We start from the raw sequence: 100592 nt of genomic DNA on the forward strand, positions 1-100592 counted from the left end.
AATCGTATTGCCAAGCCTTCTATCAAGGCTTCGGGATGGAAACCGTGGTGCTGCGATACTTCAACGTGTTCGGGCCGCGACAAGATCCGCAAAGTGAATACAGCGCGGTGATCCCACGGTTTGTTTCCATGATCCTGGCGGGGGAATCGCCGATCATCTATGGCGACGGATTGCAGTCGCGCGATTTTGTGTATGTCGGCGACGTGGCCAAAGCCAACTTGTTGGCGGCAACCGTCGACGGAGTGGCCGGCGGCGTGTTCAACGTCGCCCGCGGACAACGGACGACGTTGTTGGAACTGTTGGACACGCTGCAAGAACTGTTGGGCGAAACGATCACGCCGATTCATCAACCGCCGCGTGCCGGTGACGTCCGCGATTCGCTGGCGGACGTGTCGGAGACTCGAAACCGTTTGACCTTTGAACCATCGGTCTCGATGGCCGAAGGTTTGAAACGCAGCATCGATTACTACCGCAGCGTGGTTGAAGCCTAGCGACAACCGTCAGCCCGCGCATCGATCACGCGTTGGTGCGTGACGCGATGATTAGTATCCGCCGCTGGATGCCTTGGCTTCGATGGTCGGTATGCCAAGTTCTTGGCGACACTGGTTCAAGATTTCCGCCGTGCGGCTGGCACCGACGCGAGTCACGCCGATTTCGCGGACCTTCAACAGCGTCGGAAAATCTCGCACGCCACCGGCCGCTTTGACTTGAACTTCTGCCGGGGAACTCTGACGCATCAGTGTCAGGTCTTCCATCGTCGCGCCGCCGGTGCCATATCCGGTCGATGTCTTGACCCAGTCGGCTTTGACTTCACCACAGATTTCACACAGCTTGGTGATGTGCTCGTTTTCCAGATAACAGTTTTCAAAGATGACTTTGACTTTCTGGCCGGCCGCATGGGCCACGTCGATGACGGCGGCGATATCCTTCTGAACGTAGTCCCAATCGCCGCTGAGGACTTTGGAAATGTTGACGACCATGTCCAGTTCTTCGCAGCCATCGTCGATGGCTCGTTGTGCTTCGGCCGCTTTGATCGCCGTGGTGTGCCCGCCGTGTGGAAACCCGATCGTGGTCGACGCTTTCACGGTGGTGCCGTCAAGCATTTCCGCACACCGTTTCAGGTAGTACGGCATGATGCAAACGCTGGCCACATCGAATGTTTTGGCCAATTGGATGCCGGCTTCCAATTCGTCGCTGGTCAAGAACGGTTGCAGCAACGAGTGGTCGATCATCTTGGCGATGTCTTGGTACGTATAGCTCATGCGAATCCGGGTGGGGTTAGCGGGGGTGGCGGAAGGATGAAAAAACGGTGGGCGTCAACGTTGGTAACGAAACGATGGCGTCATCATGAAGGCGCGGGATCGCCTTTCTGGTACGCCCCCAAGATCTTTAGCTCGCTGGCCTGGCTTTCCAATTGTTCCAGCGCGTCTTTGACGTTTGCGTCATCGCGATGACCGTCAAACTCGATGAAGAAAAAGTACTCGTTGGGCCGGCCGGGGATCGGGAATGATTCGATCCAGGTCATGTTCAGTTCGTGCGTCTTGAACGTCGTCATCAAATCGGCCAGCTTGCCGGGTTGATGAAGGACTTGGCAAACCAACGATGTCTTGTCGTTGCCGGTTGGCTTTGGCGCGTCGTGTCCCAAGATGACGAAACGTGTCACGTTGTTGGGATTGTCTTCGATGTTTTTGGCAACGATGTTCAGGTCGTATTGTCGGCCGGCTTCGAAGCTGGCGACCGCCGCGACACCGGGACGCTGGGCGGCCAGCTGGGCGGCGCCGGCGGTGCTGTTGGTTTCCACCAAACGGGCGTCGGGCATTTGATCGGCCAGCCAGCGTCGGCACTGTGACAACGCTTGCGGTTTGCTGTGGATTTCGGTGATCTCGCCGCGTGGCGTCTTGGACATCAAGTTGTGATGAATGGGCAACGCGACTTCGCCGATGATCGAAACGTCGCAATGGATCATCCGGCCCAGGGTGTCCACGACGCGACCATCGGTGCTGTTTTCGATCGGAACGATGCCCCGCGATTTCGGGTCACGGCGGGCGGCATCAAAGACGGCGGCGATGGACGCCACGGGGGTGAACTGGGCCGCGTCGCCAAAGTACTTGATGGCGGCCAAGTGGCTGTAGCTGAACTGCGGTCCCAGAAAACAGACGTTGGTCGGACGCAGCAGCGCATCACAGACGCTGCGGATGTGTCGGTGGATCGCGTCCACCGACGCCGCGTCGATCTCGGCATCCCCGCCGGTGACCAATTGCCCGCGGCGGCGAATCAGCTGTGCGATCTGGGTGTCGATGGCGGCGATGTTGTCCGATGGCATGCCGAAACCGTGGGATGGGGGCGTTTTACGTGGGCTGGCGGTTGGGCGTGGGCGACCCGGAGCGGATCGCCGCGCATCGTAACCCCGTGGTCGGATTCGCGTAAGACATCGGCCGATGGGACAACGGTAAACCCGCGACGCGTTGCTAGACCGCCGGGAGTGTCAAATTGGCAAGGCGCGATTTGGGCCGAAAAGCCCGGATGTGACGAGACTGTCAAAAATGCGGGGGTTTGGGGGGATTAGCGTGCCGAAAATCCCCATTTTTAGGCTCTGGCACGGCAGTTGCCTTAGAGACCATCGTCCCGCCAAAACCGCGTCGCGATGGCCAGATTCGCGACCCCGGCGGCGGCGAGCGTTCACGCAAGCATGTCAACGCGGACAAGCCCGTCAACGCAGATACGTCCACGCAATCCACGTCAACGCGACGGCGAACGCAAACACCAGACGCGAAGGAATCCCAGAGATATGTCACAAGGCGAAAAAATCATCGGCATCGACCTCGGCACGACCAACAGCGTCGTGGCCGTGATGGAAGGCAGCGAGCCGAAGGTCATCCCCAACCCCGAAGGCAACCGGCTGACGCCCAGCGTCGTCGCGTTCACCGACAAAGAAGACACGATCGTCGGCGAACCGGCACGTCGCCAAGCGGTCACCAACCCGAAACGCACCGTGTACTCGGTCAAGCGTTTCATGGGACGTCGACACAACGAAGTCGAATCGGAAGAAAAGATGGTGCCGTATTCGATCTCCGGCGGCGCCGGCGAATACGTCAAGATCGGCGTCGGCGACAAGGAATACACGCCGCAAGAAATCAGTGCGAAAGTGCTTCGCAAGCTGAAGGAATCGGCCGAGTCCTACTTGGGCCATAAGGTCAACAAGGCCGTCATCACGGTGCCGGCGTATTTCAATGACGCCCAACGTCAAGCAACCAAGGACGCCGGTCAAATCGCCGGTCTGGAAGTCGCGCGGATTATCAACGAACCGACCGCGGCCGCCTTGGCTTACGGCATGGACAAGAAGAAGGACGAAAAGATCATCGTCTTTGACCTTGGTGGTGGTACCTTCGACGTTTCCGTTCTGGAAGTCGCCGACAGCGGTGACGAAGAACAGGAAAGCCGCGTCTTCCAAGTCATCAGCACCAGCGGTAACACGCACTTGGGCGGCGATGACTTTGACGAAGAACTGATCAACTACGTCGCGTCGGAATTCCAAAAGGAAAACGGCATCGACCTGCGTAACGATCCGATGGCGCTGCAACGGCTTCAAGAAGCCTGCGAAAAGGCCAAGAAGGAACTCAGCACGCTGCCGGAAACCGACATCAACCTGCCGTTCATCACGATGGACCAGTCGGGACCGAAGCACCTGACGATGAAGATCACGCGCAGCAAGTTCGAAGAATTGATCGACGAATTGGTCGAAAAGTGTCGCCCCTCGGTGATGCAAGCGTTGGAAGACGCCGGCATGAAGCCCAGCGACATCGACGAAATCGTTCTGGTCGGTGGTAGCACCCGCGTGCCGAAGGTCCGCGAAATGGTGCAAAAGATCTTCGGGAAAGAGCCGCACCAAGGTGTCAACCCTGACGAAGTCGTGGCCGTCGGAGCCGCCATCCAAGGCAGCGTTTTGGCCGGCGACCGGACCGACGTTCTGCTGCTGGACGTGACCCCGCTGACCTTGGGGATCGAAACCGAAGGCGGTGTGATGACCGCTTTGGTCGAACGTAACACGACCGTTCCGGTGGAAAAGAAGAACGTCTTCAGCACCGCCGCAGACAATCAAACCGCGGTCACCGTGCGGGTGTTCCAGGGCGAACGAAAGATGGCCAGCGCGAACCGGTTGTTGGCCGAATTCAACCTGGAAGGCATTCCGCCGCAACCACGCGGCGTCCCGCAAATCGAAGTCAAATTCGACATCGACCAGAACGGTATCTTGAATGTATCGGCCAAGGAACTGAAGACCGGCAAGGAAGCGAACATCGAGATCAAGGACAGCGGCGGACTAAGCGACGACGACATCGAACAGATGCGCAAAGACGCCGAAGCCAATGCCGATGAAGACCGCCGTCAGTTCGAATTGGTCGAAGCGAAAAACAAGGCGAACCAGCAGGTCTATCAGCTTGAAAAACTGATGAAGGAACATGAGGACAAGCTGAGCGATGATGACAAGGCGCCGATGAATCAAGCCATCGAAAAGGTCAAGAAGGTCGCCGAAGGTGATGATGCCGCCGCGATCAAAGCCGCCACCGACGAACTGGATGCCGCCAGCCAAGCGTTCAGCAAAGTGCTGTACGAAAAGGCCGGTGCGGATGCCGGTGCCGCCGATGCGGATCCCGCAGCCGGTGCGTCAGCCGCCGCCGACAACGATGGCGACGACGACGCGATCGACGCGGATTTCGAGGTCAAGGACTGATCGCCGGGAGGAAGACAACGGGTTGCAGGTAACGGGTGTGCAACGCCCGTTGCCGCTCCCCGGCCCCTCACTGCGATGCCAAGTCCACCCCAACCCGTGACTCTTCCAACAACCCCCACAGGCGATCATGACATTCCGTTTTGACAAACTGACTCATAAGGCCCAAGCCGCCGTCGCCGAAGCTCAAGGCATGGCGGCGTCGGCGGGCAACCCCGAAATCGATTCGCTGCACTTGTTGTCCGCGTTGTTGTCGGAAACCGACGGCATCACGCGACCGATGTTGCAGAAGATTCACGTCGATGTGAATCAGCTGGCCGAAATGGTCCGCAGCGAACTGGAAAAACTTCCCAAAGCGTCCGGCGGGCGACAGCCCGGGATCAGCGCGACGCTGCAAAGTGCCTTCAATACCGCCGCCGAAGAAGCGGCCAACCTGAAGGACGAATACATCAGCACCGAGCATTTGCTGATGGGCTTGGCCAAAGCGGAGTGCAAGGCCAAGAACCTTCTGAAGCTGTCGGGCGTTTCATCCGACGAGATTCTCAAAGCGATGAGCGAGGTCCGCGGCAGTGCTCGCGTTACCGACCAAAACGCCGAAGACACGTACCAGGCCCTGCAAAAGTACGGCATCGATCTGACCGAACTGGCCAGCCAAGGCAAACTGGATCCGGTCATCGGACGCGACAACGAAATTCGCCGCGTCATTCAAGTGCTTTCACGTCGGACGAAGAACAACCCGGTGCTGATCGGCCAACCCGGCGTCGGAAAAACCGCCATCGCCGAGGGCTTGGCATTGCGGATCTTCGAAGGCGATGTGCCGCAAAGTCTGAAAGGCAAAAAGGTCATCAGTCTGGACATGGGCGCTCTGGTCGCCGGCGCGAAATTCCGCGGTGACTTCGAAGAACGTCTCAAATCCGTCTTGCGCGAAGTCAAGGACAGCGGCGGACAGGTGATCCTGTTCATCGATGAACTGCACTTGGTCGTCGGCGCCGGCAATGCCGAGGGCAGCGCCGATGCAGCAAACTTGCTGAAGCCGGAACTGGCACGCGGAGCGCTTCGTTGCATCGGAGCGACAACGCTGGATGAGTATCGACAACACATCGAAAAAGATGCCGCACTGGAACGTCGATTCCAACCGGTCTATGTCGGCGAACCCACGGTCGAAGACACGATTGCGATTCTGCGCGGCTTGAAGCCTCGTTACGAATCGCACCATGGGGTTCGGATCACCGACAACGCATTGGTCGCCGCGGCAAATCTTTCGCATCGATACATCGCCGACCGGTTCCTGCCGGACAAGGCGATCGATTTGGTTGACGAAGCGTCCAGCCGCTTGGCGATGGAGAAGGAAAGCGTTCCCGAACCGATCGATCGACTGCAACGACGACTGCGACAGCTGGAATTGGCGCATCGTCAATTGGTCGACGAGAACGATGAATCCGCGGTCAAGAATCGCGAAGAAGTCGAGCAGGAAATGGAATCGGTCAAGCACGAGTTGGCCGGTCTGCGCGAACAATGGGAAGCGGAAAAGCTTGGTCTGGATGACGTGCAATCGGTGCGTCAGGAAGCCGAGCGGCTTCAGCATCGATTTGCGACTTTGGACGCCGAAGCGAAAGAGAAACAACTGCGGGGCGAAAACCCCGAAGACCTGTATCGCGAGATGCTGGAGGTCCAGTCGGCGCTGCGCGACGTGGAAAAACGAATCGAAGAACAGGAATCCCGCGAATCCGACGAAAAGAACGATGGCGAGGATGCCGGTGATGAAAAGCGGCGTCTGATCCGCAAGGAAGTCACCGACGAAGAAATCGCCGAAGTTGTCAGTCACTGGACCGGGGTTCCCGTCAGCCGAATGATGGAAACCGAACGGGCGAAGCTATTGGTGATGGAAGAACGATTGCACACGCGGGTGATCGGCCAGGACGAAGCGGTCGGCGCGGTCAGCGATGCGGTGCGTCGTAGCCGAAGCGGTCTGCAGGATCCGAATCGGCCCATCGGTAGTTTCTTGTTCCTGGGACCCACCGGGGTCGGTAAGACTGAACTTTGCAAGGCTCTGGCGACCGTGTTGTTTGATGACGAACAGGCCATGATTCGCATCGATATGTCGGAATTCATGGAACGTCACAGCGTGGCCCGTCTGATCGGCGCGCCTCCCGGATACGTGGGCTATGAAGAAGGCGGCAAGCTGACCGAAGCGGTCCGGCGTCGTCCCTATTCGGTGATTCTGTTGGATGAAACCGAAAAGGCGCATCCGGATGTTTTCAACATCTTGTTGCAAGTCTTGGACGACGGTCGCCTAACCGACGGTCATGGCCGAACGGTGGACTTTACCAACACGATCGTGGTGATGACCAGCAACGTCGGCAGCCAAGTGATTCAGAAGGTCACCGAGGAAGGTGGCGACGAGGAAGAAATGCAAGCCGCGGTGCAAGAAGCTTTGAAGGCAAGGTTCTTGCCGGAATTCTTGAACCGGATCGATGACATCGTGATCTTCCATCCGCTGAAGCGAGATGAGATTCGTCAAATCGTTCGCTTGCAATTGACCGGATTGAATCGCCGTTTGGAAGACAACGAATTGCACCTGAGCGTCACCGATGCCGCCGTCGACCGAATCGCCGAAGTCGGGTTTGATCCGCTGTACGGGGCTCGGCCGCTGAAGCGTGTGATTCAGCGTGAGGTGCAAAACCCGTTGGCCACTGCGCTGTTGAAGTCGTCCTATCCGGAAGGAGCCACGGTCCAAGTCGACTATGACGGTGACGAATTCACGTTCGGTGTGGCCGGATGAACTGCTAGGCCGGACGAAGAACCCTCCCAGGAATCTCGTTCCTCGATCCCGACCCTCCCGCGGTGCGGGAGGGTGAAGCCGGGGGCGGCAAAATGGCCAACCCGCGGCTAGCGCCTTGCGGCTCAGGTACATCGTCGCCTTTCGCTCCGCGAAAGTTGCGTCTGGCGGCCCCTCCCCGGGATCTCGTTCCTCGATCCCGACCCTCCCGCGATGCGGGAGGGTGAAGCTGGGGGCGGCAAAATGGCCAACCCGCGGCTAGCGCCTTGCGGCTCAGGTACATCGTCGCCTTTCGCTCCGCGAAAGTAGCGTCTGGCGGACCCTCCCCGGAATCTCGTTCCTCGATCCCGACCCTCCCGCGATGCGGGAGGGTGAAGCCGGGGGCGGCGAAATGGCCAACCCGCGGCTAGCGTCTTGCGGCTCAGGTACATCGTCGCCTTTCGCTCCGCGAAAGTAGCGTCTGGCGGCCCCTCCCCGGAATCTCGTTCCTCGATCCCGGCCCTCCCGCGATGCGGGAGGGTGAAGCCGGGGGCGGCGAAATGGCCAACCCGCGGCTAGCGACTATGGGGATGAACAAAAACCAGACTGAACAAGAGCCTCATTCGCCCATCAGATCTCCGGCTTTGGTGGCCAGCTTGATCATTTCGGATCGGAACCCGCTGACGTCTTCGCCTTTGGCATTTTTGGCTGTTGCGATCACATCGGGCATCGTCCAGGATCCTTTGTATTCGCTGCGGCGAAGCTGCATGCCGAATCCGGCCACCGCGGCGGCGAATCGTGCATCGTCATCGGCCTGGGCAAAGGACGTCTTGATGTCCGATTTGACCGGCGTTTCGACCAGCGTGCTGGTGTCGCCGTCGGGTTGCTTGTAACGAAGCTTCAGCGTCATCAATTCACCGGTGGACTCGGCGTCTTCCTTCGGCTGCACGTTGGCTTGGTACTTCAGCGGATCGACCTTTGGCGGCAACGCGTCGGCTTCGACACCGGCGGGCACCAGTTCATACAAGGCTGTCACCGCGTGACCCGCGCCGATTTCCCCGGCGTCTTTTTTGTCATCGTTAAAGTCTTCTTTGGCCAAGACGCGATTCTCGTAACCGATCAAGCGATACGACGAGACCGCGGCCGGGTTGAATTCGATCTGAATTTTGACGTCCTTGGCGATCGTCACCAACGTGCTGCTGGATTGATTGACCAAGACCTTGCGAGCTTCCTTTTCGGTATCGATGAAGGCGTAGTTTCCGTTACCGCGGCCGCTGATCTGTTCCATCATCGAATCGTTATGGTTGCCCATGCCGAATCCCATCACGGTCAGAAAGATGCCGCCTTTGGATTCCTGTTCGACCATTGATACCAGGGCATCGGTGCCGGTGGTGCCAACGTTAAAGTCGCCATCGGTACACAGAATGACGCGATTGACGCCGTCTTTGATGAAGTGTTCACGAGCCGTTTGATAGGCCAACGCGATGCCTTGGCCGCCATTGGTGCTGCCGCCGGCCGACAATTGAGTCAGCGAGCGACGAATCTTTCGCTTCTTGGATGCCGGTGTGCTGTCCAACACCAGACCGGCGGATCCGGCGTAGGTCACGATTGCAACGCGGTCGTCGTCGTTCAGTTCTTTGATCAGCATCTTCATGCCTTCCTGGACCAGCGGCAGTTTGTTGGGCCGGTTCATCGATCCGCTGGTGTCCAGCAGGAACACCAAGTTGCATCGGGGACGCTGCTCGGGCTTCATTTCTTTGCCTTTGATGGCGATCCGGGCCAGCATGTGTTCTTCATTCCATGGACAGTCCATCACGGCCACGCGGTGGGCGAACGGGTGCGCCGCGTCGTCGCGGGGTGCCGCGTAGGCGTAATCGAAGTAGTTCAGCATTTCTTCGATGCGAACGGCGTCGGGCCGTGGCAGTCGTCCGGAATCCAGATAGCTGCGGATCTTGCTGTAACTGGCCGTGTCGACGTCGATGCTGAACGTCGACAGCGGATGTTCGTCGACACGTTTGAAGGGGTTGTCGGTGATCGGTTCAAAGCGATCGCCGCTGAACCCGGGCCCGGTGCCTTCGGGGGTGCCGAAACCGAATCCCAGCTGCGCGGGCTCTTCTTCGGCCTCGATCATGATCCGCGGTGTTACACCCAGGCTAAGGTTCGTACCGTCCTCGGATCGAAACCGAACCTTATCCCCGGCGATCCTTGCGCCTCCGTAAGCGCCGCCCGCCACTGGGGTGCCGGCGGCTGGTTGGCTGGCAACGGGTTTTCCTGCCGAGGGTTCACGTCCTAGAACGCGAGTTTTCGATTCGGATGTCGGTGCGGGACCGCTGGCTTCTTGTCCACGCTGCATCGGCGTGATACCGCGTGCAACGCGATCGGGGACGGCAAAGTCGGCATTGTCGCCGTAAGAATCGGCATCCAGTTTCAGTTTCTGGGTGACTTTGGATTCTACGTCACCGAAGGGATGGTCGACCGCGTTTCCGGATTGTGGCGATTCGTTTTGTGCGAACTCGGTGAGTTGTTTGGACGGCCGATTGGAACGCCGAAGGGAATCCGATTTCCTGTCGGCCGGCGCGACGGTGGACAACCGCGATGATTCATCCTGTTGCACGATCATGTCCAGCTCAGGAACCGCAGCGATCGTGACATCGCCGCTTTCTTGAATTTCGTACAACCCTTCTTCTTCGACTGCCATGTCGTCGAATCGCATCTCCGCTTCGGCGTACTCATCGGCAGCAAATTCACTGGCGGTTTCGGCATCGGTCATGGCGACCTGGCGACGAGCGGATTGGACGCTGGGGTACGCTACCAAGCCGCCGACGACCAACAGCAACGACGCGGCGACGGCCAGAGTGACGCCGTGCTGGCGCCAGAAACCTGGGCCGCCGGTGTCGTTTGTGGTCGAGTCCGTTGTGGGGGTAACGGCGGCTTCCCTGCGAATTGCGTCGCGGCGTTCGGCGTCCAGGCCGTCGGTGGCATCGGACAATTCGGCGTAGAAGTGTTCCAGGCCACCGGTGACGGCTTTGGCTTCTTCGACGGCGGCCGACAACGATTCGTTGCCCGACATTTCGGCTTCGAAAGCTTGTTTGTCTTCGTTGGACATTTCGCCCAAGACATAGGCGGTCACGCGGGGATCATCCCAGGCTTGTGGGCCGGACGATTCAAAATCAGGTTGGTTTGGTGTGTGTTCAGACATCGGATCGACTGGGTGTGGTGTTGTTTTGTGGCAAGGCCCGCATTGGTGATTGCCGCGGGCGATTGGACAGGCGGCGTCGTGGCGACCGACGCGTTGTCAACGCTGGTTCACTGCGTCGCGAAGGCTTGACGCAGGTTGCGGACGGCGGTGTGCAGTTGGACGCCGACGTTGTTGACCGTCAGCCCGGTGACTTCGGCGATTTCGCGATAGGACAGGCCGCCTTGCATGCGGAGTCGCAAGATTTCTTGTTGACGATCGCTCAGCCGGTCGATCATCGCGGCCAAGCGGTCACATTGTTCCGATTCATCGGCCAGTTGCTCGGCGGGTGGGCCAGGATCAGGAAGCGTCGTTTCGAACGCTTCGATGGGCTGGGGGGACTTGGTTCGTTGCATATCGATCACTCGGGTACGGCAGACGAAGAACAGCCAAGCCGCCAATCGGGATCGGATTTTGCGTCGATCGGCGCGACACAGTCGCAGGAATGTTTCCTGGACCGCGTCTTGGGCCGATTGCCGGTCGCCGTGCATCATGCGGGTGGCGTACGCAAGCAGCGGCCGTTCAAAACGGTCGACGATGGATTCCATGGAATCTTCCGAAAAATCGCTCGCGTTCATTCTTTTTCGGTTCAAGATTCGGTGGACAAGAAAAGACGGTGGCTGGCCGGAAACACGGGGCGAAATCCCCTCCGGCGATCAGAACAACGATCAGGGTGGCGGTTTCTTAGCAAAAATTTTTGTAGATTGCTGTCCGCGAGCGTTTCGCTGCGGGTCGGACCCCAAACGTGATCCGCTGGCGGTCCCGATGCCGGCCGGTTCGCCCGACGGCCATTCACATTTCCATCATCTACGAAATTCGATTGACCCATGCTGCACGCTGTGATCATGGCCGGAGGAAGCGGCACTCGTTTTTGGCCCGCAAGCCGAAAGCATAAGCCCAAACAGTTGCTGAATTTGGCCGGATCGCGAACGATGATCCAGTCCACGCTGGACCGTCTGGGCGACTTGGTGCCGCCGCAACGCCAACGCGTCATCACCAACCAAGTCTTGGTGGATGAGATTCGCAAACAGTTGCCCGATTTGCCGCCGGAAAACGTGGTCGGCGAACCTTGCAAACGCGACACGGCCCCGTGTGTCGGGCTGGCGGCGGCGCTGGTTTCCCACGATGACGAAGACGCCACCATGTTGGTGATGCCGTCGGATCACGTGATTGCCGACCCCGCGGCCTTTCGTGACGCCGTCCAGGCCGGACAGCGGTTGATCGATGAAGATCCCGATCGCATCGTGACGTTCGGGATCCGGCCGACCTATCCGGCCGAATCGTTCGGCTATATCCATCGCGGCGAGCCGATTGCGGCGGTGGGCGGCAAAGCGTTTTTCGTCAAACGTTTCCGTGAAAAGCCCAGTCGTGCGACGGCCGAAGATTACTTGTCGACAGGCGAATTCTATTGGAATAGCGGGATTTTCATGTGGCGAGCTTCGCTGATCCGCGACGCGTTGGCCCACCACCAGCCCGAGATGCACGGTCACCTGCAGACGATCGCCGACGCCATCGGCCGACCCGATTATGCCGATGTTTTGGAACGTGAGTTCACGGCCATCGACGGCACGTCGATCGACTATGCGGTGATGGAACGTCACCCGAACGTCGTCGTGATCGAAGCCCCGTTTCCTTGGGACGATTTGGGCAGCTGGCAATCGCTTTCTCGCTTGCACGAACCCGATGATCACGGCAACACCGTCGTCGCCAACCATATCGGTATCGACACCGGTGGGACGATCGTTCACGGTGACCCCGATCACACGATCGTGACCATCGACGTGGAAGACTTGGTGATCGTTCAAACCAAGGACGCAACGTTGGTGGCGCACAAGAATGCGGAAGAGCGTGTCCGCGAAGCGGTTGCCGAACTGCAAAAGCGTGGATCGGATTCACTGTTGTGAATACACTTTGCGGTGAAGTCTTTGCCGGCGCGACGGACATGCGTTTCGCGCGACCGGCACTTGCCGCCTGATCGAACGTTACCGCCTCGGATTGCTGATGCCCAAGCGTAAGTTGAATCTCGCCAGGATGAGCGACGACGACTTGCTGGATCTCCGAGTGTGCGAGTTGCCTCTGAAGCTGAAAGACACGCCGCTTCAGGAACGCGTTGATCAGCTTTATGACGAATTGGCCCAGCGTGGCATCACGTTCCGCCCGCACTGTTGGCTAAGCGACGATTGGTACAGCCCCGATGGCATTCCGGGGATCGCGATTCCGTTTTATCTGGCTCACCCGCGGTTGATGCGGCTGGAACGCCAGCAGTTGCTGGAGGTCGAAGGCGGCACGAAACAGTGGTGCATGAAGATCCTGCGTCACGAAGCCGGGCACGCGATCGATACGGCATACCGACTGCGACGCAAAGCCGCGTTTCGTCGTGTCTTTGGCCGGGTTTCCCAGCCGTATCGTGAATATTACCAGCCGATGCCGTCCAGCCGCGACTATGTGCTGCACCTGGAAATGTGGTACGCCCAAGCGCATCCGCTGGAGGATTTCGCGGAAACCTTTGCCGTCTGGCTGCGTCCCGGGTCGCGTTGGCGCACGACGTACAAGGACTGGCCGGCACTGAAGAAGCTGGAACAGGTCGACCGATTCATGAAGGCCGTGGCGGGCACCAAGCCGGTCGTGACATCGCGTCGCGCCGACGAACCGCTATCCAGGATTCGCAAAACCCTGCGTGAACACTATGCTTCCAAGCGTCGACATTACGGTTTGGACATCCCCAGCGTCTACGATGCCGATCTGCGTCGCCTGTTCGACGGATCCATCAGTTCGCGCCGTGCCCCCACGGCGGCGGCGTTCCTGAGCAAGGTGCGCGGTGAAATTCGTCGCGTGGTGGCTCGTTGGACCGGCGAATACACCTACACGATTGACCAAGTGATCCAGGAAATGATCGAACGCTGCCGAGAAATGGAGTTGCGTGTCGGCGGTCCTGCGGAGGACGTCAAACGGGATGCGATGATCCTGGTCGCCGTGCGGACGACTCATTTCATGCACGAAGGGCGACATCGCGTCGTGGTTTGATCGGTTGCAAGATGCGTAAACTTCGAATCCTGCTGTTGGTTCGCGAGGGCCACGTTCCGCCGGACACATTAGATGGCGTCACGGAAAAAGAACTGGACGCCTGGAAAGCGGAATTCGACGTTTGCGAAACCCTGCGGTGTCTGGGACATGAGGTCATTCCGCTGGGCGTGTATGACGATCTGGGCCCGATCCGAAAGGCGTTGCTGGAACAGAGTCCTGACATCACGTTCATGCTGTTGGAAGAATTCCACGGCGTCGCGATCTATGACTTTGCGATCATCAGTTATCTGGAACTGATGCAGCAAGCCTACACCGGGTGCAATCCCCGAGGGCTGTTGCTAAGCAAAGACAAGGCGCTGTCGAAGAAGATCTTGTCGTATCACCGCATCCCGACGCCCCGTTTTGCCGTCTTTCCCAAAGGCCGCATCGTCCATCGGCCCAAACGTTTGACGTTTCCCCTGTTCGTCAAATCGGTCATCGAAGATGCCAGTTTCGGGATCAGCCAAGCATCGATCGTCCAGACCGATCAACAACTGGCCGAACGCGTCAATTTCATCCATGAAAAGACGGGCGATGACGCGATCGCCGAACAGTACATCGAAGGTCGCGAGCTATACGTCGGCGTGATCGGTAACCAACGGCTGCAGACCTTTCCGGCCTGGGAAATGGATTTTGGAAACATGCCGGAGGAGATGGCGAAGATCGCGACCCAACACGTCAAGTTCAATCACAAGTACCAGGAAAGGCACGGCATCACCACGCACGCAGCCACCGACCTGGACGATGCCATGCAGGCTCGAATCGCCAAGGTTTGCAAACGTGTTTATCGGGCGCTGCACATGAGCGGTTACGCTCGGATGGATCTGCGACTCAGTCCGTCAGGCGAGATCTATGTGATCGAATCCAATGCGAATCCGAACATCGAATACGGCGAAGATTTTGCGGAATCTGCTGAAACCGGCGGCGTGAATTACGAACAGTTGCTGCAGCGTATTCTGAGTCTGGGTCTGAGTTATAAGCCGGCATGGATGGCCGGATGATACGTTAGGTGCGGCGGCTTGAATCGGCATTTGCCGTTTAGATTCACCCTCCCTCCGGGAGGGTCGGGATCGAGGAACGAGATTCCGGGGAGGGTTCTTCTGCCGGTGCACCCTCCCCTCGCTAAGGCTCGACCCTCCCGGAGGGAGGGTGATAAGCATTCGGCTCAGAGTCGATCCAATGTCGCGGCTGTTTCGTTCTCCTGGCTTCACCCTCTCGCCCCGCGTGAGGGTCGGGATCGAGGAACGAGATTCCGGGGAGGGTTCTTCTGCCGGTGCACCCTCCCCTCGCTAAGGCTCGACCCTCCCGGAGGGAGGGTGATAAGCAGAAGAGCAGAAGGGAACGTGAATTGCGTTTCGCGGCCTCAACCCGACGCTATCACGTTCGGCATCACCATGCGTTACATGTCGCGAATGCCTTGGATGGAAACCATGCTGTTGCCAAAGCCCTTCTGGTATTCCAGTTTCAGGATCTGTTCGGGCAGTTCCAGATTTTCGAAAACACCCGTGTTGGGTTTCTCGTTTTCACGCGCGATCTGCTTCAGTGTTTTGTCGCCGCGAACGAAAAATGGCATGCTGCTGCGACTGCTGCGAGTCCACAGGGTATCGCTGCCCTGAACCACATCCACCTTGCTGATGTACGGTGTGAATTTGACTTCGGTGGTCCCAAAGTTTCCGAACTCTCGATAGGAACGTTCTTCGGTTTTGCCACGGGTCACCGATGCGTTCAGCTTCGTCGGTGCGTTGGAGGCGACGGTGTAGCCGGCTTTTTCAATCGCCGCTTCGATCCAACTGCGGATTTGATTCGTCGTCGCACCGGGGCCGGATCCGGTCACGTTCACCGCGATCGAATCACCCTGTGACACCGCAGCCAGATCACCGACCTCGCGATCCGCCGCTTCGATCGCCTTTTCATGTGGCAAACGAACGATGCCGACGTTGCCATCGTTGACCACCGGGTACAAACCTTCGAAAATTCGGTCGGCATATTCGATCGGCTCGCCCTGCATTTGATAGTTCCAAACGATCAGGTTGCGTTTCAGACTTAACACCGGACCGGTCGGCAACAGCAGGAACGATTGACCGTACCAGGGCAATTGACCGCCGTGTTTGGACAATGGCACGTTGGCTTCGTGCTCCAGCAAGACTTCGCCCGTGGCGACTTCGAACACCCGAACCTTGTTGCCTTCGGACAGGGCGATTCGTTTCGCGTCGGGGGAAAAGCCCATCGACACCGAGCCGATTTTTCCACACGGGACGGAACCGATTTGTTGACCGGTCGCGGTTTCGACGATTGCGATTTGTTCGCCGGTGGTATCGGCAACGGCGGTGTATCGTCCACCGGCCGAAACGGCGGGTTCGTTGAACATCGTCTGGGCACACGTCCAGACCGTCGATCGATTGCGATAGTTGATCAGTCGAATGGTTTGGCCATAGACGACCATGGCGTAGCCGCCGGGAAGAACGCGTCGATAACGCACGTAGTCCTTCTTGTTGGAATCGCCGGGGAACATGTCCCAAGTCATCGCGATGCGGGGCGATCCGTCGGCCAAGCCGGTCATGATGCCAAGACCGCTGGATTGGGTTCCCTGGGCCGCGTCAAAGATGATCAAGGCGTCACCGGTTCCGGGATCCGCCGACGCGATCCCGAATGAACGGCCGGTGCATTCGGCGACTTGTTGCGCCGAGCCACGACGCCCGTCGATGCGAAAGACTTTGGTGAACTTGTCTTTGTTCGACCAGCTGGATTTCAGACAACAGGCCAGCGTGGAACCGTCGCTGCCGACGATGAACGGCCGCGTCATGTCTTCGCGGAACTCTTTTTTCGTCACGTTTAACGCGGCGTTGCCCAAAGCGGAGAAATCGTATGGTGTGGTGTCCGCTTGCATCGACGCCGGGGGACTCATGTTGGTCAGCAACAGTTTTTTGCCATCGGGCAGTTTCACCGCCTGTGGGACGGACAACTGAGCCACACCGCCGAACGAACGCGACGGCGACGCACCGCTGCTGCTGGGTGCAAAGGACGATCCGGTCGCGGGCATGGTCGTTCCACCGGCGAACGGATTCGGATCGGCGGTGTCCATCAGGGCCAAGAATTCCTGGTCGCCGATGGACAGTTTTTCGATCGGAACGTTAATCACCCGGCCGTCTTCCTTGCGAAGCGTTGCCATCGTCGCCGACTGTTCGACCAAGGTCGCTTTCACGCTGAACGAACCCGAGGCATCGGTCCACATCCGCATCGAATCATCGGCGGCGGGTGCCGATGCCGACGCTTTGGCCTGGGACGCCAACACGACGACTTTCGATTTGCGGCCGCCGTTGTCGACTTCGATGACCAAAAATTTGCCTCCGCCGCGAACGTCCGACACCACGCCTTCGCCGGATGATCCGGCGCGCGTGAAGGTCACTCGGTCGCCGACTTCGAACGCCAACACGGGCGCCAGGGTCATCAAAGCCGTCAATAGAAACGCCGTCAGTCGACAGCCGCAGATCGATGGAGACATAGTGCAAGTCCGTGGCAGCGGAACGGAAAAGAAATGCCAGAAAGGAGAACCTCTGGCAGTTTAACCCAGCGGTAACGTTCGCGCATGGTGCGTCGGCGTTTCCAGGGGGGCGAATTATTCGCTGGCCAAGTAAACGACCGGGTAAGGCATCGACGTTGGAGCGGGCCGCACGACCGGCGGATGGTCGTCGCTGACGGGGTGCCTCTCGTCAATGGACGCCGCATCGGTGTCGCGGGATCGCGTCACGGGATCCATCGCGACGATCCACCGACGGTCTTTTCGCAGGATTTGGTTCCGCAGCACTCGGGCGAAATTCGGGTCGATGCCCTGTTCCGGGGTACCGAACAACATGTCACCGATCTGACGCACCACCGGTTCGACGCGATCGCCGACCCGGTCAAGTGCCGCGACGGCGTCGGGCGATGTCCAGATTTCCTTCCACAGTGCACGCAGTTCTTCATTTTCGACGATCGATTCGCGCAAGACGGTTTTCAGCAACTGTTGCGCCTCGGGATCATCGGCAATGGTTCCGGCGACCGAGGCAAGTTCCTGGCGGATGACCGGGTTGGCGGCAACATCGGACATGGTGTTTTGAACCGCGACCACGATTTCATCCAAGTGGTCTTCGAAGACCGGCACGGCTTCCTCGTCGACAAAACGCTGCCACTCTTCCTTCACCAGCGAACGTTCGCCCAGCGGCGTTTGGTCGTACAACGCACGCCAGCCGAACCGCCACAGCGATGCGCGGTCCCACAGTTCACGACCGATCGATTCGGTGATCGGTTGGCCGTGACGACGGACGATCGGCATCATCTCTTGCTTCGCAAGCGGCATGATCCGTTGGTCCAAGATCTCCGTCTGCAAACGTCCCGCCAGCCCCTGCCATTGATCGGAATGTTCGGCCATCGAACGCCGGACGCCCCGTTCGATCACCGGCAACGACCGGACCAGGCTTTCGCGGACCAGTGGCTGCAGCAGTTCGGTCATTTTCTGGCCGTTCTGCTTCAGCAGTTCTTGAATCTGTGATTGGATCCGCTGGCGTTTTTCCGGCGGCAGCATGGTTTGAACGACTTCCTGCAAGCTGCCTGTTGTGCGATGCGATTCCCAGACCAGTTGATTCGGGGCCACGCCGTCGACGTACCAACGTAGACGCAGGACTTGCGCTGCATCGGCGTTGGCTTGATCGGAAGCAAGGTCTGGTTCGGATACACGCGATACATAACCGGCTTGGACCCATGCGTCCGCGGATGCGTCCCGATAGAAAACCGGATCGCCGGGTCGCATCACCGCGTCGACCGCGCGGACATCGACGTCCCGAGCCGGTGTGAACCATGGACGGTTGGCAGATGCTGTCGCGTCGGATGGGTCGCCCTTCAGTCGGTCATAGGCGGCCACGGCGGTGACCGCGATGCCGATCCAAAGACCTGCACCAATGAAGCGACGAATGTTTGGGCCGGAAAACAACGCTTGGGCCATGAAAAAGAATCTCGAACCTGACTATTGAACCGATCAAAGCGTCTTCGTTACACGGCCGCCGGTCTTGGCAACATCCAACGTCGGATTCCGAGTCCGCGTGACGCGATGTTCGCGTCCAGCAAATCTGCATGACTGAATTCGCGTCAGTTTTGATTTCGCAGTCGATCGACGTAAACGGCTGTGATGATGATTGCACCCAACAAGATATTTTCCACTTGGTTTTCCAGGCCCAGTGCGGTGCACCCGTGATTGATCACTCCCATGATCAGCACGCCGCAAATCGTTCCGATCACGCTGCCGCGACCGCCCGATAGCGAACCGCCGCCGATCACCACCGCGGCGATGATTTCCAATTCCAGTCCCATGCCCGCACTAGCGTCGCCCTTGCCCATTCGCGCCAAATCGACCATCCCGGCCAGACCGACCAGGCAACCGGCCAGCGAATAAACCAACAATTTTGTTCGCACGACGGGGACACCGCACAACCGAGCGGTCGATTCGTTGGAACCGATCGCGTACAGGTGGCGGCCCAGCACGGTGCGGTGAAGTAGAAAACTGACGCCGGCGGCCAGCACCAACCACAGCCAAACGCCCCAACAGAAATTGGGCAGGATCGGATAGGCGATCCACTCGGGTTCGGGGAACTGCGTCACCATCGATACCAGCCAATCGGGAATCGATTCCACCGGCGGTGTGATCGTGCCGCCTTCATCGGCGATGGTTTTGCCAAGCCCCATGAACACGGTCATTGTGCCCAGCGTGATGATGAACGGTACCAATCGCAGCAGACTGACCAGCGAACCGTTGACACATCCACACAGCATTCCGGTCGCGATCGCCACTGCAAACGCCGCCGCGATGCCGCCACCTTGCTGCAGCGTCCAGGCCGCGGTGCAGCCACACAACGCCGCCGCGGTTCCTGCCGAAAGGTCGATTCCACCGGCGATGATGATCATCGTCATGCCCAACGCGGCGATTCCGATCTTGACGCTTTGCAGCCCCACCAGACGTGCCGATCCGCTGGTCAGAAAACGGCCCTCAAAGCCTTGGGCCGCGTCGGCGATTGCGAAAAACGCGATCACCACCAACAAAGCCAACAAGGGCCCGGCGGCGGTCAAGATTCGTCGAATCAGCGAAGTCATTTCGTCGGGAACAGTCGGGCGAAAGGGAATGGGGTCATCATGCTGCAACAAACACTTGGCAACGTGACGGCTAGGTCTTCATCGATGCGATCAACAGGTCGTGTTCATCCCAGTCCTTGGCATCGCGAATTTCCACGATGCGACCGCGTGCCATCACTGCGATGCGGTCGCACATGTGCAACAGTTCTTGAAAGTAACTGCTGATGAACAGGATCGCGGTTCCGTCGGCAGCGGTCTGGCCGATCAATCGATAGATCTGTGCTTTCGTGCCGACGTCAACACCACGTGTGGGTTCGTCCAGGATCAAACAATCGGCCTGTTCGTGCAGCGACCGCGCCAAAGCGACCTTCTGCTGGTTGCCACCGGAAAGTTCGCCCACGGTCTGTCGGCCACCGCGACACTTGACCTGTAATTGTTCGATCAGTTCGTCGACGGCATGGTGGCGACGTTTTTCATTCAACACGCCGGCGGTCGCGTAGGGACCCAACCGGCTGAGTGTCGTATTGTCGGCGATCGACAGGTTTTGCGCCAGTCCTTGGCCTTTGCGGTCTTCGCTGACCAACGACAATCCCGCGGCGATCGCGGCGGCGGGGTGTTCCGGTGGAATCGTGTTGTCGTTCATTTCGACACCGCCGCCACGCGATCGAATGCCAAAGACGGCTTCGACCAATTCCGTCCGCCCCGCACCGATCAATCCGGCAATGCCCAGAATTTCGCCACGATGGACCGTCAAATCAGTCGGTGATGCGATGCCCGCACCGGTGACGTTTTGGCATCGCAAAACGGGATCTCCGGTGCAGCGTTCGGTTTGCGGATACAGGTCGTCCACGTCGCGGCCGACCATCAGCCGAACGATCTCCGATTCACCGGCGTCGCTTAGTTGTCCGCTGCCCGTCATGCGTCCGTCACGCAACACGGTGTAGGAATCGCACAGTTGGCGGACTTCTTCCAAGAAATGGCTGATGTACAACACCGCCAATCCTTCGTCGGCCAATTTGCGTGTGATTTCGAACAGTTGCCTGACGTCGGCGGCGGTCAGCGAACTGGTGGGTTCGTCCAGGATCAACAGCTTGGCGTTGCCCGCGATGGCACGAGCGATTTCGACCAACTGTTTAGCAGCCACTGAAAGGTCACCCACCTGTGTTTTCGGGTCCAGGTCGGCGTGCCCCAGTCGCTGAAGTGCCGCGTCGACAATCTGTCGCTGGCTCCGCCTGTTCAGGGTTCCGATCCGTCCATGTTCGCGGCCCAGCATGATGTTGTCCTCGACGCTCAGGTCGTCACAGACGCTCAGTTCTTGATAGACCGTGGCGATGCCGGATCGCCGCGACACGTCGGGACGTCCGAACCGAAGCGGTGCACCGGAGACGGACAACGATCCTGCGTCAGGGACGACCGCACCGCTCAGGATCTTGATCATCGTACTTTTGCCGGCACCGTTTTCGCCCAGCAACGCCATCACCTGGCCGGGGCGCAAGCGGATCGAAACGTCCCGCAAAACCCAGTGCGGCCCGTAGCGTTTTCCCAAACCTTCGGCGGCGACCACCGCCCGATCATCGATCGATTCGGACGGTTGATTCGATGGATCGTCACCCGTCATCACGCTTGGCCGGGCTGCAACAGACTGCGGATCTTTTCGTCGTCCATATTGTCCGGGGTCGCCACGAACACACCGGTGTCCACCCGCCGCTGGACGTCTTCGCCGCGAAGGTGCTGGACCATGGTTTGGATCGACAGATAACCCATTCGCACGGGATCCTGCAGAACGATCGCGGTGACTTCACCGTCGGCCATGGCTTTGCGAAGCGTTTCGCTACTGTCAAAGGCCACCAAGGCCACATCGCCGGCGGACTTGCGATCACGCAACGTTTGCAATATGCCCGCAGCGGTGGGTTCACAGGACGCGAAGATCCCGTCGATTTCGTCGCCGAACTTGTTGAAGATCTGTTGCGACTTGTCGATCGCCGCTTCGGTGGTCGATCCGCCGTACTGGTCACTGCTGATGACCGTCATGTCGGGGTACTTGCCGATGGCTTCCAGGAAACCTTCTTCGCGTTGGTGAGTGCTTTCGCTGCCTTTTTGGTAACGCATCACAACGACGTTGCCTTTTTCGCCCAAGGCTTTTGCCATCGCATCGCCCGCCATCTGGCCGCCGCGAAAGTTGTCGGTGGCCACATAGGACACGGTGCCGCTGGTGTCGGACAGTCCGCTGTCAAAAATCACCACGGGGACCTTTCCACGACCGGCTTCGGCCACCGGCCGGACCAACGCGTCGGCGTCCAGCGGGCATAAACAGATGCCATCGACTTGTCGGTTCAAAAAGCTCTGCATCACGCTGATTTGTTCATCGCGATCGTTTTCTTTCGACGGGCCTTTCCACTGCAGGTCGACCCCCAGTTCGTCGGCGGCTTGTCGAGCACCGAAGTGGACCGATTTCCAATAGATGTGCGTTTCGCCTTTGGGGATCATCGCGATCGTCCAATCGCCATCACTGGACGAGCCGTCGGCGGTTTCGGACGGCGGCTGACAACCAACCAGCATCATCGTCGCGGCGGTCAGCGTGCAAATCAGAAAAAAGGATCGGACCATGACGGCGGTTATCGAAAAGGTGGGATGGATGGCAAAATTCGATCGCGTTGGTCATCACGCCGACGGGTTTCGACCGGCGGCTGACGCCAACGACGGATGGTGAACCAGGGGGTTATGTTAGCTCATCGGGCCGGCGTGATGCGGATTTCAAAGTGTCCTTGGTTGTCGGTCAATTGATCGACCGCATCGTTGACCCGAAGGAACAGCCAGCTTTCGCGATCGATGGGGATGGTGGCATCGTCGCCGACGCTCACGATGGTGGGCAAGGTGGCCGATCCCGTGTCGCGGATCTCGGTCGGCACCAAGCACGCGATGACTTGACCAAGGGGACGCCCGCGAACGTGACGCATGGTGATCCCATCGGGCAATGCCACCCATGGGCGGGTCGTATCGGCCAACACGACATCGCCCTGCGCCGCGATTCGGACGACCGAAGACGCGGGGAATCGATAGCCCGCCGATTGCCAACCACGGTCGGCATGCAGTGTCGTCTGGATCTCCGATTCGTCATACGGCGGATCGTCCACGGCGATGTCGATCGATTCGCGGTCCCACCGGAACCCGTAATCCAATTCCAGATTCATCATGGCCCACCGCACGCGGATCACCGGCCACTGACGAACCAGTTTTGCGTACAGCCGACGCGTGAAGTCGGTGGATTGATCGCGGCCGTAACGTGTGGCGGCATCCACCAACGCGTCACGGTATTCCGCGTACTGGGCCAGCATCATCACCGCGGCCCAGGACCAACCGTAGGATTCGACATCGCCACGCAAACGATGCGGCAAACGCATGACGTCTTCGATCGTCTTGACTTCGCCGTCGTCGCGTCGCTGCGACAAAATCTTGAAGCGTCCCCAGCCCGGTACGGATTCTCGATTCCGCGGGACTTGGCCGATCACGACGCCGGAACCGACACCGCTGTGAACACTTAGCAATTCCGCGGTGCCCTCCATGAACCATGTCGGACCGGCACCGCCGAATTGTTCGTACATCAACGCATGCACGCCTTCGTGCAAGACCAGATGCCGCGTGTAATAGGCGTCGGCTTGCTCGCGTACCCACACGCGATTGCCATCGGCGATGCCATAGGGGAATTCGGCCAGCGAACGGGGCAGCAAACCCTTCTCGCGAAAGGGAACATCGTTTCGCATGACATAAGCGTCGACCACCCAGCCATCGGCGGCATCGGGATCCAAACGCCAGAACGACACCCATTGCGGCACCGCGGCATCAAAGGTGGCCACGATGGTGTCCATTTGTGATGCGTCGTTAATGTCGGTGACCAGGCGGATGTGGTTACCTGTATGACGGAACAGCCCGTCCGCGGTTGCCGCCTGTGCTTTACAATCCGATGCACACCACATAGCGACGACGAGCGCGATGCACACACATTGCGACGGCCACGTCACTGGAATTAGGTCCGACATTCGCCACCGCGATTTTCGTTCACCGACAAAGCCGACCCAACATGCCGACACAACACGTTGCCAATAGATTTCCATGCGGAACCAATGCGAAGATTCGAAACGGGTGGATCCAGTATAGCCGCCGACACTTTTTTGCGGCCGGCGACAAGCACCGATGGCGGGTGCTTCACGCGACGGCATTGCTTGTGGTGTTGTTTTGTAGCGGTTGCGTTCCGCGTAGCGAGAGCGACGTTGTGGTCTATTCGGCGCTGGATCAAGAATTTGCCGAGCCGATTTTGATGGGTTTCGAACGGCGACAGGATGGCGAAACCGGCGTGATCGCCAAGTTTGACGTCGAATCAACCAAGACCGTTGGGCTGGTCAATCAGATCATCGCCGAAAAGGACCGTCCGCAATGCGATCTGTTTTGGAACAACGAGATTTTGCACACGGTGCGTCTGCAAAAACTGGGGTTGCTGCAACCGCATGACTGGAACGTCGCCGCCACTTGGCCCAAGGACTTGATCGCCAGTGACAAAACGTGGTGCGGATTTGCCACGCGTGCCCGAGTGTTGATCGTCAATACCGAGATGATCAGCGATGCGTCCGAACGCCCTGATTCGGTCGACGACTTGCGCGACCCGCGGTGGGCAAAGGACTGCGCCATGGCTCGACCTTTGTTCGGCACCACCGCCACGCACTTCGCCGTCATTCGTGATCGAATCGGCCGGGACGCGGCGTTGAAAATGTTGAGCCAAATCGTCGACAACGCGGTCATCCTGTCGGGCAACAAACAAGTCGCACAAGCCGTTTCGACGGGACGACTGGCGTGGGGGCTGACCGACACCGACGATGCTTTTGTCGAACAAGAGCTAGGATACCCGGTCGCGATCATCTTTCCCGATCAACAACCCGAACAGCCCGGTACGCTAAGGATTCCCAACACATTGGCGATTTTGAAAGACGCTCCGCACCCGGTCGCAGCGGGACGTTTGGCTGATTATTTGATGACCGGAGAAATCGAAGACCGCTTGGCGATGGGGCCCAGCAGCCAGATGCCGGTCAGTCCCGACAGCAAGTTCCCGCCGCCGGTCTTGCCCGATGAACCGGTTCGCTGGATGCAAGTGGACTTTGAATCGGCGGCCGAAGGCTGGCCGCAATGGGCCGAGGCGGTTCGCGATGTTTTGGGCGAACCATAGCTTGCCAGCGAAAAACCAGTATGCCGGCAACTGCATGGTCAGCATTGATCTTCCGTTGCCCGGCATCATGGACGTTCTTTCCAACTCGTTTCGCGTTTCCGCGCGTCGCTCTCGGCGGAGCAAAAGACGACGATCAAAGACGAACGGGCCTTTAGGCGTCGATGTCGGCCAAGAAGTTTTCGATGATTTGACGATTGCGTTCGGTGGTGTCACCCAAATAGACGTTTTGGGTGGCACGGCAAAGGTCCAGCAAGTTGTTGGCTTCACACAGCAACTGCATCCAATCGTTTTCTTCTTCTTGTTCGGGGTCCATGATTTCGAACGCGGAAATTCCCGTCGCGGTTTCGGCGGTCTTGACGCGTTCCAGTGATTCCACGGCGCGGGTCTCGATGGACTGGGCGCAGTGGGCGATCGCGTCGATTTGGTGACTCTTGGCCAGTCCGGAAAGTGTCACTGCGAGTTCTCGCAAACGATTGACGTCACGATGGTCCATCGCGTCGGCGATCAGTTCGACGTGCATGCCGATCTTCAGTGCGACCTGCTTGGTCAGCCCGTTTTCGTCCAAGCCTTGTCCCAGTTCGCTCGGGTGGATCTTTTTGATGAAGCGTTCGACCAAGTCCGGATCGAACTGGGTGCCGGCACAACGTCGCAGTTCTTCGACGGCTTCCTCGTGGCTGCGGCCTTTGCGGTACACGCGATCGCTGACCATCGCGTCATAGCTGTCGGCGATCGTCAAGATCCGTGCGCCCAATGGGATGTCTTTGCCGTGCGGCAGATCATCGTGCCGACCACCGCCGGCGTAAAAGGCGTGGTGGCTGTGAATGATCTCGGTCAACATCGGCGAATCGAAGGTGCCTTCGATGATGTCCACGCCGATACGGTCGTGTTCGCCCATCAATTTCCATTCGGCAGCGGTCAGCTTGCCGGGTTTCAGCAGCACGTGGTCGGGGACACCGATCTTGCCGATATCGTGCAGCAAGCCGGCGACTTCGAACATGTATAACTGTTTCTGGTCGACCAAGCCGCGGGCGGTGCGGACGCACAGGTCGGCAACACGACAACTGTGTTCAGCAGTCTGGCTGTCGCGATACGATAGCGCGCCCAACAATGCCGTGACGGCTTGGAACGGAACCGCCGGACCGGTCACCGCGGTGGCGGCCGACGGAGCCGCACGTGAATCGTCCGCCTTGGCAGATTCTTGTTGTTCTTCGAAACCCGGTTCGTAGGCGACGACACGGTTACGGCCGCGTTGTTTGGCGATGTATAGGCACGCGTCGGCTTGGTTGATCAGTTCTTGGGGGTCGGCCGGGTCGTTGACCAATTCGGACACGCCGATACTGGCGGTCAGACGTAGTTCGGCCGGATCGTCCAACCGGATTTCCATGATTGCCCGGCGGGTTTCCTCGGCTTCGTGGATCGCTTGCGAAAGATCACAGCCCGGCATGACCACACAAAATTCTTCACCGCCGTATCGACACACCAGGTGGCGTGATTCGTGGCGATCGCGAATCGTCTTGGACACTTTCCGCAACACTTCGTCGCCGATGTGGTGTCCATAGTTATCGTTGACGCTTTTGAAGTGGTCATTGTCGAACATCAGGCACGCCAGCGTCGTGCCGTTGGACGACGCGGTGCTGTACAGCGTTTCAAAGCGTTCGAAGAACGCGCGACGGTTCAGACAATTGGTCAGACTGTCGCGGGTCGCCAGCAGTTCCAGTTCGCGGTTCTTGCGTCGAATTTCATCGCGACTGGACCGCAACATCGAAAGCATGCGTTCTTGTTCGGCACGGTGGGCTTCGATGTGCGTAACGTCACGCAGGGTCACCAGCGCCCCGCGTTTGCTGTTGTCACCGCCGATCGGCGCGGTGTTGACCGAAAAGACGCGAACCTCGCCGCTGGAGATGCGGTACCGCTGGATCGATGTCGTGATCGATTCACTGGACTGAATACTTCGCAGCCAAGGATGCTGGTCTTCGCTGGAATCGGCATCGTGGACCCACGGCAATTCGTCGATCTTTCGGTCACGGACTTCCGATGCGACCGATCCGGTGCACGACAGGAACGCTTGGTTGGCCAAGACGATGTGCCCCTTATCGTCCAACAACAACAAGCCTTCGGCCAATGTGTCCAGCGCACCACGAACGCGATCGGGAACAACCTGCGAACCAGTAAACGCGCCCATGATTTTGGCCATCACGGTGAAGTAGGCGAACAGCCCCGCGAATCCGACATAAAGCGCCAGTGGGAACAACGATCGTGAGGTCAACGATCCCCACAAGGATGCTTGGTCGCCCTGGAAGGAAAACTCCACGGTTCCCCAGGGCCGACGGTTCAGTGTGATGGGGACTTCGACCGTGTTGGTTTTAACGGCCGCTGATTCGTCGCCGGTGTCGCGAAGTGACTGGCGGATTTCTTCGGGCAGCGACGCCAATTTGCCCGGCAAACCGGTCAAGTCGTCACACATTTCCGTTGCGGTTTGACGGATGCGATTCTTGACGGTCGACACCAAGCCGGATTCAGGTGGATCCGCGGGCGTTGAAGCTGCGGGCGACATCATGGACGACATCGATCCCGCCGTTTGGATCGGCATCGTTGATAGATGCGAGTTTGATTCCAGTGGACCGGCGTCATTGCGTCCGGAATCGGCGGCCCAAAACGATTCGTGGTAACCGGTGTCCAGACGCAGGATGCCCAAATCGCTGCGGACGCCGATGGAAAGCAGTTCGGGGTTACGATCGACCAGGGTTTTCAGGGTGCCGTCCAGGTCGGACCACTGGCCACGGCGCACCGCCATCGCCGCGTGAATCGCCACCGATTCACAATACGATTGCTTGGCTTTCATGCGTTCGTGGTCGACGTCGGGCACGACACCAAACATTTGTGCCGATATCAACAACCCGACGCTGACGCACGTTAGCGCAAAAGCGATGCGTAACGCTGCGAAGTACGTCCGAAACAATTTCGATTCCCTTTCCCGTGCGATCCGGTTTCACGTTCGTTCGAAGGACCGAACGAACGTGGTTGCCCCATGGAATTCGTCGGCGCCGTCCGGATCAGTGACGCCAATCGTCCATCTAAGTGTTGACCTGTGTTTGGTGAACGGCGGTGTGGGAATGTCGGACAGGGCCGGACAAGCGGATGCGGCGAATCGACCTTGTCAAATATTCCGTTTGTGACGGCTGGTCGTCCCGGGCACCCGAGTGGCCAAGTCCGTTCGCGGTGGACCACTATTTCAAGATTTCGTCGATGCGGTCTTCGGTTTCGTCCGAACCGGCGCGGTAACCCGAAAGCAGCACCGACGGGTCGACGACTTTCCAGGACGGCATTCCGGCCGCCAAGGTCGCGATCAACATCCCGCCACGCAGGGTCCACAGGACATAACCCAACGACGCCAAGCCCAACGTGGTCGCGGCACCGCCGACAATCACACCACCGGACTGTTCGGTCTGGTTTTCATCCTGCATCTGTTCCCACTGTTGCCAGACGACGGCGTTTTGCAGGTCCAACGTGCGGATTCGGTCGATCAGCTGAATTTCCGTCGTACTGAACCCAAGTCTCGTATAGTCGGCGTCTTTGCCCAGACGGATCGACCCACCGACATCGGTCGAAAAACTGGCTTGCTGGGCCATGGAGTTTCGGACACCAATACCGCCATTGCCCTTCACCGTGCCTCCACCGGTCGTGATGGTCGCCGCCGAATCTTTCGAACCGGAAGAGGCCTCATCGCTCGATTCATTCGATCCGGTCGGCGATGCGACACCATCGGTTGCATCGGAGCTTCCTTCGCCGCCTTCACCACCGTCACCGGAGTCGGAGGAATCGTTGTCTTGGGTGTCCGTGTCGGTGTCCGTGTCTGTATCGGTGTCCGTATCGGTATCGCTGTTGTTGTCGTTGTTGCTGTCGCCGCCGTCTCCATCACCACTTCCGCCGGTGGGCGGTGCCGCCTGGACTTCGATCGTGACCACCGTGTCACCGCTTTCCAATGATCCGTCACTGGCACGATAGACGAATTGGTCGGTGCCAAAGTAGGCCGTCGATGGGGTGTAGATGATGGTGCCGTCGGGATTGACCGTAACGGAACCGTGCGAGGGCGCCGTGACCAGAACCACGTGCAACGGATCGCCATCCACGTCAAAGTCGTTGTTCAGCACGCCGGGCCCGTTCAACGTCACCGGCTGGTCGACCAGCGTTTGATACGATTCGGTGTCCGCAACGGGGGCTTCGTTGACGTCATTCACATTGATCAATACGGTTTCAACCAGGCTGTTGAAGTACGCGTCGCTGACGCGAATGTCCAGTGAATAGTTGTCGGTCGATTCGAAATCCAGGTCGGCGATCGCCAGAGTGATTTGGCCGGTGTTGGGATCAATCTGGAATCGACCCACAGCGTCGCCACCAACGATTTGCCAGTTCTGCAAAGTCGTCGTTGCGTCGGCGTCTTGTGCAACCATGGAACCGACCACGGTGCCACTGGGTGAGTTTTCATTGATCGTCATGACTTGCCCCGGGGTGATGACGGGGGTGAATTCGTTGACGTCACCAATGGCGATATTGAACGACTGGCTGGCGACCGACCCGTCACTGCTGGACGCTTCGATGATGATGGTGCGTGTGGCACCATGGATCTCGCGATTGATCGACGCGGCTGTGGTGACTTGTCCGGTGACCGAATCGATCTGGAACAGGCCGTCCGGATTGCTAGTCAGTTGATAGGTGATCGTGTTGTTGGTTCCGTCCAAATCGATCGCGTCGGCGGTGATTCCCACCGGAGTTCCGATCGGGCTGTTTTCATCGACGGTGTTCGTTACCACATCGGAATCTACCGGCGCGGTCACGTCGAATTCGTCGGCGTCGGTGATTTGGATGGTGAATGTCGTGTCGGCGGTCGACCCGTCCGTTGAATGGGCGCGGACGACGATGTCATGACTGGTGTCGGATTCGTAATCCAACAATCCACCATTGGCCACTCGCACGATACCGCTGATCGCGTCGATCTTGAATCGTCCGCCCGCGTTGTCGGCCAGACTGTACGTCACCGTGTTGTTGGTGCCGTCGGAATCGGTGGCCGATGCGGTGATCCCGACCAGCGTGTCGGTCGCCGCATTTTCAATGACACGATTGACTGATCCGTCGGTATCCGCCGGCGCGGTGACGGCATGCTCGTTCGCATCGGTGATCGTGACGGTAAAGGTTTCGGTATAGCTTGCCCCCGCGGTGTCGGTGACTTGGACGATGATGTCGTGGCTGACCGCGGATTCATAATCCAGCAATGAAGTATCCGCCACGCTGACTTCCCCCGTCAAAGCGTCGATGGCGAATCGACCGCCCGCGTTGTCGACCAGGCTGAACGTGGCCGAATCGGACGCGTCAACGTCGCTGGATCCGATCGTTCCGATGGGGGTGGTGTCGGCGGCGTCTTCGATCACCGACAACCCCGGATCGATCAAGTCGTGTGGGGCGTCATTGGATCCGCGGATCGTGATGGTGATCTGGGTGGTGGACGTGGCTCCCTGGGTATCACGGATGGTGTAAGTGAAGACGTCGCTGAGAGTGTCCGTGCTGGTCCGCAACGCTTGCACCGCCGGATCCAGTTCGTCCAGCTGATAGGTGTAGCTGCCGTCGGACTGGATCACCAAGTTGCCGTACAAACCGCCGACGGGCGCACCCACATTGCCGCTGGCGTTGGGTTGACTTCCCACGGCCACGCCGGTCACGGTCGCGGCGTCGCCCGAATCGGCGTCCGTATCGTTGTCAAAGACGTTGCCCAGCGCATCGCTGCCGGGGACCGAATTGCCGACGCCGCCCGATTCGACCGCCGTGCCGCTGTCGACCGTTGCCACCGGCGCGTCGTTGGTTCCGGTGATGGTCACTGTGACCGTTTCGGTGTCCGACAGCGGTGTGCCGGCATCGTCGGTGACGCTGACGGTGTAAGTCAGGATCAGCGTATCGCCGTCGGCCAAGAAATCGAACGCTTCGGTGCCGCTGTTGAAATCCCAGGTCAGCGTGTCGGTCGTTTCGGTACCGTCCAAGATGGCATTGGGTGATACGGACAGGAATCCTTGCAACGTCGGATTGTCCAGTGCGGGTGGAACACTGCCTGCACCGGTTCCGGAAACGGCGACACTGTCAACCGATGCGGTGACGTTGTCGGTCAGGTCGGCGTCGTCAATCGTGAAGGTTCCGGTATCGGTCAGTCCCGCGTCGGCTTCGGTCAAGCCCGACGTGGCCGGGCCGCCCGTGATCAACGGCGAATCGTTGGTGCCGGTGATGGTGACGGTAACGGTTTCGGTGTCCGACAGGGTGGAGGCAGAATCGTCGGTGGCGCTGATGGTGTAGGTCAGGATCAGCGTTTCGCCGTCGGCTAGGAAGTCGAACGCTTCGGTGCCGCTGTTGAAGTTCCAGGTCAGCGTGTCCGTCGTTTCGGTGCCGTCCAATATCGCTGTCGGCGATACGGACAGGAAGCTTTGCAAAGCCGCGTTGTCCAGCGATCCGGGAACGCTGGACGCGCCGCTGCCAGAAACGGCAACGCTGTCGACGGCGGCGGTGACGTTGTCGGTACGGTCAAGGTCGCTGATCGTCAGCGTCCCGGTGTCGGTCAGTCCACTGTCGGTTTCGGTCAGGCTGGACGTGCCTGGACCGTCGGTGATCACCGGTGCGTCGGCGGTTCCGTTGATGGTGATGGTGACGTTCTGCGTGTCGGTGGCACCTTGACTGTCGGTGACTTCGATCGTGTAAGTCAGCGTCAAAGATTCACCGCTGGCCAGATAGTCAAACGACTCACCACCGCTGTTGAAGTTCCACGTCAACGTGTCGGTCAACTCGGTCGCATCTAGCACGTTCGCGGTCGATGACAACATGGATAGCAACGTGGCGTTGTCGCTGCCTAGGCCGGTTGTGGTTCCGCCGGTGACGACTCCCGTCACACTGCTTGTCACGATATCCGTCAAATCGGAATCGCTCACCGTCAGCGTTCCGCTGCTGGTCAATGTGGTGTCGGTCTCGGTCAGCGTTTCCGCGGCACTGTCACCCGTATCGACGAAGACATCCGGCGTGTCATTGGTTCCCGTGATGGTGACCGTGACGGTTTCGGTGTCGGACAGGGTGGAGGCGGAATCGTCTGTGGCGCTGATGGTGTAGGTCAGGATCAGCGTTTCGCCGTCGGCTAGGAAGTCGAACGCTTCGGTGCCGCTGTTGAAATTCCACGTCAGCGTGTCGGTCGTTTCGGTACCGTCCAGGATCGCGGTCGGTGAGACGGACAGGAAGCTTTGCAACGTCGCATTGTCAAGCGATCCGGGAACGCTGGATGCGCCGGTGCCTGAGACGGCAACGCTGTCGACGGCGGCGGTGACGTTGTCGGCGTTGTCGGAATCGCTGACTGTGAACGTGCCTGAATCGGTTAGGCCGCTGTTGGTTTCGGTCAGCGATGACGTGGCGGGACCGCCGCTGATGATCGGGGCGTCTTCGATCGAGTTGACGGTGACGTTGAAGGTCACATCGGTGAATTCGCCGCGAGCGTCGGTGGCTCGGACGGTGATTGTGGTCGTGCCGTGTTGCTCGGCGGCGTAGTCCAACGTCAACGTTCCCGCACCGTTGTCGATGTTAGCGGAATCGAGGAACGCGGGACTGCTGTAGCCGATCAGACTGTAGGTCAGCTCGTTGTCGGCGTGTTCCAGATCGCTGAACGCGGCATCGAGGTCGATGACCGTGTCCGGTGCGTCTTCGTTGACAGTGACGTCGCCGATGCTGCCGGTCGGGTTGCTGTTCAAGAAGATATCGACGGCACCGGACGGCGAGTCGTATTCGTCGTAGACGGTGAAGCCGACGGAGTCATTGAGCAAGGTGATCGCGTCGAACGTTCCGGCCAACGTCGTGGACGTGAAGATGTCTTGCAGGTAGCCGCCCGCCGTCATGCCGGTGAGGTCGAGTTCCAATTGCGCGCCAAGACCCAACGTCAATGTGCCGCCGACCGCGATCGATTCGTAAACGCTGGTGGAGGATGCTGACAAACGAACGATCGCGTCGTTGTCGAGCGTCAGATCGTTTGTGATCGCGCCCGTGCCGATCAGCAACGAGTCGTCGATCACGACTTCGCCGGTCGCGTTGATCGTGTAACCGTTCAAGTCCAACGTGCCCGAAATCACGTTCAGGTCTTGCGAAGTTCCGTTGAGCACCAAGTCATCGGCCAGGATCGCCGTGCCGGTGGTCTTGTCGATGTTCAGATTGCCATCGGAAAGGTCGTCGCCGGAGATCGTTTGCGTGCCGGTTCCGTTCAGCGTGATTTGCGAGTTGCCGCCGACGCTGGTGTCCGATGACGTGATGTTGCCCGCGACGCGGATCTCGCCGACGTTCAATGCATTGACGCTGGTGATGGTCAGATCGCCGCCAACGTTCAGCACGCCGGAGATGTTTTTGCTGTAGTTGGAATCGAAAATGACGTCATCAAAGTTGATCGACGACGCGGTGATGGTTCCCGAGTTGTTGCCGAAGGTGATTGTGTGCGTCAGATCGGCAACGGTTCCGGCGACATGATTCAAAACGCCATTGATGGTCAGGTCAGTGCCGAACGTCAGCGTGCCGGACGCCTTGTTGATCGTCAGGTGTTCGGCTTTCGCGGTGCCGGTCGTTGCCGAAACAATTTGATCGCCGGTGCCGTCGGCGATGATCATCGTCGTGCCGCTGTAGCTGTCATCGCCGTAGTTGATGTCGCCGGCGACGGTGATCTGGCCGCTGTTCAGCGTGCCCGCATTGGTGAAGGTGAAGTCGCCGTCGACGTCCAGCGTTCCGACGATCACGCGGGATCCCGCAACGGTGCTGTTCAGGATCACATCGTCAAACGTTGCCGAACCGGCATCGATCGTGGTGTTATGACCTTGGAACTCGACGACTTGACCGTTGGTATCCCATCCGCCGGAGGTGTGAGTGAAATCACCGCCGAGTTCGATATCGTTCAGCAACCGAACGGTTCCGGAGGCTTTGTTGATGACCAGGTTGCCCAGTTCTCCGGTGCCGCCACCGGTCGAGATCGTTTGGTCGGTGGTTCCATCGAGAGTCAGCACGCTGGTACCCGACCAGGCACTGTCGAGCGTCGTGACGTTTCCCGATGCGGTCACGCCCGCACCGTTGATCGTGACGGCGTTGGTGTAGGTCAGATCGCCATCGATATCGAGTCCGCCAACGATGGTGACGGTGTTGCTGTTGTTGAATTCAAAGTCGTCAAAGGTGATTCCGGAGGCATCAACGATTTGACCGGACGTTCCCGACACGCTGACTTCGTGACCATCAAAGTCGACGCTGCCTTGGCTGTGCGTGAAGTCGCCGGCGAAAGACAGATCGCTCAGGATAGTCAACGTGCCAACGTGATCGATTTCGATGTTGTCGATCTGCGCCGACGTTTGCAGACTGCGGTCGCCGGTGCCGTCGAAGTACAACGCCGAACCGTTGGTGTTTAGCGTGCCGCCGGAGTGGATGAAGTCGTCAGCCAGATTCAGCGTGCTGCCGTCGATCGTCAGCGTTCCGCCAGTGATGTTGAGGATGCCATCCGTGTCGACGTTTTGTCCGTTGGTGTCGACGGTTCCGTCGGCAATGATGAAGTCGCCAGTGTTGGTCAGCGTTCGATCGAACGTGAGCGTTCCGGTATAGCCCGCGTTGACTTGGATTTCGCTAATCGATCCGGCGAACGCGGCATCCAGTGTCGAGTCTTTCGTACTGGTCGCGTCAAAGACCACGATGTCGTCGGCTTCGGGGACCAAGTCATGGTTCCAGTTGTCCGCATCGGTCCAGTCGTTGGTTGCTCCGCCGCCATCCCAAACGAACACGGTTTGGCCAGGATTGACCGTGATTGCCACCGTCGTTGAATCGGTAAGCGAACCGTCGTCAACCAAGACGACCAGGGACGCACTGCCGTTGTAGCCGGCTTGCGAGTCGTAATCCAAACCGTACAGGGCCGCGTCGATGTCGGCCGTGCTGCCGCTGAACTGCAACGTGCCATCGCTGCCGTCGCCATCGATGACGGTCAGTCCGCTTGTTTGCGAAAGAGCGATCGCGGCGTGATCGGCGGTCACGGTGACGGTCAAGTTATCGCCATCGGCATCATCGGTGTCGAAGACGCCTGCACCCAAGATGTCAAATGTCAGCGAACCGCCTTCGTTGACGGTTGCTGTCGCGGGGCTGGTGACCGTCGGTGCGTCGTTCAGATCGTTGACGGAAACCACGATGTCTTCTTCGCGGAACAGGCCACCGGAGTCGGTCGTGCGGACGCGAACGGTGTACGACGATTGGCTTTCAAAATCCAACACACCATCGGTCAGGATCAATTGATCGCCGGAGATCGAAAAGACGCCCGCATCGGCGCCACCGACGATCGTGTAGGTCGCCGTATCACCGGAATCGTTGTCGCTGGTCAGCAGTGTTGCGACAGCGTGACCGCCACTGGTATCGGTGTGTTCGTCGACCGAAGCTGCGTTGGGATTGAGGTCATGCGGCGTGACGTTGACATCGAATTCGTTGCCAAACTCCGACGTGCCGACTCCCGTCATCGTCGTGGTCGCAACGATTTGGTCCGTGTCGATGACGCCCGTGACCGAAAGCGTTCCGGAGAAGTTGCCGCTCGCATCGGTCGTCAGGAATCCGAGGTACCGCTGGCCTTCCCCACCGCCATCGCTTTCGAAGAACTCGATCCGCGCGCCGGCGAAATCGCTGTCGTTCGCCGCCGCACCAACGTATCCCGACAAGCTCAGGTTCCCACCGACGAGGTTGGCTGTTTCGATGATCGGGTGATCGATGCCGTCGTTGGCGTCAGTCGCCACTAGAAAGCCGTCGTTCACGCCGGTGTCGTTGTTGTCGATGCCTTCGCTGGTGTTGCCGTAAATCGAGTTCATCGAGATGACAGCGTTCTGCGCTTCTTCGTGGCCCGAACCATCGCCGCGAATGACGATCGCGTTGGAATTGGTGTGGACGACGTTGTATCGAATCGTTGTGTCGACCGAGCCGAATCCGGCGACGATCGCCCCGTAACCGGTCGTGTTGCGGACCGTGTTGTTTTCGATGGTGACGCCGATGCGTGGACCGTAGAACGTTCCGATGCCGAAACCGGACGTGATGCCGTCGATCAGGTTGCCCGACACGGTCGCCGCATCGCTGTAGGCACTCAAGCCGAACTGAAAGGCACCGTCAATTTCGTTTCCTGAAACGGTCGCTCCCGTGGAATCGGTGACGCTGAGTGCGGTTCCGATCGCGGCCCCGGAAACGCCGAAGTAGTTGCCGGTAACCGAAGCCCCCGACGCTCCGCTGAACGCGGCAAAGTTGCCACTGGTTCCGGTCTGAGCGTATTGCGTTCCGTCGGCGGAGGTGCCGAGCAGATTATCCGACATCACGGCGTTGTCGCCTTCGAAATACACGATGCCGCTGTTGGTCGTGCCGTCGGCGTCTTTGCGAACCGCAACGTCACGCAGTTCCGCATCGTCGCCTGTGAAGACCAACGTGCGAACGCCATTGGCGACGCCGACCAATTCCAGTTCGGTGCGTTCGAATTGCGAAAGCGTGACATCGTCGCCGGTGCCCAACACGCCATCGACGCCCAGTCCGACGGTTCCGCCGCTGCCGATTTGCCCGGCGTTGGAATTCAGCACGGTGGTGCCGTCGTCGGCCGAATAAGCGGTCCCGTCGATGATCGTTCCGATGTCTTCGATGTCAGCCAGCAGCGAAGTCAATTGGATCGTCCACCAATCGTTGCCACCGCCGTCGGTGTCGTTGGCGGCGACACCGGGAACGAATCGCATTTCGTTTCCGCCGGCGATCGCATTGGCGTTATCGACAAACTGGCGGAAGCTGCCTTGAACGCTGCGTCCTTCGCCGCCCACGTCGTCGCCGTCACGAACACCCGTCACAACGTTGAAACTGAAACCGCTATCGATGTTCGCCGTGTCCGATCCGCTGACGGAAACTCGCGTCACATGTTCGGCGGTCAACAGGGAACTCGCGTCGTCGGATACATCCGCCGCACGGCCACCAAAGAGTGCACCACTGCTGGCCAAGAAACCTGCGCCATCGGCAGCACCGGCGACGCCATAAGTTTGTTCCGCCCATACATCGGTCGCGCTGAACGTCGCGTTCAAGCCAGCCGATGGAGCAATCGTTCGCGAATCAACGACGACAAAGTAAGTGTCATCCAGCAGACTGTTGAACTGGTAGAAACCATTGACGTCTGTCGTGGTGGTTGCAATCAGCGTGTCCGCCGCGGTGATCGCGTTGTCGTCATCGACATCCTCGTACAAGTCAACGGTGACACCCGAGAGTCCAACCGCGTCACCGAGTTGCGAATCGCCGTTGATGTCTTCGACGATGTTTCCTTCGATCCGATAGGCATCATCGACGTTGATGGTCATCGTGTTCGGCGTGGGGTCGGTGTTCACGCCACCGTCAAAGACGCCGCCGTCATCGCTGACTTGGAACGTGAAGCTGTCGTAGGCCGTTCCGGTTTGGCCCGCGATCGCCGTGAACATCAAACGACCGGCGGTGATTTGCGCACGGCTGACTGAATCGGACGCCGATAGTTCTTCGCCCGCGTCGTAATCGCCGTCGGCGTTGGCATCGAGGTACAGATATCCCACGCCGGTGGTCGAGTTGATAATCAGGTTGGCGAACGTGTTCGCGTCGATGTCGCTGTATCCGAAATCGCCCAACGTGAAGGTGTAATCTTGGTCGCGCAGCGTGGACACCGTGTTGTCGGTCCCCGACGGTGCATCGTTGACTTCGGTGACGTTGATTCTGGCAACACCGGCCTCGTCGCTGAAAGCGGTGCTGCCGCCCGTCGTGCTGGCGTTGACTTTGGTGCCTGGCGTTGACCCGTCGGTTTGATCCCAAGCGACAAAAGTGAAATTGCCTTGTTCGGCGGCCACACCGTCGGGAACAAAGCGAACATGGTCGGTGTCACGCAACACCAACGCACTGGTGGACGATACCGTGCCGACATCGTTCCAGTTCGTGCCGCCGTCGGTCGAAAATTCCCAGTGACCGTTGCTGGCTGTGATCGCACGAATCGCGATGCCTTCGGATGCACCGGCGTCGGTGTCGGTGATTCCGAATCCCGCGTTGCTGGAGAGAATGGACGCGACGGTTTGGCCGGCGTTGTTGGTGGCGTCTTCGTTGATCGAAGTCAGCGTGTAGAGGTAAGTGTCATCCAGCACGGGCGCGTCGTTGACTGCGGCGATGGTCAAGTCCGCGGTTTCGGTGGCACTGGAAAAGGCGGTGGTGCCGCCGTTGGTGCTGGCGTCTTGCAGTGAACCATTGCTGCCGGTGCTGCGGTCCCAAGCTCGGAATGTGATCGCGTCGCTGATCGTGCCGTTGAAGTCCGCATCGGCTTCGAAATAGATTCGCGTGTTGCTGTTGGCGTTCAGGACTCGAGCCGACGCGTCGCTGACGCTGCCCAGTGCGTTCCAGGTGCTACCGTTGTTGGTCGAATACCACCAAGTCCCGTTGGTCGTGTCGGCGGCGGTGATCGCGATGCCGGTTTGTGGTGACGAATCAACGTCAGTCACGTTGCCACCGAGGCTGACAAGGTCGGTGATGACAGTGCCGACGGCGCCGGATGGCGCACCGGGGTCCTCGTTTTGGGTGGTCAGTGACAGCGCACCGGAGTTGTCGAGTATCGGTGCATCGTTCACATCGGTGACCACGATCAACGCCGTTTCGGTACTGGAACTGAAGGCCGTCGTCCCACCCACACCCGCGATGTTGTGTTTCGTTCCGGCGGTGCCCACCGTTTGGTCCCAGGCCCGGAATCCGATGTCCGCGGTCGTGGTGCCTTGTTCACCGTTGGGGTTGAACCGCAACAGATCCGTCGATCGCAGCAACAAGGCGTTGTTGCCGTCGACCACGCCCACGTCGGTCCAGTTGGTGCCGCCGTCAAGCGAGTATTCCCAAGTTCCGTTGGAAGGATCGGAGATGATGATCGCAATGCCTTCGGGGTCGCCGTCGACGTCGGTCAAAATATCTTGGCCGGACGAGGCGAGGATATCCGCAACGGTTTGGCCCGCGTTGTCGATGTCGTCTTCGGTGATCGTGTCGAATGAGGTCGTGTAGCTGTAATCCAGCTCCGGTGCGTCGTTGACCGGCGTGATGGCAATGTCCGCGGTTTCGGTGGCGGACGAGAACGCGGTCGTGCCGCCATTGGTGCTGGCGTCTTGCAGCGAACCGTTGGTGCCCGCCGATTGATCCCAGGCTCGGAACGTGATCGCGTCGCTGATCGTTCCAGTGAAGTCGGCGTCGGATTGAAAGTACACACGGGTGTTTGCGTCGGCTGTCAGCAAGCGTGCCGACGCATCACTGACGCTGCCCAGTGCGTTCCAATTCGTTCCACCATTGGTGCTGTACCACCACGTGCCGTTGGTCGTGTCGGCGGCGGTGATCGCGATCCCCGTGACCGCACCATCGTCCACATCCGAAACATTGCCGCTGAGCGAAACCAAGTCGGTGATCACCGAACCGACCGCGCCGGACGGGGCGCCGGCGTCTTCGGCCTGACTGGTCATCGTGACCGTGCCGCTGTTGTCCAGAACGGGCGCGTCGTTGACATCCGACACCGTGATTTGAGCCGTTTCCGAGGCGGAGCTGAATGCCGTCGTGCCGCCGTTGGTCGTCGTGTCGGCGAAGGTTCCGGCGGTGCCGCTGGATTGGTCCCAAGCACGGAACGTGATCGTTTGAGTGATGCCGTTTTCGCCGTCGGGGTTGAATCGGACCAGATCCGTTGACCGCAGAAGTCGTGCGTTTGAGTCGCTCACACTGCCGATGGCGTTCCAGTTCGTCCCGCCATTGATGCTGTATTCCCATTGACCGTTGCCGTTGGTACGGCCGGTGATCGCGATGCCTTCCGGATCGCCATCGACGTCGCTGATCGGGTCGCCGCCCGCACCGGTGGCCAACAAATCGGCAACGGTCATGCCGCCGTTGTTGATTTGATCTTCGGTGATCGACGTGACGGTCGGTGTGCCGCTGTTGTCCAGTTCCGGTGCGTCGTTGATCCCGGTGATGTTGACGATGGTGTAAGCCGTGCCGGTTTGCTCGCCACCGGTGCCTTGTTGGGTGCCGAAGTTGTCGTCGTCAAACTCCCAGTTCAGTTGCACGCTGGCCGGCGGCGCGTCGCTGGTGTTTTCGTACGTGATCGACTGCAGGACTTCGTTCAGTTTGGCCGCGTCCAAGTTAAAATTGAATCGCAGTCGGAGTTGTCCAGCTGAGTTCTGTTCGACGGTACCGATCGTTTCGCCGCTCAGGACAACGCTTCCGCTTTCGGTCAACGCGGCCAGGTTGCCACTACCGCCGAACACATCGTCTACGCTGGCTCCACCGTCACGTGAGATTCGCAGAATGGTGTTGTCGTAGTTGTCCAATCCTGCGGCGATTTCTTCGTCAAACAGCGTTAGGTCGCCGTCCAGAACCACAGCGGATCCGCCTTCGGTGAAGCTGACCGTGCCGACGTGGCCATTGATTTGTTGGACCGAGACGTTGTCAACGCGGCCGTCGACGTTGTTGGTATCGTCGGACACCCCGGCGGTGTCGGATGTGTCGGTGAAGGTGATCGTTGATGCGGCCGAGTCAGCGGTGAACGTGTACTCGTATCGCACGTACGTGTTGCCATCAATGTCGGTAACGATGTGCGAAGTCGTCAGCAGATTGCTGTCGCCGTCGACGGTGACTTGCATGGATTGATTTTTCAGATCCGAACCGTCGCGATAATCGAATGTCAATCGATAAGTCTGGCCGGCTTCGGTAGCGATCGTTTGCGAGGCCGTGTGTGGCCCCACGGCGTTGCCCCCACCAAAGTTCATTTCGCCACCGATGTGGGCGACTGCTCCGGAGGTCGACCAACCGCTCAAGTCGGTGTCGAACGTGCCGTTGCTGATCAATTCCGGTCCGACGAATTCGGGGGCATCGTTGACACCGGCGATCGTGATGACCGATTGCGTGCCGACAACCGTCGTGTCGTTGACGCCGTCTTGTTCGAATTCGGTGACCGATTCCAAGGTCACGGTGCGGGTGGTCCCCGTGGGCGCTTCGCTGGTGTTCTGATAGGCGCTGTTGTTGATCAATGCCGCGGCGGTGCCGGAGCCAATGCCGAAATCACGCGAGATCGTCAGGGTCGCAACGCCCGCGTTCACACTGACGCTGTAGCTGAATCCGGAGGTGTCGGTGGTCCCTTCGTTGCCGTCGACCAGTTCGATGTATTCGCTGTTAACGCGGTATTGCTCATGAGCACCATCGGAAATACCGGCAATGGAGATTTCGAAGGATCCGATCGTGTCGCCGAGTTCGACAGCGTCGATTGTGGTGCCCGAGAACACCGAAACCGCCGTGCCCCCTTCCGTGAACGTCGGATTGTCAGCGGTCGTGGAAACGACGGGTGCGTCGTCAACCGCGTGGACTTTGATGACCAGGTTTTCGGCCGCCGAATCGACGTCGCCGTCGTTGACCACGAAGGTCATCGTGCGATCGGTGGTGTCCGGATCGTGGCTGTTATTGTCGAACGTGATTTCGTTGAGCGCGGTTTGGTAATCCGCAAACGTCACGCTGTCGGGCGTGTCGCTGGTCAGCGTCAACGTGATCGAGCCGTCCGCCGTCAGGTTGCCGGTGGGGATGCCGGCCACCGAGATTCCGAGTGCGTTGATGGCACCTTCGTTGACGTTCAGGATGTCGCCGATCTTGCCGTTGGTCAGTGTGACCGTGACGGATTCAGCGTGGGTGTCGTCGATGTCGGTGATCGCAAAGTCGTCGTCGATGATCGCAATCGGTCCGGCGTCTTCGGTGAACACCGTGGTGCCTTGCTGAGTCGTGACACTGAAATCGCTGATGTTCAGTTGATTGCTGGTGCCGGTGTAATTGGCCAGGACCAGCGGCGCGATGTAGGCGGTGCCGTGACGGAACTGCGTTTGGCTGGTCGCGCCGGTATCGTTGGCACCTCCGATCACGATGGAATAGTCGCCACCGGTTTCGTCGATCGGTCCGTTGGACAACAACGGGTATTGGTACGTTCCGCCCGTCGGTGACATGTTGCGAACCGCTTCGCCGGCAAGAATCGTCGGCCCAGACCAGGCTTCACGCAGGGTGATGACGCCGGTCACGTGATCGATGGCGTTCTCGTCCCACAGGTCGTTCAACGTGTTTCGGGTGTAGGTGTAATCGGCGTAGGTTTCGCCCAGGCTATTGGTGTAGCCGTACCAGGCCAGCGATCGGTTCGTGTCCGATCCACCGTCGTACCAACCGGTCGCATCGTTCAAGACGATTTGCGTTGCACCGGCGACCAAATCCACGGCCAAGGTGGTGTCGACCGCTCCAGCGTATTTCCCGGTGTGTTTCGACGTGATTTGATTGCCGTCGATGTCGTAGCTGTAGAAACCCAGATAGTGCGTTTCGCCCGCGTCATAGTTGCCGCCCACGCCATCGCCCGACCATGCGGTCACCGACAACTCGTACGTCTGGTCCGAATCGATCGCAATCATGTTGGTCGATTCGAGTGTCGCTTTGCCGATCACCGAGGTTGTCGTGTTGCCACCGAATTCGCCGACCATTTCGTCAAAGCCGGTCGAGATCGTTGCCGCATCGTTTTGCGGCGTGACGTCAAAGGTCAAAGTGTTGGCAACCGGATCGGTGTCGACGCCGGAGTTGGCCGTGCCGCCGTCGTCTTGGACGCGGAACGTGAAGCTGGCGTAGCCGGTGCCGTTTTCATCAGCGACGGGTTCGTAGGTCAGCAGCCCGCTGTTGATGTCGCTGAAATGAACGAAGTTGCCCGCACCCAATGCCGAACCGCTGTAAAGAATCGTGCCGCTGCCGGGCAGCGTGTCGATGTGAACAAATTCGAGTGTGTCTCCATCGATATCGCTGAAGCCAAAGTCGGCCAGCGTGAATGTGTGCGTGGCGTCTTCGTTGATCGTGATCGTGTTGTCGCTGCCGCTTGGAGCGTCGTTGATGTTGGTGATGTTGACTTGGACCGTGCCCAGCGTTCGGTCGGTGCCACCGCCGTTTCCGGTGTTGCCGTTATCGTTGGCGACGACGGTGATCGTGTCGGCGCCCGTGCCTTCGGTATGCGTGACGCCATGTTGGTATTGCACGCGACCGCTGCTGGTCATGAACGTGTTCAGGTCCGCTCGCGTGCCCGACAACGTCATCGTGTCGCTGTTGTTGCCGGTCACGGTCACGCCGCCCGCGTCCGATGCGAACAGCAGACCACCGGTTGCCGTCGACAGCTCGATCGTCAGAGTTTCGCCGTTTTCACCATCGGCATCGCGGAGGTCAAATCCGGTGAAGACGAAATCCGAAAGTGTGTCTTCCAGAATGGTGAAGTTGGCTGGCAGCGTGCCGTTGTTGTACGGATCATCGTTCAAGCCCACGACGGTGATCGTTGATGCCGAGTTGATGGTTCCGGTGTCCGATCCGCCGTTCGCCGTGCCCCCGTCGTCGGTGACCGTGGTCAGCGTGACGGTGCGCGATCCGTTGGTGACGATTTCGCTGGTGTTGTTGTAGGCCACACTATCCAGCAACGCATTGGCGTCCGCGACGGTGAAGCCGCCTGTCTTGCTGATCGTGACCGTTGCGGTGGTTCCCGACACCGTGACGTCGACGTCGTAACTGCGGTTGCTGGTCGTTTCGCTGTTCAGATCCGTCAGCTCAATGGATTGGCTGTCGATGACGAGGATTTCATGGGCTCCGTTCTCCAGGTCAGACACCGTCAGTTCGATCGAGTTGACGCGGTCGCTGCCTTCGACGGTGCTGATCGACGTGCTGCTGAAGATTCCCACGCTACCGGCGTTTTCAGTGAACGTCGGATTGTCGGCGGTGATGGTGGCGACCGGCGCGTCGTTGACCAGCGTCATGTCCATCGTGCGGCTGATCGTGTTGCTGGTTCCGCCATCGCCGTCGGTCACGGTCATCTCGATCGTGCGTTGATTGGCAAGCGGCGTGTCGCTGAGGTTACGGAAAGAGACTTGGCGTGCGACGGCCTCGACCGCGGTGGCGTCAGCGTCATGGTTGAACGTGATCACCAAAGCGGTGGCGCCGTTACCGCCGGTGAACGTTCCGACTTCGGTCGCACCGCTGCCGGAATCGTAGTAAACCCGGTTGCTGGCGGTGGTGACGTTGTTGCCGGCTTGGATGAAAATGCGATCGGAGGATTGTGCGTTGGTGACGATGTCCGTCGTCAGTGTGCCACCAAAGAAGTCACCGCTGTCCCCGTCCGTGATCGTCAACGTGTTTTCGATGTACGTTCCGGTTCCGTTTTCGGTATAAGAATCGCCGCCCCCCGCCGCTGTGATCACCGGCGCGTTGTTGGCGACTCCAACGTTGATGCTGGTCGATCGCACCAGGCTGGTTCCACCGTCACCATCGGTCATTCGAAATTCGATATGTCGGACGGTTTCTGTTGCGGAAATCGTGTCGACGTTTTCGTAGGTGATGGCTCGCACGAGAGCAGTAACGGCTGTCGCATCGGCGTTGGCATTCAGCGTGATCACCATCGCGGAACCCGATGTTCCACCCGTGAAGGAACCGATCGTCGTGCCTTCGTAAGTGATGTTGCTGCCGGAGACACCAATTTGTCCGGCACCGGTGCCTTGGTTTTGCACCGCTAAGACGTCTTCGGCGGAATCGCCGCCGGAGACGATGTCGATGGTCAGCGTCCCGGTATCGAAGTCACTGCTGTCATCGTCGGAAACGACCGCAGCGGTGCCTTGGTCAATGATGACCGGGCCCTCACCCTCGGTGTAGTTGTAGGTGTCGCCGTGCAGGTTGTTGATCTCTGGACGATCGACCACGGCGGTGACGGTGATCGCGCGCGAGGCGGCCAACGAGTTCGCTTCGCCATCGTTGACGACGAACTGCACCGTTCGAGTCGTCGCGTCAGGGTTCTGGCTGCTGTTGTTGTACGCGACCGACCGGAGAGCGGCTTGGTATTCGGCGACGGTCGCGGTTCCCGTCAGCGTCAAGACACCGGTGCCGGAATCGTAGGAACCGGTGATGCCGTTTTGGTCCGCGAAAACGAGACTGTCTTCGGTGGAACTGAACCCACCGGTGATCGACACGGTCGCCGATTCCAAATCTGTGTCGTCGGCGTCGCTGAGCGTCAACGAATCGGTGATGGCAACATCCCCGTCGTCTTCGGTGTAGTCGAGCGCTGTGCCTTCGATAGACGACGCGACCGGCGCGTCATTCACAGCCGTCATGGTGATATTGAATTGGCCGCTGCTGGTGGTACCTTCGCCATCATCGACCGTGAAGTCGAAGTCGTCGCTATGGTTTTCGCTTCCGTCGTGGCTGTAGCTCAATCGGCCCAAATCGATGTCTTGCTGGGTGAACGTATCGTTTGTGACCAAGGCGACGGCATCGAGATAGAGCACGCCATAATCGGTATTGTTGGTCAGCGTGTAAACCAACTGGTCCGGAGTGTCATTAGTGTCGACATCGGTCGTTTCCAGCATCGCATCTGTGATCGTGCCACCCGAACCTTCCGCGAACGTCACGCCGGTGTTCGTGGTGACAACTTGTTCGTCGTTGACGCTGGTGGTGTTGATCGTCACCGTATCGTTCGCGGTGCTGAATGCGGTCGCTCCGCCTCGCGTGGTCACGTCAACCGATGTGCCCGCCGTTCCGGTTGTCTGATCCCAAGCGTAGTAGTCCAGCGTCATCGTGCCGCCGTTTTCGGTGTCGGGCGTGAACCGGATCAGGTCGGTGGCACGCAAGAGCAACGCGTTGTTGGCGTCCAATGCGGGCATCACGGTCCAGTTGCCGCCACCGTTGGTGCTGTATTCCAACACGCCGCCATCGCCGCTGCCTGCGTAGACCGCGATGCCTTCCACCGCACCCGGGTCGACATCGGAAACACTCGACTGCAAAACCGATGAGACAGGGGCATTGAAAGCCGCCGCATCTTCGGTGGTGTTGTAGACCGGGCCCCATGGCGTCATCACTGGTGCATCGTTGACGTTGGAGATGTCGATGTTAACGTTGCCCAGGCTGACGTTGCCTCCGCCACCGCTGCCCGTGTTGCCGTTGTCGTTGATCACCACGTACAGGATGTCCGCGTTATCCCCGGCTAGATTCGCGGTTGGATGCAGAAAAGTCAGGTTCGTCGTGTTGTCCAAATAGGTGTTCAGGTCCGCCAGCGTTCCGGTCAACTCAATTGCATCGCTGCCGTTGCTCGTGATCGTGATGCCGGCCATCGCGGCGGCGGTGATCTCGCCGTTTGCATCGGTGCTCAGTTTCAACGTCAGGTTGCCGCCGCCGTGATCGACATCGCTCAGGTCAATCGATGAGAGATCCAACTGGCTGGCGACGTCTTCGGTGACCGTAATGTCAGTCGGCAGCGAACCGGCGTTGGTCGGATCATCGTTGACCGATGACACCGAGATGTTGGCCGTGTCCGTGGCATCACTAAACGCGGTCGTGCCGCCGTAGCTGGATGTGTCGACTTTGGTGCCGGCCGATCCGGTCGTTTGATCCCAAGCGGCGAAGACAAAGGTTGCGTTCTCGCCATTTTGGCCGTCAGGAACAAACCGCAGGCTGTCGGTCGAACGAAGCAGCAGCGATTCGGTCAGCGACACGGTGCCGACATCGGTCCAACCGGATCCGGTGTTGTATTGCCATTTTCCGTGGGTGCTGCTTGATGAGAAGATCGCGATGCCTTCCGGGTCGCCATCGGCATCGGTGATTCGGTCACCACCATCGCTGGCGATGATTTCCGCGACCGTGTTGCCGCTATTGTTGGTGTCGTCCTCGGTGATCCCGGTCAAGTGAAAGAACGCGGAGTTGTCCAGCACCGGCGCATCGTTGATCGGCGTGACCGTGAGGGCAACGGTGTCGGTCGCTTCGGCTGAGCCGGGAACACCTGCGAGCGAGGCAATGTCGGTTTGAGTCAGTGCGCGGTCATAGACACGCACGTCGTCCATCGTTCCGTTGAAGTCGTAGCCGTCGACAGCAAGCCCGCCAATTCGCGTCACTGCGCCGGTATAGTTGATGGAAGTGCCGATCGTTTTCGTGGCGACCAATTCGCCGTCCAAGTACAGCGAAGCGGTGTCGGCAAGGTTGTCAAACGTGAAAGAAACGTGACGCCACCCGGTGCCGGCGACCGTGCCGTCGAAAGTCACCGATTGTGGGTCCGTTCCGTCGTGAAAGAAACCGACCATCTGTCCCGACGCATTGTCCAAACGCAGTCCCATGTTCGAACCAATTTGAACCACGGTGGCACCCTGCGTATCGGCCGCGGTCAGGTTCACCCAAGCCGCGATGGTGACGTTGGCGGGTTGCGTCAACAGATTGCTAACCTCGACGCGTTGTCCATCGCCGTTGAGCGACAAGACGTCACCGTAGTCCGCATCGGTGGTCACCGTCGCACCGATCATCGATCCGTTGTTGGTTCCGACCGGTCCGGAGTCATTGGCCGGATCGGCAGAGTCGAATTGGAACAACGCTTCCAAATTCGCGTCGATGTTCAGTTGATAAACTTGCTCGTCCTGCGAAGTGATCGTCAGCAAGTCGCCACCGCTGAAATCGGCCGTTGGGTCATACCGCAGTCCTTCCAACGCCGCGTTGATATTTTCCAAAGAACCGGTCACGGTCACCGTCGCCGTGCCATCGCCTCCACCGACAATGGTCAACCCGTCGGTTTGCGAAAGCGTGAGTGTGCCGTCACCGACCGACAGCGTCACCCGCATGCTTTCGCCCACGTCGTCGTGCAACACGATCGCATTTCCGTTGGCATCGTTGAATGTCAACGAGGAATCTTCATTCAGGATTTGCCCACTGGGGACCACATTGCTGGGTGATTCATCGGGAAGATTGTCGACTGCGACCGTGACCGTCTGCGCAAATGTGTGTCCGGCCGCGTCGGTGGTTTGAACCGTCAAGTCATACGTTGGCGATTCTTCGTGATCCAGATAGCCGACGCCGGTGAAGCTGATCTCGCCCGTCGCGTTATCGATCGCGAAACGTCCGCCCGCGTCATCGGTCAGGCTGAACGTGTAACTGGAAAGAACTTCGCTGGCGTCCCACTCGACAACGTAGCCGATCACGTCAGAACCGTTTGCATCTGCCCACTGACCGGTGGAGGAGATGAATACCGCGTAGTCTTCCCCACCGGCGTCATTGGGTTCTGATCCTGCCCAGTTGGCGTAGGCTCCGTTCGGTGCCGACCCACTGGCAGTTCCGTTCCAAAAGCGATCGGCTTCCACGCCATCATCGATCCAATTCCAAGCACCTTCGCTGGTCGCGTCGGTCGCCCCCATGTGATAGTTACCGCCGATGTGATCGACCAAGTCTCGAACAATCTTGTTTTCGTATTCGGTTCGAATGGTGACCAATTGACCTTCGACCCCGTTGATCCTGTCGGCCGCTGCGTTGTTCATGGCTGTCGCAACGTCGGCTCCCGACGTGACCACCTTGTAGAACTTGCCCGTGCCTGCGTTGTATGACAGCGTGCTGTCGCTTTGCAGAATCACCGAGACCGCTTCGGGGACCTCGATCACACGCACATCGCCGATGCCGGCTCCAAATGGTCCTGATGTGAACGATTCGAAACGCAGGTCGGTCGAAGTGGAATCGGCGGTGAAGGTCAGTGAAAGTGCTTGCGGCAAGAGATTCGATAATGACCAACCAGTACCCTCGGTGATCACGAAATCTTCGGAGACGCCACCGGCACTGGCACGAAAATCAATGTGGTCCGCACCACCGCTGAAGTTCCCCGCGGCGCTGAAGATGACTTGGTATTGCTTGCCGATTTCGGTCGTCAACGTCTGCACGATCGCGCCTTCGGTGTCGCCGTTGAGTTCAACCGATCGACCGCCCAGTTCGGTAGGTCCAACGATCGAACCCAGCAAATCCACGTTGCCGCTTTCCACCGTCCAACCACCGAACGTTTGGCCGGTGGTGTAGCGGGTGTACGAACCCGGGTCGGGGGCATCCATAAACAAGCCGTCGTTGACGAGGTCCACGACGACATCGGGATCGGTCGCGATCACGTGACCTGCGGCTGTACCACTTGTGGCGTTCTCCGCGATGTGAAGCCCGTCCTGCGCGTTGCCTTCGGTGAATCCGCTCTCGGTCGCATGCCCAATTGCCAAGGTATATCCGTTGACGATGTCGACGACTTCGTTGGAACCGTTGAAGTCCATCTGCCAATTGGCCAATAAACCGATCGCGGCCGCTTCGAGGGCCGTTACATCCAATTTGTGTTGATAGCTGTGGGAGATTTCTTCGATCGAACGCACGTGATCCCAAACACGAACGTCATGGAACACGCCGGAGAAAGATTCGGTCGCGTCAAAGCTGCCACCTTCGGTCCCTTGATCTTGCCCCAAGACAAAGTCGCCGCCACCGTTGGTTTGCGGTTGTGTCGGAGTCGAAACGATCTCGACCAGTTCGCCGTCGATATAAAACCGCAAATCGCCGTTGGGAGCATCCCATGAGAAACCGACGCTGTGGAATTCACCATCGAACAGTTCGGTATAGGTGCCCGTGGATGTGAAGCCGGTCCAGTTGAGCGTCCCGTCCGCTTCGACACCGAAATAGGACCCCGATCCCGCCGACCGACGGGAGTAGAACGTCGAAATGGTGTCAGGCGTTTGCAGATCACTGACTTGGAACTCCATCGTGATCGCTTCCAGCGCGTCCCAGTACGGCACGCCGCTGGCCGCATCAATGAGGTAGGCATCATTGCCGCCGTCGGTGTTCAGCGCAATACCTCCGGACAGGTCGGTTGGGGCGACTTCCGATTCGTCCACATCATTGACCGCGATCGTGAACGCTTCGTCGTATGTGCCACCATCGTTGTCGGTGACGCGAACGGTGACGGTGTGGCTGGCGTTGGTTTCGTAGTCGATCAGTGATCCATCGGCGACGGTGATCTGGCCGCTATCGGAATCGATCGTAAAGGCACCGGCAACGGTTTGAGACTGAATCGTGTAGGTAAGGGCTTCGGAAGCATCCAGCACCTCGTCGGCGTCCCATTCGACCAGGTAACCGTTCTCAACATGCGCCGCATCTTCTTCGTTCCAGAAGCCGTCGCTACGGACAAAAACGTAGTGCTGATTGCCGTTGGAGTTGTCGGGGCGGCCTGACAGCCAATTTGAGTAGGCACCATCAACGGCATAGCCACCTCCATCACCTGACCAAAATTGATCAGCCTCGACTCCGTCCTGCACCCACCGATGTTCGCCCTCCACCGTTTCATCGGTTGCACCGATCCACAGGTCACCACTGGCCGAGAAGGTCGCTGCGATCTGCTGCTCGACAGCAGAGCGTATTGTGGCAAGCTGACCGTCGACGGAGTTCAACGTCGTTGCCAATGCTTGCGTTGACGCTGTACTCCAATTCGTGCTGGCCCAAACGGCCTTGTAAAACTGATCGGTTTCAGCTGAGTAGACCAGGTCCGGATCGCTCGCCAACAGCGCAGCGATCAAAGCCTCGCGTTCCAGATCGGTGCCGGTCACCGATCCGATGACTTCGCCGGTCGTGACATCTTCGTCAACACTGAGATTCAGCGTTGGAGTGGACGGCGTGAACGAGCCGTTGTCGACGCTCTTGAGCTTCAAGTTGTTTCCGTTGACCGTGTCGGTCACCACGCCGCCGGTGGACAACTCATTGAATTGCCAGTTGGCGAGCAGTCCCGTTTCGTCGTAAGGCAAGTCGCTTCGGTAACTGGACCCGATGGCTGCGTCCGTCCGGACTTCGTTGAAGATCCGAATGTCATGAAGCGTGCCGCGGAAGATTTGCGTCGTCGTGTACCCACCGTCGACAGCATCCTGTTCCTGCCCAAAGACGAGCGTCCCGCCGGTGTCAATGGACAGCCCCGTCGCAACTCCGGTCGCGGTTGCTTTCTGATCCCCATCGATCAGCAAAGCTGCATTGCCGGTGGCACTGTCCCAGGTCACCGCGAGACTGTGTTCCAGGCCATCCGACAACGACGTCATGTCAAAGCCGGAGAACGCGTAGTTGTTTCCGCCGATATGAAGCTGAAACGTCGTGCCGCTGACCAAGCCAGCCAAAGCGTTGAAGTCTCCGCTCGTTGCATACGAAAAGAACGTGAATTGATTGCCAATCGACGTCGAATTGAATTGCATCTCCAACGTCAACGCGGTCAATCCGCCTAGGATCGCGTCGCCGTCGTCAGCGATAAAATACGCATCGTTTCCGCCATCATGGTTGATGCTGATTCCACCATTGGTCGTCGACGTGATGGCCAAATCCGACGGAGCCTCAGGGACGTATTCATACGAACCGATGTCGGCGGAAGCATCGCGAGCCTCACCACGGATGTCCGTGGTTGGTGGCGTTCCACCACCGGCATCATGCGCGGCGCTGCTATCCGTGATGCTGTGGTAGTACTGACCCGAGGCGGCATCAAGCGTCAATGCGGAAAGAACCGGATCGGTTCCTAGAACGCCGCCGTTGTCTTCGATCAGGTTGTTGGTGTTGGTGGCCAGTGTTCCGTTGACATCGGCTCCACCAAACGCGGAAACGTTGTCCGCGATGATTGAGTTGGTCACGTTGACCGTGCCCGCAATGACCTGAATCCCGCCACCGTTTCCACTGGTCGCTTCGTTGGCCGCGATGGTGGAGTAGTCGACGTTCAACGTGCCCGAATTAACACGAATGGCTCCGCCGTCGTACGTTGACGTGTTTCCGCTCATCGTGACATTGGTCAATGTCGTGACACCGCCGTCCACGTTCAACGCACCACCGTCGCTGGCCGCGTTGTTGATCAAAGAAACTTGTGTCAACGTCGTCGTGCCGGTGCTGTAGATTGCTCCGCCTGCTTGATTGATTGCGGTGTTGTCCTGGAACACGACGTTGGTCGCCTCCAGTGTGCCTTCGTTGAAGACGGCTCCCGCTTCGTAGACGTCACCTTCTCCGCCGGTCACCGTCAAATCGCTGAGCGTGAGCGAGTTGGATGACGTGACATGGAAGACCCGATCGGCCATCCCCGAGGCGTCGATGATCGTGTCGCCCGCACCGCTGCCGGTGATCGTGATGTCCGACAGAATGTCCAGGTCACCGGTCGCTGCGAACTGTTCGGTATCACCGGTGACATCCATTGAATACGTGCCCGATCCCAGCACGATTGTGTCGGCACCGTCGGTGTTGTTGGCTGCGATAATTGCTTCGCGCAGCGAGATGAATCCGTCCACGCCTTTGTCGGCATACAACGCCGATAGGCTGCTGGTGTCTCCGTCCAGCGTGTCGGCAAACGTGTCGACTTGGATGCCCGCACCTTTGGCCATCAATGAATTGACGTCATTGTCCGAGATCGCACGGGTGTAGATGCGAACGTCGTCCAGCTTGCCTTCGTAATCAGTTGCTGCGACGCTGGTGCCGCCGATCGTGACGGTCGAGCTGACATCGACGACGCCGACATTGGCTGTGGTTGGGCCAGAGGTCGTACCGTCAACGTACAGACGCAGATCCGTTCCGCTTCGAGTCGCGGTAACATGATGCCAATTGCCGTCGGCGACGAAACCGGATCCCGCAAGAGTGGCGGCCGAAGAGGTGCTGCCTTGCAGGAAGAAAGTCAGGCTTCCATCGCTGTCGGTGTAGATGGAGAACCCATCGCTGCCGTCGTGCGATCCGATCAAGCGAGTCGAGTTGCCTTGCAAAGCGTCCGCGTTGTACCAGAACGAAACGGTGAAATCGCCGCTAAAGTCCAACGATGGATCATCCGCGATCTCAACGACCGCGTTCGCACCAGGAGCATCCTGCGAAAAGTCCATCGCGTATTCACCAACGGCCGCATCGCTGGTCCACGCCGGATCATTGACCCACGTTCCATCGTTACCACTTCCCGACGCATCGGTTTCCGTCAGCGAACCCGACGTGTCGTATTCGTGATGCACGACTAGGTTGCTGGTGATGTCCAACGTGCTGTGCCAAGACACCTGTGCCGCATATCCAAACGCGACATCCGTCGTCACATCCCCGATGGTGTATTCCAGCAACCAGTCACCACCCAGATCCTCGTGTCCGGTGACGTCATCGGACGCGGCAACATCACAATCGCAGACCAACGCCAACAGTTCGATCAAGTCCTGTCCGTCGGTGGTGGCGGCTAGGTCGCAGCCGTACACCAGCATGTCGGCACCCGCATCCATCGCATGTCCCCACGACGCGATGTCGCCGGCGTACTCCGGTGCAGTGTCTAGGTTCAGTTCGGCGTTGCCCAGCCGGATCGTTCCCGCATCGCCGTGGCTGACCAGATGCACGGCGTCGACACTGGACAGCTGATTCAGTGTTTCGGTGATCGCATCCAATCCGTTTTGATCGGATGCGATGCGGACGATGATCCACTGGGTGTCGTCGGTGCTCGAACGCAGATGGTTGATCAGCATATCGGCATCATCGACCGCCTGATCGACAAAGACGACTTCCAGCGGGCGGGCCGGATCGATCGGTTCGCCGTCGACATCGACGGGGTCGGCCACTTGGGATCCATCGAAACTGTCATCCTCGCTGGTGGCGATCGACAGGTACGAATCGTCCGCGGGGCCCGGCGGCGGACTGTAGGTGTGCGTTTCGGCATGTCCATCGGCATCGCCCAGACCATCAGCCAGCGCTTCTAGATCGACATCGACCGCGGCGTCGGCGTCACCGAGGACCTGGTCGGGGCTTTCGCCGCTGAGCAGGATTCGGTCTTCGAGCGCGTAAAAGTCGAAAACGCGTTTCTTTTTGTCGGCCATCAACGCCATCCGGTGGGGCTTGGATCATCGGATCACCGACGGGGCAACAGAATGGAACCCTGCCACCAATCGGTGGTATTGCCGCGCATTTTTGTGAGCACAGCCGGCCGCACTTTGACCGGGTCACAAAACCCCCAGCACAAAAATACGACGTATCTACAACAACGGCGGAACAATGCGTGAACTTTCACGATCCGCTGAACCGGTGGGGACACATAGGCCGTGCGGCATTGGCAGGATTTGACGATTGGCGTGTCTGTTCGGAATGTCGGGGTGATTCGCTGTCGCACCCGGCCTTGACCAGTGAATCGTTGACGCCCGTGAACGTTCGGCCAGACGTGCGCCGATTCCCTGATGTGGGGCTGTATGGGTGAGGCGGCGGGATCGCTGTCGACAATGGATTTGATGCACCTAACAGATTGGCGAAACGGAATTCGCGTTGTCTTTGTCCTGATCGGGACATTGCCAGCGTTCTGTGCTGCGCCGATCTTGGTCGCCGAAACACCGAATGTTCCCGCATCCGCCCCCCCGGCAGTGCCGGCCGAACGGATGATCGTCCCTGCGGCCGAACCGTCGACGGCATTCTTGGCGGCCGACAGCGACACGCTGGCATGGTGGCGTGAAGCGTCCCAGAATCCGACCCTGCACAAGCAACGCTTTGTCGCGTTCGATTTGCCGACGGTTCTGATCGATACGTTGGCCAACAGCCCGATGATTCAAACGGTCCAGGAATCGGCCAGCATCAAACTGGAGCAGATCATCCAGCAGGACGCCGCGTTTGATTCACGCTACGTTTTGGACGCCGGGTACGATCAAACCAACGATCCGGTCGGTAACGCTTTGGTGACCGGCGGGCCGCCACGGTTGCGTGAACGGTCATGGGCGTTCAACGGTGGCGTGCGACGCACCGCTCGCACTGGTACCCAGATCGACTTGACGCAAGAACTGGGCCTGCTGGACAGCAACAGTCAGTTCTTTGAACCTGCCGATCAGGGCAACGCACGTCTAAGCCTCAGCCTGACTCAGCCCCTGATGGCGGGCCGCGGGCGTGTGTTCAATGAACGACTGTTGGTTCAAGCCAAGTTGGACAGCCGCATCGCCTGGCAGCAAATGCAGCGTGATGTCAGCGATCGAATCACCGAAGTCATCTCCGCGTACTTGTTGTTGTACCAGCGACGTTGTCATCTGATTCAGCAAGATGAACTGATTCGACGCGGACAAAACATCGAACGCGTGCTGCGCGGTCGCAGCGACTTTGACGTCAGCCATCTGGAACTGACCAAGCTGCGTCAACGCGTCTCCAGCCGCAACGATGAACGACTGCAGTTGGACGCCGGCGTCCAACGACAACAAGCGACGCTGCGGAACCTGATCGGATCGGATGAACTGAACGTCGCCCCGTTGTCGCTGGAACTGATCCCCGACGCACCGCCATCGACGGCACACCGGCCGATCACCTTGGCCGAAGCGATGCGAGTGGGCATGGAATCGCGTCCGGAAATTCGCATGGCGATGGAAGACATCCAGTCGGCCGCTTTGGGGATCCAAGTGACTCGGAATCAGCTGATGCCGCGTTTGGATGCGGTCGTCAACGGATACTTGGCGGGTCTAAGCGGGGACTACGGCGTTGCCCGTTCCTTCGGCGAACAGTTCTACGAATCGGGCCCGGGCATCATGGCGGGATTGGAGTACGAATTGCCTCGCGGGAACCGGCTGGCTCGTTCGCGACACCGCGAAGCGATGCATCGGTATCGCCAAAAATCGGCGCGACTTCAAGAAGTGATCCAGGACGTGCGGCTGGAAATCGAAACGGCGTTGATCCGATGGGAAACCGCCGAAAAGCTTCGCCAAACCAAACGCATCACCTTGGCCGCGGCTCGCGAAGAAGAGGAAATGCTGACCCGGCGTTTCGCGATTGTCGGTGCGGACGGATCTCACGCCGGCCTGGTCTTGGAATCACTGTTGGAATCACAGCAGCGCCGCACGATGGCCGAACGCATGTTGGTGTCCGCCGAAGCGGAATACCACATCGCATGGGTCGAAATGCAACGCGCGATGGGAATCTTGCTGAAACGCGAGGGCATCACGGCGGTGCGTGACGCATGCAATGACGTTCGGTTCGACTACGCCCAAACGATCGATTCGTCATCGTTGGACTTGGACACGGTGACCACCGATGACGAACCCGCGGTCATTCCGTTGCCTCTGGATCGCCTGGAATCGATGGACGAACCCGTGCCCGCCGAACCCGAGATGCGAAACGATGTTTTCGCGCCCGGCAGCACCGGCGATTCCAGCGGCGGCTATTCCGACGCCGTGCCCGTTCAAATCGGCGACGCTCAATTCCAGCCCATTGAAACGAACAACGCACCGGAATCCGGATCGGTGCGATCGTACTTGCTGATGGAAGCGGCTTCGGCCGACGTCAAGGAAGGAAAACGATGAAGCCCGACAATTTGAACCGCACCCGCCTGTACCGTCGCCGGCGACCGTCGTCCGTCCAATGGATGGCCTGCGTCGCGTTGATCCTGTCCGCGGCGATGATCGGCGATTCGGGACGGGCCGCGGCACAGACCCGTTCCGCACCGCCCAGCGTTCCCCTGGTTTTTGATGGCTTCACCGAACCGGCCGAAGACGTTTTGGTGTCCGGCGTCGATCTCGGGCGGCTGACGGCGATTCACGTTCGCATGGGCGACCGGGTCAGCAAAGGTGACTTGCTGGCTCAACTGGACGATCAACTACAGGAATCGGCACTTCGCATCAGCCAAGCTCAGGCGGACATGACGGGCGAGATTCGCATGGCGGTTGCCGAACAAAAGCTGCAACAGTTGAAGACCGAATCGCTGCGAAAACTGGCGGCCGACGGGATGGCGCGACCGGAGGAACTGCAGCGTGCCGAGGCGGATTTGGAAGCCGCCAAAGCACGCGTGGAAATCGCTCAGGAACAACAACGTCTGCGACGCTTGCAGGTCCAGCGTGACCAGATCGAATTGAACCGACGAAAAGTGCTGGCACCCTGTGACGGCCGAATCGCCCGCGTGATGCACGCGGCCGGGGAATATCTGACGCCCGCCGATGCGGTGATTTTTCGATTGATCGCCACCGACACGCTGGATGCCGTCTTCAACGTGCCCGTCGAACACATCCACCATGTCCAAATGGGCCAGACGGTCAGCGTTTTTCTGCGCAGCCAAGGCAAAACGGTGGACGGAACCGTCGATCGCATCAGCCCCGCCATCGACGGCGAAAGCGGTACCGTCCAGGTGAAAGTCTTGCTTGACAATCGCGACGAAACTTTCTTGGCCGGTGATCGCTGTACGCTTCAGTTGACACCCCAGCGGACCGCCCGCACCACATCCGGATCCCGCAATTCGGTGACCAGGGTATCACGCATCCATTGGCAACCCGTTGCACCGGAGGCCGTGGCCCAATGAAAGACGATCACGATTTGCAGCAAGACATCCAGCAGATGCTGAAGTCGGAATCCGTCGTGGCGACGGCGGGGCACTCGGTCCGTACGGCGCTTGCCAACGCCGACGAGGGAATCACGCAACTGGCTCACATGTTGGGCCAGATGGAATCGCCTGTGGAAACCGAGGCGGCCAAAAGACCGACCGCGGGTCTGCAAACACCTCTGGACTGCGTTGTTTGCATCGCCGGTGCAAAAAATCTTCGCGAATCGGCTGAGCGTGTCGTACAACGGCTTGCATCGGAGTATTCCGGATGCCATGTCCGCATCGCATTCGGCCAGCGAAGCATGACGAGGCTGTACGACCATCGATTGGGCTGGCTCAGTCCATCGAATCGTTTGCGCCAGTCGATGCAGCCGTTGTTCCAGGAAGGCATCGAAAAGGAACAGAATCAATCGCACGGCCGGACCCTGCGTATCGACGGTGTTTGGGTGATCAATCTGTCGGAAATCGGCGGCAAGCGGCACTGCTTCTTGTGGATCCAGCCTCAGGCGGGCACCAAGACCGAACCGGCCAGTTCATCGTTGGTTTGGATGGGACGATCGTCGCGTGCTCTGGCGACAACGCTTTGGCGGCAACCACGTGTCGCAATGCCATCGAGTGCATCGGTCTTGGGGCGACGTCCCGTTTTGGCCGGTTTTCTGGCCATGTTGGTGGTTTCGTTGTTGGCGTTCTGGCCGGTCGCCTATCCGATACGTTGCACCGCGGTGATCAAGCCCCAAGGACAGCGAATGGTCGCCAGTCCGTTCGAAGCAACCTTGTTGAAAAGTCACGTGTTGCCCGGCGACCGTGTGCAGGCCGGCCAGTGCTTGTTGGAATTGGACGGTCGCCCGTTGCGTTTGGAATTGGAATCGATCGCCGCGGAAAGCCAGCGGGCGGAGAAGGCGGAAAACGTCGCCTTGGCGTCCGGTGACATCGCGGCGGCTCAGCAGGCGGCTTTGGAACAGCGACAGCTTTCACGCCGTCGCGATTTGTTGGAGGACCGTTTAAGCCGTCTGCAGATTTGCAGCCCAATGGACGCTCTGGTGATCAGTGGCGACCTAAGCCAGTACGTCGGCGCACCGTTGAAAATGGGCCAGTCGCTGTTGGAAATCGCACCGCAGGGTGACATGCGTGTGGAGGTGCAAATCCCCGAGTTCGAAATCGGCATGGTGGCCCCCCAGGCGGACACCCACATTCGTTTTCCCGCACTGGGCGGTGAATCCTATGACGCCGACTTGGGCCAGATCTATCCGGCGGCCGAAATTCGTGACGACCAGAACGTCTTTCTTGCCCACGTCACGATTCCCAACGACAGCGACGATTTGCGACCCGGGATGAAGGGGTTGGCCAGAATTTCTGGACCGACCCGTCCGCGGATCTGGTCGTACGTTCGTGGCATTTGGGAAAAATCGCTGTGGTGGATGGGGTACTGATCGAATGATGGAAGGATTCGTACCGCACCTGGATTCCGAGGTGCGTTTGTCACCACGAACGATCGGCGGACAATCCGGCGCGATCGCGCATCACCAAGGGCTTGAAAAGTTCTTTCGGTTCGGTTGCGAAGAAGCGTTGTTGATCGGCATGATCGACGGACGGCGCAGCGTCGAAGACTTGCTGTTGGGCATGCAACGCGCCGGTGTCGATTGGTCGGCGGATGATGTGGTCGGTTTTTTGTCGATGCTGATTCGCGAGCGATTGCTGTTGCCTCCGGTGCAAGAGTTCGATCAGGAAAAAGCCGAACAGCTTGGCCGAAAAACCGATCCGCTGCGTTGGTGGATGACCCCGCTATCGTCGGTGGTCAGTTTGCGAATCCCCTTGATGGACTTCGATCGCCCGGCCCTGCGCATGTGTCGGCACTTCGGGTTTTTGTTCCAACCCGTTGCTGTCGCGGTCTGGGCCGTCTTGGTCATCAGCGCGATGGTCATGATGGCATTGCGACGCGATGAACTGGCGGGCGAACTATCGCGGTTGTTCGACCGTCAGATGTGGGTTCCCATGCTGGGCATCTGGTTGCTGTGCAAGATGCTTCACGAAGCGGGCCACGCGGTTGCCGCCAAACGCCAGGGAGTTCGCATTGGCAAAACCGGCGTGATGTTCTTTCTGATGGCACCGCTGGCCTACGTCGATGTGACCGCGTCATGGATGCTGCCGCGGCGGACGTCACGGATGGCCATCGCACTGGCCGGTGTGTACGTGGAATTGGCCGTTGCATCGGTGGCGGCATGGTGTTGGTGGTGCTTGCCCGACGGACTGGTTCGACACATCGCTGCGCAAGTGTTTGTGGTGGCCGGTCCGGCGACGTTGCTGGTCAACGCCAACCCGTTGCTACGTCTGGACGGCTACTATGTCTTGTCGGATCTGGTGGACATCCCCAATCTGCGATCGCACGGGCGTCGGCAATTGGCCGGATGGCTGGAGTATGTGCTGTTGGCGGTTCCGCGTGAATCGTCACTGTTGGCCGGCTGGCGAGTCCCGTTTGCCACCGGTCACTCGATGGCGTCGGTCGCGTTCCAGTTCGTTTGGATGGCGGGATTGATTTTCGCCGTTTCCTACTGGGCCAAAGGCTTGGGGATTTTGGTCGCGGTCGTCGCGGTCTTGCTTTGGGCAGCGATCCCGCTGGGCAATTGGATGCTACGTCATGTGCGTGACGGGGATTGGCGGCGTCGATACCGCTTGGGGCTTTCGGTCGTTCTCCTTGTGTCGCTTGGTCAGTGGCTATGGAACCAACGTTCCCCGATCACCCGTCGTGTCCCAGTCGTGGTGCGATACCACGACGAACAGATCGCACGCGCACCGTCCGACGCGTTTATCGTCGGCGTTTTTGTCGAAGGCGGGCAACGCGTCGAAAGCGGCAGTCTGTTGATGCGGTTGCAGAACGACGAATTGCAGGTGCAGCACGACCAGACCGCTGATCGTTTGGACTTGGCAAAGCGGCGGGAGGTCCAACTGCGTCGGCAAGGAAAGTTGGCTGATGCGGAGATTGAAAAACGCCAAGCCGAAAACCTGAAGCACCAGTTGGATGATCTGCGTCGGCGTTTGGACGAATTGCAAGTGACCGCAAAACGTGACGGCATGGTCACGACGTCAAATCCGATCGACTTGCTGGGCCAATTCGTGACCGAGGGCACGGAACTGGTGCGTGTTTCCGACGCCCATGAAAAAGAGCTGTTGGCTTCGATCGGTGAATCCGATGCCCCGGCGTATCGTCGAGCGGTGAAGTCGGCCCAGCCTGTTCGAGTTCGATTGCGGGGCGGCGTTGGCATCACGGCGTTGCCCGTTTCGCTGCGTCCGCGTGCCGACATGCAATTGCCCCATCCGGCTCTTTCGGTGGCGATCGGCGGTCCGTTGCCGGTACAGCCGGATCCCGAATCGGGCGAAAACCGTTTGATCGCTCCACGGTTCACGGCGACCAGTCCGATCGAACCGGTGGCCGCGGCATCGGTTCGTGCAGGACAACAGGGCACGATGGTGATCAGCGATGACCGCACGATCGGCCAACGCATCTGGGAACGCTTGGATCCGCAATCAATGCGATAGCGGCGTTCACGCGGGAAATCGATTCCGACGCTACGTCGTGTATTCGCTGTTGAAGCTGACGTAAGCTTCCGTCAAATCGCTGGCCCAAAACCGACTCTGGCCCGGTCCGTCGCCGACGGTCAGATGGATGTGTACGTCGCTGGCGGATTTCATCGAACCGCTCAGCGTCGCCGCATCGAACGAAATCGGTGCGCCGGATTGATAAATCTCCACGCCGTTGATCGACAGACTGGTCTTCGCGACGTCGATCTTAGGACCCGCATATCCCGCGGCCGAAACGATGCGCCCCCAATTCGGGTCGTTCCCTTTGATGGCCGTTTTGACCAGCGGGCTGTTTCCAACGGCTCGTGCGATCACGTCGGCTGACTCATCATCAGTCGCGCCGTCGACTTGCAAACACAGCACATGCGTCGCGCCTTCGCCATCGGCCACGATCATTTTACCCAAGTCGATCAGGGCTTCAGCGATGGCGTCGGTCAGCGTGGAAAGATCCTCCGCATCACTGCACGCGGTGCCTTCGTTTCGTGCCAACAGCAACAGGGTGTCGTTCGTGCTCATGTGGCCGTCCACGCTGATTCGGTTCAGACTGGCTGACGCCGCGTCGGCGATGACTTTCTGTGCCGCGGCCATGGGCAGCGCGGCGTCGGTGACCACGACCGATAGCAACGTGGCCATGTCGGGTTGGATCATCCCGGCACCCTTGGCGATCGCAGCGATCTTGACCGCCCCCGCCGAAAGCTTGGCCGTGGTGCAGTGCAGCTTGGTGTATTGGTCCGTCGTGCAAAACGCCGTGGCGACATCACGAAACGCGGATGCCGAATGATCCGCACCGGCAATGGCGGCATCGATCCCCGTGACGACTTTGTCCATCGGCAACGTGTGGCCAATCACACCGGTGCTCATCACCAAGACTTGCCGGTCCTCGCAATCGATCCGCTGGGCGACTTCCGCCGCCATTCGCGCCGTGTCGTGTTCGCCCCGGGGCCCGGTGCAAGCGTTTGCATTTCCACTGTTGGTCACCACGGCACGAAAGCGATCGGTGGGCGTCAGCCCACGGCACCACGTCACGGGTGCGGCGACGACTTGGTTGCGCGTGTACACCCCCGCAGCCACCGCATCACGGTCGGCGGTGATCACCGACAAATCGGGACGACCGCTGGGCTTGATTCCGCAGGCGGTTGACCCGAATCGAAATCCGGCGGGCAATTGATCGTCGGCCAGCGTTTCAGCAGCCTGGCAGTGGGGCAGCGGTTCAGTCACGGGCAATTCAGTGGTCGGATAGTGAAGGGACAGACGGGCAAGACGCAGCGAAATTTCAGCACAGTGGCACTTCGTCGGACAAGGGGTTGGGTTTTCATGAACCGCCGGCACCACGTCGACAGGACAGCCATTGATTGACGTGGGTTCACAATACAACGTGCGAACGTTGCCGCAGGCTGCCGCATTGCGTTATTCAACCACGCGACGAACCGGTTGAAGGAGACGAACCGGTCACCGAAGTCTAACCGGTCGACCATCAGATTCGTTTCAGGCACGAGGTGCCGGTTTCCACGCCTGCACCGGTTCACACGCGGGGTGACAGCACGGAAACTAGAGGAATCTGGACGTGTTTTTGTCGACGCCGGCTTTGCAAATCTTCCGTTTTTAAAGGTCATCCCCCCGAAGTGTCCCAGACTGATGTGCCGCACGACCGACCTTCGCCGATGGTCGTGTGCCAGGGGTTGTCCAAACGCTACGGTGATTTTGACGCATTGCGTGCTTGCGATTTGACCGTCACCGCGGGCGAGGTTTTCGGATTATTGGGACCCAACGGTGCCGGCAAGACCACGTTGATTCGGCTGATGCTGGGATACATCCACCCGACGGCCGGAACCTGCCGGGTTGCCGATGTGGACGTTGTCCAAGACAGCGTCGCGGTACGCCGGAATGTGTCTTACCTGCCGGGTGACGCCCGCTTGCCACGTCACATGCGGGGCAAAGGGGTTCTGGAATTTTTTGCGGCCATGCATCCCGATGGTGATTTGAAACGTAGCCTGGACGTGGCACAGCGACTGGACCTGAACCTTCGCACCCATGTCGCGTTCATGTCGACCGGGATGCGACAGAAACTGGCGTTGGCCGTGGTCCTCGGCCCGCGGACACCGTTGCTGGTTTTGGACGAACCGACCGCCAACCTGGACCCGACCGTTCGCGCCGAAGTGCTGCAGATGGTTCGCGAGGCGCGGGCCGATGGTCGGACGGTGATGCTGTCGTCGCACGTGCTAAGCGAGATCGAAGAAACGTGCGGCGAAGTTGCGTTTCTGCGTCGTGGTGTGTCGGCTCACCGGTTGACGATGAGCGAGCTTTTTCAGCAGCACCGAATCACCGGAGACCTTGATCGACCGGTCGCGGACCGCTTGGTCGACCCGAATTCTGACGCAATACCAATGCAGCTTGCCGATCGCTTGGTGTGCAGCCTGGCCGACGATGCGGCGGGAGGCTCCGGTGCAAGTGGAAGTAACAAATCGGCCACGGTGCGTTTGGACACCTCCGGCGATCTGGCGTCTTTCTTGGGATGGCTGGATGAACTCGGAATTCGACGCATGCGTGTCGAGCCGTTGGGGCTGCGTGCGGTCTATGACGCGGTCCATTTCGGTCAGACCATTCCCGTTGGTTTTTCCACCGCACCGCAAGACGTGATTCAGGCGGCCGACGCGTCGCGACCGTCAAAGGAACCGGTGTCATGATTGATCGCGTCCTGGTCGGCAAATACGTTCGTCAATCCATGTTGTTATGGGCCTCGTGCGCGTTGGCCTTGTTCGCGTTTGCTTGGGTCCGCGTCTGGGTCGTCGGCATGATCGACATGGGCCAGTTTCAATCGGTGTTGGATCTGTTTAAAGACTTTGAACGCTTCGCACCGATCGAATTCAGTGCGCTGGCGACGCACACTGGACGGGTGGGCATGACGTTCGACGAACCGATTGTGATTTTGTGCACAGTGATTTGGTGCGTCTCTCGCGGCAGCGACGTTGTCAGTGGTGAATTGGGACGCGGGACTTTGGAAATGGTGCTGTCTCAACCCATCAGCCGCATCCGGCTGATGTTGTCGCATGCGTTGGTCAGCGTCATCGGACTAGCATTGTTGTGTTTGTTGTTGTGGTTGGGCATCGGGATCGGCGTCCAGTTGTCGACGGTCAAGGAAACGTTGCCGCCCCAAACGGTAACGATTCCGTGGATCGAAGTGGAAGTGCCATTGGGCGGCGGCCAGCCGGTCGTGGAAACGTTGCCGATGTACCAGCGTGTGGATGTGGGAGATTTTGCCGCATCCGTTTTCAACCTGTTTGCGTTCGGATTTTTTCTGCTGGGCTTGGCCACGATGTTCAGCAGTCTGGATCGCTATCGTTGGCGGACGATCGGCGCCGTGATGGCGATCTACATCGTCCAGTTGGTGTTGTTGGGACTGGGAAAAGCCGCCGAGCCGCTGAACTGGCTCCAGAAAATCACCTTCTTTTCGTGCTACAAACCACAGCCTTTATTGGCTCTGGTGACCGACGGCGATCGGTGGGCGCCGTGGAGTCTGACGACGTCGATGCCCGACGCGGTGATGCCGCCGCTGATGTACCCGTTGATCCTGCTGGCCGGCGGGGCCGCCTTTTACGCCGTGGCGTTGTGGCGTTTTCATACACGGGATTTGCCCGCGCCGCTCTAGCTGGTTTCCAAGCGATCGCCGACCGAATCGGCTGTGCCAAAGGATCGGCGACGGGCTAGAATCGTCAACGCCGACTTGAAATGATGTTGGACGTGATTGACGCGTCGCGCGATCGGTCCGAATACGTGCAATGAAAAGACTTTTGATGCAAAGCAACATGATCAATCGACGCGTGCGATGGTGTCTGGCCGTGACACTGGCGTCGCTGTGGATGACTTCGTCGACAGCGCCGATCACCGCCCAGGATGCGACCACCGCTGGCCAAGCCGGTGTCGCCCAGTCTGCCACCGGTCTCACGGCAGACGACCCTGCGATGGTTCAGATCTCGCAAAGTGATTTGGCTCGCTTGGTCGGTCCACGGGCGCTTTCCCGCGCCTTCCGATACGCATCCAAGCGTGCCACGCCTGGTGTCGTCACCGTGTTGTGTTACGGCCAGGGCCAACCGCCTAGCAACGATGATGATGACAAGTCCGAAGAGAATTTGGACGAACAACTGGAGGAGAAGATTCCCGATCCTGGTATTCCCGGTATGCCAACGCCGGACCCGCCGGAAGGAAACGAGGGGGAATCGCCGCTGGATGAGGAAGAAAAGGCACCGGTGCCCGACGAAGACCTGGGCCCCGTACCGCCACCCAAGGCACCCGATGATCCCGACGCGGTTTTGACCGGACTGGGCAGCGGCGTCATTGTCGACCCCAGTGGCCTGGTGATCACCAACCAACACGTCGTTCGCGGTGCCAGCAAAGTCGTGGTGCAAATGTCGACCGAAGTGGAATACTCGGCGGTGAAGATTGTTGGTGATCCGGCCAGCGATATCGCGATCCTGCGAATCGAATCGGACGAGGCCTTTCCTGCGGTCGAAGTCGGCGACAGCGATTCGCTGGAAATCGGTGACTGGGTGCTGGCGATCGGCAGCCCGTTCAAATTGGACGCGACGGTCAGCGCGGGAATCATTAGCGCCAAAGACCGCAAACTGCGTCGAATCCAACGGGGGCGAATGCTGCAGACCGACGCTGCGATCAACCCGGGGAATTCTGGCGGACCCTTGATCGACTTGGACGGCAAAGTCGTCGCGATCAACACCGCGATTGCTTCACGTAACGGCGGCAACCAGGGAATCGGTTTCGCCATTCCGATCAACCACGCGTTCTGGTTGGCCAATGAATTGGACCAGCATGGCAAGGTCCGCCGCGCCGCGATGGGCATTCGTCTGGCCGAATTGAACGCAAACATCGCGGCACAGTTTTCACTCCAGCCCGGAATCGGTGTGCTGGCTTATCAAGTCATCGAAGACAGCGCCGCTGACAAAGCGGGAATCGAAAACTATGACGTGATCACCAGTTTTGCCGGTCAGCCGACACGCAACATGGTCGAATTTCAGGAGATTGTTGAACGGACCCCGATCGGTTCCACGCAAACGGTGACGATTTTGCGCGACGGCGAATCGATCGACCTGCAGATCCAACTCGCCCCGTTGGAAGACGTCACCGCGGTTCCCCAGCCGTAAACCCTGTAGGTGATGCTCCGCATCACAAGGGCACTTGCCTTCATCTAAACAGGCCCAACGGGCCGACAGCTCTCTGCCGGTGGCGCGAGCCATCGGATCCGATCCACAAGTACACCACTCAAAACCCAACGGGGCGATAGGCCGAGCACCCGGAAAAGAGGCCTGACCCCTTTTCGGGCATCTGTAGGTGATGCTCCGCATCACAGAGACGCTTGCCTTCGACCCAACGGGTACGAAGAGCCGCCAATTGCCTGTCGATATCACGAGCCACCGGATCCGATCCCCAAACCCATCACCCAAGACCGCAGGGTCGACAGGGCAAGTACGCCGAAAAGAGGCCTGACCCCTTTTCGGGGCTCGGAAAAGAGGCCTGACCCCTTTTCGGGGCGAGGTCAGACGAGTTCGTGTACGACGTGGCCGTGGACGTCGGTCAGCCGGTAGGGACGCCCGGCGTAGGTGAAGGTCAGGCGTTCGTGGTCGATGCCCAACTGGTGCAGGATCGTCGCCTGGATGTCATGGACGTGAACGGGGCGTTCCACCGGATGAAACCCCAGTTCGTCGGTTTGTCCGATCGTTTGACCGCCGCGGATGCCCCCGCCGGTCATCCACATCGTGAAGGCTTGGGGATGGTGATCGCGACCCAGGGAACGCCCCAGCGCCGCACTGGCTTCGACCATCGGCGTGCGGCCGAATTCGCCGCCCCAAACGACCAGCGTTTCATCCAGCATGCCCTGGCGTTTTAGATCCGCGATCAAGGCCGCACAGGGTTGGTCGACTTCGCTGCATCTCGCCCGCAGACCCTTTTCGACTTGGCTGTGGTGGTCCCAACCGGCATGGTAAAGCTGGATGAATCGGACGCCCCGCTGGGCCAACCGTCGCGCCAGCAAACAGTTTTTGGCAAAACTGGTTTCTCCGACATCCTTGATCCCGTATTGCCCAAGCGTTTCGGCGGATTCCGATGCCAGATCCATCAGCTCCGGTGCACGCGTTTGCATCCGGTATGCCATTTCAAACGCATCAATGCGGTCTTGGATCCGCTCGACGCCGGTATCGATCATTCGCCGCTCGTTCAAACGCCGGATCAAATCAATCGTGTCCCGCTGTTGTGTCGGGCTGACCGACTGGGGCGTTTGCACGTTCAAAATCGGTTCGGATCCGCCACGCAGCGGTACCCCCTGGAATTGACCGGGCAAAAAGCCATTGCTCCACATCGCCGCGCCACCGGACAGATTGCCGCCACTTGTCAGCACGGTGAACCCGGGCAAATCATCGGCTTCGCTGCCCAGACCGTACGTCAACCAGGCGCCCATCGACGGACGACCCGGTAAACCGCTGCCTGTGTTGACAAGCAGTTGCGCCGGAGCGTGATTAAATTGGTCCGTATGCACCGTACGAACAAAGGCAAGATCGTCGGCGACCTTGGCCAGATGCGGAAGGCGATCGGAAAGTTCCGCGCCGCTGTCGCCGTGTTTGGCAAAGGGAAATCGAGGCGATAAAACGGCGGCATCGGGCTGGATGAACGCGTAACGTTGGCCTGCAATGACCGAGGGTGGGATCGGTTTACCGTCCAGTTCGACCAGCTTGGGCTTGTAGTCGAACAGATCCAACTGGCTGGGCGCACCCGCCATGAACAAATAGATCACCGTTTTGGCTTTGGCCGGATGGTGGGGCACCTCATGGGGGGCCGATTCGGCACGCAGATCACGATCGCCGGTCAACAGCGAAGCCAATGCGATCTTGCCGAGGCCGATCCCGCACGTTTGGAACAACTGGCGTCGTGTCGTGTTCATGCCAATGATCGTTGTGGAAAAGGTGGGTGGGCAAATCGTCCGCGAAGGAACGTTGCGATGCGTCGGGGATACGAAATCGTGTGTCACGGGATCGTGATCGATTCGTCTAGGTTCATCACCGCGCGGACCACCAACGGCCAGCTTTGGTGTTGTTCGTGAAATTGAAGTAACGCTTGGACTTCGTCCTTGTTTGGTTTGCGGACTAGAACGCGGCGGAAAATGGTGGTCGCGATTTCGCCGGGGCCCGCGTTCGGCATGGCTTGCAACACATCTTCGGAGAGACGCTGGGCGATTTCAAAGAACATTGGATCGTTCAGCGTGGTCAATGCCTGCAGCGGGTTGGTGCTGTTTTGACGCCGGGGCACACACTGTTCGCCGGTCGGTCCGTCGAAGGTCAAGAACGCTGCGAACGGTGCGGTGCGCTTGCTGAACGTATAAATTCCGCGTCGATATCGATCATCGCCGGTCGATGTGGGCCAAGCCGGGCTGCCATAGGCGGTCTTCATCACCGCGGCCGGCTGGGGCGGGTAGACACTGGGCCCGCCGAAGCGTCGGGTCAGAACGCCGCTGGCGGACAGCAGCGAATCTCGCAACGTTTCGGCCGTCAATCTTCGATACGGGAACACCGACAACAGCCGGTTATCGGGATCCGACACCGGAGGTCGCCCGATCGATTGACCATAGGTGGATGAAAGGGCCAGATCGCGAATCAGCCGCTTGGCCGACCAACCACCATCGATCCAGCGGATCGCCAGATGATCGATCAGATGCGGATGGCTGGGCGATTCACTTTGCGTCCCAAAATCGCCATCGGTGCGAACGATGCCGGCGCCGAACAACTGACGCCAATAGCGATTGGTCATCACGCGTCCGACCAGCGGGTTCTGCTCGCTGGCCAAGAAGCGTGCCAAGGCCAGCCGATCAAAAGACGCGGGCTTGTTGGCATCTGATGTGGCGGAAGCGAACAGTGACAAGTTTCCTGGCGCGACGACTTCCGCGGGTTGCAAGTATTCGCCGCGATGGTGGCGGTGAGTCTGCCGAGGCATTGCGGCGGGACGTTCGGCCATGACAAGACCACGCACCACATCACGTTTTGGCCACGACCATTTTCCGCGAATTGCTTTGCAGTGATCGCTGGTGCGCAAGAACCAATGGCGAAGATCCGTTGCCAGAGCATCCGGTAATGTTTCCGAATCGCCCAAAGCCAAAAGCCGATCTTCCAAATCGGCCGGCAGTTGCACGGCGCTGGCACCGGTCGTTCGATCCGTCACGGAGACACGAAAATGCCCCAGCGCCGCGGCAAAGTGACGTTCAAACAACATGCCGATCGACAGTGTTTGGCCCGCAACCAGCGGTTTGGCAAACTGAATCACCAAGTGGTGGGCTTCGCCGGGGCGTCCCGAGGTGGACCAGCCGGTGGAACCCTCACCGTCGATCACATTGTTACCGGTCGCTGCACCGGAGCCCACGCTTAGCTTTCCATAGCTTTGCGTCGCATTCCGCAATTCCATCGGTTCGCCGTCGGCCGTCGCGGTCAACTCGCTCAGAAAGAAATCCCCGCGGCGGCCCTCGTAATACGCCATCCCGGGTCCACCGGCGGGCAGCGAAGGGTGCGGCAGTGCATCGATTCGAATCGCGGTCGCCTGGCCGATCGACTCGGGAATACGGAACGATAGCTGGTACTGGTCGCGTTTGGTCACATCGCCGCGTGCCAACACCGAACCGTCGTCTTGGACGGTCAAGATCGGCTTGGTCGAATCCAGCGTCTGTGGACGCAGCGTGGTCCAGGAGGTCAGCGATCGCCGCTGGGCGGTGACGAATTCGTCGAACGATTCACGCAGCGATCCATCATCGCCCAAGTGTTCGGCGGACCAACGATCCAGTTGCATGCGCGCATGATCGACCTTGCGTTGAAAGTCGGCTTCGGCGGATTCGTTTTTGACGACTAGATCGGGTTCATCCGCATTGTTCAGCACTGCGAACAGTCGGTAATAGTCCGTGTGTGTGATCGGGTCATACTTGTGCGTGTGACACTGGGCACAACCGGTGGTCAGCCCCATCCAGACCGTTCCCGTGGTGGCCACGCGGTCGACCACCGACAACCAGCGATATTCCAGCGGATCGATCCCGCCTTCTTCATTCAGCATCGTGTTGCGATGAAACCCCGTGGCGATCCGTTGGTCGTCGCTGGCTCCATCGACCATGTCACCGGCCAACTGTTCGATCGTGAACTGATCAAACGGCATGTCGTCATTGATCGCCGACAAGACCCAATCGCGGTACGGCCACATCGTGCGAGGTCGATCTTTTTCGTAACCGTTGGTGTCGCTGTAGCGTGCAAGATCCAGCCAAGGTCGGGCCCACTGTTGGGCAAAATCGGGCGATGCCAACAAGCGATCGACGATGCGTTGACGTGCCATCGGAGAATCATCCGAGACAAAGCGATCGACGTCGCCCGGCGTGGGCAACGTTCCCGTCAGATCCAGATAAACGCGGCGCAGCCAAGCGACGTCATCAGCCGGCTGTGATGGCGAGAGATCCTGGTCCTTCATCGCTTGCAGCACGAAAGCGTCCACGGCATCGCTGCACCAGGGATCCGTGTCGGCAGGCGGTGCCTCGGGGCGTGTCGGCGGGACGAACGCCCAGTGTTGTTCGTACGCCGCGCCGTCGACGATCCATTGACGCAGAATGTCTTGTTCGTCAATTGAAAGCGGGCGGTGACCGTCGGCCGGCGGCATCCGAATGTCGGGATCGTCCGTTGTGATTCGAAGCCACAATTCGCTGGCATCGGGATCGCCGGGAACGACGGCGGCATAGCCGCCCAAATCCGCTCGGCTGCCGTCGGCGGTATCCAAACGCAGGCCGGCTTCGCGCGCCTGGTCGTCGGGGCCATGACAGGTGAAGCAGTGTTTGGCCAAAATCGGCCGGACATCACGACCGTACTGGGCGGTGGACGCCGGCCGTGGCGATGCGGCGCGTCGTGGCGATTCAGCGTGACTGGTGATGCCGGTGACACCGCAAACGATCAGCGCGGCAACGACACGACAAAGGGTGGGGCTGTGGGCGGGATGCATGGCAACCAGTTTACACCGCAACCAGCCCGTTCATGGGGCTTAATCGGTGCTTGTCTGCCCGCTTGCGATGGCTTCGGACGGATCAATCGACGCCGGCGTCTGTGATGGTGAACTTGGCGCCGGGGACGTCGTCGCGGATCCCGCTTTTACCGACTGGCGGGGCGCCTCCCGAGACTCGTGGTTGATTTCTTCCTTCGCTTCCTTGGCCTCCAGCGCACCGACGTAAATCTCGTGGGCGACCAAGGTGATCATGCCGAGCACCAGCGGCAAGAAGAAATACAGCACACGAAAGATCAGCACCGCGGCCAGTACGGGTTTACCGACCGTATCTTTCAGCAACGCGTACAGGATCAATTCCAAAACACCCAAGCCGCCCGGGACTTGGGTGATGATGCTGATTGTGATCGCCACCAGGAACGCCGACAGGACCAACGGGAACGGCACATTCGCGTCGCTGGGCATGCACAGGTATAGCGTCATCGCGCTGATGATCAAATCGACCGCTGCGACCGAAGCCTGGGCGATGGCCAAGCCCGGTCGTGGCAAACGCAAATGAAGTTTGCCGATCGGCCAAGGCTTGCGCCACAGAAAACACAACGTCGTGTAGGCGACGGCGATGGTCAGTAAGCCAACGCCCAGCGTCCGGGTGCCGAACGGAATCGGAACGTCGGCCGGCAACTGGATCGGGCTGAGAACCAAAACGGTGCCGCCCAACCAGGCCAGCCCGCTCCAGAACGTTAGCGCCAAGACGCTCATCATGCCCATCAGTTGATGATGGCTCAGCCCGAACTGGCGGTAATAGCGATAACGAATCGGGGCGGCCGCCAGCAGGGTTCCCAGATTATTTCCCAGCGAAAATCCCAGGAACGAAACCAGCATCACCCGCGGCAGGGGTAACGGACGCAGCACATATCGCAATGCCAGGATGTCGTAACAGGTCAGCAGCCCGTAATTCAGCGCGACCAAGAAAGCTGCGATGCCCAAGTACATCGGGTCGACGCCGACCAAACCACCCTTGAATTCTTCCCACGTGATTTCTTGGGCTTCGTGGATCAGCAAACGGATCGCCAACAGAAACAGACCGATCGCAAAGACCGGCCCGATGGCGTTTCGTAGGTGATGCTTTTTGATCAAACCGAAAGGTTCCGTCGGACGCAAACGCGGCAATGGGCAGGGCGCCGGGATTGTGCGTTACGTCACGGACATCGAAAAGAGGGGCACACATGTCGGCCCCATGACGGTGGTTGCCGGGGTAACCGACCGTCAGGGTGGTGAAACAACATTCGGTCTGCCGGGATCATTCCGGCTGATCAAATTCGGTCATCTTGAAACCGGTCCGTTCGTCCAACGCTTCATAGAAACCGCGTCGGATTTCATTGTTTTCCGTATTGGTCAAGAACTGGGCCATCATCCGCTCGCCGCGTTGCAGGAAACGGTTGCGGAGTTCTTCGACCGACGGCTGGAAGGAACGCGGAACGATCACGTAGTAGACACGCTGGGGGGCGTTGGCCGCGACTCCCGCGTTTCCGACTTCCGTGTGGAACGTTGCCCGCATGAATTTCGGACCGACCGAATCCAATTCCGGAACGTTGCCGATCGTCATCTGGCCGAAACCCATCATGTTCATCCAGCTGAACGGACCCAAGCCGGTTTTCAGTTGGTCTTGTTTGTCATCCGGAATGGCTTCTTCCAGCGACTTTTCGTTTTCAGCGGCGACCTGTTTCGCGATTCGTGTCGCCTCTTCCTCGGCGAACTTGCGTGCTTCGCGGGTGCGGATGGCCATGATGACCTCGTCGCGGGCTTCCTCCAGCGTCGGTGCATAGCTGTCGATCTGGTCGGTTTTCCACGACACGTACGTCTTGCTGGCGGTCAGGTCGACGGTGACCAGCGGTGACAAAACGGCTTGGCCTTGCATGCCGCCGCCGCCGAACATCAGGAACGCGTAGGGCGGTCCACGTTGATCCAACGAAGTGCCCGTTCCGACGCTGTTGCCGATCGCTTCATCCGCAATTTCTTCCGCGTTGCGTTCGCCGATGGTTCCGTATTCCAGTCCCAAATCGTCGGCCAGTTTTTTCAGATCCGGACGTTCCGGAGCGTCGGCCTCGGTCGCCGTGCCGACCGCCACGTTGCTCTCGTGGATCGACAGTTCGCTGAAGTAGCGTTGCATCCGGCTGCGGACCTGCTGGACGGCTTTGTCCAATTTTTGGGCCGCGATCGGTCTCGCCAAGTCGTCCAGAATTTCGTTGCGGACGTCTTCGAAAGATTCCGCTTCGTACTCCGGTTCGCCTTCGCCGTCGTCGGCATCCGCTTCGGCATCGGTCGCCTGGGCGTCTGCGGAGTCCGCATCGCCGGCGTCGTCGGCCGTTTCGGTGTCCTCCGATTCGTCTTGGACCAATGCGACGAGGGTGGTGCCGTTGCCAGGCGAACGGATCGCCGCGCCGTCTTCCTCAGCGGGTGCGTCTTCGCCCGATGCCTCTGGTTCAGCCGGTGATTCCTCGGCGGGTGCTTCTTCCACCGAAGTTTCCTCGGCCGAAGTTTCTTCAGCAGCCTGCTCTTCGACCGTCGTTTCTTCGGCCGGTGCTTCCTCACCGACGGGTTCTTCGGTCATCGGTTCCTCGGCCGCCTCTTCGGCAACCTCCGCCATCTCTTCCTCGGCGGCGGCTTCTTCTTCCGCTGCCTCTTCTTCGGCGGCCGCCTCGGTGTCCATGCCCAAGTCCAGCAGGTCTTGGTCGGCTTCCGGTTCGACCGGCAGGCGGAAATCACCGCCGTCCAGGCGACGCTGGTATTCCGCCTTCAGTTGTTCTTCGGTGAAGTTATCGATTTCGCGATCGATGAAGGTGTTCAGGTTGGCGGCAACGAATTCGAATTCCGCAACGGTGGGACGGCGGAAACCCGGTTCGGGCGATTGGTCGTTGGGCAACACGTCCTTGCCGGCTTCGTAGACCTCCTTGATGTCCGATTCGCTGGGGTTGGGATCGGTTTTGTCGATGAAGTCGGCAACCAGCACGCCGTAGGCATCGACGGTGGCTTGTTGGCTGAGCTTCAAAAAGTTTTCCCACTGCTGGGCGGGGGTGACGATCGGGATGTCGCCCATGCCGGGGATCGAACCGGCGGCCAAGCCCGAATCAACGCTTTGCTGGAACGCCTGGGCCAGCAACAGCTGTCGCAAAACGTCGTACAGGTGGTATTGCCCCAGCCGGTTTCGGGTCGACTGCATCAGACGGCTGATGATTTCGCCGTCGGACATCGTGCCGTCGGTGAATTGTTGCAACCAGTATCGGATCGCGCCGTCATCCAATTCGAAGCCGGCTTTTTTGGCTTCGGAGGCAAATTGCAGCGTTCGCACCGTGGCGAATTGGCTGGGCGCGGAAAAAATCCCCAAGTCTTCGACCTGGTTCGTCTGGGTGTTGTAGCGGAACCCGGCGGTCCGCGGCGTGCCTTGGCGGCGGATCGTTTCGTCGGCCAGTTCGTTCAAAAAGCGAACGACGCTGTTGTGACTTTGGGTAAAGTAATCGACCCGCGACGCTTTGACCGGGGTGCCGTCAAACGTCGCAAAAACCGGGTCGGCGCCGACGGTCGCCCCACTTTGCAGGTACGACTGCAGGGCCGGCAAAACCACAAACGCGAACAACGCCAAAAGGGTCAGCGCCACCATCAATGGCTTCAGGTAACGCCTAAAAATGACAAACGGACTGCTGCTCATGCCTGTGCTTTCAGACTTGCGATGGATTTGACGGGCGGTCTTGACAATTCTTCTACGTGTCCCAACTCTCTTTGGGCCAAGCCGCCAAAGGTATCGCCACCACTTTTCTAGGGTCAAGGCGAGTAATACCGCCCACACCGAAACGAATTTCGGTTTCCGCCACCCAACTGACATCCTTTCAACGCTGAGCCCCATGGCCGAAACGACCGCGAACGCTAATTCAGGCAAACAGGGAAAGAGCCTGGTGATCGTCGAATCGCCGGCCAAAGCGCGTACGATTAGCAAATTTTTGGGCAAGGGATACCAGGTCGAGGCCAGTGTTGGCCACATTCGCGACCTGCCCGGTGGCGCCAAAGAAATGCCCAAGAAGTACAAAAAAGAACCTTGGGCCTATCTGGGCGTGAACACCGAACAGGATTTCACGCCGATCTACATCGTCCCGGCCGACAAAAAGAAACAGGTCGACAAGCTGAAAGCCGCTCTGGCCGACGCCGACAGCCTGTACCTGGCGACGGATGAAGACCGCGAAGGGGAAGCGATCAGCTGGCACTTGCACGAGCTGCTGAAGCCCAAAGTGCCGGTGCACCGTCTGGTTTTCCACGAAATCACCCGAGAAGCGATCCAAAACGCGTTGAATTCGCCTCGCGAAATCGACGACGGTCTGGTCCGCGCTCAAGAAACGCGTCGGATTCTGGACCGCTTGTACGGTTACGACGTTTCGCAATTGCTGTGGAAAAAAGTCGGTCGGGGACTATCGGCCGGCCGCGTGCAAAGTGTCGCGGTGCGGCTAATCGTTCAACGCGAACGGGAACGCATGGCGTTCGTCGACGCGACGTACTGGGACTTGGAAGCCGTCTTCAAGACCGCCGCCGGTGAATCGTTGCCCGCCACGTTGTCGGCAGTCGGCGGACGAAAGATCCCCAGCGGAAAAGACTTTGATTCGACCAACGGGCAACTGAAAAATCCCGAGTTGTTACAGCTCAGTGAATCGGAGGCCGCGGATCTGGCGACGCGGTTGAAAGAGTCCGATTTCGAAGTCACGTCGGTGGAGGTCAAGCCGTTCACCGAGCGGCCGAGGGCTCCGTTCACGACCAGCACGATGCAACAGGAAGCCAACCGCAAACTGGGCATGACCGCCCGGCGATGCATGCAGGCGGCCCAGCGGTTGTACGAAAACGGTTACATCACCTACATGCGGACCGACAGCACGACGTTGTCGACCGAAGCGGTCAACGCGGCACGCAACAAAGTCCTCAGCGAATACGGCGAAAAATTCCTGCACAGTTCGCCGCGGGTTTACAAAAGCAAAGTCAAAAACGCCCAGGAAGCTCACGAAGCGATCCGGCCCGCGGGTACGGATTTCCGGTTGCCCGAATCGGTCCGCGGCGAATTGGAACGCGATCAATTTCTGCTGTACGACTTGATCTGGAAACGCACGATCGCCTGTCAAATGGCCGACGCGCAAAAGCAGCGCATCAGCGTGGTGATCGAAGGCGGCGATGCGACCTTCACCGCCAGCGGAACCAGCATCCTGTTCGAAGGTTTCTTGCGGGCCTATGTCGAAGGCAGCGATGACCCGGCCAAGGAATTGGCCGACAAAGAACGCTTGTTGCCGCCGGTCAAAACGGAAGACCCGCTGACCGCCGATTCGCTGGATCCGAAAAGTCACACGACCCAGCCGCCGGCGCGTTTCAGCGAAGCTTCGTTGACGCGAACGCTGGAAGAAAAAGGCATCGGTCGCCCCAGTACGTACGCGTCGATCATCGAAACGATCCAGAACCGCGATTATGTCTACAAAAAAGGCAACGCGCTGGTTCCCAGCTGGACCGCGTTCAGCGTCGTCCGGTTGATGGAAAACCACTTCGGCCCACTGGTCGATTACGAATTCACCGCCCAGATGGAAGACTATCTGGATTCGATCAGCCGCAACGAAGCGGAGGCGTTGGAGTATCTGAAGAAGTTTTACTTCGGCGATGAATCCGTGGCCGAAGGCGGGGAATCGAAATCGATCGGCCTGAAACCTCGTTTGGAAAGCAAGGTCGAAGAAATCGATCCGCGGGTCACCGCCAAATTCTTGCTGGGTGTTCCCGAAGACGGGCCACACCGCGAAGAAGTTTTTGTGCGGGTCGGCAAGTACGGACCGTTTCTGGAACAGGGGGAACGCAAGGCGCCGATTCCCGACGGCCTGGCACCGGATGAACTGAACCTGGCCCTGGCCATGGAACTGTTCGAACAGGCGTCCAAGGAAGACCAACCGCTGGGCACGCATCCCGATACGGGCAAGCCGATCTATGTGAAGGTCGGTCGGTTCGGGCCGTACATCCAGTTGGGCGAAAACGACGACGAAGAAAAGAAGAACAAGTCGTTGCTAAAGGGCATGTCGATCGACGACCTGACATTGGAAACCGCTTGTCAGTTGTTGTCGTTGCCACGGACGCTGGGCAATCATCCCGAATCGGGCCAGCCGATCGAAGCCAACGACGGACGTTACGGGCCGTACATCAAATGCGAAAAGGACACGCGTTCGCTGCCCGCCGGCGTGTCACCGCTCAGTGTGACCTTGGACGAAGCGATCGCGCTGTTGAAACAGCCCAAGACTCGGGGGCGTGCGGCACCGAAAGAGCCGATCAAGGTTTTCGAACAAAAATCACCCGTCACCGATAATGAAGTCAAGGTGCTGGAGGGTCGCTATGGACCCTACGTTACCGATGGTGAAACCAACGCATCGACGCCCAAGGGCACCGACCCGAAGGAATTGAAGTTCGAAGACGCGTTGACGCTGTTGGCCGAACGGGCCGCTCGGGCGCCGAAGAAAAAGAAAAAGGCCAAGAAGAAAGCCGCCAAGAAAAAGGCGACCAAGAAAGCGGCCAAGAAGAAAACCACGAAGAAGAAAGCGGCAAAGAAAAAGGCCGCCAAGAAAAACACCAAGCTGAAAGGCTTGCCCAGCGACGAATAGCACCGCCGGCTTTGCCCGCGACGGTTCTGATCAACCGGTCGCATGCGGTCTTCGGCGGCAGACAACGTCACCGTGATTCGTCTATCCTGTTTGCCCTTCCACCCTTTTTGAAATCTCGAAACGTTAAACGGAGCCCCCATGGCTGGAATCGAACGCGTCCGCGAAATCAAACGTCTGCGCACCCGTCGCAAGAAGACCAAGTACCTGGTCAATCGTGCCAAAAACGGCTCGATGGAAAAAGCCGAAGTGATTCGCAAGCTGCGTGCGTTGACCCCGGGCGCCGAAGACATCATCAAGCGTGAAGGCCTGGCCTGAACCTGACGAGTTTTCGTTCGGTTTGCCCCGGTCTGGCCGCTTCGGCATCGGATCGAACGTCCGGCGCGGCCGATTCTTTCTTCATTTTTTTGGCGAACCGTGTGCCGGCATGTGGCGTAGCGGAGCCAAAAATCTGTGATGGTATGTCCTCATTCATGCCCCACCCGCAAGAAGTTAGCTGATGACAGAAACGCCTGCTGAACAGGCTTCTAGCGAGCCCACCACCGCGGCCAAACGGCCGATGATCGAAGCGATCGGACTTTCCAAGTTCTACGGTCCCTTCGCCGCCAGCCGTGACATCACCTTTTCGGTCGGCGAAGGCGAATTGGTCGCTTTCCTTGGCCCCAATGGTGCAGGCAAAAGCACCACGATGAAGATGTTGACCGGTTACATCGCGCCCAGCGAAGGTGTCGCGAAGATCGCCGGGCACAACATGATGGAAGACCGAATCGCCGGCAGCCGTCGTCTGGGGTACCTGCCCGAAAGCGGCCCGCTGTATTACGAAATGACCCCGATGGCGATGCTCAGTTTCTTCGCCGACGCCCGTGGGCTTTCATCGGCGATCAAGAAAGACCGCATCGACAAAGTGGTCGACATTTGTGACTTGTCGACCGTCATGTACAAACCGATCAGCAAGCTGTCCAAGGGTTTCAAGCAGCGTGTCGGCATGAGCCAAGCACTGTTGCACGAACCCGACGTGTTGATCTTGGACGAACCGACCGCCGGTCTGGATCCCAACCAGATTCGCGGCGTCCGAAAAACGATGCGACGGCTGAGTGAAACCAAGACGATTTTGCTGTCGACGCACATTCTGCAGGAAGTCGAAGCGATGGCCGATCGTGTCGTGCTGATCAACGAAGGTCGTATGCGTTACGACGGCAGCGTCGAAGGTTTGCGTCAGCGCGGCGACGGTGACCTGGACGATGCGTTCCATTCGCTGACCCTTGGCGAAGCGATGGAACCGTCGGAGACTTGATCGGTCCCCGCCGCCCGGCCGGCATCATCCGGCTCCGGTGCGTCGGTTGGTTTGGACCCTCTGGGCCATCAACCGGCCACTTCCGCGGCTGATGCTTTGTCGGCCGACGTTCGCGGCCGACAGAAATTTGGTTCGGCCAGAATGCCGGACTGGAAAACACGGGGCGACCCGTCACCGGCAGCCTTCGGTTCTTCGCACCGAATGTGATGCGGCGACTGGACCATCCCCTTTGCAATGCGTACCCACCCAATTCCATGACGAAAGATCGACTTTCGTCTGACCCACTGAATCACCACCATGGCACTCGACAACGTTACATCCGCCTTGATCAGTTTGCTGATCATGGACCTCGTGTTTTTGTTGGTCTTGGTTGCCGTCGTCGCATTATTGGCGGGCACCAAGAAGGCCGCGTTCGCGGTGATGAAACGAAACTTCGTCGGATACTTCAGCAATCCGACCGGTTACGTTTTCCTGTGCATCTTCGTCTTCCTGACGTCGGTCGCCGCGTTTTGGCCCTATGAGTTCTTCAACAGCAATTTGGCCACGCTGGATCAACTGAATTACTGGTACCCGTTGATCATGCTGGTCTTCATTCCGGCGATCACGATGTCGATCTGGGCGGAAGAAAAGCGTCAGGGGACCGATGAATTGCTGCTGACACTGCCGGCCGACGACTTCGACATCGTGATCGGTAAATACATGTCGGCGGCCGCGATTTTCACCGCGTCGCTGCTGTTCAGCCAACTCAGCACGTTCACCACGCTGGCCATCTTGACCCAAGGCGGTCTGGATACCGGGCTGATCTTCACGACATACTTGGGCTATTGGTTCGTCGGATTGACGATGATCGCCATCGGCATGATTGCGTCGTTCCTGACGGGGAACTTGACGGTCGGGTTCATCCTGGGGGCTCTGTTCAATGCCCCGCTGGCATTCGCGTCGCTGGCCGATTCGATCAGCCCCAACCGTGCGATCGCTCAGTGGATCGCCGGCAGCGGAATCGCTCGGCCATTTGATGATTTCGGTCGCGGCGTGATCAGCAGTTCGTCGGTCGTCTACTTCATCCTGGTTGCCGCAGTCGCCCTATACGTTTGCATGATTTTGATCGGCCGTCGCCACTGGACCGGCGGCAAAGATGGCAGCGGGATGGTGTGGCACTACCTGGCCCGGACGCTTGCCCTGGTCGTCTTCACCGTCGGTGCCGTTTTGGCGTTCCGAAACCAAGACGTCGTTCGGCACGACGCGACCGAAGGCAAAGTCAGTTCGCTGGCCGGTGCCACCAAGGACCTGATTCAAAACTTGGATGCCGATCGGCCGATCGTCGTCGATGCTTTCATCAGCAGTGACGTTCCGGAACTGTACGCCAAGACGCGGTACGAATTGATCAACCTGTTGAAGGAGTTCCGCAGCGAAGCCAGCAAACGCGGCCGAACGATCGAAGTCAACTTGTACGACGGTATCGAACTGTTTAGCGAGGAAGCCGCGTTGGCCGCCGAGCGATTCGGTATCGAACCGGTCGAACGAATGGTCCGCGAAAAGGGGGCATTTCAACAGAAACAGTTCATTCTGGGTGCGGCGTTCAAATCGGGGCTACAGAAAGTGACCGTGCCCATCTTTGAGTATGGCATTCCCACCGAATACGAACTGGTCCGCAGTATCAACACGGTCGCCAGTGGTGCGAAGAAGCGTCTGGGATTGGTCACCACCGATGCCAGGTTGATGGGCGGCGTCGTCACCGCGGGCATGCAAATGCAGCGTGTTGAAAAGCACCCGTTGGTCGACGAGTTGTCCAAGCAGTACGAAGTCGAAGAAGTCGACATGAATTCGCCGGTCACCCCGGGCATGTACGACGTGTTGGTCGCGGTTCAGCCGTCGTCGTTGTCACCGCCTCAATTCGAGCGCTTCGTCGATGCGGTCAAAGCGGGCGTGCCCACGGCGATCTTCGAAGATCCGTTGCCGGTCGGTCGCAGCTACATCACCCCCACCGGTCGTCCCAAACAGGGTGGTGGCGGTATGGCCGCGATGTTTGGCGGCGGACAACAAGAACCCAAAGGCGACATTCGCCAACTGTGGGACGTGTTGGAATTGGACGTTCCCGGCCAACCCAACATGAACCAGCTGTATGATTCCAAGTTGGCTTGGCAGGCACACAACCCGTACCCGAACTTGGCCGAATCCGCCAATGAATTGTGGGTCTTCATCGACGAAAATCAGCAAGGCCTTCGCGAAGGCGACGCGATGAACGATGAAAGTCGCATCACGTCGGGACTGTCCCAAGTCTTGGCGATCATGCCCGGTGTGGTCGACGGGAAAAGCGAATCAAACCTGAATCACATCCCGTTGATGTCGACGGGCGAAAACAGTGGTTCCTTGTCCTACACCGAAGTCGAACAGGCGCTCAACACTCGCCAGCCGATTTCGCAACTGATCAATTCCGTCCAGCCCGGCCGTCACATCGCGATCGCGATCGAAGGCAAGGGCGGCGACGAAGAGGATGACACCGTCGATGAAGGCGATGCCGAATCCACCGATGATGATCAGGCGGACGCCAAGGATCATCCGATCCGTGCCGTCTATGTCGCCGACACGGACTTGATGTTGCCTGATTTCCTGTTGATCCGGGCCGATCCGAACGCCGCACAAGATGTTCGGTTCCAATTCCAAAACGTGACCTTCATCCTGAACGCGATCGACTGGCTGGCTGACCAGACTCAGTTCATCGACGTGCGAAACCACGAACCGATTTTTGCCAGCCTGAAGATGATCGACTCGGTCAAAGACCAGGCGATGGGCGACGTGCGTTTGCGATCCAAGGAATTCCAAAACGACTACGACGCCGCGGTCCGCGAAGCAGAAGAAAAGATGCAAAGCGAGATTCAGTCGCTGCAGAAGGAAATCGAAAAGCTGACCAAGCAAAGCCAGGACGGAAAGATTCCGACGTCCGTCCTGCGTGAAAAACAAACGACGTTCGCGATGATGCAGGAAGCACAGCAACGAGCGTTGGCGGTCAAAACCCAAAAGTTCGAACGTCAACGGGACAAAAAGGTCCAGGAAATCGAACGCCTGGCTGACCAGAAGGTCACCGAGATCCAAAACAAAGTGAAAACCGCCGCGGTCGTTTTGCCGTGTATCCCACCGTTGGTCATCGGCGTCATCGTCTTTGCGTCACGTCGATTGCGTGAACGCGAAACCATCACCAAGGCACGATTGAAATAGCGTCTTCGGACCCTCGAATCCAAAAGCACAGTTTTTGATATGAACGAAAACACCAAAACCGGAATTTTTTGGGGGGCCGCCGCTGTCATGATGGGCATCGGCGCGATGCTCGCTTGGCCCACCAAGACGACCAACGAATTGGATTCCGTCATCGGGCAACCGTTGTTCGGCGAATTCAAAGACCCATTGGCGGCACAGAGTTTGCGCATCGTTACGTACGACGCGGAACAAGCCAAACTGAAACCGTTCGAAGTCCGCAAGGACGGGGAAACCGGGCTGTGGACGATCCCGTCACGCAGCGGTTATCCCGCCGACGCGGTCGATCAAATGACCGATGCGGCCAACGCACTGGTCGACCTCAAAATCTTGGACATCCAAACCGAGAATGCCGAGGACCATGATGATCTGGGCGTTTTGGAGCCCAAGTTGGAAGACTTGGAAGGCGGTGAAGACGGCGTCGGACGCTTGGTGACGTTCAAGGATTCGTCACAAAAGACCCTGGCATCGCTGATCGTCGGTTTCCCCGTCAAAGACGAAGAGGGCAAGATCTATGTCCGCAAACCTGGTGAAGATCCGGTCTACGTCGTCAAACTGGACGATTCGCCGCTGACGACGAAGTTCCAGGATTGGATCGAAGAAGATCTGTTGCAGCTTTCCAGCATTGAAATCAGCCAGGTCCAAATCAAAGACTACACCGCATCGCTGAACGCGACCATCAACGGTTTGACCGTCCAGTGGGACCGGAATTTCGAAGCCACCGCCTCGGTCGATGGCAGCGATTGGTCGATCGACCAGTTGTTGGTGTACGACGCAAACAATCCGCAAGCCGAACCCACGCCGGCGGAGATTCCCGAAGACGCTTCGGCCAACAAAGAAACCTTGGACGAAATGAAGAACGCGTTGGATGATCTGCGGATCGTCGACGTCGTTCGAAAACCCGAAGGGATGTCGGCAAGCTTGAAGGCCGACGAATCGCTGGTCAGCAATAACGAAGCCCGGCAATCATTGCTGGATCGGGGGTTCTTCCCGGTCGGCGATGACATCATCAGTGCTTATGGCGAAACCACCGTCACCCTGGACGATGGCGTGCAATACGTCCTGCGGTTCGGCGATGTGACGGGGATGACCGAAGAACAGGAAGATGCATCGGAGGATGATGAAGAAGGATCCGACGAAGAAGCGTCCGGAACCGGTGTGAACCGCTATCTGTTGGTGACCACTCGTGTCAAAGACGATTTCTTTCCGGCGCCCGAACTGGATGAAGTCCCCAAGGATCTGGACGACCTGGACGCGCTGATGAAACAACGTATGGAAGCGTCGATGCCGGCCGAGCCGACCGAAGCCGAACAACCGGAAGACGAGGCAACGCCACAAGAGGCGGACACCGCCGAAGCGGAATCTTCGCCAAGCGACGAATCGGAGTCGATGGAAGCCGACGATGAATCGGCGGCCAGTGAAGAAGCTGAGGAGCCGTCGGCCGACGAAGGATCGGAAGAATCGACGCCGTCTGAGGAAGCATCGACCGAGGAAGTATCCGACGATGCGGAGGATGCCGATGGCGACGATTCGCAGGCCGACGCACCCGAACAGCAAACGGTCGAAGGCGAAGCGGAAGGCCAGGGCAGCGGCGGTGGTATGCAGGCCGACGATGAATCAACCGCCGATGACGCCGGGCAGGCCCCTGAAGATGAGGCTTCGGAAGAAGAGGCCGAGGGCGATCAAGAGACCGCTTCGCAGGAAGACGCCGCTTCTTCTGACGAGGCCTCGGATGACACTTCCGAAGCAGCACCGGAGACCTCGGACGAAGGCGATGACCAAATCTCCTATGAGGACATGACCGAGGAGGAGAAGCTGGAGTTGCTGGAAGCCGAGCAGGAGAAGATCACCAAGGCGAACCAACGCAAGTTGGATGAACGCAAGGAAAAAGTGGATGCCGCGGCACGCCGCGTTCGCGAGCTGAACGAAAGGTTTGCGGATTGGTATTACGTGATTCCTGAATCCACTTACCGTGAATTGCGAATCAGCCGCGATGATCTGTTCGCATCGGAAACGGACGATGCGGCTGCCCCGGGTGGACCGACTGCACCGGGCGGGATGCAATTGCCAAGTGGTCCCAGCTTTGGGATGCCGCCCACGCCTCAGACGCCCTGATCGAATCGTCCGAACGTCGCTCCGGCGATTCAAATTTTCGCTAATGGCCTCCCTATTTCGGGAGGTCATTTTTTTTGGGCTTTCACGCGGCAAACGACACCTGACGATTGGGCGTTGATTGGGTTTCAGGGGCTTTCTTGATCCCTCAGGCAGGGCGTGGCACCATGGCACATGTGCTGGTGAATACCCACCCAATGCTCAGATTTTTACCGAGGTTGCCAACCACTCGTTCGGATCGTACCGAATCTACGGTCGTCCTTTGTTGCGCAATCGCGAACCGTCCGCCCGTCTGTACAGGTTTGGTGCGGTGACGGGACAAATGAGTGCTAGCGTTGAATCAGATGCGGGACGATCGGTTCTCGCACTGGTCTGTGGTGGGAATACCGAAGCGAGCCTGGAATACAAAACATGAACGCGTCAGGCTTGGGGCAGTTGTCGGGTGAATCCTTCAGCGACAGTCATGTGATTGCCTGGGCGTTTGGGGCAGTGGTTGCCGTCGGCCTGGATCGTGCTGTCCGCTATCTTCGCGAATCACGCCAACGAAAAACCGAACGCAAGCCCATTGATTCGCCGGCCAATCTCAGCACTCAACATTTGCTGGATACGATCGTTAATAGCATCCCGAGTTCTGTGTTTTGGAAAGATCGTGATTCGGTCTATCTCGGGTGCAATCAAGCGTTCGCCGATGCCGCAGGCTTGGCCGATCCCGCCCAGATCGTGGGGCTGACCGATTTTGATCTGCCCTGGTCCAAGGAAGAAGCCGAGTTCTATCGGCAATGTGACCGCGATGTCATGGAGCGTCGTCAAGTCATTTTGAATCTGGAAGAACCGCAAACGCGCCCCGGCGGGCAGGTCGAAGTCTTGTTGACCAGCAAAACGCCGCTGACAAGCGAAGACGACGATGTTATCGGCATCGTAGGCATCTTCAGTGATATCACTGAAATGCGTCAGGCCCAGGCACAGCGAGACCGCTTGCTGGTCGAAGCAGCTGAGTTGGCCCAAGTGATTCGTGATTCACCCGACGAAGTGTTCATCTTTTCTCGCGATGACTTGCGATTTGTCGACGTTAATCAAGGTGCCTGTGACGCAACCGGTTACAGCGTCGAAGAATTGCGTCAAATGACGCCAATGGACTTGCGGCCTGACTTTGACGAACAGGAATATCGATCACTGATCGAACCTTTGGCGACGGGCGAAGTGTCGCATTTGGAAATCCAAGCGACGCACCAAGATCGTGACGGCAACACCAGTCCTGTCAAAGTTAACCTTCACGCGACGGACTATCGTGGGAAAGCCGTGTACGTTGCCTTCGTCAGTGACTTGACCGAAGTGAAACGGTTGGAACAGCGGTTAGTCCAGGCACAGAAACTGGAATCCATCGGTCAACTATCAACGGGCATCGCCCACGAAATCAATACACCGATGCAGTTCTTGCACAACAATGTTTCGTATTTGAACCTTTGTTGTTCGCGGCTGTTCGGCGCGGTCGATGGGCTTCGTGACATTGCGTTGCAAGCGGATTCGCTTGATCTGGCGGCGCGGGAGCAATTGGTTGCCGATCTGGAATACAAGTTCAACCTGGATCACACACGCAGACAGCTTTCCCAGGCGATCAGCGACAGCGAAGATGGCATTGATCGGACGGTCCAGATTTTGGAGGCGATGAAACAGTTTTCGCATCCTGGCGTCCGGGAACGTTCCGGGTTCGATTTGAACGAGATGGTGCAGAGCACCCTGACCATTTCACGACATCGATGGAAGGATTCCGCAGCAGTGGAGGTCGATCTGGCCGAACCGCTGCCCGTGGTTCAGGGGTATCCCGCCGACATCGGCCAAGTGATTCTGAACCTGGTGGTGAATTCCGTTGACGCGATTGAAGATCGTTTCGGCGACTCTGGCAAAGGATTGATCCGGATCAGTTCTTGCGAAGACAACGGCGGTGTTGTCTTGACAGTACAAGACGACGGCGGCGGGATCGACGAAGCGATCATACACCGTGTCTTCGACCCGTTCTTCACGACCAAGGAAGTCGGCCAAGGAACTGGGCAAGGTCTTTCGATCTGTCATGACGTCGTCACGAAGATGCACGGCGGTCAACTGGAGGTCGACACGGTGCCGGGTGACGGCACAACGTTCAAAATGTGGTTGCCGGCGGAAGCCCCGGCGGTGGAACCCGAACTTGAACCGAGCGTGACCGACCAGCAATTAGCAATGCTGGGATTTTGACGCCGCATCGACAATCGCTGCCGCCGCAACTTTGCTCACCGCGGTCCACATCGTCGCCTTTCGCTCCGCGAAAGTAGCGTCCGTGAATGAAGCCCCATCACCGATCCGGCATTGCACCGCCAGTCGCTGCCGCCGCAACTTTTCCCACCGCGGTCCACATTGTCGCCTTTCGCTCCGCGAAAGTAGCGTCCGTGAATGAAGCCCCATCACCGATCCGGCATTGCACCGCCAGTCGATGCCGCCGCAACTTTTCTCACCGCGGTCCACATCGTCGCCTTTCGCTCCGCGAAAGTAGCGCAAACAAATCACCGACACCGGCAACGAACGTTTGCACCTGCCAAATCGCGTCACGCCAGCAGGTCGCCAATCACATTGCCCTCAACATCGGTCAGACGAAAATCACGACCTTGGTGTTTGAACACCAAACGTTCGTGGTCGATCCCCAATTGATGCAGCATGGTCGCGTGCAAATCGTGAATGCTGACCGGGTTTTCCACCACGTTGACGCTGTAGTCGTCGGTTCGGCCGTATTGTGTTCCGCCCGCGACACCGCCGCCGGCCATCCACATCGTGAAGCAACTGGGGTGATGGTCACGTCCGTAATTCTGTGGCTTCAGTTCGCCCTGGGAATAGATCGTGCGACCGAATTCGCCGCCCCAAACCACCAAAGTGTCGTCCAGCATCCCCAGCTGTTTCAAGTCACGCAGCAGCGCTGCGGTTGGTTGGTCGGTGTCTTTACACTGTTTGGCGATTTGTGCCGGCAAGTTGTTGTGTTGATCCCAACCCTGGTGAAAAAGCTGGATGAAACGGACGCCTCGCTGCGCCAGCCGACGAGCGATCAGACAGTTAAAGGCGTAGCGACCGGGTTTCGTAGAATCTGGACCATAGCTTTCCAATGTCGCAGCGGTTTCATCGGAAAGGTCCAGCAATCCGGGCACCGAAGTTTGCATCCGATACGCCAATTCGTACTGACCGATCCTGGCCAAGATGTCGGCATCGCCGCGATCCTGGTAACGAAGCTCGTTCAATTGATTCAGCCGCTGCAGCATTTCATGACGGTCCTGTCGCGAAACGCCCGGAGGATCTTGGATGTCCAAGACCGGGTCGCCCTGATTGCGAAACTTCACGCCCTGGTGTTTGGTCGGTAGAAATCCGCTGCCCCACAGACGATCGTACAGCGGCTGGCCTGCCCGTCCGGTCCCACGGCTGCTCATCGCAACAAACGTCGGCAGGTCTTCGTTTTCGCTGCCCAAGCCATAACTAAGCCAAGCACCGATACTAGGCCGGCCGGGAATCTGCGAACCGGTCTGCTGGAATGTGATCGCGGGATCATGATTGATCGCCTCGGTGTGCATGCTGCGGATCATGCACAGGTCGTCGGCCATCGAAGCGGTATGCGGCAACAGGTCACTGATCCAAGCCCCGCATTGGCCGTGTTGTCGAAACTTGAAATGGGTGGGGGCGACCGGAAAACTACTTTGAGCGCTGCTCATTGTCGTCTTGCGATCATCGGGATAGACGCTGCGGGGCACGTCCTGGCCGCGCCGGTCCGCCAGCGCGGGCTTGTGATCGAAGAGGTCCATTTGTGCCGGACCGCCAGACTGGAACAAAAAGATGACCCGTTTCGCCTTCGGTCGGTGATGCGGAAGCATCGGCAATCCGCCGGATCCCAGCAAATCACGGCTCAGCAAGCTGGAAAGCCCCAGTGTTCCCAGGAACAGGCTGCGTCGGCTCAGTGGCGTTGGTTGCATGGCGTATCAGAGACGAAAGATGCTGAGAACGAACAATTACACATGCCTGAAACTTTGGTCGGTCATCCACAGACCCCACAACGTATCTCAGGTGCAAAAAGGTGTCACTTGTAAACCCGTCATGGTTTGGTGACCGCTTCATCCAAGTTCAAAATTGTTGATGCGACCATGGTCATGGCGGCATGCTCTGGTGCCGACGCGACACCGGGGCCGACGGCTTCGCCGGTGTCCAACAACTGCTTGGCCGCCGGTTTGTCTCGAGAATACACGTCCAGGAAATGATCGTGGACTTCTTTCAAGACTTTGCTTTCGGCATCCACCGGCGGTCGGCCACACACCAGACGAAAACCGTGGTCGATCGGCGTATCCGATTCGGTCATCATCCGACGCGCCAGCCATTTCGCGGCTTCAACGAACGTCTTGTTGTTCATCAACGTCAACGCCTGCAGCGGTGTGTTGGTCGACTGGGTCTGCACGGCACAGACTTCACGATCGGCCGCATTGAAACCGACCATCGTGGGTGGCGGAATCGTTCGTCGCCAATAGGTATACAGGCTGCGTCGAAACAGGTCGCCGCCATTGTCTTGCTGGTATTTGTTGTTGGACATGGCCGACCAAATTTTGGGCGGCATGTAAGGTTTGACCGATGGGCCGCCGACATTCCGGACCAGCAAACCGCTGCTTGCCAAAGCGGCGTCACGAATCTGAAACGCAGTCAAGCGAACCCTCGGAAACCGGCTGTACCATTGATTGTCGGGATCGTTTTTCGCTGACCGCTGTGTCAGACGACTGGATTGTTGGTACGTCTGGCTATCCAGGATCAAACGTTGGATCGCTTGGATATCCCAGCCCGATTCGATCAGCTGATTGGCCAGGTAATCCAACAGTTCTGGATGGCTGGGCGGAGTGCCTTGCACGCCAAAATTGTCAGGTGTCGGGACCAGACCGCGTCCGAAGAAATGCTGCCAGATTCGATTGACCGCCACCCGCGCGGTCAGCGGGTGATCGTCACGAAACAGCCAACTCGCCAATTCCAATCGATTCGATGGTGGTGATTCATCGGAACTGGCCATGGTCGCAAACGCCGCCGGGACATCCGCGCGGACTGGACGATTCTTGTCCGGTTGGTCGTAGCGTCCGCGTGCAAGTACGAACGTGCGCCGCGGTTGGTCCAATTCGTGCATCACCATCACGGTCTGTGGCGAACCAGGTTGAGGACGCCGCAGTGCATTGCCCGCCGCTTCACGTGATCGTCGCAATTTCACCGGTTCAGGCGTGACGAATCGATCCTCATCGTCTGACAGCAGAGGCCAGCTTTCTGGGACCGGAACAAACGGCGGACTGTTACCGTTGTTCGGGCCGACACCGGTTTCCGCGACGTTGTTGAAATAAGCGAACAGTTGGTAGTAGTCTTGCTGGGATATCGGATCGTATTTGTGGTCATGGCAGCGTGCACAGCCGACCGTCAGCCCCAGAAACACGGTGCCGAAGGTGTCGACACGATCGGCCACATACTCGGTCCGCCACTCTTCCGGAATCGATCCGTCTTCGGAATTGATTCGGTGGTTTCGATTGAATCCGGTGGCGATCTGTTGCCGCAGCGTCGCCGCCGGCAACATGTCACCGGCAAGTTGTTCGATGACAAACTGGTCATAGGGCATGTGGCGGTTAAACGCGTCGATGACCCAGTCACGCCAAACGTGTTGGTACCGGTAGCGATCGTTTTGGTACCCATCGGTGTCGGCGTAGCGTGCGGCTTCCAGCCAAGCCACGGCCATGTGTTCGCCATAAGCGGGCGTTCGCATCAATCGTTCCGTCAAACGTTCGACGGCCCGTTCGGGAACGTCGTTGCAGAACCGTTCGATCTGTTCGACCGTCGGAGGCAGGCCGGTCAAGTCCAGGGTGATGCGCCGGCACAACGCGATCGCGTCGGCGGGGGCCGAGGGGGTGATCCCTTGTCGCCGAAGTTCGCGCAAGACAAATTGATCCACCGGAGATGTCGACCAGTTGTCATCTGGCACCCGCGGAGGATTCACATTGGCAATGGGACGAAATGACCAATGCCCGTCATACGGGGCGCCTTGTTCGATCCATTGACGAAGCGTTTCGATTTGCTCCGTCGACAGCGGTTTCTTGACGGCCGGCGGCGGCATCACCATGTCGGGGTCATGCTCGATCACCCGCAACCACAACTCGCTGGCATCGGCGTCACCCGGCGCCACCACTGACATGGCCGATTCGGACTGGTCCAACCTCAGACCGGCTTCGCGTGTTTGTTCGTCGGGACCATGACAGGCGAAACAGTGATCCGACAGAATGGGCCGTATATCGCGGCTGAAACTGATCTGTTCAGCCGCGCCGAACGCCACAACGTGCGTCGTCGCGGCGATCAACAATGCGATGCGTGCAACCAACGGTGAAAGGCGAAAGGCGGCGGTCATAACGGGGCGGGGCAGGCGGGCATTGCGATAGGTGGGGGCGGGCGAATTGCCGCAGATCCACTTTATCACAACCAGACTCTGGTTTCGCCCAAAACCGTGCTACCGGACCGTCTTCAAACTTCGCCGTTGTCCCGCTGCGATTCGGATCCCCACGGCATCGCATCGAGAAGGTCGATGCCGATTGGCCGGTCGGTGGCGACCAAATTCGCTTGGTTCCGATCGATCATTCGCCTGGATCGATTGGCTTTTCGTACCGCACGCGATAAACGGGAATGGCGTTTTCGCGGCTGCGTTTTTCAAAGTGGGTGTGATAGTCCAGCGCGTGCGTCGATTCCGCTTGTTGTTCAGGGATCGGGACGCCGAATCGGGGGACTTCCGCGGCGATCATTTCAATGGTGATTTCGAAATAGTCCAAGACATCGGTCCAGAAATGAAAGCGACCACCGGGACGAAGGGTGCGATAAAAATTTCGCACGCTGTTTTCGTTGACCACGCGGCGACGACGGTGACGCTTCTTCCACCAGGGATCCGGAAAATAGACGTGTACCGCAGCCAAAGATTCATCGGGGATCCGCTTTTCAAACAGCGGTTCGGCGTTCCCCGAGACCATCAACGCGTTGCCCGGAGGCGGTGTTTGACCCGTCAAATCGGTTTCCACCGGCTTGCGATCGGGATCGGCGTGCCCGTGCGCGGTGGCGATCCGTCCGGCGGCGTGTCGGGCATACCGATCGGCAATCTCGATGCCCAAGAAATCATGGTCCGGCTGGCGTGTCGATGCGGAAGCCAAAAACAGTCCTTTTCCAGATCCGATTTCGATTTCCAACGGCCGCTGATTGCCGAACAACGATTCGCTGGTCAGCGTTTCGGGCAGTTGGTCGGTGGTGCGAAACCAGGGACCCCAATCGACGTGGTGGCCGGGAAGACGAATGGTGCTGCGGGGCATGGGCGCGAAGGGATCGGCGGCGTGTCAAAACGGGGTGAATCGGACCGGCATGACGGATCGCCCCATCGTCGCGACTGGATGGATCACGTCGGGCGTGGCGAATGCGCGTCGTCGGCGACCGATGAAGTTGGTCGAACCGTGCCGGATCGCTGGTCCGACCAATCGTAGCCCACGATGAATTCTCTACAATCACCGCGGAAGAATCATTCGGTCCTTCGATTCCACCTTTCGCCGGACCGTTTTTCATTGAGTGAAAACGAGATCGTATGAAACAAGCCGACTTTGCCGGATTGCGTGTGGCGGCGCTGGAAAGCCGACGCGCCGACGATATGCAGCGGCTGATCGAACGACAGGGCGGCCAAGCTTTTGTCAGTCCATCGATGCGCGAGGTTCCGATCGAACCGAACCGCGAGGCGATCGATTTTGCCTATCGCGTGATCACCGGCGAAATCAACGTGGTGATTTTGATGACCGGCGTCGGGTTTCGATACCTGTTGCGGGCGATCGAGCGACACGTCGACCGTCAACGGTTCTTGGACGCCTTGTCCGACGTCACCACCATCTGTCGCGGCCCCAAGCCCGTTGCCGCCATGCGCGAAGTCGGAATCCAGCCGACCCATCGTGTCGGTGAACCCAACACGTGGCGCGAACTGTTACAGCTGATCGACCAACAGGTGCCGGTCGCCAACAGCACCGTCGGTTTACAAGAGTACGGAGTGACCAATTCGTCGCTGGTGGCGGGCTTGGAAGCACGCGGGGCGACGGTCGCCAACGTCAAGGTTTATGGATGGGAGTTCCCGGTGGACACCGGACCGCTGGAACAGAACGTTCGTGCGATCGCCGAAGGCCAGCGTGACGTGTTGTTGCTGACCAGCGCGCACCAAGTCGTCAACATGTTGCGAATGGCCCAACAGATGAACTTGGTACGTTCGCTGCGCGATGGGCTTTCACGTACCGTCGTCGCGTCCATCGGTCCGACGACGAGTCAGATGTTGGAGGAATGCGAACTATCGGTCGACTTGGAACCGTCGCATCCCAAAATGGGGCATCTGGTGATGGAATCCAGCGCCGCGGCGACTCGACTGGTGAAACAAAAACGAAGTTCCCCGGACAGCCAACGCATCACCATGGTCGACACCCCCGACGTGCCCCACCCCGGCCAAGATCATCCGTCCATCAACAGCTTGTTCATGCGGGCTTGTCGTTGTGAACCGACCGAACGCACGCCGATCTGGATGATGCGACAAGCCGGGCGATACATGAGCGAGTATCGCGAGGTGCGGGCCAAGCAATCCTTCTTGGAACTGTGCAAGAATCCCAAGCTGTGCAGCGAAGTGATGTGCACGGCGGTGGAACGATTGGGCGTCGATGCGGCGATCATCTTTTCCGATTTGCTGCCGATTTTGGAACCGCTGGGTTTCGATCTGGAGTTCGTCAAAGGCGACGGCCCGGTGATTCATAATCCGGTCCGCAGCACCGAAGATGTTCTGCGGGTCCGACCATTGGATGATCCCGATCGTTTGGAGTTCGTCTACGAAACGGTCCGTCAGACTCGTGCCGACATGAACGACGATATCCCCGTGATCGGGTTTTCCGGGTCGCCGTTCACCCTGGCCAGCTATGCGATCGAAGGCGGCGGAAGCCGGCAATACACGCACACCAAACGGATGATGTTTGCCGATCTGGACGCTTGGAACCGGCTGATGGAAATCCTGTCCGATGCCATCGTCGTTTACCTGAATCGACAAATCGATGCGGGGGCACAGTGCGTGCAATTGTTCGATAGTTGGGTCGGCTGCCTTTCGCCGTCGCACTATCGCCAGTTTGTTTTGCCGTGGATGCAGCGCATCTTAAGCGGCATCACACCCGGCGTACCGGTCATCAATTTCGGTACCGGCAATCCCGAATTGTTGCCCCTGATGCGATTGGATCGTCGCACCGTGGTCGGTATCGATTGGCGGATCGATTTACCCGAAGGCTGGCGTCGTGCCGGCCATGACGGCGCCGTGCAAGGCAACTTGGAACCCGCCGTTTTGTTGACCGATCCCGACACCATTCACCAAGCCGCCGATGAACTTTTGCAGTCGGTCGACCAACGACCAGGGCACATTTTCAATCTGGGGCACGGCATTCTGAAGGAAACGCCGGTCGACAATGCGATCGCCTTGGTCCAGGCGGTGAAAGAGTTAAGCGTCAGGTCGGGTGAGCGGTGATCGGCAAAAGTGACCTTCGGATCTGTCCAATGTGCAGCCTGTTCTGTGATCAGGCAGACAACGAATCCAAAACCGGCAACGTTGACATCTGGGATTGCTCGCTGGCCAAAGAGGGTCAGCGTCAGTGGAGCCGGCAAGTCGCCAGGTCCGCCGATTCCGGTGTCGACTTGGCGGCTGATTTGGCGCAAGTTCGAAAGGCCCGTCCCATCACCGTCGAAGCCATCGCTGTGGACCAGGCGACCGCTCAAACGTTGATCCGCCTTGGGCAAAACGGTGAAATCCAATTATCGACGGTGCGAGGGACAACCTACACCGCGATCTCCGATGCAACGGTGCGCGACGGTGTGATCCGAGCCACCTTGGGCGATGTGGCGGTCCATGCAGATGTCATCTGGGCGTTGGGTGATTTGGATTCGATTTATCCACGCTGGCGGGTTCGCTGCGGGTTCCGTGACGAAAACTCCGAATCGGCTGACGACAAAACCTTGTTACCGTCCACTGGTCCGGTCGACGCAGCCACCATGGCCGACGTCGCACGCCGGGTGCGTGAAATCCGCCGAGACGAACGTGACGGACAAACGGATACGGATCACGGTGCCGATTGGATCCGAACGATCGCTGGTTCACAGTACTTGGCGGTCTGCGTCGCGCCCGATGCTTTTACCATCGACGATGCCGATTTGACCGCGGTGATGCTGTTGCGGTTGATCCGTTATTTGAATGAATCAACGCGTGCGGTGCTTGTCACCTTGGATGCCGCGGCGACATTGGATTGGATGTCGTTGACGATGACCAATCGAGCGACGCGGACCTCCGACGATGATGGCGGTGCGGTCGACATCCGGGTGGTCGGTCATTCGGCTCGGACCGATTGGCAACGACCCGCGAAACTGCAGATCGGCGGGATCGATCCGGGGCCCACGTTGGCGAAACAGTTTCAACCGGCATCCTTGGGCGGGCTGAACGGAAACGCGACCGTGATCCGCGGGGATTCATCGGTCGCTTTGGGGCTGACTGGACGGACCGCCGACGGATCGGATTCACCAAATCCGTCACCACGGACCATCCTAGAAGTTTTGGACACGTACTTGTCCGCATCCTGAAACGCGGACACCAGGGAGTTCAGATGATGCGACGATTGGCTTGGGTGGTGTTGTGTGTGGCAATGTCGGGTTCGTTGCGGGGCGATCGACCCAACTTTGTGATCTTGATCGCCGACGATCTGGGTTACGGCGAAACGGGGATGATGGGCCGCGACGACGTCCCCACGCCGGCGATCGATGCCTTGGCCGCCGACGGCGTTCGCTGCACTTCGGCTTATGTGACGTCGTCGTATTGCGCTCCGTCGCGTGCCGGATTCATGACCGGACGATACCAATCGCGTTTCGGTGCGGACGATAACCCGACCGGCAAACGCAACTTGTCGGCCGACGCGGGCATTCCCGAATCCGAAACGACGTTTGTCAAACGTTTGGATGATGCCGGCTATCGCACGGCGTTGGTGGGCAAGTGGCACTGCGGGACCGCACCTCAGCGGATTCCGACGCGACGTGGGTTCGACCAATTCTTTGGCTTCTTGCACGAAGGACACTATTACGTTCCCGGTCCACCGTACAACGATGTCCTGACGATGATTCGTGACAAGTCGTTGCAACAGGGAACCCGCACACGTACTGGCGATTTGATTCGCGGCAATTATGCACCGATCAACGAACCGCCCTATGACGCGGATAACCCGCTGTTGATCAGTGATGAAAGCGGAAAGCTGAATCCCGTCGATGTGGACGTCTATCTGACTGATGCGATCACGCAACAGGCGACCAAGTTCATCGCCCAGCCGTCGCAGGACCCGTTCTGTTTGGTCGTCGCCTACAACGCGGTCCACAGTCCCATGCAGGCGTTGCTGGAAGATCTGAGTCATCTCAGTCGGATCGAGGACGTCCAGCGCCGCATCTTTGCAGGCATGTTGATCGCCTTGGATCGCAGCGTCGGTCAAATCCGTCAATCCTTGCGTGACGCCGGCGTGGACGAACAGACCATGATCGTTTTTTTAAGTGACAACGGTGGACCGACGAAGGAACTGACCAGCAGCAACGGCCCGCTTCGCGACGGCAAAGGTTCCGTCTATGAAGGCGGATTAAGGGTACCAATGGTGTGGACGTATCCCGGGACGTTTCCGGCCGGGCGCGTCGAACCGAGAACCGTAATCAGCTTGGATGTCGCGGCAACGGCGTTGGACTTGGCCGGATTGGAAGTGCCCGCGGACATGGATGGACGCAGTCTGGCCCAGTGGTTCAACGATCCGCTAGCCAAAACACCTCACCACGAATTGTTTTGGCGGATGCCACGTGGGAAAGCCGCCTTTCGCAAAGGTGATTGGAAAATCGTTCGTCCCAAAGCCGGTGAACCTTTCGAGCTGTACCACTTGCGGGCCGATGTGGCAGAATCCAAAAACTTGGCCAGTCAGTATCCCGACGTGATGAAAGACTTGGTCAACGGCTGGCTGGCCACCGATTCGATGATGCCCGAATAGCCATTCATCGATGGCTGGACTGCCACCTGGCGATCAGGTGGCCAGAGGGTCAGGATCAATGATGCAGCACAAGACGCAGGGTTAGTAGCTGTGTGATTCCAGCCGGGTTTTGCCGCGGAACGTCCAGTAAATGATCGTCGTGTAAATCAAGACAAACGGCAGCCCGATCCCCACGACGATCAGGCCGATCGTCAACGTCCGTGTGCTACTGGCGGCATCGACGATCCGCAAATCCATGGCGGGGTCGGTCGCGTTGATCAGGTTCGGAAACAACGCCGCGGCCAACAGAATCACCATCGATGCGATCGAACCGGCGTTGCACAGGAAAGCCGCAAACGCAAAACGTCGCCACACCATCCAACCGGTCAAGCCGACCATGGCGACGTTGAACGCAGGGATCAGCCACAAGGCGGGCACATCGGCAAAGTTCTCGGTCGCGCGCGGGACCGAGGCCAACGTCCAAATCGTCACAATGCCATAGACGATCGCAAACAGCACCCAACTGACTTTCGCCGCATTCGCAATTCGCTGTTGATAGTCGCCGGTCAGCTTCATGTACAGAAAGATGGCACCATGCAAAGTGAACAACAACACAATCAACAAACCGCAGGTCAATGGATACGGTGACAATTGGTCCATCAGCGACCCGGTGTAATCACCTCGCTCGTTCAGTTCCAACCCGCTGACGACGTTGCCGCCGGCGACACCGAACAAAAATGCGGCCAACAAACTGCCGATGCCGAATCCGACGTCCCACATGCGACGGCCCAATTTGCTATGCATCTTGCCGCGAAATTCCATGCTGACGGCACGGAAGATTAGGGCGAACAGCAACAGAATGAAAGCCGTGTAAAACGCGGGGAACGCCGTCGCATAGGCGTAGGGAAACATGGCAAACAGGGCACCGCCAAAGGTGACCAACCAAACCTCGTTGCCATCCCACAAGGGGCCGATGGAATTGACCGACAACCGACGCTCGGTCTCATCTTTGGGAACAATCAGGTGCAGAACACCGACCCCCAGGTCAAAACCATCCAAAATCAAATAGCCTGTCAGCAAACATCCGATCAGAGTGAACCAGACAAATGGCAGGCTTTCGGCTGTAAACCATGACGTCATCGCAATCATGCGCCGGATCCTCCGTTTGGTTCGATCATGTGTTTCGAATGAGAAACGCGTGACGAGCTGATATCTAATAGGTCTTCGACGCTGGCCGATGACGTGTCGGCATCTTCGCTGATGTCCGGGCCCTTTTGAATCTTCTGGTGCAACACGGTGATCCAGACGATAAACAGCAAACCATAGATCAGACCGAATCCGATCAGACTGCCCAGCACCTGTTCGCCGCTGATCGCTTTGCTGACCGCGTCGGTCGTTCGCAAGCCTTGCGTCTCGTCATATTGGACCACGCCCGTTTCATCGACGACCACATCGCCGACCCCGGGTTCGCCGCCGGTCCATTGCAGCGGCGGATGAACGATCCAAGGTTGTCGTCCGACTTCACACGCGACCCAGCCGCCGTGGTTGGCGATCAGCGACAGAAACACCGTAATGACGAACAGAAACAACAACGGACGGTGGGTGTACAGTTTGTTACGCAACCGAAAGACCACTGCGACGATGGACAGCACGATTAAATAGGTGCCGATCCCCACCATCACCCGGTATGTGACAAACGGAATCCAAATCGGCGGCCGGTCCTCGGGAGCGAAACGATCAAGCCCGACGATTTCGGCATTCAAGTCTTCTTTCAACAAAAAGCTATACGCGCGTGGGATCGAAAGGTCATAGCGGACCGTCTCGTTCTTTACATCGGGGATACCGAACACCGTCAAGTGTCCGGGGCCGGTTTCAAAGTGGCCTTCATAAGCCGCCATCTTGGCCGGTTGATACGCATAGGTGATTTTGGCCTGCAAGTGACCGGTCGCCGCGGCGGTGAACGCACCAATCGTCATGACAATCAGACCGCCATTCAGGCTGCGGCGTGCAAATTCAATGTGTCGGTTCTTCAACAGGTACCAGGCACCGACGCTGGCAACCAGCGATCCGCCGACGATAAAGGCACCGGTCAACGTGTGTGTCAGACGGATGACGGTCGTCGGGTTGAAAACCATCGCCCAAAAGTCGGTGATTTCCGCACGCATCATCAATTCGCCGTCGACGACCCAGGGTTCACCGCGACGGTAAACCGGGACGATATGGTGACCGGCGGGCGTTTGTTGCCAACTGTTTGCTGCGACAATCCAGACGGCGCTAAAGATGCTGCCAAGCGATACCATCATCGTGCTGAACAGGTGCATCTTGGGACCGACTCGGTCCCAACCGAACACCAAGACGGCCAGGAATCCGCTTTCCAGAAAAAACGCAAAGATGCCCTCGGCGGCCAGCGCGCTGCCGAAGACGTCGCCGACAAATTCACTGTACACCGACCAATTGGTCCCAAATTCGAACTCCATCACGATGCCCGTCGAAACGCCCATCGCGAAGTTCAACGCATAGATCTTGGTCCAGAACTTTTGTGCATCACGGAACAAACGATCGCCGGTCATCACATAGCGAAGTCCCAGATAAACCAGCACCACCCCCAAGCCGATCGTCAGCGGCGGGAACAGGTAATGGAACATGATCGTCAGCGCGAATTGCAATCGCGATAACAAGACGGTGTCCAAGGCGGCAAACAATTCCATCGCTAGTCCGGCTGTGGCCAATGGGGCGAATGATTCCAGATTGGTGACTTCACGATCACCCAGAATCCAGACGAGGATCCGATGCGCGTCTGGATGTGATGGACCGACACGCCTGCGGCATCATGTGCAAAGTGGACGCCGACGCTGACGTGACCGACGCATTCTGTGACAGAACCGAGATCGATTCAAAGGACAAAACCGACAGACTGTCGCATTGCGTCAATATGCCGCGAGTCGACGAAGACGCTCACCAGTTTTCCAACAGCGCACTACCTATTCTGGGCGGTCCAAGGAGACGGAGCTCCATGGACACCTTGGTTGACCGGACACCCGGCAAAGTGGTTCTCGAACGCTCTGCCGATGAAACCAACGGGGCAAGGCGTCTTTGTTAAGTGGTCCAGCCGATGCGTTCGAGTGCAACGATGCTTGATGAGGCTGCTGCAAGGCGGCACCATCGGTGGGCGATCAGGACGCGGGCTTCGCGTATCGGTTGGCGTGGCGATCGATACGCGTGGTGTTTCGTCCCGTAGCTGGATGCACCAGCAAATAGGCTCCGCCTTCTCCCGTTGGTCCCACACATCACGCCCAGTCTCCACAACAACCCGCCTCAATGAGCGAGTGTTCGACTGTGATGTCCTCCATGTTCAAGACGTCCCTCTGGGCCTATCAACCCGCAGGCGTAACCGAGGAAAAGACGCCTGACCCCTTTGTCTTGTCTGACCCCTTTGTCTTGTCTGACCCCTTTGTCTTGTCTGACCCCTTTGTCTTGTCTGAACCCTTTGTCTTGTCTGAACCCTTTGTCTTGTCTGACCCCTTTGTCTTGTCTGACCCCTTCGTCTTGTCTGACCCCTTTGTCTTGTCTGACCCCTTTGTCTTGTCTGCCAACGTACCGAAAAGATCTCTTTCGCGTGATTTCCGAAGTCGCTAGCCTGAACCGGTTCGGCACGGATGTTGCGCAAAACTATTTGTTTCGATACAGCGTCGAAGACACGGGAAAGAAGTAGAATGAATCGTCTATTTATTTGCAGTTTGGTGATTTGTGGAGCAGCCTCTTGCTGTAACGCCCAGGGCGAACAGGCAAGCCTGCAGCCGTCGTCGCTCAATAAATCGCAGGCCCCTAGCGTGAGCCCTGCACGTAAGGGGATTGCTAAGAGAGCGACGATAAAGGAAAAATTAGCGAAGGAGTACGAGTTCTTGAAGTCCATACCGGACGACAAGTTTCCAGATGTGATATCCTATGAACTGCTAGTAGTTGCCCGCGACATTTCTCGAGCTAGATGGAAAGACTATCCTTCCGTACTCGAACGCAACATGTACTATGAGCTTGGAGCTCTGTATGGCTTGCGGAAAACGTACTACAAAAACGAAGTGGATCGCATTAACGCGGAATTGGCGGACGTGCAAATAGGCTCAAAGAGTAATCATTGCGAGGATCGCGAGACAGTTGAGGCGATGATTGAACAGCGTGAAAAGGCACTGTCGAACATGAAGGAGGCTTCCCGTCTAGAAGAAGAGATAGGAATGCCCGCTGGTCGGAGATCATTCGTTCCCCCGCCTGGATTGGATGAGCATTTACGGAAATGGTACCGAGGAATAAAAGGGGTCAGGCGTGAGGAGTAAAAGGGGTCAGGCGT

At 58.7% G+C, this 100592-nt stretch carries 46 protein-coding genes (1 of these 46 running past the window's edge); 24 read left to right on the forward strand and 22 right to left on the reverse strand.

The genetic code is table 11. The features are described 5' to 3' along the window. Nucleotides 1–491, forward strand: the 3' portion of a protein-coding gene (locus HFP54_RS18220; protein ID WP_168566245.1) for an SDR family NAD(P)-dependent oxidoreductase. 478 nt of this gene lie to the left of the window's left edge; the window shows 491 of its 969 coding nt (coding positions 479–969); its start codon lies beyond the left edge, outside the window; the stop codon is at nt 489–491. Between the two features lie 51 nt (nt 492–542). Here the strand turns inward: HFP54_RS18220 and deoC are convergent, their stop codons facing one another. Together deoC and pheA are read right to left on the reverse strand one after the other, a co-directional pair. Next, nucleotides 543–1262, reverse strand: a complete 720-nt coding sequence (gene deoC, locus HFP54_RS18225; RefSeq protein ID WP_168566246.1) for a deoxyribose-phosphate aldolase — start codon at nt 1260–1262, stop codon at nt 543–545. A gap of 83 nt (nt 1263–1345) precedes the next feature. Then, complete coding sequence (gene pheA, locus HFP54_RS18230) at nt 1346–2323, reverse strand: prephenate dehydratase (protein ID WP_168566247.1); 978 nt, start codon at nt 2321–2323, stop codon at nt 1346–1348. 465 nt (nt 2324–2788) lie between these two features. Between pheA and dnaK the strand changes: the two genes are divergently transcribed. Continuing rightward, nucleotides 2789–4729, forward strand: a complete 1941-nt coding sequence (gene dnaK / locus HFP54_RS18235) for a molecular chaperone DnaK (protein WP_168566248.1) — start codon at nt 2789–2791, stop codon at nt 4727–4729. Between the two features lie 127 nt (nt 4730–4856). Next, nucleotides 4857–7508, forward strand: a complete 2652-nt coding sequence (gene clpB, locus HFP54_RS18240; RefSeq protein ID WP_168566249.1) for an ATP-dependent chaperone ClpB — start codon at nt 4857–4859, stop codon at nt 7506–7508. Nucleotides 7509–8103: 595 nt separating this feature from the next. Here the strand turns inward: clpB and HFP54_RS18245 are convergent. Both HFP54_RS18245 and HFP54_RS18250 read right to left on the reverse strand, forming a co-directional pair. Beyond that, entirely contained in the window at nt 8104–10683 is a 2580-nt protein-coding gene (locus tag HFP54_RS18245) for a YfbK domain-containing protein (RefSeq protein ID WP_168566250.1), read from the reverse strand. Between the two features lie 107 nt (nt 10684–10790). Continuing rightward, nucleotides 10791–11267 (reverse strand): RNA polymerase sigma factor, encoded by a 477-nt coding sequence (locus HFP54_RS18250; RefSeq protein WP_235951999.1) that lies wholly within the window; start codon nt 11265–11267, stop codon nt 10791–10793. A gap of 279 nt (nt 11268–11546) precedes the next feature. On the opposite strand from HFP54_RS18250, the gene HFP54_RS18255 reads away from it, so the two are divergent. The 3 genes from HFP54_RS18255 (at nt 11547) to HFP54_RS18265 (ending at nt 14783) form a co-directional block, all read left to right on the forward strand. Further along, a complete protein-coding gene (locus HFP54_RS18255) occupies nt 11547–12623 on the forward strand; it encodes a mannose-1-phosphate guanylyltransferase (RefSeq protein ID WP_168566251.1) in 1077 nt (358 codons plus the stop codon). A gap of 97 nt (nt 12624–12720) precedes the next feature. Beyond that, a complete protein-coding gene (locus tag HFP54_RS18260) occupies nt 12721–13743 on the forward strand; it encodes a putative zinc-binding metallopeptidase (RefSeq protein WP_146414081.1) in 1023 nt (340 codons plus the stop codon). A gap of 11 nt (nt 13744–13754) precedes the next feature. Next, nucleotides 13755–14783: a D-alanine--D-alanine ligase family protein gene (locus HFP54_RS18265; protein WP_168566252.1), complete on the forward strand. Its 1029-nt coding sequence runs from the start codon at nt 13755–13757 to the stop codon at nt 14781–14783. A gap of 398 nt (nt 14784–15181) precedes the next feature. Here HFP54_RS18265 and HFP54_RS18270 read toward each other — a convergent pair whose 3' ends face one another. The 6 genes from HFP54_RS18270 to HFP54_RS18295 all read right to left on the reverse strand — a co-directional run bounded on the left by HFP54_RS18270 (nt 15182) and on the right by HFP54_RS18295 (nt 23747). Then, nucleotides 15182–17284, reverse strand: coding sequence for an SHD1 domain-containing protein (locus HFP54_RS18270; protein ID WP_146414079.1), 2103 nt, complete (start codon nt 17282–17284; stop codon nt 15182–15184). A gap of 114 nt (nt 17285–17398) precedes the next feature. Beyond that, nucleotides 17399–18760: a hypothetical protein gene (locus HFP54_RS18275; protein ID WP_168566253.1), complete on the reverse strand. Its 1362-nt coding sequence runs from the start codon at nt 18758–18760 to the stop codon at nt 17399–17401. Nucleotides 18761–18903: 143 nt separating this feature from the next. Continuing rightward, a complete protein-coding gene (locus tag HFP54_RS18280; RefSeq protein ID WP_146414077.1) occupies nt 18904–19902 on the reverse strand; it encodes an ABC transporter permease in 999 nt (332 codons plus the stop codon). 70 nt (nt 19903–19972) lie between these two features. Then, on the reverse strand, nt 19973–21499 hold the full coding sequence (locus HFP54_RS18285) for a sugar ABC transporter ATP-binding protein (RefSeq protein ID WP_168566254.1): 1527 nt from the start codon (nt 21497–21499) through the stop codon (nt 19973–19975). Then, nucleotides 21499–22488 carry an ABC transporter substrate-binding protein gene (locus HFP54_RS18290; protein ID WP_168566255.1) on the reverse strand — a complete coding sequence of 330 codons (990 nt, stop codon included), beginning with the start codon at nt 22486–22488 and terminating at the stop codon, nt 21499–21501. The genes HFP54_RS18285 and HFP54_RS18290 overlap by 1 nt, the downstream gene beginning before the upstream one ends. Before the next feature lie 122 nt (nt 22489–22610). Next, on the reverse strand, nt 22611–23747 hold the full coding sequence (locus tag HFP54_RS18295) for a hypothetical protein (RefSeq protein ID WP_168566256.1): 1137 nt from the start codon (nt 23745–23747) through the stop codon (nt 22611–22613). A 332-nt stretch (nt 23748–24079) separates the two neighbouring features. Here HFP54_RS18295 and HFP54_RS18300 point away from each other — a divergent pair, with 332 nt between their 5' ends. Beyond that, nucleotides 24080–25096: an extracellular solute-binding protein gene (locus tag HFP54_RS18300; protein WP_315853927.1), complete on the forward strand. Its 1017-nt coding sequence runs from the start codon at nt 24080–24082 to the stop codon at nt 25094–25096. A 151-nt stretch (nt 25097–25247) separates the two neighbouring features. Here the strand turns inward: HFP54_RS18300 and HFP54_RS18305 are convergent, their stop codons facing one another. Together HFP54_RS18305 and HFP54_RS18310 are read right to left on the reverse strand one after the other, a co-directional pair. Then, the gene (locus HFP54_RS18305) at nt 25248–27938 is read right to left on the reverse strand and encodes a diguanylate cyclase (RefSeq protein WP_168566258.1); all 2691 of its coding nucleotides are present in this window, start codon (nt 27936–27938) and stop codon (nt 25248–25250) included. Nucleotides 27939–28323: 385 nt separating this feature from the next. Next, nucleotides 28324–53799, reverse strand: a complete 25476-nt coding sequence (locus tag HFP54_RS18310; RefSeq protein ID WP_168566259.1) for a LamG-like jellyroll fold domain-containing protein — start codon at nt 53797–53799, stop codon at nt 28324–28326. Between the two features lie 405 nt (nt 53800–54204). Between HFP54_RS18310 and HFP54_RS18315 the strand changes: the two genes are divergently transcribed. Genes HFP54_RS18315 through HFP54_RS18330 form a run of 4 tightly spaced genes read left to right on the forward strand, consistent with a single transcriptional unit; the run spans nt 54205 to nt 60788 of the window. After that, nucleotides 54205–56244, forward strand: coding sequence for a TolC family protein (locus tag HFP54_RS18315; protein ID WP_168566260.1), 2040 nt, complete (start codon nt 54205–54207; stop codon nt 56242–56244). Further along, nucleotides 56241–57233: an efflux RND transporter periplasmic adaptor subunit gene (locus HFP54_RS18320; protein WP_168566261.1), complete on the forward strand. Its 993-nt coding sequence runs from the start codon at nt 56241–56243 to the stop codon at nt 57231–57233. The genes HFP54_RS18315 and HFP54_RS18320 overlap by 4 nt, the downstream gene beginning before the upstream one ends. Then, on the forward strand, nt 57230–58684 hold the full coding sequence (locus tag HFP54_RS18325) for an efflux RND transporter periplasmic adaptor subunit (protein WP_168566262.1): 1455 nt from the start codon (nt 57230–57232) through the stop codon (nt 58682–58684). The genes HFP54_RS18320 and HFP54_RS18325 overlap by 4 nt, the downstream gene beginning before the upstream one ends. 4 nt (nt 58685–58688) lie before the next feature. Continuing rightward, nucleotides 58689–60788, forward strand: a complete 2100-nt coding sequence (locus tag HFP54_RS18330) for a site-2 protease family protein (RefSeq protein ID WP_168566263.1) — start codon at nt 58689–58691, stop codon at nt 60786–60788. Nucleotides 60789–60818: 30 nt separating this feature from the next. On the opposite strand, the gene argJ is transcribed toward HFP54_RS18330, so the two are convergent. Further along, on the reverse strand, nt 60819–62048 hold the full coding sequence (argJ, locus tag HFP54_RS18335) for a bifunctional glutamate N-acetyltransferase/amino-acid acetyltransferase ArgJ (RefSeq protein ID WP_315853929.1): 1230 nt from the start codon (nt 62046–62048) through the stop codon (nt 60819–60821). A 404-nt stretch (nt 62049–62452) separates the two neighbouring features. On the opposite strand from argJ, the gene HFP54_RS18340 reads away from it, so the two are divergent. The 3 genes from HFP54_RS18340 to HFP54_RS18350 all read left to right on the forward strand — a co-directional run bounded on the left by HFP54_RS18340 (nt 62453) and on the right by HFP54_RS18350 (nt 65983). After that, a complete protein-coding gene (locus HFP54_RS18340) occupies nt 62453–63514 on the forward strand; it encodes an ABC transporter ATP-binding protein (protein WP_315853930.1) in 1062 nt (353 codons plus the stop codon). Continuing rightward, nucleotides 63511–64476, forward strand: a complete 966-nt coding sequence (locus HFP54_RS18345) for an ABC transporter permease subunit (protein WP_168566264.1) — start codon at nt 63511–63513, stop codon at nt 64474–64476. Before HFP54_RS18340 ends, HFP54_RS18345 begins: the two co-directional genes overlap by 4 nt. Before the next feature lie 130 nt (nt 64477–64606). Further along, entirely contained in the window at nt 64607–65983 is a 1377-nt protein-coding gene (locus tag HFP54_RS18350; RefSeq protein ID WP_235952000.1) for a S1C family serine protease, read from the forward strand. Nucleotides 65984–66375: 392 nt separating this feature from the next. Here the strand turns inward: HFP54_RS18350 and HFP54_RS18355 are convergent, their stop codons facing one another. The 4 genes from HFP54_RS18355 to HFP54_RS18370 all read right to left on the reverse strand — a co-directional run bounded on the left by HFP54_RS18355 (nt 66376) and on the right by HFP54_RS18370 (nt 74550). After that, a complete protein-coding gene (locus HFP54_RS18355) occupies nt 66376–67773 on the reverse strand; it encodes a DUF1501 domain-containing protein (protein WP_168566265.1) in 1398 nt (465 codons plus the stop codon). An 83-nt stretch (nt 67774–67856) separates the two neighbouring features. Then, nucleotides 67857–70847 carry a PSD1 and planctomycete cytochrome C domain-containing protein gene (locus HFP54_RS18360; protein ID WP_168566266.1) on the reverse strand — a complete coding sequence of 997 codons (2991 nt, stop codon included), beginning with the start codon at nt 70845–70847 and terminating at the stop codon, nt 67857–67859. 39 nt (nt 70848–70886) lie between these two features. After that, the gene (locus tag HFP54_RS18365; protein ID WP_206036284.1) at nt 70887–71981 is read right to left on the reverse strand and encodes a putative bifunctional lysylphosphatidylglycerol flippase/synthetase; all 1095 of its coding nucleotides are present in this window, start codon (nt 71979–71981) and stop codon (nt 70887–70889) included. A 163-nt stretch (nt 71982–72144) separates the two neighbouring features. Continuing rightward, on the reverse strand, nt 72145–74550 hold the full coding sequence (locus HFP54_RS18370; protein ID WP_168566267.1) for a hypothetical protein: 2406 nt from the start codon (nt 74548–74550) through the stop codon (nt 72145–72147). Between the two features lie 193 nt (nt 74551–74743). Here HFP54_RS18370 and topA point away from each other — a divergent pair, with 193 nt between their 5' ends. The 6 genes from topA to HFP54_RS18400 all read left to right on the forward strand — a co-directional run bounded on the left by topA (nt 74744) and on the right by HFP54_RS18400 (nt 86390). Continuing rightward, entirely contained in the window at nt 74744–77506 is a 2763-nt protein-coding gene (topA, locus tag HFP54_RS18375) for a type I DNA topoisomerase (protein ID WP_146414063.1), read from the forward strand. A gap of 138 nt (nt 77507–77644) precedes the next feature. Beyond that, nucleotides 77645–77821 (forward strand): DUF6800 family protein, encoded by a 177-nt coding sequence (locus HFP54_RS18380; RefSeq protein ID WP_168566268.1) that lies wholly within the window; start codon nt 77645–77647, stop codon nt 77819–77821. A gap of 181 nt (nt 77822–78002) precedes the next feature. Further along, nucleotides 78003–78797 carry an ABC transporter ATP-binding protein gene (locus HFP54_RS18385; RefSeq protein WP_145296793.1) on the forward strand — a complete coding sequence of 265 codons (795 nt, stop codon included), beginning with the start codon at nt 78003–78005 and terminating at the stop codon, nt 78795–78797. Nucleotides 78798–79094: 297 nt separating this feature from the next. Continuing rightward, nucleotides 79095–82013: a Gldg family protein gene (locus HFP54_RS18390; protein WP_146414062.1), complete on the forward strand. Its 2919-nt coding sequence runs from the start codon at nt 79095–79097 to the stop codon at nt 82011–82013. A gap of 39 nt (nt 82014–82052) precedes the next feature. Beyond that, the gene (locus HFP54_RS18395) at nt 82053–84164 is read left to right on the forward strand and encodes a DUF4340 domain-containing protein (protein ID WP_168566269.1); all 2112 of its coding nucleotides are present in this window, start codon (nt 82053–82055) and stop codon (nt 84162–84164) included. Nucleotides 84165–84572: 408 nt separating this feature from the next. Continuing rightward, nucleotides 84573–86390, forward strand: a complete 1818-nt coding sequence (locus tag HFP54_RS18400) for a PAS domain-containing sensor histidine kinase (protein WP_168566270.1) — start codon at nt 84573–84575, stop codon at nt 86388–86390. A 347-nt stretch (nt 86391–86737) separates the two neighbouring features. Here the strand turns inward: HFP54_RS18400 and HFP54_RS18405 are convergent, their stop codons facing one another. From HFP54_RS18405 to trmB, 3 genes are all read right to left on the reverse strand, one after another. After that, on the reverse strand, nt 86738–88141 hold the full coding sequence (locus HFP54_RS18405; RefSeq protein WP_168566271.1) for a DUF1501 domain-containing protein: 1404 nt from the start codon (nt 88139–88141) through the stop codon (nt 86738–86740). 119 nt (nt 88142–88260) lie between these two features. Continuing rightward, nucleotides 88261–90582 carry a PSD1 and planctomycete cytochrome C domain-containing protein gene (locus HFP54_RS18410; protein ID WP_168566272.1) on the reverse strand — a complete coding sequence of 774 codons (2322 nt, stop codon included), beginning with the start codon at nt 90580–90582 and terminating at the stop codon, nt 88261–88263. Nucleotides 90583–90805: 223 nt separating this feature from the next. Next, the gene (gene trmB / locus HFP54_RS18415; RefSeq protein ID WP_168566273.1) at nt 90806–91525 is read right to left on the reverse strand and encodes a tRNA (guanine(46)-N(7))-methyltransferase TrmB; all 720 of its coding nucleotides are present in this window, start codon (nt 91523–91525) and stop codon (nt 90806–90808) included. Nucleotides 91526–91791: 266 nt separating this feature from the next. Between trmB and hemE the strand changes: the two genes are divergently transcribed. The 3 genes from hemE to HFP54_RS18430 are packed head-to-tail and all read left to right on the forward strand — an operon-like array spanning nt 91792 to nt 96271. Further along, nucleotides 91792–93738 (forward strand): uroporphyrinogen decarboxylase, encoded by a 1947-nt coding sequence (gene hemE / locus HFP54_RS18420; RefSeq protein ID WP_168566274.1) that lies wholly within the window; start codon nt 91792–91794, stop codon nt 93736–93738. A gap of 29 nt (nt 93739–93767) precedes the next feature. Further along, complete coding sequence (locus HFP54_RS18425; RefSeq protein ID WP_168566275.1) at nt 93768–94841, forward strand: hypothetical protein; 1074 nt, start codon at nt 93768–93770, stop codon at nt 94839–94841. Between the two features lie 23 nt (nt 94842–94864). Then, the gene (locus tag HFP54_RS18430; RefSeq protein ID WP_168566276.1) at nt 94865–96271 is read left to right on the forward strand and encodes a sulfatase-like hydrolase/transferase; all 1407 of its coding nucleotides are present in this window, start codon (nt 94865–94867) and stop codon (nt 96269–96271) included. An 81-nt stretch (nt 96272–96352) separates the two neighbouring features. On the opposite strand, the gene cydB is transcribed toward HFP54_RS18430, so the two are convergent. Together cydB and HFP54_RS18440 are read right to left on the reverse strand one after the other, a co-directional pair. Then, nucleotides 96353–97399, reverse strand: coding sequence for a cytochrome d ubiquinol oxidase subunit II (gene cydB / locus HFP54_RS18435; protein ID WP_235952001.1), 1047 nt, complete (start codon nt 97397–97399; stop codon nt 96353–96355). Next, nucleotides 97396–98958 (reverse strand): cytochrome ubiquinol oxidase subunit I, encoded by a 1563-nt coding sequence (locus HFP54_RS18440; protein ID WP_206036285.1) that lies wholly within the window; start codon nt 98956–98958, stop codon nt 97396–97398. Before HFP54_RS18440 ends, cydB begins: the two co-directional genes overlap by 4 nt. Before the next feature lie 1005 nt (nt 98959–99963). Here HFP54_RS18440 and HFP54_RS18445 point away from each other — a divergent pair. Beyond that, nucleotides 99964–100578 carry a hypothetical protein gene (locus HFP54_RS18445; protein WP_168566277.1) on the forward strand — a complete coding sequence of 205 codons (615 nt, stop codon included), beginning with the start codon at nt 99964–99966 and terminating at the stop codon, nt 100576–100578. Nucleotides 100579–100592 lie beyond the last annotated feature (14 nt).

Source organism: Crateriforma spongiae (genome assembly GCF_012290005.1).
GTDB classification, from domain to species: domain Bacteria; phylum Planctomycetota; class Planctomycetia; order Pirellulales; family Pirellulaceae; genus Crateriforma; species Crateriforma spongiae.

Excerpts from the sequence above, each read along its gene's own strand:
- HFP54_RS18280 (WP_146414077.1), bottom strand. The coding sequence starts at position 19,902 with ATGACTTCGCTGATTCGACGAATCTTGACCGCCGCCGGGCCCTTGTTG.
- HFP54_RS18245 (WP_168566250.1), bottom strand. The coding sequence starts at position 10,683 with ATGTCTGAACACACACCAAACCAACCTGATTTTGAATCGTCCGGCCCA.
- HFP54_RS18370 (WP_168566267.1), bottom strand. The coding sequence starts at position 74,550 with ATGAGCAGCAGTCCGTTTGTCATTTTTAGGCGTTACCTGAAGCCATTG.
- HFP54_RS18305 (WP_168566258.1), bottom strand. The coding sequence starts at position 27,938 with ATGAAAGCCAAGCAATCGTATTGTGAATCGGTGGCGATTCACGCGGCG.
- HFP54_RS18320 (WP_168566261.1), top strand. The coding sequence starts at position 56,241 with ATGAAGCCCGACAATTTGAACCGCACCCGCCTGTACCGTCGCCGGCGA.
- pheA (WP_168566247.1), bottom strand. The coding sequence starts at position 2,323 with ATGCCATCGGACAACATCGCCGCCATCGACACCCAGATCGCACAGCTG.
- HFP54_RS18445 (WP_168566277.1), top strand. The coding sequence starts at position 99,964 with ATGAATCGTCTATTTATTTGCAGTTTGGTGATTTGTGGAGCAGCCTCT.
- HFP54_RS18360 (WP_168566266.1), bottom strand. The coding sequence starts at position 70,847 with ATGCATCCCGCCCACAGCCCCACCCTTTGTCGTGTCGTTGCCGCGCTG.
- HFP54_RS18250 (WP_235951999.1), bottom strand. The coding sequence starts at position 11,267 with ATGGAATCCATCGTCGACCGTTTTGAACGGCCGCTGCTTGCGTACGCC.
- HFP54_RS18425 (WP_168566275.1), top strand. The coding sequence starts at position 93,768 with ATGTGCAGCCTGTTCTGTGATCAGGCAGACAACGAATCCAAAACCGGC.
- HFP54_RS18285 (WP_168566254.1), bottom strand. The coding sequence starts at position 21,499 with ATGACGGGTGACGATCCATCGAATCAACCGTCCGAATCGATCGATGAT.
- HFP54_RS18390 (WP_146414062.1), top strand. The coding sequence starts at position 79,095 with ATGGCACTCGACAACGTTACATCCGCCTTGATCAGTTTGCTGATCATG.
- HFP54_RS18400 (WP_168566270.1), top strand. The coding sequence starts at position 84,573 with ATGAACGCGTCAGGCTTGGGGCAGTTGTCGGGTGAATCCTTCAGCGAC.
- HFP54_RS18310 (WP_168566259.1), bottom strand. The coding sequence starts at position 53,799 with ATGGCCGACAAAAAGAAACGCGTTTTCGACTTTTACGCGCTCGAAGAC.
- HFP54_RS18295 (WP_168566256.1), bottom strand. The coding sequence starts at position 23,747 with ATGGACACCATCGTGGCCACCTTTGATGCCGCGGTGCCGCAATGGGTG.
- HFP54_RS18270 (WP_146414079.1), bottom strand. The coding sequence starts at position 17,284 with ATGTCTCCATCGATCTGCGGCTGTCGACTGACGGCGTTTCTATTGACG.
- deoC (WP_168566246.1), bottom strand. The coding sequence starts at position 1,262 with ATGAGCTATACGTACCAAGACATCGCCAAGATGATCGACCACTCGTTG.
- HFP54_RS18440 (WP_206036285.1), bottom strand. The coding sequence starts at position 98,958 with ATGGAATTGTTTGCCGCCTTGGACACCGTCTTGTTATCGCGATTGCAA.
- HFP54_RS18265 (WP_168566252.1), top strand. The coding sequence starts at position 13,755 with ATGCGTAAACTTCGAATCCTGCTGTTGGTTCGCGAGGGCCACGTTCCG.
- HFP54_RS18380 (WP_168566268.1), top strand. The coding sequence starts at position 77,645 with ATGGCTGGAATCGAACGCGTCCGCGAAATCAAACGTCTGCGCACCCGT.
- HFP54_RS18350 (WP_235952000.1), top strand. The coding sequence starts at position 64,607 with ATGAAAAGACTTTTGATGCAAAGCAACATGATCAATCGACGCGTGCGA.
- clpB (WP_168566249.1), top strand. The coding sequence starts at position 4,857 with ATGACATTCCGTTTTGACAAACTGACTCATAAGGCCCAAGCCGCCGTC.
- HFP54_RS18275 (WP_168566253.1), bottom strand. The coding sequence starts at position 18,760 with ATGGCCCAAGCGTTGTTTTCCGGCCCAAACATTCGTCGCTTCATTGGT.
- HFP54_RS18315 (WP_168566260.1), top strand. The coding sequence starts at position 54,205 with ATGCACCTAACAGATTGGCGAAACGGAATTCGCGTTGTCTTTGTCCTG.
- HFP54_RS18345 (WP_168566264.1), top strand. The coding sequence starts at position 63,511 with ATGATTGATCGCGTCCTGGTCGGCAAATACGTTCGTCAATCCATGTTG.
- dnaK (WP_168566248.1), top strand. The coding sequence starts at position 2,789 with ATGTCACAAGGCGAAAAAATCATCGGCATCGACCTCGGCACGACCAAC.
- cydB (WP_235952001.1), bottom strand. The coding sequence starts at position 97,399 with ATGATTGCGATGACGTCATGGTTTACAGCCGAAAGCCTGCCATTTGTC.
- HFP54_RS18385 (WP_145296793.1), top strand. The coding sequence starts at position 78,003 with ATGACAGAAACGCCTGCTGAACAGGCTTCTAGCGAGCCCACCACCGCG.
- hemE (WP_168566274.1), top strand. The coding sequence starts at position 91,792 with ATGAAACAAGCCGACTTTGCCGGATTGCGTGTGGCGGCGCTGGAAAGC.
- HFP54_RS18255 (WP_168566251.1), top strand. The coding sequence starts at position 11,547 with ATGCTGCACGCTGTGATCATGGCCGGAGGAAGCGGCACTCGTTTTTGG.
- HFP54_RS18330 (WP_168566263.1), top strand. The coding sequence starts at position 58,689 with ATGATGGAAGGATTCGTACCGCACCTGGATTCCGAGGTGCGTTTGTCA.
- topA (WP_146414063.1), top strand. The coding sequence starts at position 74,744 with ATGGCCGAAACGACCGCGAACGCTAATTCAGGCAAACAGGGAAAGAGC.
- HFP54_RS18395 (WP_168566269.1), top strand. The coding sequence starts at position 82,053 with ATGAACGAAAACACCAAAACCGGAATTTTTTGGGGGGCCGCCGCTGTC.
- HFP54_RS18290 (WP_168566255.1), bottom strand. The coding sequence starts at position 22,488 with ATGGTCCGATCCTTTTTTCTGATTTGCACGCTGACCGCCGCGACGATG.
- HFP54_RS18405 (WP_168566271.1), bottom strand. The coding sequence starts at position 88,141 with ATGCAACCAACGCCACTGAGCCGACGCAGCCTGTTCCTGGGAACACTG.
- HFP54_RS18260 (WP_146414081.1), top strand. The coding sequence starts at position 12,721 with ATGCCCAAGCGTAAGTTGAATCTCGCCAGGATGAGCGACGACGACTTG.
- HFP54_RS18325 (WP_168566262.1), top strand. The coding sequence starts at position 57,230 with ATGAAAGACGATCACGATTTGCAGCAAGACATCCAGCAGATGCTGAAG.
- HFP54_RS18430 (WP_168566276.1), top strand. The coding sequence starts at position 94,865 with ATGATGCGACGATTGGCTTGGGTGGTGTTGTGTGTGGCAATGTCGGGT.
- HFP54_RS18355 (WP_168566265.1), bottom strand. The coding sequence starts at position 67,773 with ATGAACACGACACGACGCCAGTTGTTCCAAACGTGCGGGATCGGCCTC.
- trmB (WP_168566273.1), bottom strand. The coding sequence starts at position 91,525 with ATGCCCCGCAGCACCATTCGTCTTCCCGGCCACCACGTCGATTGGGGT.
- HFP54_RS18410 (WP_168566272.1), bottom strand. The coding sequence starts at position 90,582 with ATGACCGCCGCCTTTCGCCTTTCACCGTTGGTTGCACGCATCGCATTG.